Below are 111,651 nucleotides of genomic sequence, written 5' to 3' on the forward strand. Positions count from 1 at the left end.
GGTTTTTTTTTCAGGCCGCGTGCTGTTTTGAGCACCGTTTGGTATCAAATTTAGTGAGCCTGCATTGCCGGCGGGGGGGGTTTGGGGGGGCCTGGGCCCCGCGGGCTTATGCCGCCCTGCCATTCGCCCGTCTTTTGCGCTTCGGTTGAGGACAGATCGTAGCGGCCGATGCCGGCATGGGTGTCGATGACCCGAAACGCCTTGTCCTTCTGCTTCAGATATTCGATCAGCCGGCTGAGCACGGCATGCTTGACGACGTCGGCGAAGTTCCCGGCATGGTAGGCGTGGCGATAGTTCAATTGGAGCCCCTGCCCCAGCGCGGCGGTGGCGGCTGCGAGTTCGGATTTTCCGGCCGGCGGCCGCCGAAACGGAATGCCAGCGCCAGCCCGGCCAGGCCGGCCGCCATCAGGGAAAAACCGACCGGCCGCGCCCGGCGGTCGACCTCGCCGGCAGCCGAGCGCAGGACGAGGTCGACGGCCCGCATCGGAATGCCCTCGGCGTCGCCCGGACCGACGGTGAAGATGTAGGAACCGGGGGTAACGCTCGGGATCAGGCCGGCCTCGTCGCGAAAGATCCTGTCCGGCAGCTGTGGGCTGACCTGGCGCGGATTGTCGGAGTGATTGAACTGCAGCGTCGAGGCGAGCACCGTCCTGCCGCCGGTGGCGGCGGTCAGGGTCAGCACGGTGCGCTGCTGCGAGACGATGCGCTCGGCTCTTGCAGTAAGATCGACCAGCACGCGTAGCGGCCCGTCGCGTGCGCTCAGGGCCACCGTCACCGGCTTGAACCGGCCCTGGTCGTAAACCCGCCAGGTGCCGATCTCACGGCCGGAGAAATTGGTCATCGCCCAGGGATAGACGACGCCGATGCCGGTACCGATGAGCAGGATCAGAAGAAACAAAAAGCGCATGCGGACAATGCCCCGTTGATGCAACTACCTCGCATTGGCACCGTCGCGGATACGCTCCATCTCGTCCAGCAACATGTCGAGGCCTATATCGAAGGTCTTGTCAAAACCGGCTGTGCCGAAATATGCCCCGGCAGCCATGACGCCGGGGAAATCCCGCGCTAGCGCTTCATCGCTCACCGTGGTGACCGCCGAAGGCCCCTTGGCGTAGCCGGCCGTCTCGTCAAGGATCGCGCCCATCAGATAGTAGCTCGTGGCTCGGAACAACCGGGCGCTGAGTTCCAAACCGAAACCGCCGGCTTCGAACAGGCCGATCACGTGGTTCAGCTTGGCGAGACATGCCGGCGAATTCATGCGGTAGACCACAATGAACGGCGCAAAGGCGGGATGTTCGGTGGCGACCCGGCGGTATTCCTTCACGGCGACGTGGATCCGCTGGCGCCAAGGCATGCCGTCGTCAGGAATCTTGATCGAGCTGATCTGTCGATCGACCAGTGCCTCGTAAAGATGCGCCTGGGAGGGGAAATGATGGTAGATGCTCATCGCTTCGCAGCCGAGTTCTGCCGCCAGCTTGCGCATCGAAAAGCCGGAAAGCCCCTCCCTCTCGATTACCTCGAAAGCCGCATCCTCGATCATCTCGCGAGACAGCCGGCCGCGCGTTCGCTTTTTTTTGACTGATATGTCCATGGTGCCGCTTGACAACTTACGCTGTAAGGTTAATTTTCGACATTACCTTACATCGTAAGGCCAACAAAAACCAGAGGAGAACGCCATGAACAGCTTCCATATCGTTTTCATCCACGCCCTCTTCGCTTCATCATGCATCCTTGCTCGCCTCCACGGTCCACGCGCTGACCCTGACGCTGGCCTCCGCACCGGCCCGTGCCGACGACTATGACGCAACCATCAAGGACATCCAGTCGACCATGGGCGCTTGGAGCTCTATCTTCAACGGCATGCAGGTCGATTTCGATACGTTCAGGAGGGAGACGGGCGGGCAGTAATGCTTTCGTTTTTGGAGCGGGATGCGTTCAAACTGAATTCTCCATCCCGCTCTAACTGTTTGTGTGATCCGCCAGCACCTCATTGATAACCCGCCACGATTTTTCCGCCTCGCGCTGGTTGCCGTCATGTCCCGAAGCGACGATCAGCGCCTTCCAGAGCGCCCAGCCCCGAGCGCGCGCCCAGCTGTGCTCGTCAAGGGAAATGGCGTCGCGGAACGCCTGGCGGCTCTCGCCGTAAAATTCCGTCCATGCGATCACCAGGTCACAGGCAGGATCGCCGATAGCCGAACTGCCGAAATCGACGACCGCGCAGAGCTTGCCATCTTCGACGAGCAGATTGCCTGAGGCAACGTCGCCATGGACCCAGACCGGCGGCCCTTGCCATCGCGAGCCGAGCGCGGTCGCCCACACCGCCTCGGCGGTTGCCTTGTCGATGCGGCCGCCGAGCGCCGAAAGCGCGGCTCGGGTCTGGGCGTCGTAGACTGAAAGCTGGCCACCGCGGTGGAAATTATGCTGACCTGCCGGTGGTCCGCCAGCGGCGTCGATCCGGTAGAGCGCAACCAGAAAGCCGGCCAGCGAACGAGCGAATTCATTGAGATCGGCAATCAGCCCACCAGCCGCCGGCCGGCCGCGAAGCCAGCGATAGACGGACCAAGGCCATGGATAGCCTTCACCGGGCGCGCCTCTGGCCAGTGGCACCGGTATCGGCAGAGGCAAGTGAGGCGCGAGGCGAGGCAGCCAGCGATGCTCCTTCTCGACCTGGGCAACATAGGCGGCAGCGCTGGGCAGCCGCACCGACATTCGATCGCCCAGCCGGAAGGTGCGGTTGTCCCAGCCGCCAGGCTCGACCGGCTCTACCGGCAGGTCCGCCCATTCAGGGAACTGCGCGGCAATCAAGCGGCGAACAAGTGCGGCATCTATCGATATGCTTAGTGTTTGATCATCAGGCGGCATCGGGCTTGCTCAGGTCTTCTAAGCCTTGCGTTCCCAGCGCCGGTCCGGTGTTTGCTGCCAGTAGGTCACGGTGTGGCCGGCCTCCTTCATTGTCTTCCAGTGCGTGCGTGCCGCCTCTAGCTGGGCTGCATCGTGGCCGTCGAACAGGAACACGGCGCGCTGGTAGCCGCCAAGCTCCGGCGGCACCGCGCCATCGACCAGGAAGCGTATCTGCGCCTGGTTCGGATTGTCAGGTCCGACGGTCAGAAGCACCGGCTGCTCGGCGGGATGGGCTTCGCGGTCCGTTGCATGGGCCAGGAACGAATCGTCCCGGAAAGTCCACAGATGCTGGTCCAGCGCGTCGCGCCGTTCCTCGGTGCCGGTCTGCACCACGGCGCGCCAGCCGCGATCGATGCTGCGCTCCAGGAGGCCGGGCAGCGCGTCCTCCAGGGTCGATTCGGTCAGGTGATAGAACAGGATTTCGGCCATGACTTCAGTCTAAATCATTTGGCGCGCCGCTCATTGCTCGTAATGATCGCGCACCAATCGGTCGAGCAATCTGACGCCGAATCCGGAAGCCCATGACTGGTTGATCTCGTTGGAGGGCGAGCCCATCGCGGTGCCGGCAATGTCGAGATGCGCCCAGGGCGTGTCCTTGACGAAGCGCTGCAGGAACTGCGCGGCGATGATGGCGCCGCCATAACGGCCGCCAATATTCTTCATGTCGGCATTCTTGGACTCGATCAGCTTGTCGTATTCGGCGCCGAGCGGCATGCGCCACAACCGCTCCTGCGTCGCCTGACCGGCCGCCGTCAGCCGGTCCGCTAGCTCGTCATTATTAGAGAACAGGCCAGCATAATGCTGGCCGAGCGCGACCATGATGGCGCCGGTCAGCGTCGCCAGATTGATCATGAATTTCGGCTGGAAGCGGTCGTTGCAGTACCACAGCGCATCGGCCAGCACGAGGCGGCCCTCGGCGTCGGTGTTGAGCACTTCGATGGTCTGGCCAGACATCGAGGTGACGATGTCGCCCGGTCGTTGAGCGTGGCCGTCGACGGCGTTTTCGACCAGCCCGACAATGCCCACGACATTGACCTTCGCCTTGCGCGCGGCCAGCGCGTGCATCAGCCCGGTGACGGCAGCAGCGCCGCCCATGTCGCCCTTCATGTCCTCCATACCGGAGGCCGGCTTGATCGAATTGCCGCCGGTGTCGAAGGTGACTCCCTTGCCGACGAAGGCGACCGGGCTTTCCTTGGCCTTGCCGCCGTCCCACCGCATGACGGCGATGCGGGCGCCACGCGGCGAGCCCTGCGCTACGCCCAGCAGCGAACCCATGCCGAGCTTCTTCATCTCCTTCTCGGCCAGGATCTCGACCGTGACGCCGAGCGCCTCCAGTTGGGCGATGCGGGCGGCGAATTCCACCGGTCCCAACACATTGGCCGGTTCATTGACCAAATCGCGCGCCAGCAAGACGCCGTCGATCACCGCCGCTTCATCGGCAAAGGCCTTCTTTGCGGCCGCCGGATCGGCCGTGTGAATGGTCACCTTTACCGGCTTTTTTGGCTCACGCTTGCCGTCACCATTGTCCTTTTTGGTCTTGTACTTGTCGAAGGAATAGCTGCGCAGCAGGATGCCCGCGGCAAGCTGAACGGCTTGCCTGCCGCTGACGGCGGCGCCGGGAAGATCGAGCACGACGGCCACTTCGGTTGCCTTGCGAAAGGATGCGGCAATCGTGCCGCCGAGCTTCAGCCAGGCGTAGTCATCGAGATTGGAGCCCTTGCCGGCGCCGACCGCCACCAGCCGCTCGAGCGACGTCCCTTCCGGTGCCAGCACTTCGACCTGGCTGGCGAATTTGCCGGTGAAGTCGGCGACGGGAAAGGCCCGCTCGAGGGTCTTTGCCGGATCGCAGGCCCTGACCGCATCACCGAGGCCGCCCTCGTCGGCCGCCAGAACGAAAACGCTGCCCTTTTTGGGCGCGGCGAATTTGGCGAAGGCGATCGAGGGTCTCGAATTCATCATGTCCTGCTTTCGGGGAAATGCGTTGGATTATCGGGGAGAGGCGTTCGATTGGGCAGATCGGATCTAAGATGCCGTGTTATTGCGTCAGTGAGCGGCGGGTTGAAACAGCTCGATGACATTGCCGGATGGGTCTTCGAGCAGGGTCTGGGAACCGCGGACGCCCGTTATGATATCGTTGCGAAAGACAAGTCCAGCACTCTTGAGACGCGCAACCTCTTCTTTCAGGTCCGGCACCACCAGCAGGATGCGGTTCCAGCCTCCCGGCACCGGCTGCCGGCCGTCGGGCATCGCCCGAGCACCCGAACTGCCGGGTCCGCTTAGAAGGAGCCGTAACGCGCCGCGCGTGACGGAGGCAAAAGCCGGTCGCGCGTCCTGTTGGACGGCGAAGCCCAGATGTCCGCAATAGAAGTCGATCGAGGCGGCGACATCATCGACAATGTAGCGAATGCTGACTGGCGTCATGATCATTGACCTTTCGGTTCGAGCACGTTCCAACAAGGCGTGTCTATTGCGGGCGGAACAGTCGGCATAGTCCTGCTCATTATCGCCGCTTGACAATCCGCGCCGCTATCGCCCTAGCCTGAATGCGGGCATTGGCGAAACAACCGCGAATGCTCGGCCGCATGCCGGTAAACCACAGACCGGGCAATCGCGGGTCGGCTTCGCCGCCGTTGAAAAGCGGAACGCCCTTGCCGTCGAGAACGCCGAGCTTGCCGACCATCTGCTCCAGCCCGGTCCGGTAGCCGGTCGCTGAGATGACGATATCGGGCGTGATAAACCTGCCGTCGTTCAATATGATGCCGTCGCGAGTAAATTCTCGCAATGGCGGCACCACCACGATCATGCCTGCCTTGATGGCGCGAACCGCGCCGTCATCGGCTGCGATCGCGGTGTAGTCGGCGCTCAGACGGCTCGCACCTCCTATGGAGGCCGGCGGAAGCCCGAATTTCGTCAGGTCGCCGAAAACCAGGCGCTGGGTTGTCGCCATCACCGCATCGGCAATCCGTACCGGCAAGCGCGCCATGAAAGGCGAAAGCCTGTGGACGGCGATCTTGCAGATGCGTTTCGGCAGCAATGACGGACCATTGCGGGCCGACAGCCAGATGCTTTCGGCGTCTGCATCCGCAAGATGATTGAGGACGTCGAAACCCGAATTGCCTGCACCGACCACCAGCACCTTTTTGCCGGCATAGTCTTTCGCCTCGCCAAAATCTGCCGAATGGACGATCCGGCCGGCAAAATCCTTCATGCCTTTCCATGCGGGAATAAACGGCTGCCGGTCGCGCCCGGTGGCGACGACGACATGGCGCGCCGGACGGGATCCGGAATTGGTCTGTACGGTCCAGTGATCGCCATCGAACGTGATCTCTTCGACGGCAACGCCGAATGTGACAGGCAGCCGGTGCACTTGGCTGAAATCGTTCAGATGGCGAATGACGGCGGTTCTGTGCGGGAAGGCCGGGGTGCCTGCGGGATAGCCGATGCCGGGCAGCGTCGAGAGATCGCGATGCGTGTTGAGGTGCAGACGTTGGTGCCGCCGATGCCAGGGCTCGGCAAGCCGGCTCTCCTTTTCCAGGACGAGCGTCGGTACGCCGGCCTTCATCAGGGCGTGGGCGGCGGCAAGGCCGGCCGCGCCGGCGCCGATCACAATCGCGCCATCAAAGACCGCTTCCCAACCGGTTTGACTGCGCAATTTTTCCGCTTCCATGCTGGGGCTCAACAGATCCTGACCCGTCTTATCACGCCGCCGCGGCGGCGATCGGCGCGACATTTGGTCGTTTTGCCGCATTTGACAAGACTTTGGCCGAAATCGCTCCCATATGCGACATTGAACCATCCACGATTCGTCGCGGCACGGCCCCGCTTCCCGCCGCAACCTGTTGTTAACCAACAATGTTCGCCCTTTCTTATCCATTGCCGCCGACACTCCGGCCCAGCGGAATTTGCGATACGGGACAGAACCCAGATCGAACCGCCAAACTGAGCCAGTTGTGCAGCCGGCGCCGGACGACTACCTTATTCCAAGGCATGATGCCGTTCGAAACCGCCGAGAAAAGCCTTCATGAAGGTCGTTGAACGTTACATCATGCGCCGTGCTTTCGCGGTATTCGCGCTGGCGCTCGTTTGGACGCTGGCGATCGTCTGGACGACTCAGGTGCTCGCCCGCATCGACCTCGTCACTGATAGCGGTCAGTCGGCCCTCACCTTCTTCGAAGTCGCAGCGCTGATCGTCCCGTCGATCGTTCCGATCGTCGTGCCGTTCGCCCTAGTCGTCGCGGTCGCGCAGATCCTCAGCGTGATGAATTCGGATTCGGAGCTGGCCGTCATCAATGCCGCCGGCGCTTCACGCTGGACCATCGTCAGGCCGATCATGCTTCTGGCACTCGCAGCCAGCGTTTTTTCGTTTGCTGTCGACAATGGCGTCGACCCTTACGCACGCCAGAAGAACCGCGAGTTGATTGCTTCGTCGCGTGCCGATCTGTTGTCGTTGATCATCCAGGAAGGCACCTTCCGCAAGATCGATGATGGCCTGTTCCTGCAGATTGGCGAACGGCTTCCCGACAATCGCCTCGGCGGCATCTTCGTCGCCGACTCGCGCGAAGAAGGCGTCAATCTCATCTATTATGCCAAGACCGGCAGCATCATCGAACGCGGCGACGAGAAGGTGCTGATGATGAATGACGGCGTCATCCATCGCAAAACCATGACCGGCGACCTCTCGGTAATCCGGTTCACCTCCTACGCCTTCGACTTGTCCGCCTTCTTGTCGGCGTCATCTGACATTCTGCTTTTGCCGAAGGACCGGACGACCCAGTACCTGCTCAATCCCAGTCCGAACGACAAGATGTACCAGCAAAAGCCGAACAGGTACCTGGCCGAGCTCAACCAGCGTTTTTCCGAGTGGTCCTATTCGCTCGTCTTTGCGCTGATCGCGCTTGCGGTCGCCGGAGATGCGCGCTCGCATCGCGAGGCGCGCGTGCACCCGCTGATCACGGCAATCGCGATCGCGCTGTTCGTGCGCTGGCTCGGGTTCTTTGCCGCCGGCAAGGCCGACAAGGTGCCGCAATATGCCTATATGGTCTACGGCGTCCCGATCGTGGCATCGGCGATCGCTATCTGGTTCATCGTTTCCAACCGGACGATGGAACTGCCGGTTGCTTGGGCCGATTGGATAACCAATCTTGCCGGCCGCTTCAATGACGGCTGGAGCGCCGTCAAGCTCCGCTTTGCCCGGCGTGGCGCATCCGGACAGGGAGCCGGCTGATGGGCTGGACTCTGGGTCGGTACTTCTTCTTTCGCTATGTGACGATCACCATCTGGTTCTTCATCGGCCTTTTGGCGCTGGTGTTCCTGATCGATTTCACCGAGCTTTCCGGCCGCACGACCGGCGTGCCGGGCTTCACCTACGCAACTGCGTTCGCCATTTCGGGGCTCCGGATGCCGATGATCATGCTGCAGACGGTGCCGTTCGTCGGCCTGTTCTCGGCGATGGCGACCCTGGTGTCGCTCAACCGCAAATATGAATTGGTCATCGCCCGTTCCGCCGGGGTTTCCGCATGGCAGTTCCTGCTGCCGTGCTGCATCGGGGCGCTGCTGTTTGGGGCCTTGTCGGTTGGCGTCATCAATCCGATAGCCGCGCACGCCTATTCCTGGTCCGAGCAGATCGAGACCCAGCTCCGTTCGGGCAAGTCGAACACCGTCTCGGCCGACGCCGCGCCCTGGATCAGGCAGAAAACCAGCTCCGGCGATACCATCATCGGCGCGCGCGCCATTCTCAATCAAGGCCTGGAGATGGCCGACGCGGTCTTCTTCAGTTTCAGCCCGCAAGGCGACATCATCGAGCGCAAGGATGCCGCGCACGCCTTTTTGCGGGACGGCTACTGGGAATTGCGGGACGTCAAGGTGTTCCGGGACGGCACCATCCAGTCGTTACCCAGCGATCGGCTGCCGACCGATCTCAAGCCGGAATTCGTGCAAGAGCGGTTGGCGCGCCCTGAGACCATCCCCTTCTACGATCTGCCCGGCAAGATCGAGGTGGCCCGCTCCTTCGGCCTCAAGGCAAATGCCTTCGCCATGCAGTTCGATTCCCTGATTGCGCTGCCCTTCCTGCTCGTCGCGATGACGCTGATTGCGGCAACGGTATCAATGCGATTTGCGAGGATGGGGCAGTCGGCGACGATGATTCTGGGTGGCATCGTGGCCGGCTTTCTGCTTTATGTCGTTTCGGTGCTGGTCAAGGCATTCGGCGTAGCGGGATTCGTACCCACTGCCGTAGCGGCTTGGGTCCCGGTTGTCGTGGCTATGTTCTTCGGGGTGACATTCCTGCTATACAAGGAAGACGGCTAGTGAGGGAGGCGGTTTTGCGCAGCCATAGGCACGCCGGTTTGGCACGCCTCTCTGCGGCGAGCGCCTTGGCATGCCTGCTTGCCGGCGCTGCCCCGGTTGCTCCGGTTTTCGCCCAGGACGTCAGTGAGCTGGCAACGAAGGTTCCGAGCGGCACGCAGATGCTGCTGGCAGCCGATACGCTGGTCTACGACAACGACAAGCAGACTGTGACGGCCGTCGGCGGCGTCCAGATCGACTATGGCGGCAACCGTCTCGTCGCCCAGCGGGTCGAATACAACCGCAACACCAAACGCCTCGTCGCCAGCGGCAATGTCGAGCTCGTCAACAGCGACGGCACCAAAATCTATTCGCAGCATGCCGACATCACCGACGATTTCGCCGACGGCTTCGTCAACGCGCTGCGTGTCGAGACCGTCGACAAGGCGTATTTCGCCGCCGAAAGCGCGGAGCGCATGGGCGGCGTGCTGACGACGTTCCACAATGGCGTCTACACCGCCTGCGAGCCGTGCGAGGACAAGCCCGACAAAGCGCCGACCTGGCGTATCAAGGCCAGGAAGATCATCTGGAACGGCGAGAAGAAGACGGTTCGCTTCGAGAATTCGAATTTCGAGTTCTTCGGCTTTCCACTGGCCTATCTGCCGGCTTTCGAGATCGCCGACCCGACGGTCAAGCGCAAGAGCGGCTTCCTGATCCCCGGCGTCGCCTACAAGAGCGATCTCGGCGTCGGTGTTAGAGTTCCCTATTATTTCGCGCTCTCGCCGACCTACGATCTAACTGTCACCGGCAGCGGCTATACCAGACAGGGTTTCCTCGGTGAGGCCGAGTGGAGGCAGCGCTTCAACAACGGTCAGTACAGCCTGAAGATTGCGGGCATCCGTCAAGAGAATCCCGACGCCTTCATCGACGACAATGGCCACAACGTCAGTTCGGGTACCGAGGGCGATCCGAACAGGTTCCGCGGCATGATGGGCACCCAAGGCCAGTTCGCCATCAACCCGCGCTGGGACTTCGGCTGGGACATCCTGCTGCAGAGCGACAAGAGTTTCTCGCGCACCTACGATATCGACGGCTTCAACGATAGCGTACACCGCTCCGAGGTGTACCTGACGGGGCTCAACGATCGCAATTATTTCGATGTGCGCGCCATGCACTTCGACGTTCAAGAAGACACCCTCGCTAGCGATCCGACCGCCCGCGCCGCCAAGCAGCCCTGGGTGCTGCCCTCGCTCGACTACGCCTATATCCCCGACATGCCGGTGGCCGGCGGGCAGCTGTCGTTCGACGTCAACGCGCGGATCATAGACCGCGACAGGCTCGATACGGCTCTTGCAGATTCGGGCATCCCTTCGTCCGTCAACAACGTCCGCGGCATCGACGGTCAATCCGGCCGCGTTACCGCTGAGGCCGAATGGAAGCGCACCTTCACCACCGATGGCGGGCTGCTGCTGACGCCGCTGCTGGCGCTGCGCGGCGACGCCGGCTATGTCAACGCCTCCTCGGCCTCGCTCGACGCCGTCAACCAGATGGCGACCAATCTCGGCGTTGACGACGACATGCGTTCGTCGCTTGCCCGCTACATGGCGACCGCCGGCCTTGAGATGCGCTGGCCGGTACTGTTCTCGATGACCAGTTCCAGCCATGTCTTCGAACCGATGGCGCAAGTGTTCATGCGTCCGAACGAGCAATATGTCGGCGGGCTGGCGGTCCCCAACGAGGACGCCCAGAGCTTCGTCTTCGACGCCACGACGCTGTTCGAGCGCGACAAATTCTCCGGCTATGACCGCATGGAAGGCGGCACGCGCGCCAATGTCGGGCTGCGCTATTCCGGCGCGTACGACAATGGCTGGAGCACCAATGCGGTGTTCGGCCAATCCTACCAACTCGGCGGCCAGAACTCGTTCGGCACGCCGGATCTGGTCAATGTCGGCGCCTATTCGGGTCTTGAAACCGCAACCTCCGACTATGTCGGCCTTGTCGGCTTCAATAGCCCCAGCGGATTTTCCGGCTCGGTCAGCGGCCGTTTCGACGAGCAAAGCTTCGAGGTCCGCCGCGCTGAGGTAAAGGCCGCCTTTTCAGGCCTGCCCGTATCGCTGAGCGCCAAATACGCCTTCATCCAGGCGCAGCCGCTCTATGGCTTCTCCACGGATCGCCATGAGATCACGCTCGGCGCCTCGACGCATCTTGCTGAGAATTGGCGCGTCTTTGGCACCGGCACGTATGATCTGGAGCAGAGCATCCTGGTCAAGGACGGGGTCGGCTTTGCCTATAGCGATTCGTGCTTTACCTATTTGATGACGTTTTCGGAAAGACGTGACTTGAACACCAAGGAAGTATCGCAGAACGTCGGCTTCAACCTGTCGTTCCGCACGCTCGGCGATTTCGGCTCGTCGCAACGCTCCATCGACACCATCCAATAAGGGGAGCAGCAGTCGGCAACGGGGCGGCTGGCGGACGACATTGTTTCGCCGCATAGAGCAGGCACGAATTTCCGCGGCCTGAACTGGGACAGGTTGGGCCGAATCGAGATGGAATTGGGATGCTTTCGATGAGGAAATACCTCTTTTCGGCAGGCTTCGCGCTGCTGGTGGCGGTCTCGATCACCGCAGTGACGCGGCCGGTTTTCGCCAGCGAGATCAAATACGTCGTCAACAATATACCGATCACCACCGGCGACATCCAGCATCGCGCGGCTTTCCTGCGCCTGCAGCACAAAAAGGGCGATGCCGGCCAGGAAATGATCGACCAGACGCTGCGGATGGCCGAAGCCAGGCGGCTCGGCATCCGCATCAGCGACGCGCAGGTCGATGCCGCTTATCAGCGTTTCGCCACGAGCAACAAGATGCCGCTCAAGCAGCTTGACGGCGCCATGGCGCAATCCGGCGTCTCCAAGGAGCATTTCAAGGAGTTTATCCGGGCGCAGATGGCCTGGAACCAGGCGCTGACCGCGCGTCACCGTTCTAGCGACGGCGGCGGCGCCATAAGCGAGCAGGACCTCGTCAAGCGCATGCTCGAGAAAGGCGGTAGCAAACCGAGTGCCACCGAGTACATGCTGCAGCAGGTCATTTTCGTGGTGCCGGCCGCCGAGCGAAGCGCGACGCTGGCCAAGCGCAAACGCGAAGCCGACGCCATGCGCGCCCGCTTCAACGGCTGCAACACCACGCGCGAATTCGCCAAGGGCCTGATGGATGTCACCGTTCGCGATCTCGGCCGGGTGCTGGCGCCGCAATTGCCGCTGGACTGGGCCGAGCAGATAAAAGCTACAAAGGTTGGCGGCGCCACCACGACGCGCGAAACCGACCGCGGCGTCGAATTCATCGGCATCTGCTCGTCGCGCGAGGTGTCAGACGACAAAGTCGCGCAGATGGTGTTCCAGAATGAAGGTTCGAGCGACAAGAACGCCGACGAGCTCTCGAAGAAATATGTCGAGGAGTTGCGGAAGAAAGCCCGCATCATCGAGCGCTGAAGTCGCGATAGCCGTGCCTCACGCAGAGCTTCCGCTGGCGCTGAGCGTCGGCGATCCGTCCGGTGTGGGGCCGGACATCGCCATCGCCGCTTGGCAGGCCCGCGATACCGCCGGCGTTCCGTCTTTCTATCTTCTTGCCGATCCGGCACTGATTGCTGCGCGGGCGCACAGGCTCGGCGCCGATATTGCGATGGCCGAGACAACGCCGGCGCTAGCGCCGGAGATGTTTTCGCGCGCGCTGCCGGTGGTGGCGCTTGCCGCCCGTTTCATCGACAGTCCCGGCCGCTCTGATCCAGCCAACGCCGCCGGCATCGTCGAGGCGATCGACCGCGCCGTCGCCGACTGCCTGGCCGGCCGCGCTGCCGCGGTCGTCACCTGCCCCATTGCCAAGAAGCCGCTCTACGATGCCGGCTTTGGCTTTCCCGGCCACACCGAATATCTGGCGCATCTGGCATCGCTTCATACCGGTACCGAGGTGACGCCGGTGATGCTGCTTGCCGGACCGGACCTGCGCACCGTGCCGGTCACCATCCACATCGCGCTGGCCGAGGTGCCGAAGGCGCTGACGACCGACCTGATCGTCACCACCGGCCGCATCACCGCCGCCGACCTTGCAAACCGCTTCGGAATTGCCAAGCCGCGGCTCGCCATTACCGGCCTCAACCCGCACGCCGGCGAAGGCGGCGCGATGGGCACCGAAGATGAGCGCATCGTACGCCCGGCGGTCGACAGGCTGAGGCAGGAAGGGATCGACGCCTTCGGGCCATTGCCCGCCGACACGCTGTTTCATGCTCGCGCCCGCGCCGGCTACGACGTGGCGCTCTGCATGTATCACGACCAGGCGCTGATCCCGGCCAAGGCGCTGGCGTTTGACGAGGCTGTCAACGTCACGCTTGGCCTGCCCTTCATCCGCACCTCGCCCGACCATGGCACCGCCTTCGACATCGCCGGCAAGGGCATCGCCCGCGCCGACAGTCTGATTGGCGCACTGAAGCTCGCTCGCCTACTTGCCGATACTGGGACAAAAACTGCAGGCCAATGAGCCCAATCCGATGATCCTAACCCAATGAGCCCAGCCCGATGAGCCCAGCCCGATGAGCATAGACGGGCTGCCGCCGCTGCGTGAGGTGATCGAGCGCCATGGGCTGCAGGCGAAAAAGGCGCTCGGCCAGAATTTTCTGCTCGACCTTAACCTGACAAGCAAGATTGCGCGGACCGCCGGCGACCTGAGCGACGTTACGGTTATCGAGGTCGGTCCCGGTCCGGGCGGGCTGACTAGGGCCCTGCTCCTCAACGGCGCCCGGCGGGTCGTCGCGATCGAGCGCGACGAGCGCTGCCTGGCGGCCTTGGCTGAGATCGCGAACCACTATCCGGGTCGGCTCGAGATCGTGGCCGGCGATGCGCTGAAAACTGATTTTGCAGCGCTTGCCAAAGGAGTGCCGGGAAGCAGCGGGTCGGCGAAAATCGTCGCCAACCTGCCTTACAATGTCGGCACCGAATTGCTGATCCGTTGGCTGACCGTCACCGAGTGGCCGCCTTTCTACACATCGATGACGCTGATGTTCCAGCGCGAGGTCGCCGAACGCATTGCAGCCAGCCCCGGCAGCGAGGCCTATGGCCGGCTCGGCGTGCTGGCAGGGTGGCGGACGGAGGCGAGGATTGCCTTCGACGTGCCGCCGCAGGCGTTCACGCCGCCACCCAAGGTGACGTCCTCGGTTGTGCATCTGGTGCCACGCGCCAGCCCCTTGCCGGCAGAGGTGAAACGGCTCAGCCGCGTCACCGAAGCGGCGTTCGGCCAGCGCCGGAAAATGCTGCGGCAGAGCGTGAAAAGCCTTGGCGGCGAGGCGCTGCTCACCCGCGCCGGCATCGATCCGACCAGGCGTGCGGAGACGCTCAGCGTCGAGGAATTCGTGCGGCTGACGAATGCGGTGTGAGGCTGTGATGCAGGAACTTGGAGTGGTCGCTCGGCTTTTCCCACTTATCGAGGCAGGCGAGAAAATATCCACCATACGCTGGCGCGAAATATCGATTTTGCCGGGCTATATGCGCTATGTTTGTGACGGCGATGCCAGCAGGATCGCGATTGTGTGGGTCACGCGCTGCACCGATCTGCGCCTGTCCGAGGCGGCAACGTTCCTTGGAGAGAATCGGAATGGCCCCAAGAGGTCACGGGGATGCGAGAGCACTATCCGCAGATCGGACGGACCGACATTGTACAGATCATTGAACACTTGACACCCGCCCAGACAAAGCGTCGCCCCGACTACCCGCCTGAAGTCCGATAAAAGTGCGCTATCTGGCAAACTTCGATCGCACAGAGGAATGCCAGTCGTGACGCTGCAGGAGCCGACCAACACCCGCACGCTAGGTGGATCATGCCAGTGCGGTGCAGTCACCTATAAGGTGACGGACGAGTTCATATTTGCCGTGAATTGCCATTGCTCGATCTGCCGTCGCGCAACCGGCGCAGCGTTCAAGCCACTCGCAGGCATAGAGCGTGTCAAATTGCGCATCACGAGTGGGGAGGACAAAATCCAGATCGTCGACGGCAATAGCTGGCATGACGAGCGATGCAAGCTATGCGGGTCGTTCCTTTTTGCGGTTGTTCGTGACGGCGCGTTCGCCCACATCGCTATGGGGACCCTCGTCGACGACCCAAACATTCGCCCAAGCGCGCACATTTTCGTCGGCTCCAAGGCACCTTGGTTCACCATTACAGACGACCTGCCGCAATATGACGAAAATATTGTCGAAGACAGGAGCGAATTCACGGAAGCGTCGAGCTTCGTGTCGTTCCATCAGGAGAGCGATACCGCAAAGCCGCGTTGAACCCCCGGCCGTGCCATCATAGTCCCATACTAGCGCTCAACATTCGGAAATTCGGCAAGATCGACTTGATGCCGCTCGTGCCGCCATGCCCAGCCGAGAATAGCAAAATCGGCGATCGACAGCTCGCCCGAGAAATACTCGACCTCCGCCAGCCTCCGATCGGCGACTCCGTACAGGCGTCGGGTCTCTGCGCTATAGCGTGCCAGTCCGTAGCGGCGGTCCTGGTCGTCGGTCACGCCAAGAAAGTGGTGCACCTGGCCCGGCATCGGACCGAAACCACCCACCTGCCACATCAGCCATTCCAACACAGGGACTTGCGCGCTGAGTCTGGACGGCCAAAAGTGGCCGGTCTTCTGGCCTAGGTAAATTAGGATGGCACCCGACTCGAACACGCTGATCGGTCTACCCGTCCGGTCCGGCGGGATCGACGATGGCGGGGATGCGATTGTTGGGGCTAATACGCAGAAACCCAGAGGCATGCTGTTCGCCCTTCGTGATGTCGACCACCTTCACCGTGTAGGGCAGCCATCGCCTCGAGCGCGACGCTGATCTTTCGGCCATTCGGTGTGTCAAAAGCCCATAATTCAATCGGCATGCCAACTCTCTATCGCGTTTTATCCCGACGTTGATCGCTGGTACGAGGGCGTCTCTCTCGTCAACAAACATCGGCAAATGTCAATTATCCCGACAAGAGGACACTATCTTCGTGTGATCGCCACCGTCCCGAAAGACGCCGCAGGCCGGACGCTTACGATAAAGGTGCTCAATCCGTCTTCTCATCGAGCAGCCCCGAGACGAAATCGAACAGGCCCGGCCGGCGATCGCGTCTGAGCCGTTCGGCCGTGACGATGCCGCGCACCTCGGCGAAAGCGCGGTCAAGATCGTCGTTGACGATGACGAAATCATATTCCTTCCAGTGCTCGATCTCATTACGGGCGTTCTTGAGCCGCGTCTCGATTACCGCTTCCTGGTCCTCGGCGCGACGCTTCAGCCGCGCCTTCAATTCCTTCATCGACGGCGGCAGGATGAAGATCGAGACGATGTCGGCGCGCATCTTCTCCTTGAGCTGCTGAGCGCCTTGCCAATCGATGTCGAACAGCATGTCGCGGCCTTCTGCCAGCGCCTGTTCGGCCGGCTCGCGCGGCGTCGCGTAGCAATTGCCGTGCACCTCCGCCCATTCGAGCAGCGCATCGGAATCGCGCAGCCGCTCGAACTCGCGCATCGTGCGGAAGTGGTAATGGACACCCTCGATCTCGCTGCCGCGGCGTGGCCGCGTGGTGACCGAGACCGACAATTCCAGGCTGGAATCGCTCTCCAGCAGGTTGCGCGCGATCGTCGACTTGCCGGCGCCTGAGGGCGACGACAACACCAGCATCAGCCCGCGGCGCCGAATGCGGGAACCCACATCCCTAGTGGTCATGGGGCTTGGCAGTCATGTGGCTTGGCATCGGGATCATTCCAGATTCTGGACCTGTTCGCGAAACTGGTCGACGACCGCCTTCAGTTCCAGTCCGATGGCGGTGACCGCGGCAGCATTCGACTTGGAACACAGCGTATTCGATTCGCGGTTGAATTCCTGCGCCAGGAAATCGAGCTTGCGGCCGACGGCGCCACCGCCGGCGAGCAGCGCCCGGCCCGACGCCACGTGCGTCTTCAGCCGGTCGATCTCCTCGCGTATGTCGGCCTTGGTGGCCAGGAACGCCGCTTCCATATGCAGCCGGCTGGCATCCAGATTGGCTGATGCGTCCATCAGCAGCCGGATCTGCTCTGCAAGCCTTTCGCGGATCGTGGCCGGCTCGCGTGATGGATCGGCCTCGGCCCGCAGTGTCAGCGCCTCGATGGCATCGATATGGCCGGACAGCAGGGAACGAAGCGCCGCACCTTCGCCTTGGCGCGCCTGCTGCAGCCCGTCCAGTGCTGCTTCCAGCGCCGACAATAACGCGGTATCGAGCGCACTGCGCGCCTCTTCGGTTTCGATGGCTTCGGGAATGTCGAGCACGCCGCGCAGCGCAAGCAGTCCGTCGGCCGCCGCAGGCGCTACTCCGAACTGCTCCTGCAGCCGCTTGGCCAACCCCGCCAGATCCTTCAGGAAAGCCTCGTTGACCACGGGTTGCGCTTGCGCGCCGGCGGCGCGGCCAATGGTCAGCGTCATCTGGAAATTACCGCGCCCAAAACGCTTTTGCACCGTCTGCCTGACGGCCGGCTCCAGCCGGTCGAAACCTTGCGGCAGCCGCAGCCTGACCTCGACGCTCTTGCCGTTGACGGACTTGGCTTCCCAGGCAATCGAAGTGCCTTCGTGTTCGGCGACACTGCGCGCAAAACCGGTCATACTCTGCAAGTTCATGTTGCCGTGCGTCCCCTTGCCGAATGCCCCTCAAGCCGGAACGATTGCTCCGGACAGGATCATGTGAATTTCAATGCCATAGCAGCCCTTGCACATCCACCCGGACATGCACAGGGCCGACCTGATGGCGTCTGGCCCTACTGGGCGGCGGTAGCCCCCGCATCGTCAACGATGGCTCCCGCCGGCGTGTCGGCTCCGGTATTGGTTGCCCCGGCCTTGGCGGCGTCCTGCGCCTGCTTTTTCAGCAGTGCCCGGTAGCGAGCGACATTCTCGTTATGCTCATCGAGCGTCGCGGCAAAGACGTGGCCGCCGCTGCCGTCGGCGACGAAGTAAAGATCGCTGGTCTTCGACGGATTGGCGACTGCCTCCAGCGCCGCACGGCCGGGATTGGCGATCGGCGTCGGCGGCAAGCCGTTGATCAGATAGGTGTTGTAGGGCGTCGGCTTCTGGATGTCCGACTGATAGATCGGGCGGTCGATGGGTTTGCCCTTGCCGCCGAACAGGCCGTAGATGATGGTCGGGTCCGACTGCAGCCGCATACCCTTGGCCAGCCGGTTGAGGAAGACGGCCGCTACCCGCGAGCGTTCATCGCCCTTACCTGTCTCCTTCTCGACGATCGAGGCCAGGGTGACAAAATCCTCAATGTTGGCGATCGGCAGATCCGGCGCTCGGCGCTGCCAGACTTCGTCGACCAGCCTTTTCTGGTCGGCCAGAAGCTTGTCGACCATCTGCTGGCGTGTTGCGCCGCGGGTGAAGCGCAGCGTGTCGGTGGCGAGGCTGCCCTCGGGTGGAGTGGTCGACGGCATATCGCCGGTCAGTGCGTCCTGCTCAGCGATCCGTTGCAGTGCCTGCTCGACCGTCAGCCCCTCGGGGATGGTCAGCGAATACATCACCGACTTGCCGCTCTTCAGCAGTTCCATGATATCGTGCATCGAAGCCTGCGGCTTGATCTCGTATTCGCCAGCCTTCAGGGCGGAATCATTGCCGAAGGCGCGTACGCCAAGGCGGAAGATGCGGGCGTCGCTGATCAGCCCTCGCCGCTCAAGCTGGTCGGCGATCTCCTGGACGCCGCTATTCGGCTTGACCAGGAAAGTGTCGCCATTGGCCGACGGGCCCGGCTCGTTGAATTCCTGCTTGCCGAAATACAGCGCAACGCCTGCCGCCAGAACCATCAGCATCACCGAAGAGATGACGAAGTTCATGAACACGACGAACTGGCTGCGCGAGGCACGCGAGCGCTTCGGCGGCGGCGTGCCGGCCTCGGGCCGCAACGCCTCGCTAGCCGTCTTCGGCACGATCGGGCCGGGGGTTGCTGCCCGTTGCCCGAATTCCCCGTTATCGGCCGGATTTGTGTTCATAGCGCCCTACCAATTGATCTTGCGACGAATCCCCTCGGGCAGAGTAGGGGCGAATATGGCAAAATTGACGGCAGACGCAAACCGGCGGAGCGGTCAGCCATTGTAGCGCTGGAAGACGAGCGAGGCGTTGGTGCCACCGAAGCCGAAGGAGTTGGACAGCGCCACGTCGATCTGCCGGGCCCGCGGCTTGTGCGGCACCAGGTCGATCGCCGTTTCGCGCTCCGGATTGTCAAGATTGATGGTCGGCGGCGCGATGTTGTCGCGAATGGCGAGGATCGAAAAGATCGCCTCGGCCGCACCAGCCGCGCCCAGCAGGTGGCCAATCGACGATTTGGTCGACGACATCGATATCTTCGAGGCGGCGTTGCCGACCAGCCGCTCGACGGCGCCGAGTTCGATCGTATCGGCCATGGTCGAGGTGCCGTGCGCGTTGATGTAGTCGACATCGGCCGGCGTCAGCTTCGCCCGGTTCAGCGCCGCGGTCATGCAACGGAAAGCGCCGTCGCCGTCTTCGGCAGGCGCGGTGATGTGATAGGCGTCACCGGTCAGACCGTAGCCGGTGACCTCGGCATAGATCTTGGCGCCGCGGGCCTTGGCGTGTTCGAGCTCCTCGAGCACGACAACACCGGCGCCCTCGCCCATGACGAAGCCGTCGCGATCGCGATCATAGGGGCGTGAGGCCGTTTGTGGCGCGTCGTTGCGCTCTGTGGAGAGCGCGCGGCAAGCGGCGAACCCGGCGATCGACAGTCTCGTCACCGGCGCTTCGGCGCCGCCTGCGACCATAACGTCGGCATCGCCCCAGATGATCAGCCGGGCGGCATCGCCGATGGCGTGCGCACCGGTCGAGCAAGCGGTGACGACGGCATGGTTGGGGCCTTTCAGCCCATGCCGGATCGAGACCTGACCGGAGACGAGGTTGATGATCTGGCCAGGGATGAAGAATGGGCTGATGCGGCGCGGACCGCGTTCCTTGAGGATCATCGCATTCTCGGCGATGCCTTCGATGCCGCCGATGCCCGAACCGATCAGCACGCCGGTGGCGCACTGTTCCTCATGCGTCTTCGGCTGCCAGCCGGAATCCTTGAGTGCCTCGTCGGCGGCCGCGATCCCGTACAGGATGAAGTCGCCGATCTTGCGCAGTTCCTTCGGCTCGAGAACGGCTTCAGGATTGAAAGTGGCATTGGAGCCGTCACCGCGCGGAATGACGTGGGCGACCTTGCAGGCAAGGTCTTCCACCTCGAATTCGGTGATGCGCTTGGCTGCGCTGCGGCCGGTCAGAAGCTCCTTCCAGCTGTGCTCGAAGCCCATGCCGAACGGCGAAAGCAGCCCAAGGCCCGTGACGACGACACGCCTCATCGCAGGTCCTCCCCGGTGATGACTGCAAATAGCGTCAGGCGGAGGCCTTGTCGATGTATTTCACCGCATCGCCAACAGTCAGGATGGTCTCGGCGGCGTCGTCCGGGATTTCGACACCGAACTCTTCTTCGAACGCCATGACAAGTTCGACCGTGTCGAGGCTGTCCGCGCCCAGATCATCGATGAAGCTCGCCTGCTCCGTCACCTTGTCGGCATCGACGCCAAGGTGCTCGATGACAATCTTCTTGACGCGCTCTGCGGTGTCACTCATTTGGGCATCCTCGTCTTTTGGTTGTCTGTCTTCGTTAGCGGGCAGAATGCCGCTAATCAAGCTGAAAGATGGTCCTGCCGGAAACGCAGCGGAACAGGACCGGTTTTTGCCCGAACCGCCGGGTTGCGGGCGGCATTACACGAAAAATCCCGTGCATCCAAGACGGAATGAAGCGTTTTCCCAAGTGTTAGATCATTGCCATGCCGCCATTCACATGAATGGTCTGGCCGGTGACGTAGGCTGCCTCGTTGGAAGCTAGGTAGGCGACGGCAGAGGCGACTTCGGCGCCCGTGCCCATGCGCCGGGTCGGGATCGCCGCCATGATCGCCTCTTTCTGCTTGTCGTTGAGCTTGGCGGTCATCGCCGATTCGATGAAGCCCGGGGCGACGCAGTTGACGGTGATATTGCGGGTGGCGATCTCCTGCGCCAGCGATTTGGAAAAGCCGATCATACCGGCTTTGGAGGCGCAGTAGTTGGTCTGGCCGGGATTGCCGGTGACGCCAACCACTGAAGTGATGTTGATGATGCGGCCATGGCGGCGCCGCATCATCGGATGGGTAAGCTCGCGGGTCAGCCGGAACACGGCGGTCAGGTTGACCTCGAGCACGCTATCCCAGTCGGCGTCAGCCATGCGTACGAACATCCCGTCCTTGGTGATGCCGGCATTGTTGACGAGGATGTCGACGCCTTCGAGGTCGGCCTCCGCCTTCTGGCCGAGCGCCTTGACGTCGTCGCGGTTGGAAAGATTGGCCGGGAAAAGCTTGACCCGGTCGCCCAGTTCGGCGGCCAGCGCCTCCAGTTTCTCGATACGTGTGCCATGCAGGCCGACGATGGCGCCCTGGCCGTGCAGCACGCGGGCGATCGCCTCGCCGATACCTCCCGATGCGCCGGTGACGAGCGCCTTGCGGCCGGACAATTCGAACATGTTTTATCCTCTTCCCAAATCGTACTGGCCAATCATACGGGCCGGTGAGTTCGGCTATCTGTAAACGTCGCCGCGGTGGCCAATGGTTACCACCAGAATGACGAGCCGGTTATCCTGCACATCGCAAATGATGCGATAATCCCCGACGCGATATCTCCAAAAGGTTGCGAGCGGGCCCTTCAGCGGTTTGCCGAGTTCACGCGGGTTGTCGAGAACGGCAATGCGGTTTTCAATAAAATCACGGATACGGTGACGTGTCTGCGGATCCAGTTTTTCGACAAATTTTCGCGCCGAGCGGGCGTATTCAAGCGTCCAGGCCACGCCAGAAGTCCTCGGCTCTCATGACGTCTTCTTCACCACGCCTGATCCGCTCAATGACTTCGGCAGCCAAGTAGTAATCCTCCAAATCCTCCAGGCCACGTTCAATGAGCTCGCGCAGATAGTAGGCCTTGCTGCGACCAGTCTTGGCCGCGAGAAAATCCAGGCGCTGCTCGACTTCGGGAGAAAGGCGGATCGACGTGGGCATGCCGCACCTTGTTGCGATACATGTATTCATGTAGCGGCAAGCACAGATGAATTCAAGCTACGTGGTCACCCAAGGCGGCAAGTGCCGTCTCGACCTCCGCCGCCGATCCGATGCTGCTGGTGGCAATATCGCGGTTGATGCGGCGGGCCAGCCCCGACAGCACCTTGCCGGCACCCACTTCGTAAAGCGTCGCAACGCCGTTGCTGCCGAACCACTCCACCGTTTCGCGCCAGCGCACGCGCCCGATCACCTGTTCGACGAGTCGGCGGGCGATCTCGTCGGGATCGCTCGTCGGGGTCACCGTAACATTGGAGACCAGCGGCACGACCGGCGCACTCTTCGTCACGGCGGCCAGCGCCTCCCGCATGATCTCGGCCGCAGGCTTCATCAATGCCGAATGGAAGGGCGCCGAGACCTGCAGCATCAGCGCCCGCTTGGCGCCCTTCTCCGTGCATAGCCTCGCCGCCAGTTCGACCGCTGGCCTGGCGCCGGAGATCACCAGCTGGCCGCCGCCATTGTCATTGGCGATCTGGCAAACCAAGGCTTGTGCGGGATCTTTGGCGGCGCCCTGGGCGGCCTCTGCGCAAGCGGCTTCGACGTCGGCCTGTTCCAGCCCGATGATCGCCGCCATGGCGCCCTCGCCGGCCGGCACAGCCGCCTGCATGGCATTGCCGCGGATGCGCAACAGCCGGGCGGCGTCGGCGACCGAAACGAAACCTGCGGCCGCAAGTGCCGAATATTCGCCGAGCGAGTGGCCGGCGACATAGGTGACCTTGCCGTTCAGGGAGAAGCCGCGCGCCTCCAGCGCCCGGATTGCGGCAAGCGACACCGCCATCAGCGCCGGCTGGGCGTTGGCGGTCAGCGTCAGCGTCTCTTCCGGGCCTTCCCAGATCAGCTTCGATAGGTTTTCGCCGAGCGCGTCGTCAACTTCCTCGAAGATCCGCCGCGATTCCACAAAGGTATCGGCGAGGTCCTTGCCCATGCCGACAGCCTGGCTGCCCTGCCCCGGAAAGGTGAATGCGATGGCCATCGGCGGCTCCCAGCTGCTGGTTCACGTTGCCTGTGACGCAAGGCGTGCGGCCAAGTCAAGTCCAACCTTGATCGCGTAATATCGGCCGAGTGCCTGTTTCGGCAGGCTTTTTGGCGATCACTCATGATGAAAACCGCTCACGATTTGTTTGCTGGCTCTTCTTATTTCCGCCACAGGCGCTAGGCTTTGCGTGACAGTTCGATGACAATCGAGTGACGCTTTTGTTGCGGGCCGGGGAACTATTGAAGTGGCAAAGACCAAGCAGAGCGCAGCCGAGGCGGCGCCCCAGTTTCTTGAAGGCGATCCGTCGACCGGCTATCTGCCGGCGCGCAAATGGCCTGTCATCCGCTATGGCCTTATCAGCTTGCTGGCTGCGGCCATCCTTGTGTTTGCCATCGAACTGATCGTGCGCGGCAACTTTGCCGGCACCATTGATTTCTTTCTGCAGCCTTTCAAACCCGGCTGGACCACAATCATCATTTTTGCGCTGATCCTCATCGGCCTCGACGCCGTGCTCGGCCGCAGTCATCAGAGCCTGATGATCGTCGCGCCGCTGACATTGTCGCTGGCGTTCGTCGGCCACCAGAAGTCGCTGTATCTCGGCGATCCGCTCTATCCGACCGATTTCCTCTATTCCCGGCAGATCGTGGCACTGATGCCGCTTCTGGTACGCGATCGCCCGGGAACCGCCATTGCCCTGGCGATCGGCATCGTCGGCGGACTGTCGCTGCTCGTCTACGGTTGGCGGCTATGGCGCCGCCGCGTTCCGGCGCTCAGCCACAAGGGCCGCCTTGCCCGGCTGACGCTGACAGTACCGCTCATCGCCTTCTTCGTTTCCATCATGGACTATGCCACTTTCTCGTGGACGCGCGACCGGCTGCAGATCATCCCGATCATGTGGGACCAGAAGGAAAACTATGCCTCGAACGGTTTTGCGCTCGCCTTCGCGCTGAACGTCCCGATGGCGCATGTCTCGGCGCCGCCCGGCTATTCCGGCAAGGCGATCGAAGCGATCGGCAAACCGCAGGTGACGGCTTCGGTACCCGCCGAGAAGCCCGACATCATCGTCGTCATGAGCGAATCCTTCTGGGATCCGACCAAGCTACCCGGCGTCACCATCACGCCCGACCCTATCCCCAATGTGCGGGCACTGCGCACGGGTTACATGTTCTCGCCCGAATTCGGCGGCATGACGGCCAACATCGAGTTCGAGGCCCTGACCGGCTTTTCCAACGCCTTCCTGCCGGCGGGCAGTATTCCTTACCAGCAATATGTGCGGACACCGACCCCGTCACTGGCGACCTTCCTGAAAAGTCAGGGCTATCGGGCACGCGCCATCCACCCCGGCACCAACTGGTTCTGGAACCGGGGAGCCGTCTATGCCGATTTCGGCTTCAACGACTTCAAGTCCGAGGAGACGTTGCCGCCCATGCAAAAACGCGGACCGCTCGCGTCGGACGCGGCGATGACCGACGAGATCATCCACGAGGCCGATACCAGCGCCGAGCCGGTGTTCTTTTTCGCCGTCAGCCTGCAGAACCACGGGCCGTATGAGCCGTATCGCTATAACAATCCGACCCATAAGGTGCAGGCGCCGATCAGCCAATGGGCGCGTGAATCGCTGTTGAGCTACGCCGAAGGCTCTTCCGACGCGGACCGCGGCCTCGAGCGGCTGATCGAATGGGCGAAGAAACGCCAGCGGCCGACGGTCATCGCCTTCTTCGGCGACCATCTGCCGCCGCTTGGGCCGGTCTACGTCGAGACCGGTTTCATGAAGGACAATGTCGCGCCGCGCAAGGAGGCGGCCGACCAGATGCTGCTGCATCACCAGACGCCGCTGATCGTCTGGTCGAACCGCAGCGGCCCGGCCGAGGATCTCGGCGCCGTCAGCCCAGCCTTCCTGCCCTACCATATCCTGAAGACTGCCGGCATCAGTCATCCCTATTATACCGGCTTCCTCGGCCAGTTGCGGGAGCACTACCGCGTCATCGACCGCAATTTGCTGTTGGCACCGGCGGGCGACGCCACCCCCGATTGGTCGCGTCAGAAAGAGATCGACCCGGCAATCCGCGACTTCCGTCTGCTGCAGTACGACATGATGTTCGGCAAGCGCCATGCGGCGCCCGACTTCTTCCCCGAAACCACAGGCAAAGTGGCTGCGCACACGAGTTGAGCAGCGGCGGCGGAACGGCCGTTGGGCGACTGACGTCGTTCAGTTCGTCAAGTGCAGTTGCGAGATCGAGCTTCCGATTTTCAGGAAGACGCTTTCGAGCTGACTGACGTCGTTGGTCGGGTAATAATCCGACGGCGACGACGCGCAGGCCTCGTAGAGCTTGCGGTTGGCTGCGGTGTCGGCCTGCAGCAGTACTGTGAAGATCTGCACGTCCTGTTTCTTCAACGTGTTGCAGACATTGGTTGTCCAGTCGTCGACATTGCGCGCGGCCGCGGTCTGGTCGCTGGATCCGAACCGACCCGAAGCCAGGAACCCGTAAGAGCCATAGTCCGACTTCTGTGGCGTATCCTTCGCGCCATAGACAACATTTTCGCCGTCGGTGAGCAGCAGCACCGTTTTGGTCGTGCCTGACGCCCTGAACGGCGCGCCGTCACTGTAGGGCGGTTCCGGCGAGAGTACCCGCATCCCCCATGACAACCCTTCCGAAACATTGGTCCCCGAGCCGTTCCATTCGATCATCTCACTGACGGCCTTACGCAATTTGTCGAAATCGTCGGTCAGCGGCACTATCGGCGTCGGACAGGCCCGGTTTGGGCCGATGGTCAGGGGGCCTTTCTTGTCGTTGATCAGCTTCATCGTCGAAACACTGTACTTCGCGATGTCGCCGGTGAGGCCGGGAAGCAGGGTGATAACCGTATCGTCGAGATAGGAATTATTGTAGCCGGTCGCCGAATTGCCATAGGAGCTGTTCGGATTTTTGGCGTTACCTGGATCGTCCGGCGCGAAATAAGGTACGAACAGGGTGTCCGGTTTGTTTTGGTCGGGCGAAATGTCGGAAACATTGTTGGTTCCGGGCCGCGCCTCGACGCAGCCTCTCCATTCGACGCCCAATTGCTTGAACAGGTCCATATGGGTGATGCGCTTGCCGCCGACCAAGGGGAAATTGGCGCCATTGTTCGGCGATTTGCCGGCCATGTCGATCCAGGACGGATCGTAGTCCTCGCCCTTGACGTTGACCGCGGTGACGAACGGCACCACTGCGACACGTACGCTGCGTGTCGGCGACTTCGCGGCTTCGAGCATATCGATCAAGCCCGTCGCCGCCGTCCGCAATGCGCCGATGCGATCGTTGCTGGCCATCGACCCGGTATTGTCGAGCACCAGTACGACTTCGAGCTGATTGGTCGATTCGACGGCGCCAGCATCGACCGTGATGCGCTTGTCGTTGCCGAACAGGAAAGCGAAGTTCAAGTTGACGTCCGCCGCGGCGACAGCCTTTGTCTGGATGTAATTGAGGCCCCTTTCGACGGTAAGCGTCGCTTCGGCGTTCCTCAACTCGCTGTGGCCGGCGACATTGGTCTGGAAATAGCGGTCGAACACGTCCTTGCGCGTGGCCTCGATGTCGCCGAGATGCGAAGATGCAAGGTTCGCGGCATCGAGCGCGTTCTGCAAGCTGACCTTGGCCCTCATCAAGGTGGACACGTCCACGGCAAAGGCGACGGCCGTCAGAACCGCAGGCAACCCGAACGCCAGCATCAGGGCAAAGTTGCCGCTCTTCGAACGGCAGAACTTGTCGAACAGCATTTTACCCCCAAACCGCCTTGCTGGCGGCCGCGCGCGAACTGTTTCGTTTTGCATTCGCATGATGAACGGCGGGTTGCCACCACGCCCGCCGGCACGGGGAACTTCGCATGATGGTTAAGGTCAGGTTTCAGGAAATCCGTAAAACCTTGCCATCGAGGTCCGTTGTGCTCTGGAAGGTAGGGCGCTAGTCGAGCCGTTTGGCCTGTCGTTTGGCCTTGCTTTGCGGTCAAATTCCTGTATAGACGCCCGCAATCTGCCGGTCCTTGCTGGGGGCTGAACGGAGGGCCGGAGGTTTTCGAAACCTTCGCGTGGAGCCAGAAGCGCTTCCGCCTCCCGTGTCTCCGCTCTCGACCGTCTCGTCATGCTCCTTTCTTCCCCGTCTTCGCAAGGATTGCGGGTCAGAGAAGTTGCAGAGGCTTTTGCCGCCGGGAACCGGGAGAGAAACGAAGAAAGGCACGAACACTATGGCTCTATACGAACATGTGTTTCTTGCCCGGCAGGACCTCTCGCAGCAGCAGGTCGATGCACTTGTCGAACAGTACAAGGGCGTCCTCACCGCGAATGGCGGGTCCGTCGGCCGGGTCGAGAACTGGGGACTGAAGTCCCTCACCTACCGGGTCAACAAGAACCGGAAGGCATATTATACACTCATGGACATCACCTGCCCGCCGGCCGCGCTGAATGAGATGGAGCGCCAGATGGGCCTGTCCGAGGACGTGCTGCGTTTCCTGACCATCAAGGTCGATGCGCATGAGGAAGGCCCGTCGGCAATGATGCAGAAGCGCGAAGAGCGCTCGGAACGCGGCGGCTTCGGCGACCGCGACCGTGGCGATCGTGGCCCGCGCTCATTCGGCGACCGCGATCGCGGTGACCGTGGTGATCGTCCGCCGCGCAGCTTCGGCGATGGGGGTGCCGATCGTGGCCCGCGCCGTCCGCGCGAAGGCTTTGAAGGAGCCGCAGAATAATGGTCGACATCAACCAGATCCCAACCCGGCGCCCCTTCCACCGTCGCCGCAAGACTTGCCCGTTCTCCGGCGCCAACGCGCCGAAGATCGACTACAAGGACGTGCGGCTTCTGCAGCGCTACATTTCCGAGCGCGGCAAGATCGTGCCGTCGCGCATTACCGCCGTCAGCCAGAAGAAGCAGCGCGAACTCGCCAAGGCGATCAAGCGCGCCCGCTTCCTCGGCCTGCTGCCCTACGTGGTCCGCTAAGACTGATTAGTTGACCATGATCTTATCCGAAAACCGGTTTTCACTTTTCGGGATCATGGTCTAGCCAGCGGGCGGTTCGCCGCCCGCTTTTTTCACCGGCCACGACGGGCGTAGCTGGATCGAACACCAAATCCCGGGTTGGATTTCGACAAGAGATCCTAACTGCCGCGACAGGCAGGACAGCGACACAGGCGGCGACGCCCCAGCTTCCTGACCTGTTCCAGACAATTCGGCGCCGATCCTGAGGATAGGCGCCCAACCGAAGGAACAAAACCATGGAAGTCATTCTTCTCGAACGCGTTTCCCGGCTCGGCCAGATGGGCGACACCGTCAGGGTCAAGGACGGGTTCGCCCGAAATTTCCTGCTGCCGCAGGGCAAGGCGCTGCGCGCCAACGAAGGTAACAAGAAGAAGTTCGAGGGACAGCGCGCCCAGCTCGAAGCTCGGAACCTGGAGCGCAAGTCCGAGGCCGCGCAGATTGCTGAAAAGCTCGACGGCAAGAGCTTCATCGCCGTGCGCTCGGCCGGCGAGACCGGTCAGCTCTATGGTTCGGTGTCGACGCGCGACATCGCCGAGCTGTTGACGGCGGAGGGTTTTTCGGTGAACCGCAACCAGATCCTTCTCAATCAGCCGATCAAGACCATCGGCGTCACCAACGTGGCGATCGCGCTGCACCCGGAAGTCGAGGTCACCATCACGCTCAACATTGCCCGCACGGCCGACGAAGCCGAGCGCCAGGCCAAGGGCGAAACGCTGACCACCGCCGAAGCCATCTACGGCGAAGACATCAACGACAATGCGCGGCCGGAAAATTTCTTCGATCCGAACGCGGAGTTCGAGGGCGGCGAAGACAACGGCTGATCGTTGTTCGCCGGCATTCGTCGGCTAATACCTATCTGGACCAATGCCCGGGCCTCGCACCCGGGCATTTTTATGCCAAATGGAACTTTTCGAATCCCTATATCTTGATGCAGAATAGGACAGCATGTCTGGCCGAGAGGGGACAATTGGTCATGAATATTCTGCTTAAGCGCGTTCTCGACCGCCTGGTCCGCACAGGCAATCTCAAGGTGACAGGGCCGCAAGGCTCGATGGTGACTTTTGGTGACGGCAGCGGCGAGCCGGTGCACATGCACATCAAGACAAGGCATGCCGAGCGCGCCATCACTTTTGATCCGATGCTGGCGGTGCCGGAAGCCTACATGGACGGTGAACTCGACATTATCGAGGGCGGCGCGCTGGGGGTGATGCGCATTGCGTTCCAGAACATGGGCAGCGGCGGCATCGATGCCACCTGGTCGAAGGCGATCGAGGGTCTGCGCCACGCCTTCCGGCGCCTGCAGCAGATCAACACGGCGTCGCGGGCGCGCCGCAACGTGCAGCGCCACTACGATCTGTCGGGCGACCTCTATCGCCTCTTCCTCGATGAAGACATGCAGTATTCCTGCGCCTATTTAGAGCAGCCGGACATGACGCTCGATGAGGCCCAGGCAGCCAAGAAGCGCCACATCGCCGCCAAGCTCAGGTTGAAAGCGGGCCAGACGGTACTCGACATCGGCTCCGGCTGGGGCGGGCTTGGCCTCTATCTCGCCAAGGCGTTCGACGTCGACGTGCAAGGCGTGACGCTGTCGACCGAGCAGCACGGCGTCGCCACCGACCGCGCGCACGCGCAAGGCCTGCAAAACCGGGTGCATTTCGACCTCAAGGACTATCGCGAGCTCAATGAGCGTTTCGACCGCATCGTCTCGGTCGGCATGTTCGAGCATGTCGGCGTCAATCATTTCCGTACCTTCTTCGACAAGTCGGCGACGCTGCTGAAGCCGGACGGTGTCATGCTGCTGCACACGATCGGCCGTTCCGGTGTGCCGTGGGCGACCAGCGCCTTCATTCGGAAATACATCTTCCCGGGCGGCTATATCCCGTCGCTCTCCGAAGTGATGCCGGCTATCGAAAAGTCGGGGCTCGTCGTCACCGACATCGAGGTTCTGCGGCTGCATTATGCCGAGACGCTGAAGCATTGGGGCGAGCGCTTTGCCGCCAACCGCGACAAGGCCAAGGCGATCTATGACGAGCGCTTCTGCCGCATGTGGGAGTTCTATCTTGCCGCCTCGGAAGCTGCCTTCCGATGGCAGGATCTGGTGATCTTCCAGATCCAGATTGCCAAGAAGAACGACACGCTGCCGGTGACGCGCGACTACATGGCCAGTTGCGAGAAGGCGCTGGAGATGCGCGATCTTGGACGTCGTGAAAAGGCTCCTGCCGCCAAGCCCACTCGCCGCCGCAAGGTGGCGGATCCGGAGTAGACTGCCGGCGATCGCGCCATTGCCGCTTGCCATTGCCGGCTGGCACGCTGAAAAAGGTCTCGTCAACGCGGGACCTTTTTTCATGACCTACCTCCTCTACGTCGCCGCCGCACTTGCCGAGATCGCCGGCTGCTTCTCGTTCTGGGCGTGGTGGCGGCTGGATAAGTCGCCGCTGTGGTTGGCGCCCGGTCTCGTCTCACTGGTGCTATTCGCGTGGCTGCTGGCGCTTGTCGACACCAGTGCGGCGGGCCGGGCCTATGCCGCCTATGGCGGCATCTACATTGCCGCCTCGCTGGTCTGGCTATGGTTGGCGGAAGGCGTGCACCCCGACAGTTGGGATCTTGCCGGTGCCACGATGTGCATCATTGGCGCCTCGGTCATCGTGCTCGCACCTCGGGCTGCGTAGGCCATGGAACTGCCCGCCCCGCTTAGACAAGGCGTCGACCGCCTTCTCGAACAGGTGCCGTTGCCGATGATCAAGCAAGCGGCCAAGACGCTGTCGGACCGCTACCGCGCCGAGTTGCGCGATGGCCGCCTGCACATGGCCGAAGAAATGGCGGTTAAGGCCTATCTGGCAACGCGGCTTCCGGCGACCTATGCGGCCGTCCGTGCCAGCCTCGATGCGGTGGGCGAGTCTCGGCCCGACTATGCTCCGAAGACCTTGCTCGATGTCGGCGCCGGCCCTGGCACGGTGCTTTGGGCCACAATCGATCTCTGGCCCGATCTCGAACAGGCAGTGCTGCTCGAGGCCGGTGCCGCGGTGCGGCGGGTCGGCGAGGCGCTTGCCGCCGAGACAATCCATGCCAAGACCGCCTGGCTGACCGGCGACGTCACCATCGACCTGGTCGATCTGGAGCCGGCCGAGCTGGTGACTTCGGCCTATGTGCTGGATGAGATCGCGCCGGCATCGCTGGCAAAACTAATCGACCGGCTCTGGCAGCTGACCGCCGACACGCTGCTGGTCGTCGAGCCAGGCACGCCGGCCGGCTGGCAGCGCATCCTTGCCGTGCGGCGGCAGCTGATCGAGGCGGGGGCGCACGTGCTCGCGCCCTGCCCGCATGAGGCGCCCTGCCCACTTGTCGCTCCCGACTGGTGCCATTTCGCCCGCCGCGTCGCCCGCTCGCGCCTGCACCGTCTGGCCAAGGATGCCGAGGTGCCGTGGGAGGACGAAAAGTTCATCTTTGTCGCCGCTTCCCGTCATCCGGCCGCTCCGCCCCGCGCGCGGGTGATCGCACCACCGAAATCGGGCTCCGGCAAGGTCTTGCTGAAGCTTTGCCAACAGGATGGTCATGCCGCCGAGCGACTGTTCACGAAGCGCGACGGCGAGACGTTCAAGGCCGCGCGGCGACTGGACTGGGGTGACGCCTTGCCGGAATGATCGGCAGCTATTTTCCTGTTTTGTTCTCGCCCAAGAACGGTTAGGCTCGCCATCTTGATTCGAGTCAATCGAGATTCTTTCCACCGAAGTATCTTGGCTGTGAATCGCGGGCATCAAAGTTGGTTGGTTGGGGACTGATGCAGATAAGTCATCACCGACTTGTCTCGTTCTGATATCGAGAGACCGGGATCAGGACCGGGGACATCATGGCAGAGGCAGCACGAAAATTCGGCGTGGCGGAAACACCGCTCTATCGCGAGGCGCCGAACAACATCGAGGCCGAGCAGGCGCTGCTCGGTGCCATCCTGGTCAACAACGATGCCTTCTATCGCGTCTCCGACTTTCTGAAGCCTGGCCATTTCTACGAGCCGTTGCACAGGAATATCTTCGAGGTCGCGGCCGAGCTCATCCGCATGGGCAAGATCGCGACGCCGATCACGCTGAAGACCTTCCTGCCGGCCGACGAGAAGGTCGGCGACATGACGGTGGCGCAATATGTCGTGCGGCTGGCGGTCGAGGCCGTCACCGTCGTCAACGCCACCGACTATGGCCGCGCCATCTACGATCTGGCCACGCGCCGCGCGCTGATCACCGTCGGCGAGGACATGGTCAACATCGCCTATGACGCGCCGGTCGACATGTCGCCCTCCGACCAGATCGAGGACGCCGAGCGGCGGCTGTTCGAGCTGGCCGAGACCGGCCGCTACGACGGCGGCTTCGAGAGCTTCACCGACGCTGTCAAGACGGCGGTCGACATGGCCAATGCCGCCTATATGCGCGACGGGCATTTGTCGGGCGTCGCCACCGGCTTGCGCGACCTCGACCGTCGCATGGGCGGCCTGCAGTCGTCCGACTTGATCATCATTGCCGGCCGCCCCGGCATGGGTAAAACCTCGCTCGCCACCAACATCGCCTTCAATATCGCGGAGGCGTATGTCCCGGCGCAGCAGGCCGACGGCTCGTTCAAGGCGGCCAATGGCGGCGTCGTCGGCTTCTTTTCGCTCGAAATGTCATCCGAACAGCTCGCCACCCGCATTATTTCCGAACAGACCGAAATCCCGTCGTCGAAAATCCGCCGCGGCGAGATCAGCGAGATGGATTTCGAAAAGCTCGTCGCCTGTTCGCAGACCATGCAGAAAATCCCGCTGTTCATCGACCAGACCGGCGGTATTTCCATCGCTCAGCTGTCCGCCCGCGCGCGTCGCTTGAAGCGCCAGCGCGGCCTCGACGTCATCGTCATCGACTATATCCAGCTGATGCAGGGATCGAGCGCGAAATCATCGCAAAACCGCGTCCAGGAAATCACCGAGATCACCACCGGGCTCAAGGCACTGGCCAAGGAGTTGGCGGTGCCGATCATCGCGCTGTCGCAGCTGTCGCGCCAGGTCGAGAGCCGCGACGACAAGCGCCCGCAGCTTTCGGATCTGCGCGAATCGGGCTCCATCGAGCAGGACGCCGACGTGGTGCTGTTCGTCTACCGCGAGGAATATTATCTGAAAAACCGCGAGCCGAAGCCGGGCACCGACGAATACATCAAGTGGGAACACGAGATGAACGAGATGCGCGGCAAGGCCGAAGTAATCGTCGCCAAGCAGCGCCACGGCCCAACGGGATCGGTCAGCCTCGCCTTCCAGGGCGAATTCACCCGCTTCTCGGACCTTGCGGAAGAGCATCATTTGCCGGATCGGTTCGAGTAGGCATTGTCGCGGAGCAGCCGATTGGACTTTAGCGATATCTACCAAAGGATAAAATTCGAAGAGTATAACATCTCCGAGGATGAACGCGCGCAACTCACTGAATATTTGAGATCTGCCCGGTCAATTTCTCGCACGGAATCGCACGCCGGTTTGCTGGTGTTCTGCTACTCAAGCGAACCTACGCCCGAGAACGTTGAATTGGTGAGGAAATTCCTTGCCAAGCATGTCGAAGACTATACGCGAAGCGCGGCAGTGACCGGTCTTTATCGAGTTTGGAAATTGGGAGCGACAGCTGACATCGACGATCTGCTGAGTTTTTTGGCCCTTTCGTTGGACGAAACTCGGCACGACACCTCTCTGGCGGCGATCGGGTGCGCATTCCTTTTGATGCACCGGCTCAATGATCGTCGCCTCTCGACTGCCCTTATGAGATTGCTGGAGACGTTGCACGATGAAGTCGGGCGAGAGAACGACTTCGCGGTCGGTCTGTTCAGATATGCGTGTTGGTCGGCATACGACAATTGGGCTCTGAGAAACGGCCAGCGCCGCACTCATTTCGATACGATCGAAGATGCTTTGCCGGTTTACTGGGATCGTCCCAAATACCTCTTGGAACCAATAAACTGATGGCCAAATCCCGTATCCAGTTCATCTGCCAGAATTGCGGTTCGGTGCATCAGCGTTGGGCCGGCAAATGTGATGCCTGCGGCGAGTGGAACACGCTGGTCGAGGAAGGCACGTCGGGCGGCATCGGCTCCGGCCCGGCCAACACCCGCAACGCCCGCAAGGGCCGCGCGGTGGTGCTGACCAGCCTCTCCGGCGACATCGAGGACGCGCCGCGCATCGTCTCCGGCATCGGCGAACTCGACCGCGCCACCGGCGGCGGCTTCGTGCGCGGCTCGGCGCTTTTGGTCGGCGGCGATCCCGGCATCGGCAAGTCGACGCTGCTCACCCAGGCTGCAGCCGCACTGGCGGCAAAGGGCCACCGCATCGTCTACGTCTCCGGTGAAGAAGCGGTCGCCCAGATCAGGCTGCGCGCCCAGCGGCTCGGCGTCGCCGACACCCCGGTCGAACTCGCCGCCGAGACCAACGTCGAGGACATCCTCGCCACCATTGCCGATGGCAAGCGGCCGGACCTGGTCATTCTCGATTCGATCCAGACGCTATGGACCGACATGGCCGATTCAGCGCCCGGCACGGTGACCCAGGTGCGTGCCGCCGCCCAAGCGATGATCCGCTATGCAAAATCCACAGGGGCGGCGATCGTTCTGGTCGGCCATGTCACCAAGGAGGGCCAGATCGCCGGCCCACGCGTCGTCGAGCACATGGTCGACGCGGTGCTCTATTTCGAGGGCGAAGGCGGCCACCACTACCGCATCCTGCGAACGGTCAAGAACCGCTTCGGGCCAACCGACGAGATCGGCGTCTTCGAAATGTCGGACAAGGGCTTGCGGGAAGTCGCCAACCCGTCCGAGCTTTTCCTCGGTGAACGTCACGCGAAGTCGCCGGGTGCCGCGGTTTTCGCCGGCATGGAAGGCACACGGCCGGTGCTGGTCGAGATCCAGGCGCTGGTAGCACCTTCGACGCTCGGCACGCCACGCCGCGCCGTCGTCGGCTGGGACGGCGCCCGGCTGTCGATGATCCTGGCGGTTCTGGAAGCCCATTGCGGCGTTCGCTTCGGCACGCACGACGTCTATCTCAACGTTGCCGGCGGCTACCGCATTTCAGAGCCGGCGGCCGACCTGGCGGTGGCGGCGGCACTGGTTTCCTCGCTCACCGGTCTTGCCCTTCCCGCCGATTGCGTCTATTTCGGCGAAATCAGCCTTTCGGGGGCGGTGAGGCCGGTTGCGCATGCGCAGCAGCGCCTCAAGGAAGCCGAAAAGCTGGGTTTCGGAAGCGCGGTTCTGCCCTTGGGCAGCGAGGAACTTGTTGGTGGTAATGGGGCCGGGGGGATCGGAGCCGGCGCTTTCCAGCCCACCGAGCTTGCCGATCTCGTGGCGCGCATAGCCGGCTCTCGGCGCAGCCGCGCCGACGAGCAAGACTGATGCGGCTCGTCGAGTCGTGAAAAAGAGATCGGAGCGGGGCGAAAAACATGCCGATTACGCTGCTTGACGGAATTCTCGTCGGCTTCACCCTGGTCTCGGCGATGCTCGCCATGGTTCGCGGCTTTTCGCGCGAGATCCTGTCGATCATCTCCTGGGCAGTTGCCGCTGCGGCGGCCTTCTTCTTCTACAAGCCGGTGCTGCCTTACATTCAGCCCTATATCGACAACGAAAAGGCAGCCATGGCGGCGGCCGCCGGTATCGTCTTCATTGTCGCGCTGATCGTCGTTTCCGTCATCACCATGAAGCTCGCCGACTGGATCATCGATTCCAGGATCGGCGCGCTCGATCGCACACTTGGCTTCCTCTATGGCGCGGCGCGCGGCATCCTGGTGGTCGCGGTCGCACTGCTGTTTTTCAATTGGCTGGCCGGCGCCAAAGCTCCAGGCTGGATTGCCAACGCCAAGTCAAAGCCCCTGCTCGAATCGATCGGTGCCAAGCTGGAAAGCCTGCTGCCCGAGGATCCGGAAAACGCCATCCTCAACAAGCTCAATCCGAATCGGCCGGCCACCGAGACGCCTCTGGCCCCCGACGCGCCTGCAGCGGAAGCACCTGCCGCCGGCGACGACGCCACTGCTCCGGCACCCGATGACAGCGACGCTCCGCCGGCCGACAATGCGCCCGCGACGCCGGCACCTGCAAACCCGGCGCCGGCAAACTGATTTCGGCAGACTTGCTCGCCTCGAGACTGTCGATCATGTGAACGTCGCACGACGTGCGTTGCTTTCGATGCGCTATGACCTTATATGGCGACTTTAGCGGAGCTTGAGCCCCCAATGGCAGCCTCAGTGGCAGACGCAGACGACGTGCTTTCCGCCGAAGCCGACGACCATTTCCACGACGAATGCGGCGTGTTCGGCATTTTCGGCCGGCAGGACGCCGCAGCCATCGTAACACTCGGCCTGCATGCGTTGCAGCATCGCGGCCAGGAAGCGGCCGGCATCGTTTCCTATGACGGCACCCAATTCCATGTCGAACGCCATGTCGGCCTGATCGGCGACACCTTCACCAAGCAGCGTGTCATCGACAGCCTGCAAGGCAACCGTGCCATCGGCCACACACGCTATGCCACCACCGGTGGCGCTGGCTTGCGCAACATCCAGCCTTTCTTCGCCGAACTTGCCGATGGCGGCTTTGCCGTCGCCCATAACGGCAATCTCACCAACGCCATGACCGTTCAGCGCGCCCTGCAGAAGCAGGGCGCCATCTTCTCTTCCACCTCCGACACCGAGACGCTCTTGCATCTGGTCGCCACCAGCAAGGAGCGCGACCTGAATTCGCGTTTCATCGATGCGGTGCGCCAGGTCGAAGGTGCCTTCTCGCTGGTGGCAATGACGTCCAAGAAGATGATCGGCTGCCGCGACCCGCTCGGTATCCGGCCGCTGGTGCTTGGCGATCTCGACGGCGCCTGGATTCTCGCCTCCGAAACCTGTGCGCTCGACATTATCGGGGCGCGTTTCGTGCGCGACCTGAAGCCCGGCGAAATGGTCGTCGTCACCAGCAAGGGAATCGAGAGCCTGTTCCCGTTCGAGCCGCAGAAGACCCGCTTCTGCATTTTCGAATATGTCTACTTCGCCCGGCCGGATTCTTCGGTCGAAGGCCGCAATGTCTACGAGGTACGCAAGCGCATCGGCGCCGAGCTGGCACTGGAGAGCCCGGTCGAGGCCGACATCGTCGTGCCGGTGCCGGATTCGGGCACACCGGCGGCGATCGGCTTTTCGCAGGCCGCGGGCATCCCGTTCGAGCTCGGCATCATCCGCAATCACTATGTCGGCCGCACCTTCATCCAGCCCGGCGATTCGATCCGCCACATGGGCGTCAAGCTTAAGCACAACGCCAATCGCCGCATGATCGAAGGCAAGCGTGTGGTGCTGGTCGACGATTCGATCGTACGCGGCACCACCAGCCAGAAGATCGTGCAGATGGTGCGCGATGCCGGCGCCAAGGAAGTGCATATGCGCATCGCCTCGCCGCCGACGCGCGCCTCCTGCTTTTACGGCGTCGACACACCGGAAAAGTCGAAGTTGCTGGCCTCGCGCATGTCGGTGGAGGAGATGGCCGAGTTCATCCGCGTCGATTCGCTCGGCTTCCTCTCGATCGACGGGCTCTACCGGGCCGTCGGCGAAGCCGGCCGCGACAACGAACAGCCGCAATTCTGCGACGCGTGTTTCACCGGCCAGTATCCGACCCGGCTTGCCGATTTCGAAGGCTCCGACAATGTCCGCACGCTGTCGCTATTGGCGGCAGGCGGGTCGTAAGGTTGCCGGATCGCCATTTGTCTTCGCCAGGTTACCCCCCTCTGCCCTGCCGGGCATCTCCCCCTCAAGGGGGGAGATCGGCTGAACTGTCGACTTTCGCCAATCGCGACGGTCGCAGAACAGGCGCTGAGCCTGATGAGGGCCAATCTCCCCCCTTGAGGGGGAGATGCCCGGCAAGGCAGAGGGGGGTGCTTCACGCCGACCTCATGGAAGTTCAAGCATGACCCTCGATCTCTCCGGCCGCGTTGCGGTCGTCACCGGCGCCTCGCGCGGTATCGGCTATTTCATCGCCAGGGAGCTTGCCGCAGCCGGTGCGCATGTGATTGCGGTTGCCCGCACCGTCGGAGGGCTGGAAGAACTCGACGACCAGATCAAAGCAGGCGGCGGACAGGCGACGCTGGTACCGCTCGATCTTGCCGACATGGCGGGGATCGACCGGCTGGGCGGCGCCATCCACGAGCGCTGGGGCAAGCTCGACATACTGGTCGCCAACGCCGCCGTGCTCGGCGTCATCGCTCCGATCGGCCATGTCGAGGCAAAGACCTTCGAGAAGGTGATGACCATCAACGTCACCGCAACATGGCGGCTGATCCGCTCGGTCGACCCGCTGCTGAGACTCTCCGATGCCGGCCGCGCTATCGTACTGAGTTCCAGCCTGGCCCACTCCGCACGCGCCTTCTGGGCGCCTTATGCGGCGTCGAAGGCGGCGGTCGAGGCCATGACGCGTTCGTGGGCGCATGAGACCGAAAACCTGCCGCTCAGGGTCAACGCCGCCGATCCCGGGGCAACGCGCACCGCCATGCGGGCGCAGGCGGTACCCGGCGAGGATCCGGAGACTCTGCCGCACCCTTCGGAGATCGCCAAGCGTATCGTGCCGTTGGCCAGCCCTGCGCTCAAGGAGACGGGGCTGATCTTCCAGGCCAAGCACAACCGCTTTGTCGCCTACCGGCAGCCGGAGTAAGCGGCCTGACATCACGCGGCTGTGATGCCGTGGCTTAACGCCGCGCTTCGGCCCAACTTTCGCCGCTTGGCCGGAGTTGCTAGGATCGCACCGACTCCCAAAACAAGCAGAGCGAGGAAATACTCATGGCGGCACCGAGCGTAGCGTTGGTCTGGTATCTGGTGATCGCCGGCCCGCAAGGCGGCATGGTCGTGCTGCCCAGCACCTTCGACACCCGCGAACAGTGCACCTCCGCCGTCACCGAATACCAGAAGCAGCCGACGCCGGCCGGCTGGTCGGTGCAGTGCGTGCCGAGTGCCTCGCCGTTCGCGGACGAGGGCGACGCCGAGGAGCCGTCGGCGCAGTAGGAGCGTCATCTCCTCCCTTGAGGGGGAGAGATTGGCACATCAGCGTCGTGCGCTTACCGTCAGCTCCGGCTTCTGACTGATGGTCTGCAACACGACGCAGTAGCGCTCGGTCAACTTGATCAGCGCATCGATGCGCTCCTGCGGCTCGTCGGTGTCGAGGCCGAATGTCAGCCGGATGGCGCGGAAGCCAACCGGCGCATCCCTCGCCACGCCAAGCGTGCCGCGAAAGTCGAGATCGCCTTCGGCTTCCACCGTGGCGGCCCCAAGCTTGAATTCCAGCGCCGTGGCCACCGCCTTCAGCGTGACGCCGGCGCAAGCCACCAGCGCCTCCAGCAGCATGTCGCCGGAGCAGAGTTCGAACCCGGTGCCGCCGGTCGCCGGATGCAGCCCGGCAATGGCGATCGCCCTGCCTGTCTCGACCTTGCAGGCGATCGATTGGTCGTCGATCGAGCCTTTGGCGCGGAGAGTAATCAGCGCGCGCGAGGCGTCGTCGCGATAGGCCTCCTTCAGCGGCACCTGCATGGCCTTCAATGCGATCGCGTCCATTTCATTTCCCTCCCATAGTTGCCTGGCTTCGCTGCTTAACGGCGGTGTCGGCTGCCCCAAACGCAAGTCCCCGCTGGCGTAGCGCTTGGCAGGGCTTCGCCCCGTATAGCCTGACGATACGGGGAGCATCCAACGCCTTCACACCCTCTCTCGCAACACATTCGTAAGGCCGCCGGACATATGGCCGATATCGCCATCCTGGAAATCCGCGAAAGGGCTTCGCCGGCAGCCTGTTCACCGGGGCTGCCGGTCTGCTGTTTCGATGCATGACGCCTCGATCAAGCTGACACTATGGTGTCAGGACGGGGCAGCGTAAGCTGGTGAGATGACGGAATCGCTGGATATGCCAGGCACAGTGGAAAGCGCCCGCGAACGCACCCTCGGCATCATCCTGGTTTCGGCATCGGCGGTCGTCTTCGGCCTCACCGGCGTGCTGACCAAATCGATCCATTCCGACCCGCTGACCATCACCTGCTGGCGCGGCTTCGTCGGCTCGATCCTGATCAGCCTCTATGTGCTATGGCGCCGCCAGCGCTCCGGCGGTCGCGACAGCCTGCGGCTCGGCTGGCGCGGCTGGCTGCTGGCGATCGAGGGCGCGCTCGCCAGCATCGCCTTCATCTCGGCGTTCAAGTTCACCTTTGTCGCCAATGTCGCCATCATCTATGCCACCGCCCCCTTCGTCACCGCGCTGCTGGCCCTCCTGTTGGTCCGCGAACCGTTCCGGCTGCAGACGCTTGCTGCCGCTGCCGTGTCACTATGCGGGGTGGCGATCATGGTCTGGTCGGGCTTCGGCACCGGCCATCTGTTCGGCGACGGGCTGGCGCTGCTGATGACGATCGGCAGCGCCCTCTACATGATCATGGTGCGCACCTTCCGCGATACGCCGGTGGTGTGGGCGGGTGCGGTGTCGGCATTCCTTTTGTTCGTGCTCGGCTGGTTCGTCACCGATCCGCTGGCCGTCTCGGCCAGGGACGCATTGCTTCTAGCCACCTTCGGCTCCTCGTTCGCGCTTGCCTCGATCCTGTGGACGGAGGGCGCCCGGCTCATTCCGGCGGCCGAGTCTGGACTGCTGGGTTCGGCCGAAGTGCCATTCGCGATCCTGTTCGCCTTCCTGTTCCTGGCGGAGATCCCGCCGGCGGCCAGCATGGTCGGCGGCGCAATCGTGCTTTGCGCGGTGTTCGCTCACGCCGGCCGTGACTGGCTGATGGCCAGGCAGCGCGCAGCGGATGCATGACCAAAATCCTCGCCACGCCCGAGGGCGAGTTGGAGGTCCGATCACGCGAAATCCGTGCCTGAAAATAAATTTTGAAAAGTCATGGAACCATCATCGGGCTCAGGCATTATGGCTGCGACGGGCCACCCCCAAGTCCCCCCAAACCCCTCGGCCCGTCCTACTCAGAAGCCGACCGCAAGGTCGGCTTTTTCTTTGCTGACTCAACTGGCCAAGCCCAGGTTGCCGCTGAACAACGCGGCCAGATCCTGCGCCGGCCGGTCGGCATCCTCACGCAAGCGGATGGCGAATTCGGCGACCGGCACCGGCGGCAGATCAAGATCGCGCGGCGCCTCGACGATGCCGGAATGAGCGAAGCGCGCCGTCCTCAACGTCAAAGCGATGCCAGCGTGTACCGCCGTACGCAGGCCGGCAAGGCTGGCACTGCCGGCAGCAATGCGATAGCGGCGGCCGGCCGCATCCAGTGCACTGCTCGCTGCATCGCGAAACCCGCAATGGGGATCGAGCAGCGCCAAGGGCAATTCCTCTTGGCGGGTGGCCAAGCCGTTTTGTGAGCAAAGCCAGATCATTGGCTCTTTGAGCACGCCGACTTCGTCCCGCGTCGGCGCCTGTCGCATGGCAATGGCCAGATCAAGGGTGCCGGCTTGCAAAGCCTGCGCCAGTTCGGCGGAGCGGCCGACGCGCAATTCGATCCTGACGCGCGGATGGCTGACAGCGAAGGCCCTGAGAAGCTGCGGCAAGCCGCTGTCGGCGAAATCCTGCGTCGTGCCGATGGCGACGCGCCCATCGGCATGCGCCCCTTTGAGGGCCAGCCACGCCTCGCGGTGCGCAGCAAGAATGCGCCGCGCGTGGCCGACCAGATCCTCGCCCGCCGGCGTCAGGCCACGCCCTCGCCCCTGCGGCACCAGCAGCGGTTCGCCGACTACATCCTCCAGCCGCTGCATCTGCGCGGTCACCGCCGACGGCGAGCGGCCGACGATCGACGCAGCCTGCGCCAGCGAGCCGCTATCGACGAAAGCGAGGAAAGTTTTGAGGAGGTCGGGATCGAGCGCCTGCATAGTTCGACAATATCAAAGTATTTATCAAAAACAATTCGATTTTTCTGACGCAAGGACGATGGCATGATTTTCTCGACGGCGAAGAGACGCCGCTTGAAACCGAGGAGAAGAAACATGCCGATCATCAACGTCAGCGTTACCGGCAAGCCCGATGCCGCTTTGTCCGCCGCTATTGCCAAGGAGGTGACCGAACTGACGGCCACGCATCTGCGCAAGGACGCGACGATCACAGCTGTCGCGATTTCCTATCTCGACCCCGAGCACTGGTTCGCCGGCGGCAAGTCGCTGGCCCAGCACGGCGCCAACACGGCTTGGCTCGACATCAAGGTCGTCGACGGCACCAACACCAAGCTCGAACTGGAGGCCTATCTCCAGGCAATTTTTGCCGCATTCGGCCGGCTGCTAGGCAAGATCCATGAGGAAAGCTATGCCCTCGTGCACGAAGTGCCAGCGGCCGCGTATGGCTTTGGCGGCAAGACGCAGGAATTCCGCTTCATAAGCGGGAGGATGAAGGCGGCGTAGCTGCGATTTGTGGAGAAGGCAGCCGAGCCCACTGATAGCAGGAGAGACGGAAAAATGAAGCCGCATTGACGTTGATCCAACTTCGGCTAGGTTCTCACCCGAAGCGGCCACTGAAGAGCCGCGACGTGAGATTGTTGGGAGATGCGGCGATGATCCTGACACTGGCGCTGCTTGCGGGTCTTGTCACGGCCTGGCTGCTGATCGGCGTGGTGGAGAAGTTCCGCCTCGGCCTGCGCTTGAGCCAGGCGCTGCTCTACGTGCCGTTCAAGCTCGCCTACCGCATCAACGACGAGCGCATCAAGATTGCCCGCAAGTCGGCGGCCCCGATCATCTACGTCGTCTGGCATCAGTCGCGCCTCGAGCCGGCGCTGATGCTGTCGCTGCTGCCGGAGGACACGCTGCACATCCTCGACCCGGCTTCGGCCAGATCGCCTTGGCTGGAACCATGGCGCGAGCTTGGCCGCACCATCGCCTTCAACGCCGAGCATGTCTTCGTCAGCCGCAGACTGGTGCGGGTGCTGAAGGGCAAGGGCCGGCTCGCCGTTTACCTGCCGAATGCGGTCGAGCCCGACGTCAAGTCGTTTCGGTTGTTCCGCGCCATCACCCGTATCGCCATGCAGGCCGACGCTCGCATCGTGCCGATCTTCGTTGCCGGCGCGCGCAGCCTGCCGGCGTCGCTGACGCCGGCAGACAAGGCGCCGCGCCACTGGTTCCCGCAGCTGTCGATCAGCGCGCTGCAGCCGATGACCATCGCCGAGCTGGTGGCGCGGAACCCCAATCAGGCCTCCAATACCAATGCGCTGTTCGATCGCTTCGCCGAGGCCAGGCTTTTTGGCAGTGATCTCGACCGAGGGCTGTTCCTTGCCATGCGTGACGCCGCCGACCGTGTCGGCGCTTCGCACCCAATTATCGAAGACATCATCGGCGGTGCGCTGAGCTACCGGAAAATGTTTATCGGTGCCAGGGTTTTGGGCCGCCGCTTCGAGGCAATGACAGCGCCGAGCGAAGCGGTTGGGCTGCTCCTGCCCAACGCCAATGGCCTCGTGCTGGCGTTCGTCGGTGTTTTGTCGGCTGGGCGAGTGGCAGCAATGATCAACTATACCGCCGGCCCAGCGAGCGTCACCGCCGCCATCCGCACGGCGGTGATCCGCACCGTGGTCTCCTCACGCGCCTTTGTCGAAAAGGCCAACCTCGCCGACATAGTCGAGGCGGTGGAAAAGGGCGGAGCGAAACTGCTGTGGCTGGAGGATGTTCGCGCAAGCGTGACCGTGCTGGACAAGCTCGCTGCCGCCTTGCTGTGGCGATGGCCGTTGCAGCGCCAGGATGCAGCCAAGCCGGCGGTGATCCTGTTCACCTCCGGCTCGGAAGGCACACCCAAGGCAGTTGTGCTGTCGCACCGGAACCTTCTTGCCAATGCCATGCAGGCCGAAGCCCGCATCACCATCTCGCCGGTCGACATCCTGCTCAACGTGCTGCCGGTGTTCCACTCGTTCGGCCTGACCGGTGGCACCATCTTGCCGCTGGTCACCGGCGTAAAACTGTTCCTCTACCCCTCACCGCTCCACTACAAGCTTATTCCGGAGGTGGCGCGCAAGGTCCGGCCAACGGTGATGTTCGGCACCGACACGTTCCTCGCCAACTATGCCCGCACCGCCAAGGACGGCGATTTTTCCAGCCTGCGCTTTGTCGTCGCCGGTGCCGAGGCGGTGAAGCCGGAGACGCGCCGGGTTTATCGCGAACGCTTCCAGGCCGAGATCATCGAAGGTTTTGGCTTGACCGAGGCCGCACCGGTGGTTGCCGTCAACACCGCCATCCACGGTCGCGACGGCACGGTCGGGCGGCTGCTGCCGGCCATGCGCATGAAACTCGAACCGGTCGAAGGCATTAGCGACGCCGGCCGGCTGTGGCTCGACGGGCCGAACCTGATGATGGGCTACATGACCGCCGATCGGCCGGGCGAGCTACAGCCGCTCGAAGGCTGGCACGACACCGGCGATATCGTCTCGGTCGATCGCGAAGGCTTCATCACCATTCGCGGCCGCGCCAAGCGCTTCGCCAAGATCGCCGGCGAGATGGTATCGCTTGGTGCGGTCGAGATGCTGGTGCAGTCGCTGTGGCCGGAAGAGCATCACGCCGTGGTGGCGGTGCCAGACAGACGGCGCGGCGAGCGCCTCGTCCTGGTCACCACCGCCGACAGTGCCAATCCCGACGAATTGCGCGAATTCGGCAAGAAGGCCGGGGCGGCCGAACTGATGGTACCGAACGACATCGTCAAGGTCGAGGAAATCCCGGTGCTGGGCTCGGGCAAGACCGACTATGTCTCGACAAGAAAGCTGGCGCTCGAGAGGCTGGGACTGAGCGCTGCCGCCTGAGGTTTTCCAGACCTTTCCAAAACTCTAGAGGACCACTACCGATAACAGCAGAATGACGCCGACGGCCATCATCAGCAGGCCCGGCCAATTCTGTGACAAGCCGAGAAAGCGGAGCCCGCGCCGCCGCGGCTCCAGAGTCGGACCTGGTGTTGCGAGATTGGGCCTCGGGCTATCCGGCGCGGTGGAGACAGCGGCCGGCTCACTGAGCCGCCCGCGCATGATGGCTGCAACCGCCATATATACGAGGCCGGCGACAGTCAGTAATGCGCCAATGAGGATGACAGCCATTTCTCGTATTCCGATGATTCTGGGCCCGATGCGGCAGCTTGCGCGACGTTGACGATCACGAGCAGTCGCTCAAACGGACCTACCGACACAAACGGTCAGGCGCCCAGCAAGTTCCGAAAACGTGGTTTTGAAGGGCGTTCCACAGCGCCGCGTGCGAAATTGGCACCAAATCTGTCAGCCGATGTCCGAGGACGGCACCTTCTCGCCTTCGCGCTTGGCGCGTCTGGAATAGGCGCGCACGCTGAATGGCAAAAACAGCAAATAGCCGGCAACCGAAGCCGTCAGCGTATACCAGGGATAGGTCATCAAAAGCAGGACGTAGAGGACGACTGCGAGGATGATCGGCAGCACTCTGTCGCCCGGTATCCTGACGCTCTTGCCGGAATAGACGGGCAGTCGGCTGACCAGCAGGAACGCCACCAATATTGTAAAGCCGGTGGCAATGAAGGCCGCCAGGCGGCTGGGTTCAAGGCCAAGCCTGAGGAAGAACAGATAGAGCGGCAGCATCACCAGCACCGCACCCGCCGGCGCCGGCACGCCAACGAAATATTCGGTTTGCCACTGCGGACGGTCGAGCTCTTCGTCGAGCACGTTGAAGCGGGCAAGCCTCATCCCACAGGCGATGGTAAACAGCAGCGCCGCGATCCAGCCCGGCGAACCTGCCCTGTCGAGCAGAAAGGCATAAAGCACTAGCGCCGGTGCCACGCCGAAATTGACGATATCGGCCAGCGAATCCATCTGGGCGCCGAATTTGGAGGTCGCCTTCAGCATTCGCGCCAGGCGGCCGTCGATACCATCGAGGAAGGCGGCGAGCAGTACCATCACCACCGCCGGCTCGAAGCGGCCTTCGAAGCCGAAGCGGATGCCGGACAGGCCGGCGCAGATGGCAAGCACGGTGACCAGATTGGGCAGCACCATGCGCATCGGGATTTCACGGATGCGCGGGCCGCCGCCGCCATGCGCCTCGAATTTCTTGAACGGCGGGGCCACCGGTCAGGAGATCCGCACGAGCGGCGTTGCGGCAACGCCGCCGAATTCCGCCAGCACCGTCTCACCGCCTACCGCCGTCTGGCCGACGGCAACGCGCGGCGTCGCCGTCGAGGGCAGGAATACGTCCACGCGCGAGCCAAAGCGGATCAGCCCGAAGCGCTCGCCGGTGCCGATGGCGCCGCCGGTCTCGGCCCAGCAGACGATCCGCCGCGCCACCAGGCCGGCGATCTGCACCGCAGCCACCGTGCCATTGGGGCTCTCTATGACCAGCCCGTTGCGTTCGTTCTCGGTGCTTGCCTTGTCGAGTTCGGCGTTAAGGAATTTTCCTGGCCGATGCTCGATCCTGGAAATGCGGCCACGCACCGGGGCGCGGTTCACGTGGCAGGAAAAGACATTCATGAATACCGAGATGCGGGTCATTTCGCCGCCGCCGAGGCCAAGCTCGCGCGGCGGCACGGCCGGGCCGACGGCCGAGACGATGCCGTCCGCCGGGCTGACAACCAGCCGGTCGTCGATCGGCGTGACACGCTCGGGATCGCGGAAGAAATAAGCGCACCACGCGGTCAGAATGAGACCGATCCAGAACAGGGTCGAGGAGAAATAGCCAAGAAAAAGCGTCGCCGCGCCGAACGCAGCGATAAAGGGATAACCCTCGCGATGGATCGGAACGAACGCATTTTTGATCGTGTCAACGAGGCTCATGGGATGAGGGCAACCTTGGTTCCAAGTCCGGCCTCAATAGCGGAAACACCCCTTCGCCGCAACGCGACAATCAGGCGGTCGGGTGTTAGCGGTCGTGCCGCCTCAGGGGCGTCCTTGGCAGCATCCGGACTGCCGAAGTGGTCAACCGGAAATATGTTGATTGCGATTGTCGGCACGAAGCCCCCACGCCCGTCCTTGGCAAGACAGCGCCTCTCATCGGCCTTTCGGCCGTGACGATTTGCGCAAACCCGGAGGTTCTCGGCCCATGCAGAAATCAGCAGCCAGGCAAGCGCAAGTGGTGATGAACGGTCTGGCCTTTGGCGAGTCGCCTCGCTGGCACGATGGCCGGCTGTGGTTCTGCAACTGGGGCACAGGCCAGATCATCGCCATTGACGCCCTAGGCAACAGCGAGATCGCGCTCATCGTGCCGGCCACCCTGCCCTACTCCATCGACTGGCTGCCGGACGGGCGGCTGCTTGTCGTGTCCGGCCGCGAAGGGCTGATCCTCAGGCAGGAGGCTGACGGGACATTGGTCACCCATGCCGATCTGAGACATCTGTCGAAGAGTCCATGGAACGAGATCGTCGTCGACGGGCGCGGCAACATCTACGTCAATGGTGGTGGGCCGGCTCCGGCTTCCGGCCAGCATTTCGGCCCCGGCACCATCGTGCTGGTTGCACCTGACGGCTCGGCTCGGCAGGTGGCTGAGAATCTCGCCTTCGCCAATGGCATGGCAGTGACGCCCGACAACAAGACGCTTGTCGTTGCCGAATCCCACGCCAACCGGCTGACCGCCTTCGACATCGCTGCCGATGGCCACCTTTCCAATCGGAGAGTCTGGGCCAATCTTGGCAACGGTTTTCCCGACGGCATCTGCCTCGATGCCGAAGGTGCCGCCTGGTACGCCGACGTTCCGAACAGGCATTGCGTGCGGGTGCGCGAGGGCGGCACAATGCTCGAAAGCGTCGACGTCGATCGCGGCTGTTTTGCCTGCATGCTCGGCGGCAGCGAGGGAAAAACGCTATTCATCGTGGCCGCCGAATGGCGCGGCTTCGAACATATGATCAGCGATGCCCGTACCGGCCAGGTGCTCAGCATCGAGGCTACCGCGCCGGGAGCAGGCTGGCCATAGAGAGCTTACACCGCGGGAATCCGCTGGTAATTAGCGATATCGGCCCTGACGCCAAGTCGCGCAATGGTCTCCTGAGGATTGAAGCCGATGCGCTCATGCGCGGCCTTGATGATCGGCACGACCTTATCGACAGCGGCCTGCCCTTCCCATTCGACAATGGTCACGAGGTTGAACTCCCCCGGCCCCGAGAATTGCTCGAGCAGGAAATCCTGGACGAACCCTTGCTGCTGGCGCAGCAATTCATGCGTCATCCGGACCTTGGCAAGAATCTCCTCGCGAGCGTTGGCCGGAACGACAAACTTGTCCACCCGGAATACGCTGCCGCCACTAACTGCCTGATTTATCCCATTCATATCGATTGTCTCCGTTTTTGAACGACGCATCTTGCTACGATCCAAAACGGCCTACGATCTCAACTTAAGTTGAGGTCAAGCACGAATTTCAGCTCACCTCCGAGGTGCGGCGGCGGACGACGACGCCGAACTCGTCGCTTTCGCGGGCAATGCGCAGCCGCTCCTCGGCCTCGCTTGCCTCGCGCTGCCGGTCCCACATCGATGCATATAGGCCGCGCTTGGCCATCAAGGCGGCATGGGTGCCGCGCTCGGCGATCTGGCCGTCCTGCAGGACGATGATCTCGTCGGCCGAAATCACTGTAGACAGTCGATGGGCGATGACGAGGGTGGTGCGGCCCTGGCTGACCAGGTCCAGTGCCGCCTGGATCTCCTGCTCGGTGTGGCTGTCCAGCGCCGAGGTCGCCTCGTCGAGCATCAGGATCGGCGGTGCCTTCAAGATGGTGCGGGCAATCGCCACCCGCTGCTTCTCGCCGCCGGACAGTTTCAGCCCGCGCTCGCCCACCATTGAGCGATAGCCGTCGGGCAGCCGCTCGATGAACGGTCCGATCTGGGCCAGTTCTGCCGCCTTGCGCACATCCTCCTCGCTGGCGCCGATGCGGCCGTAGCGGATGTTGTAGGCGATGGTGTCGTTAAACAGCACCGTGTCCTGCGGCACCATGCCGATGGCGGCGCGCAAGCTCTCCTGCTTGACGTCGCGAATGTCCTGGCCGTCGATCAAAATCGTGCCACGCTGAATGTCGTAGAAACGAAACAAAAGCCGCGAAATGGTCGACTTTCCGGCTCCGGAGGGGCCGACGATGGCCACCGTCTTGCCGGCCGGCACCTCGAAGCTGATGCCCTTCAGTATCTTGCGGTTGGGGTCGTAGGAAAAATGCACGTCACGAAACTCGACCTTACCGGCATCGACGACCAGTGGCTTGGCGCCCGCCCGATCGACGATCTCGCGCTTGACGTCGAGCAGATCGAACATGTTTTCGATGTCGGTCAGGCCCTGGCGAATTTCGCGGTAGATCATGCCGATGAAATTCAGCGGCACCGAAAGCTGCATGAGCATGGCGTTGACGAAGACGAAATCGCCGACGCTCTGCGTGCCTGCCTTCACCTCGAGCGCCGACAGCACCATGACGACGGTCATGCCGATGCCGAAGATCACGCCTTGGCCGAAGTTCAGCCAGCCAAGCGAGGTCCAGGTCCTGGTCGCCGCCACCTCATAGCGCGCCGTGGAACGGTCGAAGCGCTCGGCCTCCATGGCTTCGTTGTTGAAATATTTGACTGTTTCGTAGTTAAGCAGCGAATCGATCGCCTTCGTGCTGGCTTCATTATCGCTGTCGTTCATCTCTCGGCGGATCGAAATACGCCAATCGCTCGCCCTGACGGTGAACCAGACATAGAGCCAGACCGTGACCGCGATCACCAGCACGTAAAGCCAGCCATAGGTGACGGCGAAGATGCCGGCGGTGAGCGCGAATTCGACAATCGTCGGCGCCGTCGCCAGCATGGTGAAGCGGACGATCGTCTCGATGCCCTTGGTGCCGCGCTCGATGACACGCGACAGGCCGCCGGTGCGCCGTTCGAGGTGGAAGCGCAGTGACAATTCATGCATGTGTACGAAGGTGCGGAAGGCGAGCCGGCGCACGGCATGCTGGCCGACCCGTGCAAACAGGGCGTCGCGCAACTGGTTGAAGCCGAGCTGCACCAGCCGCACGGCATTGTAGGCGACGACCAGCATGACCGGCGCTAGCAGGAAGGCCGGCAGCGGCGGCGGAGATTTGGCGTCGCCGGCCAGTGCGTCGGTCGCCCATTTGAAGAAATAGGGTCCGGCCACCAGGGTCAGCTTGGCGGCAACCAGCAGCACGGTTGCCCACACCACCCGCGCCCTCAGGTCGGCGCGGTCGGCCGGCCACATATAGGGCCAGAGATTGCGCAACGTTCTGAAGGTCGAGCCGGAATCGGCGGAAACGGTTTTCTCGGCCATTCTTGTTTACCTTTTTATATCTTAGCGGCCGGAGCAGCAGGAATCGACCAGCGCGGCCAGCGACGCGGAAACATCGGCGAGCGCAGCACGGTCGAGCTCATAGCGCGAGCGCTGGCGGTCAGGCTCGAAGCGGATAAGCCCGGCTTCGACCAGAATCTTCAAATGCTGGGAAACGGTGGACTGCGCCAGGTCGAGATGCTCGACGACCTCGCGACAGCAGCAGGAACGGCTTGCGGAAAGGTGTTTGAGAATTTCGATCCGCGCCGGATGCGAAAGGGCCGCGAGCCGGACAGCGACGGAGCGGCTATCCGGCGTACAGTTGGCCGGCGTGCAGTTGGCCGGCGCGTGTTCATCTGCCGCGCGGCGTCGGTCCGTTACGAGAGAGGATTTGGTCATCGTCCATCGGCGATAAACGATGACTGGCCCTGCCGCAAGCTATCCTGATGGGCAGAACGGCTACTCAGTCTTGACTGGCGCCGTCGTCATCTGGTCGCCCATTGCCTTGAGATCGGCGGGCTCGCCTTCTTTCGATTTCTCCGGCACCTTGAACACCTGCCCCGGCCAGATGCGGTTCGGATTGCTGATCTGGTCCTGGTTGGCGAGATAGATGGTCGAGTAGCGCATGCCCTGGCCATAGACCCGCCGCGAAATCCGCCACAGCGTGTCGTGGCGGCGGATGATGACTGCGCCATTGGCATGTTCGAGCTTGGGGCCCACGGTCTCGGGAGCTTCGCCCGGAGGCGTCGCGACGGCCATTTCGGCCGGGGCCTCGGTGGCAGGAATGGGGGCAGTTGCGGGCGTTTCGGCGGCTGTCGCCGGTGCGGCTTCGGTGGCCGGAGCGTTCGGCTCGGCTGGTTTTACCTCGGCAGGCTTTGGCTCGGCGGGTGCGACGGCGGCAACCGCCTCGCCCGGCTCGCGTTCGAACGGCACGGCGGCACGAGCCACCACCGTCACCCCGTCGGCGTCGAGCGCGTCGACATGGATGGTGTAGGTGCCGACCGGGACGTCGCGTGTCGCTTCGACCAGGAAGTGGCGGTCGGGCGAGGTCTTCGCGTCGCCGAGCAGGATATCATTGGCATAGGCGCGCACCTTGCGGCCGGGATCGGCGACCCCGGCAACGAAAATCTTGTTGCCGTCGATTTCGACGGCTTCGACGACGACCTTGGGCTCCGCCGTGGAAGTAGCAGGCGCTGCCGGTGTGGCGGGCGCTGCCGGAGCCGGTGCGGCTTCAACAGCGGCCGGCGCGGCAGAAGCAGGCGCTGCTGGAACATCAGCCGCCGGGGCGGCCGGCGCTGCGGCAGCCGGCAATTCGGTGCCGGTGGCGGGTGGCTGAACGGCCGCCTGTTCGCCGGTTGGCGGCGAGGCGTCAGATTTTGCCTCAGGGGCAGGAACAGTGAGCAGTTCGGACGGCTTTCCCGGCTCCTCGACCATTGCCAGCACTTGACCGGTGGAATTCTGGGGAATCGAAACGACGGCGGTCTGCGCCGAGGCGGTCACGACATTGTCGGCCGTAGAGCGAAGCGTGATCGTATAGTCGCCGGGCTTCAGCGGATCGTCGAGAATAATGGCAAAGGCGCCGTCGGGACCGGCGACCGTCGAGCCGAGCACAGTCGAACCGTTGAGAATCTCGACCTTGGCGTTGGGCGCTGCATTGCCGGCGACGACGATCGAGCCGTTGCTTTCGACGCGCACGATGTCGAAGGTCGGCACGATCGCACCTGCAGCGGCCGGCGCGGCGGGCGTCGCCGCATCGGTGGACGCGGCGGGCGCAGACGGCAGCCGCCCCTCGGTTGCCGGAGCGACCGGTTTCGAAACCGGCGGCGTCAGCGCCGCGACTTCCGCAGGCGGGGTAGAATTGAGATACGGGTCGAGTGCGCCCGATACATAGGCGGTTCCCGCCGCAGCGACGGAGCCGCCAGCCGCGAACAAAAACGCCTTCAACGGATTAATTGCCATGTTTCCCTGCCCCTTAGCCACCTAATTTCGGTCTAGCCTGTTTTGCCAAAGCCGACAAGAAAAAGCCCGCTCCGGGGCTTGACCATGCCAATAGTCCCTATCACCAATCATAACATGAACACGATTCGATCTGTCTGCGTCTATTGCGGCTCGTCCCCGGGCCGAGATGAAACCTATATCAAGGCCGGACACCTGCTTGGCCGCTCGATCGCCAAGTCCGGCCTGCGTCTGATTTATGGCGGCGGCACTAAAGGTATCATGGGTGCCGTCGCTGAAGGGGCATTAAAGGCCGGCGGCAAGGTAACGGGCATAATTCCACGTTTTCTGATCAACCGGGAGGCGACCGAAACCGCGCTTGACCGGCTCGACGAGCTCGTCATCACCGACAACATGCACGAGCGCAAACACAGGATGTTCGAGAAATCCGACGCCTTTGTGGCGTTGCCCGGCGGCATCGGCACCGTCGAGGAGATCGTCGAGATCATGACTTGGGCGCAGCTCGGACATCATCGTAAGCCGATCGTCTTCGGCAACGTCGGAGGGTTCTGGGATCCGATGCTGGCGCTGCTCGACCACATGGCAACGGAAGGCTTCATCCACACCGCGCAGCGGGTCAAGCCGCTGGTGGTCGAGGACCCGGAAGCGATCGTAGCCGCCATCATGGTGGCGGGATCCTCCGTCGATGCACCGACGGAGGGCGTGCAGTCGGTGATTGATAAAATGTAGAGTGAGTAGGGAGTAGGGAGTAGGGAGTAGGGATAGACACGCGCGCCGGTTCGGAAGGTGTTGTACTTTACTATTCACTATTCACTATTAACTCCTTCATTAACTCCTTCCCTACTGCCTTCCTTAAGTCCGCGATGACCGCCCGCTTGTCCTGACGTCGCCAGGCGAGATGGATCGAGACGGTGCGTTCGAACCACGGCAGATCGCGAAACACGATCTGAGGCGGCGCGGCACTCCGCAGGCTGGCCTGCACCGTCGCCAGCCCAAGCCCGGCGCTGACCAAGCCCAACGACGTCAACGGATCGGTCGTCTCATAGGCTATGTCGGGCAGGAAACCGGCCTTCGCACAGGCGGCGAGAAATTGGCTGCGGTTGGTGTCGTCAGGCTGGCGCACCACCGTGATCCAGGTGCGTCCGTCCAGTTGCTGCGGCAGTATCTCCGCGATTTCGGCCAATGGATCGCTTTCCGGCATCGCCAGAACCAGAGGCTCGCGCATGATGAGCAAGGCGGCGATGTCGGGATCGTCGGCAGAAGGAGGCGTGTAGACGAGGCCCAGATCGAGCGATCGTTCGCGCAGCGCTTCGATCTGCGCGGCGGAACGCTGGCCCTTCAGTTGAAGATGAAATTCGGGCCGGTCGCGGCGAAACTGGCGCAGCATCCGAGCGACAAGCCCGGCATGGACCGCACCTTCGACATAGCCGATGGCGAGACGGCCGACCGTACCGCTGGCGAGATTGCGGCCGAGCTCCTCCAGCCGTCTTGCATGGGCCAGCAGCGCACGCGCCTCGGTAAGAAAGGCGCGGCCTTCGGGATTGAGATGAACACGCTGCCTCGCCCTCTCGAATAATGTGATGCCCAGTTGCTGCTCCAGCTGCATGATCTGGCGGCTGAGCGGCGACTGCGAGATGTGGAGCAATTCGGCGGCACGCCCGACATTGCCGGTTTCGGCCACCGTGATGAAATAGCGGAGCTGGCGCAGGTCGAACATTGTTGCTCCGATGCTCAAGTCCCGTGAGGTCTCAACTTTAGCCTAATCAGTCTTGGACTGTCTGGCCAGCCGAAGCGAATATTTTCGCCATTCCAACGGCCAACATCAGGAGATTCCGATGCAGTTCTTTGCCCTTCTTGTGCGCAACACCGAAAAGTTCACCGACGCCGATTTCGCGCCTCTGCTGCCCGGCGAGGCCGAGCAGCGCCGCACGCTCTATGCCGAAGGCGCCGTGCGTCAGGTGTGGAATCGAGGCGACATTCCCGGCAGCGGCATGATGTTCGAGGCCGGCAGCGATGCCGACGTGCGCAGCCATCTCGCAACCTTGCCGCTGGTCAAGGCCGGCATGATGGACATTGCCGCCGTCGTGCCGCTGCAGCCCTATCCAGGCTTCGGGCCGAAGCGCTGAGCGACCGTGAAAGAGGCGGCTGCCGGCATTAGGCCCGCCAGCCGCCTTTCTTCGTTACGCGGATCGAGCGGATGCGGCGACGGTCTTGCGCGCCGAAGAAAACATCGACCAGGAGTACATCGCCAGCGCCGCCCAGATCAGGCCGAAGGCGATGGCCTGAACGCTGCCGAAGGGTTCGCCGAAAATCAGCACCGCGATCAAAAAGACGATTGTCGGCGCGATATATTGCATGATGCCGATGGTGGAGAGGCGCAGCAGCCTGGCGCCGAACGCAAACAACAGCAGCGGCACGGCGGTGACCGGTCCGCAGCCGACCAGCAAGGCGGTGTCGTTCAAGGAGCTGGAGACGAAATGATCCTGTCCTGTGGCGATCAGGAAGACGATGTAGCCGAGCGCCGGCACCGACAGTAGCAGCACTTCGAGCAGGAAGCCCTGGCTTGGACCAATTGGCAGCGTCTTGCGGAAGAAGCCATAGGCGGCAAAGGAAAAGGCCAGCACCAGCGACACCCAGGGCAGCTTGCCAGCGTCGATGGTTAGCACCGCGACGGCGATTGCCGCGAGCACCACCGCCGCGATCTGCAGGCGGTCGAGCCGTTCGCCGAGCAGCAGCGCGCCGACAACGACGCTGACCAGCGGGTTGATGTAATAGCCAAGCGCGGTCTCGATCGTGCGGTCGACCGCGATCGCCCAGACATAGATGCCCCAGTTGACCGAGATCAGCGCCGCCGTCAGCAGCGCCATCGAAATGATGCGCGGCGAACGAACGGCCGCTTTGAAATCGGCAGTGCGGCCCGCCCAGACCAGGACGGCGGCCGCGATCGGCACCGACCAGACGATGCGGTGGGCGATGACTTCGGCCAGCGGCAGATGCGCGACAGCCTTCATGTAGAAGGGCAGCAGCCCCCAAAGCAGGTAGGCGCCGAGCGCCAGCAAGAAGCCGCGACGAGCTTTGGTATCGGCCTCGATTTGAAGTACTTGGGTAGCCATGGCCCAAGGCTATGCGCCAGCGGCCCCGGCAAGACCATCGCAAAGTTCTGATGGATCAATGGAGTCTCGCTGATGGTTCAAGAACCCGGAGTTTTCACCAGTTCATTGAAATGCGCGAAGCCCGCAGTCATTTGGTCTCGCCGGGCGCAGGCACCAATTCCATGAATTCCGCTCCAACGGTGTCGTGACGAAAGCCCGTCACGCATTCTGCCACCTCGATCGGAATATCGGCGATAAAGTCTATGGCGGCAGCACCTGCGTCCTCGCGATCCTGATCTGCGAAGCGCTCGCGGCGGATCTCCTCGAAACAGGATGGAAGGTTTCCTGTCGCTTCCAGGTTGCGCGCACCGTCTGCGCTGGTGTGTCGTATGCTCCAGACTTCGTGCCCGTCGCGCCACTGTTCGGCCCATTGCAGCATGACCGTATCGATATTGTGAACGACGACAATGTCCCTGCCCGTCGAAAGGTTAGCCAGGCGCTTCTCGTCCACCAGGTCCATGTTCACGTCGTTAAAAATGACGACAGACCAATTTTGACCAACCGTCACGCCATTGTAGTCAAAATCAAAAACCTCGTCCGATTGTCCGCTCTGAGCCAGACCGAAAGCCAGCGCTGCCTTCGCGAGTGGCAGACCATTGAATGCGACCCAGCTTATCGTGAAGCCCATTTCCTCACTCCGCCGCGATCAGCCCGGCCATGTCGCGGTTCTTCATCAGCTTGTAGACGATCGAATCCATCAGCGCCTGGAACGAAGCATCGATGATGTTTTCGGAGACGCCGACCGTCCACCAGCGCGCACCGGTGCCGTCATGCGATTCGATCAGCACGCGGGTAATCGCCTCGGTGCCACCATTGAGGATACGCACCTTGAAGTCGGCCAGCTCGAGATCGGCGATCTCGCTCTGGAATTTGCCGAGATCCTTGCGCAGCGCAATGTCGAGCGCGTTGACCGGGCCATGGCCTTCGGCGACCGACATCTTCTCCTCGCCCTCGACCAGCACTTTCACAATCGCCTCCGAGACCGTCTTCAGCTGGCCGTTGGCGTCGAAGCGGCGCTCGACCATGCAGCGGAATGAAGTGACGCGGAAGAATTCCGGCACGCCATGCAGCATCTTGCGCGCCAGAAGCTCGAAGCTGGCGTCGGCGCCTTCGTAAGCGTAGCCCTCCGCCTCACGCTCCTTGACCACGGCGATCAGCGCGTCGAGGCGATGGTCGTCCCGGGGCATGTCGATGCCGCGCCGTTTCAGCTCGGCCATGAAATTCGCCTTGCCGCCTTGGTCCGAAACCATGACGCGGCGGCGGTTGCCGACAGTCTCTGGCGGTACATGCTCGTAGGTCGCCGGCTCCTTGGCCAGCGCCGAGGCATGGATGCCGGCCTTGGTAGCGAATGCGGAGGCGCCGACATAGGGGGCCTGCGCTTCCGGCGCACGGTTCAGCAACTCGTCGAAGGCGCGGGACAAGCGCGATATACCGGTCAACGCCTCCGCTGAAATGCCCGTTGCAAAGCGGCCGGCAAAGGCAGGCTTCAACGACAATGTCGGCACGATCGAGATCAGATTGGCGTTGCCGCAGCGCTCGCCTATGCCATTCAGCGTGCCCTGGATATGGCGCACGCCGGCCTCCACGGCGGCAAGCGAATTCGCCACCGCCTGGCCGGTGTCGTCATGGGCGTGGATGCCGAGATGGTCGCCCGGTATGCCGGCCGCGATCACCTTTTCGACGATGGCGCGCACCTCGGAGGGCTGCGTGCCGCCATTGGTGTCGCATAGAACCACCCAGCGCGCGCCGGCATCGTAGGCCGTCCTGGCGCAGGCCAGCGCATAATCGGGGTTGGCCTTGAAGCCATCGAAGAAATGCTCGCAGTCGACCATCGCCTCCTTGCCGGCACTGAGCGCCGCCTCGACCGAGGCCTTGATCGCCTCGAGGTTCTCCTCATTGGTGCAGCCGAGCGCGACGCGGACATGGTAGTCCCAGCTCTTGGCGACGAAGCAGATGGCATCCGACTTCGACTGGACCAGCGCGGTGAGGCCGGGGTCGTTCGAGGCCGACACTCCTGCCCGCTTGGTCATGCCGAAGGCGACGAACTTGGCATCGGCCGTGCGACGCTCGGCGAAAAAGGCGGTGTCGGTTGGATTGGCGCCAGGGTAACCGCCCTCGACGTAGTCGATGCCGAACTCGTCGAGCAGCTTGGCGATGGCGATCTTGTCCTCGACGGAAAAGTCGATACCCGGCGTCTGCTGACCATCGCGCAGCGTCGTGTCGAACAGATAAAGGCGCTCACGAGCCATCGTCATTTCCCGGCAAACACGTCCGTTGCGCGGATCAGCCTGTCGAGGATGCCCGGCTCCGAATAGGCGTGGCCGGCACCTTCGATCAGATGGAAATCCGCTTTCGGCCACGCCTTGTGCAGCGCCCAGGCATAGCGCGCCGGGCACGGCATGTCGTAGCGGCCGTGAACGATGCTACCCGGTATATCCTTAAGCTTCCATGCATCACGCAGCAGCTGTCCCTCTTCCAGCCAGCCGGCATGGACGAAATAGTGGTTCTCGATGCGGGCGAAGGCCAGGGCATAATCATCCTGGCCGAAGGGACCGCTGGTTTCCGGTTCCGGCAGCAAAGTGATCGTCTCGCCCTCCCACAGGCTCCAGGCGCGAGCGGCCTCGACCTGCGCCACAGGATCGCTACCGACCAGCCGTTTGCGGTAGGCGGCCATCATGTCGCCGCGCTCAGCCTCCGGAATGGGCGCCAAAAACCGCTCCCATTTGTCGGGGAACATCTCCGAGACGCCGAACTGGTAGTACCATTCGAGTTCGGCGCGGGTCAGCGTGTAGATGCCGCGCACGACCAGTTCGCTGACCCGCTCGGGGTGTGTCTCGGCATAGGCCAGCGCCAGCGTCGAACCCCACGAGCCGCCGAACACCAGCCATTTGTCGAAGCCGCACATGTCGCGCAGCCGCTCTATGTCGGCGACCAGATGCCAGGTGGTGTTGGCTTCGAGCGAGGCATTGGGCGTCGATTTTCCACAGCCACGCTGGTCGAACAGGATGACATCGTACAGCGTCGGATCGAACAGCCGCCGGTGCTTTGGCGAAATGGTGCCGCCCGGTCCGCCATGCAGGAATACCGCCGGCTTGGCACCGCGGGTGCCGGAGCGCTCCCAATAGACCTGATGGCCATCGCCAACGTCTAGCATGCCGGACTCGAAAGCCTCGATCTCGGGATAGAGGGTGCGGAATTCGCTGCTCATAGTTTCAGGCCCTGGTGCGGCCAGTTGGCCGTCTCGTGATCGGGATGCTGGAAGGAGATGATTGACTCCTGTCGCGCGTAGAAATCCGGATCGTCGTGGATTGGCGCGTCGAAGATCGTCTCCACCCAAGGCAGCCTGGCGGCGTAGTTGACCTGGATCTGCGGCGCCAGATCGGAACGGTCGTCGAAGGCGCCGATGGCGATCTCGAGCGCGCCGGGCTGGCGGTAGGTCAGCGGCGTGCCGCAGCGGGCGCAGAAGCCGCGATCGATGTTGACCGACGACTGAAAGTAACTCGGCTCCTCGCGCAGCCATTCGACGCCGTCGCTCGGCACTGTCACAAGCGCGCCGAAAAACGAGCCGAACTGTTTCTGGCACATGCGGCAATGACAGATCGAGGGGCGGCCGAGCGCGCCGTGGATGCGGAAGCGCACGGCGCCGCACTGGCAGCCGCCGGTACGAACGGTTTCGGTCATGATCTTTCCTCCGGCGGCCATTGTTCGGTGTCATGGTCGGGATGTTGGTAGGAGACGAGGTCGGCGAGATAGGAGGCAGACGAGACGTCGGCCATCGTTTCCTCACCGGGCAATTCGTGGACATGATCCACATAGGGGAGCTTGGCTTCGACACCCCATTGGATCGTCGGCGCGATCTCCTCGGGGTGGTCGAATGCGGCGATGGCGAGCGCCACGCCGTCGGTCGCTTCGAAGGTCAGCGGCGTGCCGCATTCGGCGCAGAAACCGCGCAACGCCGCATTGGACGAGCGGAAGCGTTTGGGCTCGCCGCGCGTCCAGTCGAGTCCTGCGCCGCGCACCGAGACCAGCGGCAGGTAAAAATTGCCGCTCGCCTTCTGGCACATGCGGCAATGGCAGACGGAGGCATCGCCGAGCGCGCCTTCGACGCGGAAGCGCACTGCGCCGCACTGGCAGCCGCCCGTATACACCGGTCTGTTGTCAAGGCTCATCGCATTTTACTCCGGAGCATGGCAGACCGCCTCGACATTGTTGCCGTCGGGATCGAAGACGAAGGCGCCATAATAGTTCGGATGATAGTGCGGGCGCAGGCCCGGCCCGCCATTGTCCTTGCCGCCGCGTGAAAGGCATCGACCTCGGCACGGCTGCGCGCCGTGAAAGCGACGTGTTGATGATCCTTCGGCTTGTCCTTGCCGGCATGCAGCCAAAACACTGGCCGGTCGCGGCCGTAGCCGCCGACCTTGGCGCCGCCGGTATATTCCTGCGGCACCATGTAGAGCAGCGAGGCACCAAGCGGCGCCATCGCCCTGTCGTAAAAAGCTTTCGACACGTCGAAATCCAAAACGGTGATGCCGAGATGATCGATCATCTTTTTACCTCCCAGGTGGTGATGCGTTCGCCGGTGACAGGGTCCTTGCCGTCCTTCAACTGGATGCCTTGCGCCAGCAACTCGTCGCGGATGCGGTCGGCCTCGGCCCAGTTCTTGGCGGCGATCAGCGCGAGGCGTTTGGCGATCGCTTTGGCAATGGCGTCTTCATCCACCTTGGCTGTTGCGACGTCGAAGCCGAGGAACAGCAGCGATGCCTTCAGCAAAGTGGCAGCATCGTTGTCTTCGGCGGCTGCGTTGCTGCTACCAGCGTCGAAATCAACAGCATCGCCAGCCAACTGGGTCAGCAACTGGAATGCGGGATAGGTGGCGAGGTCATCCGACAGCACTTCGATCACATCCGCCGGCACCGATTTTGCCGTTGGCGGCGCCAGATCGGCCGCTCGCTTCCATTTGCGCAGCGTATTCTCCGCCTCTTCCAGCTTGCGTACGGAAAAGTCGATCGGCTCGCGATAATGCGTCATCAGCATCGCCAGCCTGAGCACCTCGCCCGGCCATTTGCGGCCGCCAAAAGTCTCCGTCTCCAGCAGTTCGGTGATCGAATAGAAATTGCCCAGGCTCTTGGACATCTTCTGGCCCTCGACCTGCAGGAAACCGTTGTGCATCCACACCTTGGCCATCGTTTCGGTGCCGTGGGCGCAACGTGACTGGGCGATCTCGTTCTCGTGGTGTGGAAAGATCAGGTCGAGACCACCGCCATGGATGTCGAACACCTCGCCGAGATAGGCGGCCGACATCGCCGAGCACTCGATGTGCCAGCCCGGCCGACCCCTGCCCCACGGACTCTCCCAGCCCGGTTCCTCGGGCGAAGACAATTTCCACAGCACGAAATCCTGCGGGTTCTTCTTGTGCGCATCGACGGCGACGCGGGCGCCTGCCTGCTGCTCGTCGAGATTGCGCTTCGACAACTGTCCGTAGTCCGGCATGGAAGCGGTGTCGAACAGGACTTCTCCAGCCGCGACATAGGCATGGCCGCGTTCGATCAAGCGTTGAATCAAGAGGATCATGTCGACCTTGCCGTCGGGCCTAGGCTCGACGAACTCGGTGGCGCGCGGCTCGACCGTCGGTTCCAGGCAACCGAGCGCCGCCACGTCCTTGTGGAACTGATCGGCGGTCTTTTCGGTGACCCGCCTGATCGCTTCGTTCAGCGACAGCTTGCCCAAGGCAATCTCGCCGCCGAAATCGCGCAGCGCGCGAGCGTTGATCTTGTCGTCGACGTCGGTGATGTTGCGGACGTAAGTGACATGCGCTTGCCCGTAGAGATGGCGCAGCAAACGGAACAGCACGTCGAAGACGATCACCGGCCGCGCATTGCCGATATGGGCGAAGTCGTAGACCGTCGGGCCGCAGACATACATGCGCACGTTGCGCGGATCGATCGGGAAGAAATCCTCCTTGCTCCGCGTTAGCGTGTTGTAGAGGCGCAGGCTCTTCGATGCGTCAGACATGCGTGCGTTCCGGTGCGTTACTTTGTTTGAGCATGATCTTTTGGGATCGTGCTCTGGATGGAGTCGGTCACGCCGAGGCGCAAAATCGAGCTCCAGCCTGCTGGCCGGGGCGTTTGTCCAATCTGGGAGGAGATGAGGCGAAAACGTCCAGGACCAGCGCGAGGCTAGTCGATAATGCAAATGCCGCAAATGGCGAAAGACGTTTTCATGGCCGGCTTTATCGCCTTGCCCGGTGTTGCCGTCAAGTCGCTACCTTCGCCAAAAATATCGTTGGCTCACAGGAAATGAGCCACTGAAACATTTTATTAAACAGATCGGCACTGTCATGAAACATTCGCCGGCTAGATCAGCAAGCGTCACGATTTGGTCGGATTCGGCCAGCAAACGCAGACACGAAGACGTTACCAGGGAAGAGAATAATGCCTAAGCAAGAATCCAACCGCGCCAAGCAACCGGCGCTCGCCAGCCATTACCGGGCGATCGGCCCGGCAGCAATCGTCGCAGCTCTTCTGCACACCGCGAAGAAGAAGAAGCCGGCACAGAAGATCGTGTCGCCACGCGCTGCCTGAGAATGCCGTCGGGTGAAGATTGAGGCGCTCACGGTGTCCTGGAAATAGTAGCTTTCGCTAAAATAATGTCATTTGACTGTCGTTCGCGCCGGACTTCTGGCGCTTGACCTTCTCGGGCTCAGGCTCGACGACGCCCTTCTCCTGAATCTCCGGCCCGGTATTGGCGACCTTGTTGACGAGGTCGGAAACCGGGATCGCTTCGAAGAAATCGGGCCGGGTGGGTCTCAGCAGATCGGCCACATCACGCGGCTCGAGCGTGCGGCAATCCAGCCAGCGCGCGAAATCCTCGGGATGGATCACCACCGGCATGCGGTCGTGGATATGGGCAATATCGGCATTGGCGTGGGCGGTCAGAATGGCGCTGGTGTCCATTTCCGAGCCACCCGGCTCGGCATACGTCTCAATCAGCCCGGCGAAGGCGACAAGCCCTCCATGCTTTGGCCGCACCCAATAGGGCTGCCCTCTTCTGCCAGCGGTTTGGTGCCATTCGTAGAATCCCGAAGCCGGTACCAGGGCGCGGCGATGGCGCATGGCAGCGCGAAACGACGGCTTTTCCGAAGCCCCCTCAGAACGCGCGTTGAACAGCAGCGGGAAGTTACGCGTATCCTTGACCCAGGCCGGGATCAGGCCCCAGCGCACCAGCATCGAGCGGCGGTCGGGCAGGTTCGAGCCCGGCGCCTGCGGCAATCCGGCGAGCGCCATCAGCACCGGCTGCGTCGGCGCGATATTGTAGCGGGGCGGAAACTCCTCCAACTCCGCCAGACCGAGAAGGGCGGCGGTCTGGTCCGGAGTGGCGGTCAAGGCAAAGCGTCCGCACATGAATTCAGCTCTCGAATGGGTGACATGTGAAAGTGACCATGGAACCTGCCTTTCGCAACCGCTAAAGCTGTTCGCCGACGGCCGGTCCACAACGGGCTATGCCAATCGAGCGATCGGGAACCCATGGAAGCACGTAAGATCATTCCGGCAGTCTCGGTCTGCGTCGTGCGCGAGAACACGGTGCTGCTGGTCAAGCGGGCCAGACCGCCCTCGCAGGGCCTTTATGCCTTTCCCGGTGGCAAGGTCGAAGCCGGCGAGACGCTGGAACAGGCAGCAAGGCGCGAATTGCTGGAAGAGACCGGATTGCAGGCGCGCAACTACCGGCCGCTGCGGGAAATCCACATCGACGGCAGCGGCGACGGGCATCCGGTCGACTACCGGCTGACGGTGTTTGGGGCCAACTATGCCGGCGGCGAGGCGGTGGCCAGTGACGACGCCGAAACCGCCGCCTTCTATACACTGGCCGAAATGACAGCGATGCAGCTTGCCGATGCAGTGTTTGATATCGCCGACGACCTGCTGGCCACCAGCAAGGGCGGCGCGAACTGAGCTTGAGAATCGCCTTGCAGGCAACAAATTGTTTCAGCACAAGGGCTCATGAACCGCACATCACCGTTTCTCGCCGCCTGCCTCGCCGTCAGTGTGGTTGTCGGCTTGCGTCCTGCCATTGCCGCCGAGGCGCCGTTCGAGCCCGGGCTGTTGCGGCTGGCGGAAGTGCTCGGCTCGTTGCATTTCCTGCGCAATCTATGCGGCGAGAAGGGCGACCGGTGGCGGGCCGAGATGGAAAAACTGATCGCATCAGAAAATCCGAACCCTGAGCGGCGCGCCCGCTTCATCGCCAGCTTCAACCGCGGCTACCGATCCTTCGGCGGCAGTTATACGCAATGCACCGCCTCGGCGACGGAAGCCATCAGCCGCTACATGAAGGAAGGCGAGACGCTGTCTCGCGACATCGCCTCGCGCTACGGGAACTGACGGCGGCAGCTGCCGTTCCGGCAAAGCGGAATCAAGCGTCGGCGCTGTTGGCGGCGGACGCGTTCGACACTTCTCCGCTTGCCTCGGGTGAGGTCTTGGTGCAAACCTGATGTTGCACTTTTGCAACTATGTTAACGAAACGTTAGCGCGCAGATGTGAAATTAACTCAAACTGAAGGTTTCCGTCCCCTTGGCCGGCCTAATCGGGTAAGTTTGAAACGGATCGGACGCAGGTTTGCTTAATGCGACGGGTTTTGTAGAAAACGACCAAAAAAATGTCGCATTTACAAGTACTTACTTCGCCTGCGTGTAAAAGGGACAACTCAAGCTTGATCCCTATCCAACGGATCACCGCTTGAAAGGGTGGACATCGCAATGGAACATGGCGTCAACGACATCGACGCGCTGGTCAGGGAAGAAAAGCGCCTGACCGCCGTGGAAAGCCACAGCGAAGCCTGGGCGGAAGGATTGTCGGCGGGGATCGAGCCGGAAATCATCGCCGAGGCAGCCCTCGAAACGGCATTCGGCGAGATGCTGCGAACCAATGGCGAGACCTCGGCGCTTGCCCTGCTCGATCGCATGCGCGAAAAGGTGGTTGCCGGGGCCTTCGAGCCCGAAAGGCTGCGGCACTGACCCCGGTTCTTTGACGACGGCGCGTCGCCGGACATCATGTCCGGGCACATCATGTCCGGGCACATGAGTGGGCCTGGAACCAGGGAGTAGCAGGCGGTGAATTTTTCGATATCAGGCAAGCCGCGCGGCCTGGTCCTCAGCATTTGGCTTATCGCCTCCTGCGCCACGATTCCCCTTGCACTGTTTCTTGCGAGCAGTCCCGCTCACGCCCTCAGCGAGATCAAGCGCGAAGACCTGCCTTCGCCGGTCACGCCGCCGCCCGACGGCGACATGTCGCCGCCCGGAAGTACCGTGCCGATGCCCGGCCCGCTCGGCACGACGCCACCTGCAGCCAGCCAGCCGACTCCGTCCGACGAGCCAAGGCAAACCGAACCGAAAGGGCCAGCGGACGACGGCGGCATGGCCAATCCGCATGTCGATCCGGACGCGCCTGTGCCCGAAGTCGTTTACGACCTTGCCAAGTTGCCGGAACCGGTCAGGCGCATGCACGATCTGATCGTCGAGGCGTGCAAAAGCGGCGACATCGAAAGACTGCGGCCGCTGATCGGCACGGGCGACATGATGACCCAATTGTCGCTGGGCGACATGGAGGGCGACCCGATCGCCTTCCTGAAAGGGCTTTCGGGCGACACGGAAGGCCAGGAAATCCTCGCCATCCTGGAAGAGGTGCTCAATGCCGGCTATGTCCATGTCGATGCAGGCACGCCGCAGGATCTCTACGTCTGGCCGTATTTTTTCGCCCTGCCGTTGGACAAGCTCGATGCCAGGCAGCGGGTCGAGTTATTCAAGATCGTCACTGCCAGCGACTATGACAACATGAAGCAGTTCGGCGCCTACATCTTCTACCGCGTCGGCATCACGCCGACCGGGCAATGGACGTTCTTCGTCGCTGGGGATTGAGTGGTCAGGCCTGGCCCTTATTGAGGCAGGGAGCTTAGCCCGCCAACGCCTCGGAAAACTCCACCGCCCTGCCTTGGCCTGGCGTGGCAATCTCGCCTTCCCACATCACGCGCCGGCCCCGAACGATAGTGCCGACCGGCCAGCCGGTCACCTGCCTGCCGTCATAAGGCGTCCAACCGGCCTTGGAGCCTTGCTGGGCGTTGGCGATGATCTCGCGGCGCTTCAGGTCGACGATGGTCAGATCGGCATCGTAGCCGGCGGCAATACGGCCTTTCCTGGCGATGCCGAAAATGCGCTGTGGGCCATGGCTGGTCAGGTCGACAAAGCGCTGCAACGTCAGCCGGCCGGCGTTGACATGATCCAGCATGATCGGCACCAAAGTCTGCACGCCGGTCATGCCTGACGGCGACGCCGGATAAGGTTTTGCCTTCTCGGCCAGCGTGTGCGGCGCATGGTCGGAGCCGAGGACATCGACAACGCCTTGCGCAATGCCCTGCCAGACCCCCTCGCGATGGCGCGCGGCGCGCACCGGCGGGTTCATCTGGATCAGCGTGCCTAACTGCGCATAGTCATCTGCGCTCAGCGTCAGATGATGCGGCGTCGCCTCGCAAGTCGCGACATCCTTGTGCTGTTCGAGGAAGCCTATCTCTTCGGCGGTCGAGATGTGCAGCACATGGATCCGGGCACGGACCTGGCGCGCGATGCGCACCAGGCGCTCGGTGCAGCGCAATGCGGCGATCTCGTCGCGCCACACCGGATGTGAGGACGGATCGCCCTCGATGCGCTCGCCGAGCCGCTCGCGCAGCCGGAACTCGTCCTCGGAGTGAAAGGCGGCGCGGCGGCGTGTGTTCCTCAGGATCGAGGCAACGCCTTCGTCGTCCTCGACCAGCAGGTCGCCGGTGGACGAGCCCATGAACACTTTTATGCCGGCCGCACCCGGCAGCCGCTCGAGATCGCCAGCGTCTTTTGCATTGTCGCGGGTCCCGCCGACCCAGAAGGCAAAGTCGCAATGCATGCGGCCGGTGGCACGCCGCACCTTGTCGGCAAGGGTCGTCTCGCTGGTGGTCAGCGGATTGGTGTTCGGCATCTCGAAGACGGCGGTGACGCCGCCAAGCACCGCTGCCCGCGAGCCCGTCTCCAAATCTTCCTTGTGCTCCAGTCCCGGCTCGCGGAAATGCACCTGGCTATCGACGACGCCCGGCAGGATATGCAGTCCGCGGCAGTCGATTGTCTCGCCGGCCGACGCCTGGCGGAGATCGCCGATGGCAGCGACGCGCCCACCATTGATGCCGACGTCGCGAAAACCCTCGCCGTCGTGGTTGACCACGGTGCCACCTGTCAGGATGAGATCGTAGATGGGGGCCATGCGGATCAGGTCTCTTGCGGGGGAAGTGCCAGCGGCTTACGTAATGGCCGACAGTTTTGCAAGATCAGGCTCGTTTTCCCACCATGCCCTTTGCCTCGCTCAGAGATCGCGCACTCGTTTCCGTGTCCGGGCCGGATGCCGCGCACTTTTTGCAGAACATCCTGACTACCGACCTCGACGTGCTCGGGAGCAGCGAAGCAAAGCCCGGCGCCCTGCTGACGCCGCAAGGCAAGATCCTTTTCGACTTCTTGATCTCGCGCGCCGGCGAAAATGCTTTCCGCCTCGAATGCCGTGCCGAGACCGCTGACGATTTCATGCGCCGGCTGACGCTCTACAAGTTGCGCGCCAAAGTCCAAATCGCCAAGCTAGATCACCCGGTTGTGACCGTCCTATGGGAAAGCGCTTCAACTGCCTCGCAATTTGAATCGGCACCGTTTGCTGATGCGCGGTTCGTCGATGCTATCGTCAAGCGCTTCTATGATGGCACCGCAGAAGGAGGCGACCTTGCCGCATGGCAAGCCTTTCGCATCGCCCATGGCATTGCCGAAAGCGGCAGCGACTATCAGCTCGGCGATGCGTTTCCGCATGACGTGCTGCTCGACGAGATCGGCGGCGTCGGCTTCAAGAAGGGCTGCTATGTCGGCCAGGAGGTCGTCTCGCGCATGCAGCATCGCGGCACTGCCAGACGCCGGGTGTTGATCGTCTCGGCCGAACGCTCCCTGCCCGCCTCGGGCGCAGAGTTGACCGTGGAGGGGCGGCCGGTCGGCACGCTTGGCTCGACCGCCGGCACGACAGGCCTCGCCATTGCCCGCATCGACCGGGTCAAGGCAGCGTTCGACGCCGGCCTGCCGATCCTGGCTGACGATGTCGCCGTGTCGCTCACCATCCCGCCCTGGGCGAAATTCAGCTTTCCGCAGGAAGCCGTCGGCGCGGAGGAGGCCTGATGGCGGCCGATCGCGCCGGGGCGCCGCCGCGCGCCTGGCAGCGCATGCTGTCCGGGCGACGGCTCGATCTCCTCGACCCCTCGCCGCTCGACATCGAGATCTCGGATATCGCTCACGGCCTTGCCCGCGTCGCGCGCTGGAACGGCCAGACCAGAGGCGAGCACGCCTTTTCGGTCGCCCAGCATTCGCTGCTCGTCGAAACGCTTGTCGGCGAGCTGATGCCGGATGCCGACGCCGATGCGCGGTTGGCGGCGCTGCTGCACGACGCGCCGGAATATGTCATCGGCGACATGATCTCGCCGTTCAAGTCCGTGATGGGCGGCAGCTACAGGGACTGCGAGATCAGGCTGCAGCGCGCCATCCATCTGCGCTTTTCGCTGCCAGCGGAACTCGACGCGGGACTGCGCAAGGAGATCAAGCGAGCGGATCAGATCGCCGCTTATTTCGAAGCGACGCTGCTTGCGGGTTTTTCAACGGCAGAGGCGACGGAGTTCTTCGGCCGGCCGCGCGGCTTCAATGCCGAGCGCTTCGATGTCACGCCGCGCTCGGTGACCTGGGCGCAGAATGCCTTTGTCAAACGGTTTGCGGCGATCGAGAAGTCGCGACGCCAGACTGCCGTTCCAGCCGGCTGAAAACGGTAAATTAACCGGCAAGGACAAGAGTGCCGTGGTTAACCACGGTCCATAGGCGCGCTACATGCCCGTTGCCGGTATCAAGGCAGGTTCGTCCGTCCGCCGACGACGGGTCAAAGGCGTTGGTCTGCCGCAACGGATTGAAGACGAACTGCGCGAACAGAACGAGCGTTTTTCGGCAGCGGTCGAGAACATGTCGCATGGCCTGTGCATGTTCGATGCCGATGAACGGATGATCATCTGCAATAGGAACTACATCAGCATCTTTCGCCTCGACGCCGAAGTGGTACGGCCCGGCATCCGGTTTTTCGACATCCTCCAGCACAGCGTGGACATCGGCATCGCCTCGCAAAGCGCTGAGCAACTCTATGCCATTCGCAAGCCCTATATCGACCAGGCAAAACCTTCCACCTATGAGGAAACGCTTGCAGACGGGCGTATCGTCAACATTTCGCACCGGCCGCTGGCGTCGGGCGGTTGGGTATCGATCTACGAGGATATCACCGAGCAACGGCGCGCCGAGCAGGAGTTGAAGGAGCAGCACCGCCGTTTCGACGCGGCACTTGCCAACATGTCGCAAGGACTTTTGATGTACGACGCGGACGGCAAGCTGATCGTGCGCAACGAACGTTTTCTGGAACTTTACCATGTCAGGCCGGCCGACCTCCCGCTTGGCATGAGCCACCGTGATGCCTTTAAGCGGCTGCTGGAACTGGGCATTTACACAAAGCTCGACCCCGACAGCGAAATTTCGCAAATCGAAGCCTGCCTGCGGGCGGGCAAAACACACGTAACGCATCGCCATCTTGCCGATGGCAGAACGCTGCTGGTTGCACGCCGGCCGATGAGCGGCGGCGGCTGGGTCGCGACATTCGACGACGTGACCGAGCGCAGGCGCGTGGAAGAGCGCATGACCCACCTTGCGCATCACGACACACTGACCAACCTGCCCAATCGCTCGATGCTTCGCGAACGGCTCGACCAAGCCCTTAGCGAGACGAAAGACGGATCGCTGGCGATATTCTCGCTCGACCTCGATCACTTCAAGGCGGTCAACGATACTTGGGGCCACCCTTCCGGCGACTGGCTGCTGAAATGCGTGGCCGAACGGCTGCAACGGTGCCTGCGCAATGAAACGGACGTTGTCGCTCGCTTCGGCGGCGACGAATTCGTCATAATCCAGTTCAATCTCAAAAGCCCGGGCGATGCGGAAAAACTGGCCAAACGCATCGTCGAGATCATCGGAAAGCCGTTTCGCGACAAGCGACACGACATGCGCGTCGGCATCAGTGTTGGCATCGCGCTGTTTCCGAATGACGGCAAGGACACCGACACTTTGCTGAAAAACGCCGATATGGCGCTCTATCGGGCAAAGAGCGAAGGGCGCAACCTCTACCGTTTCTTCGAACCAGCCATGGATGCGATGGTGCGCGCGCGCCGGGCGCTCGAAATCGATCTCAGGGCGGCGCTGTCGCGCCGGGAATTCGAGCTGGATTTCCAGCCGATCATGAACATCGCCTCCGGCGAAATCGTCGGTGCCGAAGCCTTGATGCGCTGGCGTTCGCCAGTGCGCGGCCTGGTGCGTCCGGACGACTTCATTCCGGCCGCCGAGGAGACCGGGCTGATCGTGCCGCTTGGAGAATGGGCGCTGCGGAAAGCCTGCACGACCGCGGCAGGCTGGGCGCCTTTGCGCATCGCAGTCAATGTCTCCGCCGTGCAGATCAAAAGCGGCACCTTTGCCCGCAGCGTCATCTCGGCGCTGGCGTTCTCGGGCGTGCCGGCCAACCGGCTTGAACTGGAAATCACCGAAACGGTGCTGATGGACGAGAGCGATCTGGTGCTCAAGACACTGAGGCAGCTGCGCGATCTGGGTGTCCGCATAGCGCTGGACGATTTCGGCACCGGCTATTCCTCGCTCGGCTACCTCAGGCGCTTTCCCGTCGACAAGATCAAGATCGATCGCTCTTTCACCCGTGACATCGACAGTCGCGATACCGCGGCGATCGTGCGCACCATCATCGGGCTTGGCGCACAGCTGGGCATCACCGTCACCGCCGAGGGTGTCGAGACCGAAGCGCAGCTTGAATTCCTGCAAAAGGAGGGCTGCGTCGAGGCCCAGGGCTATTTGATCGGCGTGCCATCGAAAGCGTCGGACATCAACCGGCTGCTGAAGTCGAACGCGACGATCAGGCAATCCGGCTAAGTGCGACAGCCGGGCGAGCCAGTCATCGGCTCAGCCTGGACATCTGCCATCAATACAATGTCTGGATATACCTCGTCGAAGCGCGCGCAGGTCAGAGATGTCCGCTCAACGCCTCCACCATATCCTTGTTCGTCGCCACGGGAACGATCTCGAATTCGACCAGATCCGCCCATTCGATGACCCACCGCTGCAGGAGTGTGACGTCATCGGCCTCCACCAGCAGGAAGCAGCGGCTCATATCCGCTGCGATCCAGCTGTGGTGCACGAGCAGCGCGTCCGGCTTCAGGCGGCCCTGGTCGCGGAAACGGCGGTAGATCTCCTTACGGTCGCAGCCGCGAAAATCCTCGGTTACGAAGAACAGCATCTTTTTCCCCTCAATTCGGATGTCATCGGCCCGGCCGGTCCAATCGCTCCAGGAACCACTGCGTCAGCCGCACCCAGACCTCGTCTTTTTCGCCGGAGTCTTCCCAGCCGTGGTCGAGGTTGGGGTTATCGTTGACCTCGATGACGAAGACGCCGTCGCTGGTCTCCTTGAGGTCGACCCCGTAGAGGCCGTCGCCGATGCAGCGCGCCGCGCTCACCGCCGTCTCGACGACATGGGCCGGCGCTTCCTTCAGGGTGAAGGTCTTGATGCCGCCCTGGTCGGGCTTGCCGTTGGCCTTATGATTGACGATCTGCCAATGCTTCTTGGCCATCAGATAATGGACGGCAAACAAGGGTTGGCCGCCGAGGACACCGACGCGCCAATCATATTCCGTCGGAATGAATTTTTGCGCGATCAGGAGGTCGGAATCCTCCAGCCATTCGGTTGCGAGCGTCTTTAACTCTTCGAAGGTGCCGCATTTCTTGACGCCGCGCGAAAACGAGGAGTCCGGGATCTTCAGCACCAGGGGGAAGCCCAGCGTCTGCGCCGCAACTTCCAGATCCGAGATGCCGGCTATCATCACCGTCGGCGGCACCGGTACCTTGTTGTAGGTCATCAGCTCGTTGAGATAGACCTTATTGGTGCAGCGGATCATCGACAGCGGATCGTCGATGACCGGCATACCTTCCTGCTGGGCGCGGCGGGCAAAGCGGTAGGTGTGGTTGGAGATCGAGGTGGTCTCGCGGATGAACAGCGCGTCGTAGTTGGCGAGCTTGGCCAGATCCCGCTTGGTGATCGGCTCGATTTCGACGCCCATCTTTTCAGCGATCTTGGCCCAGTGGCGCAGCGACGAAATCTCCGACGGCGGCAGTTCCTCATGCGGATCGACCAGCGTGGCGAAAGTGTAGCGCGCCGGCGTGCGGCCCTTGGTGTCACGCCACTCGCGGTTGGTGTAGGTCTCCAGGCACTGGAGAAAGTGCGTTTCCTCGTCCTCGGTCATCCTGGCCAGGGGATGGAAGCCAATCTTGCGGATCGAGGCCCATTCGGCGCTGTCCCTGATGTGGACCTCAAGCGCCGGGGCACGGAACCAGTCGAACAGCAGTTTGGCGAAGCGGTCCCAGATCCTGGACGGTCCGATGCCGAAGAAGATGCAGACCTTCTGCGGGAAAGCGCCGCCCAGGTCCTTGCGGCACTTGTTGAGTGCGAGTTCGAGTTCCGGCAACGCGTGCTCATAGAGCTTGCGCTCCGACAGGTCGATCATCGTTTCGACCGTCGGGATGACCTTATGGCCGCGCGAACCGGCGAGCAGCGAGGCGTAATAGCCGCGGCTCTGGTAGCCGTAATTGTTCGACAGGTTGATGACCTTCGGCCGCTGCCCGCGAAACAGTGCCGGATGGGCAAGGTAGTCGCGATTGGTGATGATCTTGTGCGGCGTCGCCACTTGGTCGAGATCGTTCTGCCGGCCGGTAAGGATGACCCAGGTCATTGGCTGTCGCGCTTTCCGAGAGTGATGGCGGCGCGCAATCCGTCGCGGCCGAATTGCGCCATGTTCATGAAGATGCCGTAAGGCACGGGAATGTTGGCAGCATCGAGGATCGTCTCCTGCCGCTCGTCCTCGACCCAAGGGTCGTGGATCAGGATGTGATCGCCGTCGTCACCGATGGCCAATACCCAGTGCGGAACCTTTTTGCCGAACATCAGGAAGCCGCTGATCAGGACCAGTACCAGTTTTCCCTCTGCGATCGCGGTGCGAATGTCGTCAAGCCCGAATGAACGGTAATTCACCGGGATGCCGTAAAGTTCCGCGCGGCGGCGAAAGTCGACCTGCGCCAGCTCCATCACCCGGCGCTTGTCTTCGCTGCGCACCGATTGCAGGAAAAGCGCGCCATAGAAGGACACATAGATCTCAGCAGCAAGCCCGCTCTCATAGCCGGCGACGGCCAGCCCGAACGGCTCGCAGCCGCCGGGGCCGGACATCATGAAAACAGTCGTCGCCTCACGCCACAGCCGGATTTCCATCACCGGGTCCGGCACGAAGCCGGGGCCGAAGTAAGCCATCGCCATCATCAGGCAGCATGGTCCGCAAGTGAATTCGCAAGTCTGCTGATAAAACGGCACTTCGGTGGCGACCGGAATGTCGCCACGCAAGGTCTTTTCATAGCGCAGCGCCGTGGCGCCATCCTCGTAATAGTCCGGTTCGCGGCCGATCTTGCGGTAGCCGCTCCGCTCGTAGATCTGGATCGCGCGCGGGTTGTCCTCGCGGACTTCCAAACGAAGCATCATGCGGCCGTGCTCGAAAGCAGCGGTCTCGGCCTCTTCCAGCAGAAGGCGGCCAACGCCACGGCCGCCGAAAAATGGACCGACGGCGATCGAATAGAGCCGCGCGACGCCGCTGCCCTTGCGAAACAGCACGACTGCATAGCCGGCGACGCGGCCATCGCTTTCGCCAACCAGCAGTTCGGCGGTGTCGCGTTCGATCAGTTGGCGAAAGGAACGGCGAGAAATGCGGTCGCTCGAGAAAACAGCTTTTTCGATGGCGGCGAGGTCATCGACGTCGGACGCGCGGGCCTTGCGAATCTCGGCAGGCATGCGGGCTCAGAAAACCTCGATTGGGTTGTGGAAACGACCCTAGTCTAAACATCGGTCACACCAGCCGAAGTGCCAGCATTAAGCAAGCGCTATCGCACCTCGATTAGGGCCGAATTGTGACAGTTTTGACAGCAGGCAGGTCGCGCAAAGGCTTTGAGCGACCTCCGTGTTTCGGCATCGGCGCGGCTCCGGAAAAATGAGATCCTGCTCAGCTTTGCAAGGCCGCCAGAAGCTGGCCATAGGCGCTCTTGGCCACCGCGGCCAGCCGCTCGCGCGGCAGCGAGCCGACGACGGCGCAGCCATAACCCTTGTCCAGCCAGTAGACAGCCGCAGGACCATCTTCTTCCGACCCATAGGTGCCCTTGGCCTTGGCAGCCGATTCGGCGGTGACGAAGAGCGAAATGCGCGCGCCCTTGTCGTCCTCGTAAAGCAGCATCGCGGCCTTGCCCTGGCCGGCAGGCAGCAGCCGGCCACCGACCAGTTGGAATCCCTGCGCTGCCAGATCCGGCGCGACGAGCTTCAAACCCACCTGGTTCGACAACCAGCTCTGCAAATGATCCTTGTCGCTTGCCGGCACTTCCACCGCATGCCGCTTTTCGGCGGCATAGATGACGTGGGCGGCGATCGCTTCTTCGGCAAGCTGGTCCTCGGCCGTATTTTCCAGGCCGAGGCCGCCGATGCCGGCAAGATAGCCGCCAGCACCGCCAATCACCAGCATGGCGGCAGCGGCGACCGCAAGCCACCAACGCGAGCGCGACGGCGCCGCTCTGACCACCGACGCCTCGCCAAGCACCACCTTGTTCAGCCGCACCGGTACGGGTTCGTCCAGCACGCCGTTAAAGGCTGCGCGCAATGCTGCCCGGTCGGCGGCGTAGCGTGCACTCTTGGCCTTCATCTCGGCATTGGCCTCGAGCCATGCCTCATAGGCCGTCCGCTCGTCGCCCGGCAACTCGCCATCGAGAGCCATGTGGATGTCGCGTTCGGAGAAATCGCGCCGGCTCATTTCTCGACGATCCTTATCGAGCGGCGGCGCGCGGTATCATCCAGCAGCGCGCGCAGTTCCTCACGCCCGCGCGCGATGCGGGACATCAAGGTGCCGGCGGGAACCCCAAGGATGTTGGCGGCTTCGGCATAGGAAAACCCTTCGATGGCGACCATCACAAGTGCCGCGCGCCGGTCAGGGCTGATCGCCTGCAGCGCGTCGACGATCTCGCGCGAGGCGATGCTCTCGACCTGCTCGGCGGGTGCTGCCTGCGCCTCGCTTGCCTCGAGCGGCAGCATCGCCGCCTCGCCGCGCCGGTTCACCTTGCGCATCTGGTCGATGAACAAATGATGCATGATCGTAAACAGCCACCTCCTGGGGCTTTCTCCTGTCTGCCAATTGTCGAGCCGCACAAGCGCCCGCTCGAGACAATCCTGGACGAGATCGTCGGCGGAATCGCGGTCGCGCAACAGCGAGCGTGCATAGCGGCGCAAACGCGGTATTTCACCAAGGATTGCTGCCTTCTTTTCGTCCATGACCGCTGGTTCTGGAGCCCCTGTCCGTGGTGATTGAACGCGCCTTTGCGGCGCGGCGCAAGCGGCCAGCGCGAAGCGGTCCGCCGCCCCGGTCACCCAAGCAACTGAATAACGCTGCCGATGCCAGCTTTATTCCCGGCCAAATTGAAATCGTCAGCTATTGCTCGTCTCGAGCTTTTCTTTCGCCGCCCTTGTCAGCAGCCGCTGATAAAACAAGCCGATGCCGATGAGCACCGCGCCGAGGCCGATGAAGGATAGCGCCCGCAACACGCCTTCCAACTCCGACATATCGAAGACGAAGACCTTGAGCACGGCGACCGCGATCAGCGCCGCAGACGCTATGCGCAGCACCTGCGACTTCAGCCAGACACCGGCGGTGAGCAGCACCACGCCGATGGCCAACCAGAGCGCCGAATAGGTATAGGTCTCGAGCTGGCCGAGGCCGCTCCACAGGCCGATGAACTCGCCCTTGAACAGCCTCCTGACCGACAGCGTGGCATAGACGAAGGCGAGCACCGCCGCCACAACCGCAAGCATGGCCGCATACCATTTCGGCCGCTTGTCGCGAGTATAGAGCGCCAGTGCGCCTGTCGCGACTGCCGGCAACAGATAGGCCAGGAACAGAAGGTTGAACACCGGAATGCCGCCGGTCGATTCATCCGTCAGCAGCGGGTTCAGCACCACAAAATGCCGGATGACGATGAAGGCGACCGAGAGCACCCCGGCAGCCATCGAGCCGTAACGCAGCACAGAGCTTGGCGAGCGCATGTCGATGGCGACCAGGATTGCACCGGCGCCGATGGCGATCAGCGTATAAATCGCCTGTTCGGCAAGTGTCATCGAGCCGCTGTCGATGACGCCACCATGCATGGCATGACGCACCAGCATGGCAACGGCGAGCAGAGCAAACAGCGCGGCGCCGGCCTCCATGGCGAGGCGCGGCCGGCCATTGGTTGTGCGGGCGAGTTGCCAGGCGGCAAAGCCGAAGGCGAGCGCCGGCACGCCATATCCGAGCAGCAGCCAGTTGAACACGGGTGTTTTCGACAGGAACTCGGCACCGACGATGGTCGGGTCGAAGGCGGCACGGCCGAGCACTGCGATCACCGCACCGACCGAAATCCAGCCAAGCACCGGATAGCTACGCCAGCGCGTCGCCAGTGCCGGCACAACGGCGGCTGCTCCGAGCAGGACGGTTGTCCAGCCGGAGCCAAAGGCCATGTGCAGCATCAGCAGGCCGGCGATCGCCGCGCCGGCGAGCGCGAAGGAGACGGCAGCGCCGCCGGTCAGCGGCGGCGCTTCGCCGCGCGCTATCCATTCGCCGCCGGCGACGAAGATCCCGACCAAAACGGCCGCTGCGGCCGCATAAGCAAGGTCACGATCGAGATTGCCGAAGGTGAACCAGAGCGCCAGCAGGATGACCAGTGGCGCGACAGCGCTCCAGGCCGCCCATGTGGCGGCGCGCAGCCAGCCAGGAGCCGCAAAACGGCGCGCTGCCCAAAAGCCGGCGCCGATGAAGACCAGGCCCAGCGCGATGCCGATCCTGAGCATCAAGGCATCAGACGCCACAACCGGCACGCCATCGACACCGAGAGCGCCGCCCGAAAAATCGGCGGCGACCGTGGTCGGCGGAATGATGCCGAGATAGACCAGCACCGTCGCCAGCCCGGCGGCGTGCAGCAGTGCAAGCGCTCGCGGCCGGTAGAGCGCTATCGCCACCAGGGCTACGATAAGGGCTGCTCCCTGCAAGGCATCGCCGGCGGCGGCAAAGACCGGATCGACGAACAGGGCCAGCGCTGAAAGAGCGACGAAGAACCCCGGCGCGATCGACGGCCAGTCGAAGCCGGTGTCGGCGACCGCTTCGCTGCGACGGCCAAGCCAGACGAAGGCGAGCACGGCCAGTGTCACCGCGTCGATAAAGAGGATGACGGAAAGGTTCGTCCCCGGCGCTTCGGTCATGTAGAAGATGGTCCAGATGCCCGTGGCGACGAAGGCTGCGGCCATCAAGAGCCTCCAGTCGCGGATGCGGGCAATGACGCCGGTGGCGGCGAGCACGATCGCCAGATAGCCAAACAGCGCCCACGGATTGGGCGCCTGCGAGGCGACGAGTAGCGGCGTCACCATGGCGCCGAGCAGGCCGACGCCGGCCAGCGCCTGACCGTGGACCAGGCTTGCCGCGATCGTCGCCACCCCGATGGCGCCGAGCAGCGTGAAAGCGAGCGCCGGGCCGATGAAACCGTAAATGCTGTACGCGGCGTAGACGGTGCCGAACAGGATGAAAGCGCCGGCCGCCGTCAGGATCGCCGGGATATAGGCACCGGCGGCACCTTGCACCGGGACCTTGAAGCCGGTGCGCCGGATGAACTCGCCGCCGCCGACCAGCGCCAGCCCAAGTGCCGCCGCCATGAAAAGCCGCACGCCTGGCCCGAAAATGCCGGCCTCGATCGTGTAGCGGATCAGGAACAGGCCGCCCAGCGCCAGCGCGATGCCGCCGACCCAGACCGCCCAGCGGGTACCGAGCGCCGTTTCGACGTCGGATTGGCGGGCGGCTTTCGCCGCTGCCGCCGGTTGCGCCGGCTCCGGTGCGGACGGCGCCGCGGTATCGGCTTCTGCCTCTGCAGCTGATGCGACCGCTGCGGTCTCGGCCCCTGGCGATGCGGCCATGTCGGCTGCCGCCGCCGGCGGGATTGCGCCATCCGCCGGTTTGCTGTCGTTTGCAGCCGGTTCCTTGGCTTGCGGCGGCAGGACAGGCGCGCCCGAAAGCACGAGGCTGCGCAACGCGCCAAGCTCGCGCTCGATCAGGCCGATACGGCTCTGCTGGCGTGAAATGATGACGAACAGCGCGATGATGGCGACGAGGCCAATCAGGCTTTCAAACATGGCGGTTCCCCCAAACCAGGCCAGTCGTCACTGACATTCAATGTTCAGTGACATTCAAATGCGGCGGCCAGACTGCCGGTCCATTCAACGTGCCGCCAGATTGGCCGCCGGAAAGATCGAGCACGTTTCGGTGCCGAAAGCCAGCAGCTTGCCGTTGGCATCCTTCAGCGCCGCTTCCGAAACCGCCAGCGTGCGGCCCTTGTGCACCACTTTGCCCTCGCACACCACCTCGCCGGTCCCTGGTGTGATCGGCCGCGTCAAATAATGTCGAGGCCAAGCGGCGAAACCCGGCCGGGGTAGAGTTCCACTTCGCTCACCTGATGGCTTCGCCGACGGCGGTTTCCCCGGCGATTGCCTTGCCGCCCGCATAATGCTTGCGCAAGGCGGCGAGGAAGCCGGCGCGGGCGCCGGGTGGTTCGATACCGCGCGGCTCGTAGACATGGCGGGTCAAAAAGAAGCCGGTCAGCCGGAAGGCGTCGTCGATCGCCGCCGGATCGGCGCGCAGGCCCGAACCGCGCTGCAGGAAGGCAGGCAGCGCCAGCATCTTGTCGCGCCACGGCGCGCCCGCCGCCCGCGACACGGCGCGGCCGGATTTCGGCGAGACGTAGGCAAGATCCTGCCTGGTGCCGGTCGCCGCACACTGGCTGAGATCGAGGCCGAAACCGAGTTCGTCGAGAACCAGCAGCTCGAAGCGGGCCACCAGCTCGCCGGCGGCATCGGCATCGTCGAGATGGGCGATCATGACCGCGAGCGTCTCATAGAGACCGCGATGGGCATCGCGCTCGGGCAGAAGACGCAAATGCGCGGCCATCGTCTGCAAGCCGTAAACGGCAACGGCGCTGTCCATCAGCCGGGCGGCGTTCATTTCGATGGCCTCGGCCTGGAAGGTGCCGAGATGTTCGTCGAGCCGCGCCCGCCACAACAGGTCGACGCGGTTGCCGGGCTGCAAGACCGGCTGCTGCTTGCGCGAACGGCCGCCGCGCACGAGACCGAGATGGCGGCCATGCGCACGTGTCATCACCTCGAGAATGGCGCTGGTTTCGCCATGCTTGCGGGTGCCGAGAATGATTCCCTCGTCGCGCCATTCCATGACCAGAGCTTGTCACCGGTTCGATGGCGAAATCAAGATGAGCGACTTATCCGCCGCCAAACCAAACGGCCCGTAGCGTATCGCTACGGGCCGTTTTTGCGAGATCGTCGTTTGATCAGAACGAGCGCTGGAAGCGGAAGATGCCGCCGATTGCGTCGGCATCGTCGGCATCGAAATTGTCGTAATAATCGACTTCGGCGGTGATCGTGTAACCAGGAACGATGGTGTAGGCGACGTTGGCCGCAACGGCGAAGTCTTTGTCGTCGGTATAGGAGACCTGGGCGTTCAAAGAGGTCTTCTTGTTGACGGCATAGCTGCCGCCGCCCCAGACGGCAAAGTTGCCAGTCCACGGCTTGTAGAAGTTCTTTGCGACGTTGTCGTCGCTGCCGTAGCCCGCCATCACGAACAGGGTCAGGTCAGTAATCGGCTTGACGTCGAGGCGAGCTTTGCCGGCCCATTCTTCCGACGTGCTGTTATAGGCGCCGACGGCGGTGATCGCACCCCAGTCACCCTTGTATTTCACGCCGCCGACGACAAACGGAACGTAGCTGTCGATCGACTGGTCAGCGCCGGAGCCTGTTTCGACCGAGGCGACTGCCGTAAAGCCGTTACCGCCGTCGAAATAGTAACTGATCAGGTTGGTGTCCTTGGTGCCGTACGGGATGATGGTGTCCTGGACGACGTTGCCGGCGTAGCCGATGAACGAATCATAGACAGTTTCATCCTTGCCGACGCGGAAACCTCCAAGCTGGATCCAGGCGAAGTTCAGGGTAACCGCCTTGTTGTCCTGCACGCTGAAATCAACACCGCTCACGGTGTGTTTGGTATTGCCGAAGTTGAAACGGGTCTCGGTGTAGGTCTTCAACGTGCCGAGCTCGGTTTCCTGGCCGGTCCACGTCTTCAAATTGAAGCGGGCATTCTTGTTCCAGGTCTGCTGTTCGTCACCGTCCATAAGGTCGTGGGTCGTCGCGCCGTCGAAAACGCGGCCACCGTCGCCGAAGCTGGCGTCATAGCGGACATAGCCGCCGATGCGCAGGCAGGTTTCGGTGCCGGGGATATAGAAGTAGCCGGCGCCGTAGACGTCGCAGATCTTGACGTATTCAGCGGGTTCCGGCTCGGCGACCACAACAGCGTCGGCGGCGCGCGCGCCGGAGACCGCGACGAATGCCGCGGCTGAGCCGAGAAGAAGGCTCTTGATATTCATTTTCTGACCTCTCCAGTCAAAGTTAAAAATGGCTTTGGATTCATGGGTTGAACGGCTGAACGCCTCACCCACGTCGAAAAAGGCGCGCACCGCACCCCCTCTTCAGGCGGCGAACATACTCATCCGCATTCCAGTCTCAATGACGATTCCAAAAATAATCAATGTTTGCATAACAGAAGAAATCCATGTTGCACAAATATCACTTCATATTTTCTTCACGTTTGCTTCCGGCACAAACGAGACATTGTCACAATTGTACGAAACTATACTTATTCCATTAGCCGGCAAACCGGTCATAGTCCGGTTGACATTCCTTTTACGTGTTATTTTTTGGAATAGACTTCTAACGTTGGCGGCGAAAATCAAGCCAACTTCGCCATCGCTGCGTTGTGCGGCAAGAACGACTTCCGCCACCAGATCCTGTTTGAGCATTTCAATGGGAATACGTCCGGCATGGCCGGGCGCGGGGCCGACCAGCCACGACCAGGCACGCCGCGGATCGGGCATCGCGGATAACACTTCGTTGATACCCGGAGCCGGCCTGCCGTCGACGAACTGCGCCAGAGGAAATACATGTTTGCGGCCACCGGTGCGCAACGCAACGACCGTGCCGCTCCGCTGCCAGCGATGCAGGGTCGAGCGCGATATGCCGAGATTTTCCTGCAGGAAGGTCGACCCGGCGACCCGACCGGCCCAGTCCTCGACCCGCATCGCGTCGAGGTCGCCCGTTCCGGCCAGGGGTTGGATGTCTGCCCCTTGGCCTTCGTGCGCCGTCGACAGAGGCGTCCGGGTACGGCGTTCAGTCGCTTCGGCCGCCAATATCCGCACGAACCGCGACGCCATGCCGGGCAATCTTTCCTGCATGGTGTCGATCGCCCTGATGTCGGTCGGCGCAAGCAGGGCGACGGCGGCGGCAACGGCCCCGGCGACCCTGCCCGCTGCGACGACCGCATCGCTGTTCGTCACCTTGCCTTGCCGCGCCAGCACGCGCTCGATCTCAACAGCGACGGCGTTTGCAAACTCGATCTGACGGATGGGGTCGATGCGATTCCAAGTCCCGGTCATGTCCTAATCTGGCTGTTTGCCCGCCTGTTCCGGTTTGCTCGGAAGCGGGTCTTTCGCACAGCCTATAGGCAGGGTGTATGACGGAGAGACGACAAACGGGAACCACGCACGGTCGCAGTGTCGGCAGGTGCTCCAGCCGATCTAACTGACCGATTTTGCATGAAATATCGGAAATTTCTCAGAACCCGCTCAGGATTTCGGGTCGCGCCGGTGCCAATAAGAAACGGGTCGACCGACGTGGTCCACGCATAGCCTTCCCGGAATGATTCGGCCGGCTGTTCAAGATGCAAGTCGACCGATTGGGCAGCCCGGCGACCTCTCATTGTCATCTGCCCGTGAGAGGACCGACATGACTTCTTTCCTGCACCTGGTGCGACAGCATCAGTTGGCTGCCTTCTTTTCGTTGGCGCTTGCCCTGAGCTGGTTTGCCTTCATCCCGTTCTACCTGTCGAATGGCGATACCATTCCCTGGTTTACCTTCGGCCCGATGGTCTCCGGATTCGTTGTCGCAGCCCTTTCCGGAGGCTGGGCTTCGGTCAAGGCCATTCTCGCTTCCGTGGTGAAGTGGCGGGTATCTCCGCTGTGGTATCTGGTGGCATTCGGCCTGCCATTCGGCACGCAGCTTGCCTCGATCCTGGTCAATCCGCTGTTCGGCTCGGCGACGCCGGTCTGGAGCAACATTCCTGCTGTCACTGAGATACTGCCGATCATCGCGCTGTATGCGGTCTTCAGCGGCCCGCTTGGCGAAGAGCCGGGATGGCGCGGCTTTGCGACACCGCGTCTGCTAGCCAGCCATTCGGCGCTGGCCGGAAGCCTGATCCTCGGCGCGATCTGGGCAATCTGGCATTTTCCGCTCGGCCTGGTCGGCGATCTCAGCGTCTACGGCACGATCAACGTCGTGCTGGCGGCAGTGGTGTTCACCTGGCTCTATCAGAACACCGGCAGTGTGCTTCTCGCCATTCTCATGCATGTCACTCATCAGAACAGCGTACGCTTCCTGGGCAAGGTGTTCATCGACGCCGACTATGTCCAGCAGCAATGGATCGGTGTTGCGATCTGGGCGGTGGCTGCGATCGCCATCGTTGCCCTCTACGGCACCGAGAGCTTCGTCCGCAGGTCGGCAACGCAGCCCGCCCTCGCTGGCACCGTCTAATTTGCGGCGCGCAAATCCAAAGCGCCGCTTTCGGCGGCGACAGACCTTGACCCAGCCCTCCAGCCGTAGGCCAATACAGGCACGGCTTCAGGGAGCGGGCCGTTTCGATGCCGGGTTCGGCCACTGACCAGGTTTTTCAGTTTGGCGGTTTCACCCTCGATCTGGGCAAAGGTACGCTCGGCCGGGCCGAACAGCCGGCCTTCCTGCGGCCGAAAGCCTACGCATTGCTGACGCATCTCGCCCGCCATATCGGCCGTGTGGTGCCGAAGTCGGAATTGATGGACGCGGTCTGGCCGGGTGTTTTCGTCACCGAGGATTCGCTGACGCAGTCGATTCGCGAGATCCGCAAGGTGCTCGGCGAGGAAACGATACGGACCATATCGAAGCGCGGCTACATGCTGATCCCTGAAATCGAACCGGTGCCCGAACCCGGCGCACAGCCGATCGTGGCGGTGCTCAGGTTCCGCAATGACAGCGCCGATCCGGCCGACGAAGCGATCGTCGACGGTATTGCCGAAGACATTATCAACGGCCTCGCCCGCTTCGACACGCTGACGGTCCTGGCGCGCAATTCGAGCTTCTCGTTTGCCTCATATTCGCCCAGTGAATGGCCTGTCGTGCGTTCGCGCATCGGCGCCGATTATCTCATCGAGGGTTCGGTGCGCCGGCACGCAGACAGCATCGTCTGTGCGGTCAATCTCGTTGACGCAGCCAGCGCTTCCCAGCTCTGGGGGGATCGCTACCAGGCCGATTACGCCGGGCTGTCCGCCATCCAGCAGGAGATCGTCGAAAAGATCGTCGGCCGGCTGGTGGTTCGGGTGAACAATGCCGGCCTGCAACGTGCCTCGCGGCAGCCGGTAGCCAGCCTCGCCGCCCATGAACTGGTGCTGCGCGGCGTCGCTTTGCTGCGCGATCCGGCGCAAAGCGAACTGAAAGAAGCGGCAGCGTTTTTCGAAGCGGCGATCGTCAGAGACCCGGCCTATGGCCTCGCTTACACCTATCTGGCGCTGTCGCATGTGCTTAACAGCGAATTCGGACCCACCAGCGACGCCGTTCTGACGAAGGCCCGCGACCTGGCCGACCGGGGCATCGCATTGTCGCCGGACCAGGCAACGGCACACCGCATCCAGTCGCTGGTACGGCTCAATATGCGTGAGCACGAGGCGGCCGAGCTACATTTGCGCATCGCGCTCGAGCTCAATCCGGGCGACGCGGACTGTATCGAGCAGAGGGGGCATCTGTTGACGATGCGCTGCCGGCCGCTCGACGCGCTCGCCTGGCTGGCACGCGCCATCCGCATCAACCCGCTGGACCCTCATTGGTATCAGTACGATCGCGCGCTCGCGCTATACATGCTGGGCGAATACCGCACGGCTGCCGAGGCGCTGGAGCTGGCGACGCGACCGAGGCCATGGATCCGCACCCGGCTTGCCGCCTGTTACGCTCAGCTGGGCGAGATGCAGGCGGCAAGGCGCCAGGCTGCGCTGATCAGCGCCGACGGCTCCAATCTCTCGCCGCTCGACTATGCAAGAACGGGCATCCCCTTCGAAAACGCCTCCGATGCCGAACATCTTGCCGACGGCGTGTCGCTGGCACTTGGGTAATCCTGAGGCGGCGGCCAACAGGCCGCTCGGCGGATCGCCCAAACAGGCTCAGTGCGGAAATTCGAGCCCCATTTCACGGTAGCGCTCGGGATCGTCGCCCCAGTTCTCGCGCACTTTGACGAACAGGAAGAGGTGCACCTTCTGCTCGAGTATGCCTGATATTTCCATGCGCGCGGCCTGGCCGATGGCGCGGATCGTCTCGCCCTTATGACCGAGCACGATCTTCTTCTGGCTGTCGCGCTCGACATAGATGGTCTGGTCGATGCGCACCGAGCCGTCCTTCTTCTCTTCCCATTTCTCGGTCTCGATGTGGGAGGAATAGGGCAGTTCCTGATGCAGCCTGAGATAGAGCTTTTCGCGGGTGATCTCGGCCGCGAGTTGGCGCATCGGCAGGTCAGAGATCTGGTCTTCCGGGTAGTACCAAGGTCCGGCCGGCAAGGTCTCGGCGAGATAGTCGAGCAGGTCCTTGCAGCCGGACCCGGTCAGCGCCGAAACCATGAAGGTGCGCTTGAACGGCACCCTTTCGTTGGCTGCCGCCGACAATGCCAGCAACGTCTCGTGCTTGACCCGATCGACCTTGTTGAGGATCAACACCATCGGCTGCCGGACATCCTTCAGCCGCTCGAGGATGGCGTCGGCATCGCCCCGGATGCCGCGCTCGGCATCGATCAAGAGCAGCACGATATCGGCGTCCTTGGCACCGCCCCAGGCTGTGGTCACCATCGCGGTGTCCAGCCGGCGCTTCGGCTTGAATATGCCCGGCGTGTCGACGAAGACGATCTGCGCGTTGTTGTGGGTGGCAATGCCGCGCACGATGGCGCGCGTGGTCTGCACCTTGTGCGTCACGATCGATACCTTGGCGCCGACCAATTGGTTGACCAGCGTCGATTTCCCGGCATTGGGCGCGCCGATCAGCGCGACGAAGCCGGAGCGGGTAGCGGGAGCTTCTGTTGCCGGAGCTTCGGTGGCGGTCATGCGGCACTCCCTTGATTGAGCCAGACGCCTTCCCGCTGCAGAAGTGCCGCGGCTGCCGCCTGCTCTGCCTCGCGCTTGGAGCGCCCGCTGCCGGTCGCTGGCGGATAGGCGCCGACCTTGACGCTGACGGTGAACAGCGGATCGTGGTCCGGTCCCTCGCGGCTGTCGATTATGTAAACCGGCACCGCGCCTGCCGCCTGATGCGCCCATTCCTGAAGTTCGGTCTTCGCATCGCGGCGGGCGGCGTCGATGGCTTGTGAGCGCGGTTGCCAGTACCTGTGGATGAAGGCACGGGCCGCTTCCAACCCGCCGTCGAGATAGAGCACGGCGATGAGCGATTCCAGTGCGTCGGCGCGCAGATTGACGCGCTTGCGCCCATCGAGGCCGCGTACGTCCGAACCGGCGCGAATGAGTTCCGGCAGGCCGATCTCCTCGGCGATTTCCGCCAGGGCCTCGGCGTTGACCAGGGCGTTCAATCTGAGCGACAGCTCACCCTCGGCAGCGTCGGGAAATGCCGCCAGCAGCATATCGGCAACGACAAGGCCGAGAACGCGGTCGCCCAGGAATTCGAAGCGTTCGTAGTCGATGCCGGCATGACTGCCGCGAGCGCTGGCATGGGTCAGCGCCCGCTGCAGGCGTTGGTGGTCGCCAAAACTGTGGCCGGTGCGCTCCTTGAGCGCCTCGGCGAGCGCATCAGCGGTCAGCCGTTTTGTCGCCGCCATGGTCCTAATTGACGAAATGGAACAGGCGCGAGGCGCGCATCTGCGACGGCCATTTCCAGATTTCGAGCGGGCTGGCGCTGCCGCCGATCGAGAAGAAGATGAGGTTGGCGCGGCCGACCAAATTCTCTTCCGGCACGAAGCCGACGGTGAAGCGGCTGTCGGACGAGTTGTCGCGATTGTCGCCCATCATGAAATAGTGACCGGGCGGCACCTTGAACTCTTTGGTGTTGTCGCCGATCGAAGCCTGTGTCAGGTCGAGCGTGTCGTAGGTGACGCCGTTCGGCAGCGTCTCGCGATAGACATCGACCGGCCCGTTCTCCTCGGTGATGTCGTGGTTGTCGATCTGCCCGACCTTGACGCGTGGCACAGCGACGTCGTTGATGAAGAGCTGGCCATCCTTGACCTGGATCTTGTCGCCCGGCAGGCCGACGACGCGCTTGATGTAGTCGACGGAAGGGTCCGGCGGAAACTTGAACACCACCACGTCGCCGCGCTTCGGCTCGGAGCCCCAGATGCGGCCCGAAAAGATGTTCGGCCCGAACGGCAGCGAGTAGCGGGAGAAGCCGTAAGACCATTTGGTGACGAAGAGATAGTCGCCTTCGAGCAAAGTCGGCCGCATCGAACCGGACGGGATCGAGAACGGCTGGAACAGGAGCGTGCGGATGACCAGCGCAAGCAGCAGGGCCTGGACGATGACGCTGACGGTTTCGCCAAGTCCGCCGGATTTCTTCTGGGTTTTTTCAGCCACGCTCATGTCGTCCTCGATTGTGCGTTGGATGGTATAGAGTCTCGGCGCGCGCTGGGCAACGTCATGCCGGTCGTCAGATGCAATCAATGTGGCGCTTCTTCGACCGGCAACGCTTCAATGATCACAAAGGCTTGAGCGAGCGGAAAATCATCGGTGATGGTGAGGTGGATCACGGCGCGGTGCCCTTCAGGCAGGATTTCGTCCAGCCGCGCTGCCGCCCCGTTGGTCAGCGCCATGGTCGGCTTGCCGCTGGCCAGGTTGACGACGCCCATGTCGCGCCAGAACACACCCTGCGCCAGACCGGTGCCCAATGCCTTGGCGCAGGCCTCCTTGGCAGCGAAACGCTTGGCATAGGAGGCCGCACGCGCCGCGCGGTTTTCGGAGCGCGCCTGTTCGATCTCGGTGTAGATGCGTTGGATGAAGCGCTGGCCATGACGTTCCAGCGACTTCTCAATTCGTCTGATGTCGATGAGGTCGCTGCCGATACCGATAATCATTCGGCAGGAACTTCCGGCCCGGTTTTTCCAGCCTTTGCGGCTCTTTCGGCCAGACGCTTGCGGCGCTGCTCGTGGAAAGTGACCATACCCCAGCGGGTAATGCCGTAAAACAGCAGGCCGAAAACCAAGCCAAGCGGTATTGCGCCAATGGTCATCGGCTTAAGCACCGGTCCCCACAACTGCGCAAAGGAAAGATTATGCAGCATGTCGCCGAGATGCGCGGGTGGGCCATGCGCCGGCAGGTGTTCATGCAGGATCAGCTTGCCGACCTCCCAGGAGGCGGCCCATAGCAGCGGAAAGGTCAGGGGATTGCCGAAGACCGTGCCGAGTGCTGCCGCGACCAGATTGCCGGCGATCAGCCAGCACAGCATGGCGGCAATGATGAAGTGGAAGCCAAGCGGGAAAAAAGACGCGAATACGCCCGCCGCAACACCGGCGGCCACGGCATGCGGCGTGGCCCTAAGCCGCAGGATGCGCTTGGAAAAATACCGCAGCGAGCGCGAGAAAGAGCGGCGCGGCCACAAATAAGTACGCACCCGCTCGAAAAAACCATCAGGCTTGCGCCGTCGAAAAAGCACTCTGTTCCTGTTCCTAGTTCCATCAATGGCTTCGCGCCGGCTTTTCCCAGCCGGGGCCCGACAGCCCTATGCTGCGCTTTGCGGTCACGGAAAGGCAACTACGACTTTGATATAGCGATGTGCTAGCCGAAGAACAACGAGGCCGACGGCATCCGCTCGGTCGCCACTTGCGGCAGCCTTGGGTATCGCCATTCTGAACAGGGCATGATCGCGGCGAATTTGAGGAGCCTCAGGAACGATACTCGCTGACCTCGACGAGGTTGCCGTCCGGGTCACGGAAATAGACCGACATCATCGGGCCACGGGCGCCGATACGCTCGACCGGGCCGACCTCTATGGCTACGCCGTTGGCCGCGAGGCTGGCGCATATCTCGGTGAGCGGCCGGGCGGCAACAAGACAGAAATCCCCAGAGCCGGGAGTCGGCGCCTTGGCCTTCGGCTCGAAGGTGCGCCCGACCTCATGCACATTGATCTTTTGCGTTCCAAACAGCAGCGCCGTTGGTCGGTCCGGCTCGTCGAGGCGCTTGAAGCCAAGCACGCGCTGATAGAAGGCGCAGCTATCGTCTACCGAACGAACTGTCAGCACGAAATGATCGATGCCGGTGATCACGGCGGCGGCTCCGTTATAAATTGCGGCTGCCCGGCTTGATCGCCGGTATGGCGGCAAGCTCGGGCGGCAGCCTGTCGGCCGGATAGGCCGGAACCTCGTATTCGGCGAGCGCGATCAGCGGCACGCCGACATCGGTCTTGCCGGCCGAGCGGTCGATAATGCATGCAGCGGCAACGACTTCGGCGCCAAGGCCGCGCAGGCAGTCGATGGTCTCGCGGATCGACAGGCCGGTGGTGACGATATCCTCGACAATGACAACGCGCGACCCCTTGGCGATTTCGAAACGGCGGAGCCTGAATTCGCCCCCTTCCCGCTCGACCCAGATCGCCGGCGCACCAAGATGGCGCGAGGTCTCATAAGCCGGGATCAGCCCGCCGATCGCCGGGCCGACGACATAGTCGATCCTGCCGGGAACGCCAGCGCGGATCTTTTCGGCCAGCGCCTTGCACAAGCGCTCGGTCTTGTCGGCATGCATGAAAACGCGCGCCTTTTGCAAAAAGACCGGGCTGCGCAGGCCGGACGTCAGGATGAAATGCCCTTCGAGAACGGCGCCGGCCTCGCGGAAAATGCCCAGCACTTCGTCGGTATTCATCGTTCGCTCCATGTCATGGTGAATAGTGAATGGTGAATAGTAGTGAGAGCACCCTCTTTCACTATTCACTATTCACTATTCACCCATTCACGCGTCGCGCGTCGCTGACGCTCGAATTGTCCTTTAGCTGCGACAGCAGCCGGTTCAAGTGCTTAAGATCCCACACTTCGAGATCGATCAGCATTTCGGTGAAATCGGGCGCGGTGCGCACCATCGACAAAGTGTGGATGTTGGCATCGTTGGATGCGACGACCTGCGCAATGTCGGCCAGCGAACCCGGTGCGTTGATGGCGGTGACCGAGACACGCGCCGGGAACCGCTCCTTGGTGCGCTCGTCAATATCCCAGCGCACGTCGATCCAGCGCTCGGGCTGGTCGTCAAAGGCCTGCAACGCCGGCGACTGGATCGGATAGATGGTGATGCCGGTTCCCGGCTGCACGATGCCGACGATGCGGTCGCCGGGCACCGCTCCCTCCGGCGCGAAGCGCACCGGCAGATCGCCGCGCACACCGCGGATCGGCACCGCATCGTCACGCGGCTGGTTCTTGTCCTTGCGTGCGGCGCGGCCCGGAATCTGGAACAGCATGCCGGCGGCGTTGCGGATCTTCGACCAGCCCTCCTCGCGCTGCTTGGGCGCGACCAGCGTGACGCGCTCGTCCTTGTAGTCGGGAAACACCGCCTTCATGACATCGGTAGAGGCAAGTTCGCCACGCCCGACCGAGGCCAGTACATCCTCGATGTCCTTGCGTGCCAGCCGGTGCAGCACCGGCTTCAGGTTTTCCTTGGTGAAGGTCTTGCCGGACCGTTCGAAGGCGCGCTCCAGAATGCGGATACCGAGACCCGAATATTGCTTGCGGATAGCGTTCTTGGTGGCACGGCGGATGGCCGAGCGCGCCTTGCCGGTAACGACCACCGATTCCCACGCCGCCGGCGGCACCTGCGCCTTCGAGCGGATGATCTCGACCTCGTCGCCGTTCTTCAGCTCCGTCATCAGCGGCATGATGCGGCCATTGACCTTGGCGCCGACGCAAGTGTCGCCAACGTCGGTGTGGACGGCATAGGCAAAGTCGATCGGCGTGGCGCCGCGCGGCAGCGCGATCAGCATGCCTTTCGGCGTAAAGCAGAACACCTGGTCCTGGAACAGTTCCAGCTTGGTGTTTTCGAGAAAGTCCTCGGGATTGTCGCCTTCGGCAAGCTGCTCGATGGTGCGCCGCAGCCAGGCATAGGCATTGGTCTCCTTCGAGATCGCATGGGCGGCACCATTCATCTTGCCGCCGGTATCTTTATAGATCGAATGAGCGGCGACGCCGTATTCGGCGATCTTGTTCATCTGGTAGGTGCGGATCTGCAATTCGACGCGCTGGCGCGACGGGCCGACGATGGTGGTGTGGATCGAGCGGTAGTCGTTCTGCTTCGGTGTCGAGATATAGTCCTTGAAGCGTCCGGGCACCATCGACCAGGTGGTGTGGATGGCGCCGAGCGCGCGGTAGCAGTCCTCGACCGTCTCGACAACGACACGGAAACCGAAAATGTCGGACAGCTGTTCGAACGACAGCGCCTTGGCTTCCATCTTGCGGAACACCGACCACGGCTTCTTCTGCCGGCTCTTGACCTCGGCCTTGATCGAATATTTGTCGAACAGCGTGGACAGTGCCTTCTCGATCTCGGACAGCACGCCCTTGTTGCGCTCGAAAATTTCGGCGAGCCGCGCGGTGACGGCGCGGTAGGCTTCGGGATTGATGAAGCGGAAGGCGATCTCCTCCAACTCCTCGCGCATGCCTTGCATGCCCATGCGGCCGGCCAGCGGCGCGTAGATGTCCATCGTCTCTTCGGCAATGCGCAGGCGCTTGGCTTCCGGCACATGGTCGAGGGTGCGCATATTGTGCAGGCGGTCGGCGAGCTTGACCAGAAGCACGCGCACGTCTTCCGAGATCGCCAGCAACAGCTTGCGCAGGTTCTCCGCCTGCTCGGCCTTCTTCGAGACGAGGTCGAGCTTCTTCAGCTTGGTCAGTCCTTCGACCAGCTTGCCCATTTCCGGACCGAACAATTCGTCGATCTCGGCCCTGGTCGCCGTGGTGTCCTCGATCGTGTCGTGCAGCAAGGCAACGGCAATCGTCGCCTCGTCCATGTGCATTTCGGTGAGGATGGCGGCGACTTCGAGCGGATGCGAGAAATAGGGATCGCCGGAGGCGCGCTTCTGGTGGCCATGCTTCTGCATGGCGTAGACATAGGCCTTGTTGAGCAGCGCCTCGTTGACGTCAGGCTTGTAGCGCTGGACGCGCTCGACAAGCTCATACTGACGCATCATGGCGGGATCTCGCAATGCTGAAATGAATCATGCGCCGCACTGGCGTACGGCGCATGTCATAGATAGCCACGAAACTGCCGACGCGAAAGTGTCGGCAGTTGTTGCTAAGATCAATAATCGTCGCTTTTTTCCGGCGGTACCAGCCCTTCGATGCCGGCCAACAGGTCTTCTTCGGTCATGCGATCGAAGGTGACGTTGTCCTCGGCGTCGTCGGCATCGGTGGCCGCAACAGTGCTGCCGGTCTGGTCGGCAATCGCCTCGCCATCGGCTTCCGGCTCGTCGACCTCGACATGCTTCTGCAGCGAATGGATGAGATCTTCCTTGAGGTCGTCCGGCGATAGCGTCTCGTCGGCGATTTCGCGGAGCGCAACGACCGGATTCTTGTCGTTGTCGCGAGGTACGGTAATCTGCGCGCCCTGGCTGATTTGACGGGCGCGGTGGCCCGCCAGGAGCACCAGCTCGAAGCGGTTGTCGACCTTGTCGATGCAATCTTCAACGGTTACGCGGGCCATGAGTTGCCCCTTTCATGCCTGGATTTGATGGAAAACAGGCGCGGTCCATAACCCGAACGCCGCCAAAATACAAGCTTTTATGGCGGTGCGCAGCTCTGACGCGGGCCGCCTGCGACGACGCAGCGCCGATCACAATTGCTTGCGGTGCCGGATGGTGCCTTGGATTGCCGTAAAACTGGCGTTATCTCGAACGATGAAGGCCAACAGGTCTATTATCAGACCGGCCGATAGTCGCCACGCATTTAGACGACCGCTTATTTCGAAAAAGGACATTTTTCCATGTTCGATCCTCGTGAAAAAATCGCTCTCTTTATCGACGGTGCCAATCTCTACGCCACCTCGCGCGCGCTGGGCTTTGACATCGACTACCGCAAACTTCTGTCGAGCTTCCAGAAACGCGGCTATCTGCTGCGCGCTTATTACTACACCGCGCTGGTCGAGGATCAGGAATACTCCTCGATTCGGCCGCTGATCGACTGGCTAGATTATAACGGCTTCAAGGTGGTGACCAAGCCAGCCAAGGAATTCACCGACTCGACCGGCCGCCGCAAGATCAAGGGCAATATGGATATCGAGCTGACCGTCGATGCGCTCGAGCTCGCCGATGTCGTCGACCATTATGTCATCTTCTCAGGTGACGGCGATTTCCGCACGCTGGTCGAGGCGCTGCAGCGGCGTGGGCGCAAGGTCTCGATCGTCTCGACCATGGCATCGCAGCCGCCGATGATCTCCGATGACCTGCGCCGCCAGGCCGACCATTTCATCGACTTGATGGCGCTCAAGAATGAAGTCGGCCGCGATCCGTCGGAGCGGCCGGTACGCCGGTCCGAGCCGGCCGAAGTCGACGAGGAAGACTATTGACGGTCGTTGCCTTGACCGCGCCCCTGGCCGCCTCTCCCGAACCCGATCGCGACTGCCCGCTTTGTCCGCGGCTGCACGACTTCATCGCCGAGTGGCGGCAGCGCGAGCCGTCCTGGTTCAACGCGCCAGTGCCGACCTTTTTGCCGCCGGAAGGCGAGGATGCGGTGCGCTTGCTGATCGTCGGGCTGGCGCCTGGCCTGCGCGGCGCGAACCGGACGGGGCGCCCCTTCACCGGCGATTTTGCCGGTGATCTGCTCTACAATACGCTAATCGCGCACGGCTTTGCGCGCGGCGAATTCAAAGCGCGACCAGATGACGGGCTGGAGCTTGTCGGTACGGCGATTACCAATGCGGTGCGCTGCGTGCCGCCGGAGAACAAGCCGGTTGGTGCCGAGATAGCCACCTGCCGGACGTTCCTGGTACCGACGATCGCCCGATTTCCAAACCTGCGCGCCGTGCTGGCGCTGGGCTCGATCGCGCACCAGTCGACCGTGCGGGCGCTCGGCCAGCGCGTCGCCGCCTATCCGTTCCAGCATGGTGGGCAGCAGCAGGCCAATGGCATCGCGCTGTTTTCCAGCTATCATTGCTCGCGCTACAACACCAATACGGGCGTACTGACGCAAGCCATGTTCGTCAACGTTTTCAGTCAGATAGAAGCTTTTCTGAAGACTGAGAGCCGGACGACGCCCGCCGGCGCACAAGCCCTAGATTCGGGTGATCGCGAACAACCAGGCCAAGAGATCCAGCAACCATAGTAACAGTGCAAGCTGCAGCGCGACGCGCAGGCGTTGGATGATCCGCCAATTGCTGGCCATGTCGGATTTGATGCGCAGCGCAAGCGCTCGGTGCATCCCATCCATGGTTGCGGGAGGATGCTGATCGACGAAATCCTGGAGCAGCTTCTCGGGATCGAAACGGAACGTATAGTTATAATATGGCCACACCATAATCGCGACCAGCAGTCCGATAAGAAAAAGCAATGTCAGCGCCAGCCAGTCCCAAGGCCCCACGCCATCCAGGAGCGCCCTGCCCCCAAGGAGAGAACTCGCGAACGCAGTTGCAAAAATCAGATTTCCAGCGCGCGTATTGAGACTTTCAACCACGCCCTGCTGGTGTTGGAGGCCACGCACCGCCTCCGCATAGACAAACGCCAGGCGGGGATCCCCACCGTCCGTCGCAGCAGGCGGGGCGTTGCTGTCATTGGCTGATGAAGGGCGCTCCGGCATCAAATGTACTTAGCACGGCGCCGCCTGCGATATGAATAGCCACCTTGGCGAAGGCTTCGTCGTTCCCGTCATCGCCCACTGAGGGTGCTCTCGCTGGACAGGAATAGCGTCAATCCGACGCCGTCGCTTCAGGCGCTGCGGCAAACAACGCGGCCAGCGTCGCCGGCCCGCCTTGGAGAACATTCAGGTCGACGTCGCCGCTGATGCCGTCGACGCGGCCCCGGTTGTGGTACTGCCAGTAAATCCAGTCGTTATGGCCTGGCCGCAGCGCCAGCGAACGCAGCCAACGCGGGCGGCCGGCTATCTGCCCGGCATAGGCTTGCGCGGCCTCGTCGGTCACATAGAGGATCGCCGTCTTGCCGAACGCTGCTTCGACCGGGCCGAGGAAGGCTGAGAGTTCGGCGCTCAACTGTTCGGGAGTTGGCCGCTGCGGGCAATTGCCGCCGAACTCGATGTCTACCACCGGCGGCAGCAAAGGCTGATCGCGCGGCACCACCGAGATGAAGTTGCGTGCCTGATCGGCACCCGGCCTGCAGAAGGTGAAGAAGTGATAGGCGCCGACGGCAAGGCCGGCGGCGCGGGCCGCACGCAAATTGGCGGCGAAGGCATCGTCGACATGGTCGCCGCCTTCAGTTGCCTTGAGAACGGCGAAGGCGACATCGTCGGCGGCAACACGCCGCCAGTCGATCTGCCGCTGATGATGGGAAACGTCGATGCCCCTGACCGGATATTTGCCGCGGTCCGGAGAAAACGTCTGGAAGTAGGCATAGCCGCCGGCCAGGACGAGGCCCGCCAGGAGCAGACCGGCCGCGCCCCACAAGACGATCCGGTTTTTCAAACGAGACCTATCCCTATTGGTCCGCCCTGCCCTCCGCCATGGCTCCGGGCGTTCGTCGCTCGAAAAGCCAAATCACTGGCTTTTCGTCCGCTTCGCGGACCTCTCCTCACCCTCGCTCTTTCAGCAGCCGGCCCTTCTCGCGCGACCAGTCGCGCTGCTTTTCGGTCTCACGCTTGTCGTGCAGCTTCTTGCCGCGGCCGACGGCGAGCAGCACCTTCGCCCGCCCTTGGTCGTTGAAATAGATCTTCAGCGGCACCAGCGTCATGCCTTCGCGGTCGACGCTCTGCGACAGCTTGGCCATCTCGCGCTTGTTGAGCAGGAGTTTGCGGCGTCGGCGCGGCTCGTGGTTGAAGCGGTTGGCCTGCAGATATTCCGGCAAATAGGAGTTGATCAGCCAAATCTCGCCGCCCTCGACCGAGGCATAGCTGTCCTGGATATTGGCCTGGCCCTGGCGCAGCGACTTCACTTCGGTACCGGTCAGCACCAGGCCGGCCTCGATCGTGTCGAGCACCTCATAGGAAAACCGCGCCTTGCGGTTTTCCGCAACGGTCTTGTTGTTGGGATCGGCTTTTCTGACTTGATTCATGATGCGGAGAGGTGGCGCCTCATCCCTAATTTATCAAGCCGGCGTGCTTCATCGCCGCGTCGATCTTCTCGGCGGTCGACGGCTCGACCGTCATTAGCGGCGAGCGCAGCACGTTCTCGACCTTGCCCAGCTTCGACAGCGCATATTTCGCGCCGGAAACGCCGGGTTCCAGGAAAATCGCCTTGTGCAGTGGCAACAGACGGTCCTGCAGGTCGAGCGCCTTGGCGCTGTCGCCGGAAAGCGTCGCCTCCTGGAATTCGGCGCAGAGTCTGGGCGCGACATTTGCCGTCACCGAGATGCAGCCGACGCCGCCATGCGCGTTGAAGCCGAGGGCCGAGGCGTCCTCGCCGGAGAGCTGGATGAAATCCTTGCCGCAGGTGGCGCGCTGCTCCGAAACCCGCTCGACCTTGCCGGTGGCATCCTTGACGCCGACGATGTTCTTGAAGTCGTGCACCAATTGCCCCATCGTCTCCGGGCTCATGTCGACCACCGAGCGGGGCGGAATGTTGTAGATGATGATCGGCAGGCTGGTAGCCTTGGCGACGGCGGCGAAATGCGCGTAGAGGCCGCGCTGCGTCGGCCTGTTGTAATAGGGCGTGACGACAAGGGCCGCGTCGGCGCCCGCCTTCTCGGCATACTGGACCAGGCCAACCGCCTCTTCGGTGTTGTTGGAGCCGGCGCCGGCAACGATAGGAACCCGGCCCTTGGCGACCTCGATGCAGACCTTGACGACTTGGCGGTGCTCGTCATGCGACAGCGTCGGCGACTCGCCTGTGGTGCCGACCGGGACCACGCCCGTCGTGCCTTCGGCGATCTGCCAGGCGATGAAGGCGCGAAAGGCTTTCTCGTCGAAACGGCCGCTCTTTTCGAACGGTGTGACGAGCGCGGTCAGCGAGCCTCTCAGCATGTCGTCCAACTCCTTGGGGACTTTCGGGTTTGTCGTGCGCGCCTTCTAGCCGAAAGCGAAGCGGCGCACCATAGTCTCGACATTGTTGCGCGGCAAGCATTGCGCCAGCAATTGCAATTCGAATGACCTCGAGAAGGTTTTCTTTACGGGCCCTTCATCACAGACGAGTAAGCTTCAATTCATCTGTGTCTGTTGTAGCGTCGAAGAACGGGGATGACCAAATCCATGCCGATCAGGCGGCCTCATCTTTTCGCGCTTATCGGCGCGATCGTCGCCCTGATTCCCGGCGCGGCGATCGGCAGCAGCGTCGATGTGCAGGTTACGTCGGCGATTCCGATGACCGAGCCGCAGAACGATGCGGTGCAGCAGTCCCCGTCCGCGAGCGTCGCGGTGCTGAAGAGCGGTCTCGATGCGCTGGCGGCAAACGACATTGCGCGCGCGCGCCAGGTGCGCGAAGCGCTGCCGGCCAAATCGCTCGACCGGCACATCCTTGCCTGGGCGATCGCGCTCTATGGCGGCGACCAGGTGCCGAGCGGCGACATCGCCGATGCGGCAAAGATGCTGCCGAACTGGCCGGGTACGATCGCCTTGCGCAGGAACAGCGAGCGCGCGCTCTATCGCGAGAACCCCACGCCGCAGATCGTGGTGCGGGCGTTCGACGGCAGCCAGCCGCTGACCTTCGAGGGCGTGCTGATCCTGGCCCGCTCCTATGTAGCGCTGGGCGATACCAAGGCGGCGCGCTCGGTGCTGTCGCCATTCTGGCGCACCGAAAAGCTCGAAGCCAGGGACGAGGCGGCGGTCATTCGCGAGTTCGGTGCGCTGATCCCGGCCGCCGACCATCGCTTCCGCATGGAGCGCATGTTTTATGCCGACCGGGTCGCTTCGGCGCTGCGCGTCGCCGGTCTCGCCGGCGCCCAGCAATTGGCCGATGCCTGGGCGGCGGTCACCAAAGGCGACAAGAACGCGGCCAAGCTGCTGAAGGCGGTGCCGGCAGCGCAGCGGGCGGCCGGCTATCTCTTTGCCGAAGCCGAATATCTGCGCAAGCAGCAGAAATTTTCCGACGCCGCCGCGCTGGTGATGAAGGCGCCGGGCGACCGCGACGCTCTGGTCGATCCGGACGCCTGGTGGGTCGAGCGCCGGGTGCTGTCGCGCGAGCTGGTCGACCAGAGCGACATGAAGACCGCCTACAGAATAGTCGCCGCGCATGCCGCCGAAAGTCCCGCCAATGCTGCCGAGGCGGAATTCCATGCCGGCTGGTACGCGCTGCGCGGCCTCAAGGACCCGAGCATCGCCGCCAAGCATTTTGCGCGAATCGCGGAGCTCGCCCAAGGGCCAATGTCGCTGTCGCGCGCCTATTATTGGCTCGGCCGCGCCGCCGAAGTCGGCGGCCCCGGCAATGCCAAGGATTATTTCAGCCGCGCCGCAAGCTACGGCACGACCTTTTACGGCCAGCTCGCCGGCGAGCGCGTCGGCCGGCAGACCCTCAACATCGTCTACCCCCAGCCAAGTGCCGCCGACCGCCAGAATTTCGCCACCCGCGAGGCGGTCAGCGCCATCAAGCGGCTGCAGGAGGCCGGCTATGACCGCTATGCCGAGACGCTCTACCGCGACCTCGCCGGGCAGCTGAACAACCCCGGCGAACTGGCGCTGCTTGCGGTGTTGGCGGAAAGACAAGGCAACCATTTCATGGCGCTGAAGATCGGCAAGATCGCCGGCGCCCGCGGCATCGATGTCGGCGCGCTGTCGCATCCGCTCGGCGTCATTCCCGACACCGCCAACATCTCCGGCTCGGGCAAGGCGCTGGCCTATGCGATTGCCCGCCAGGAAAGCGAGTTCAACATCGGCGCAATCTCCAGCGCCGGCGCGCGCGGACTGCTGCAACTAATGCCAGGCACCGCCAAGCAATTGGCGAAGAAGGCCGGCATGACATTTTCTCAGGCCCGGCTGACCACCGATGCCGGCTACAATGCAACGCTGGGCGCTGCCTTTCTCGGCGAGCAGCTCGGCCGTTTCGACGGCTCCTACGTGCTGACCTTCGCCGGCTACAATGCCGGCCCCGCCCGCGCCGCCCAGTGGGTGGCGAAATACGGCGATCCGCGCGGCAAGGACGTCGATGCCGTCGTCGACTGGATCGAGCGGATTCCCTATACGGAAACAAGAAGTTACGTCCAGCGCGTGATGGAGAATTACGAGGTCTACAAGATGCGTATCTCCGGCAAGTACGACATGGTCGGGGATCTGGTGAACGGCCGGGGGTGACGACCGGGCTTCAAGCCAAGTTTGCCGGTCACAGCGTATTTTGTTCTTGCTTTGTGCCGGCAGCTATGCTACTAATTTAACCATAGTGCTGATTCGCACCGACGACCCGCCCAACGAGGCGGGTTTTTGTTTCAGGCTTTGAAAGTTCCGGACGTCGAGTTGGCGGACAGCGGCCCGCCCTGTCCTGCCGGACATCTCCCCAAGGGTCCCAGCTTCGTGGACAGTGCCTTTCTGCATCCGACGAAACTTGGCGAAAGCGACGATGACAGCCAATCTCCCCCTTGAGGGACCCTGCAACTTCGGCGCCTCCCCTATTTGACCCTACCGGCCCCTCGCCTGTAGCAGTTGAAACAAGCCAGCAGCGAGAGGAACGGAGTCCACATGGCAACCGAGCAGGGTTTCTCCGATTTCTTCTACGCCGCGCCGGACGGGCTGTCCCTGCACGCCCGCATCTACGGCGAAGCGAATTCCGGCCGCTGGCCAGTCGTTTGCCTGCCCGGCCTGACCCGCAATTGCCGTGATTTTCACGAGCTGGCGCTTTATCTGTCGACGCAGGCGAAGCGCAAGGTCGTCGCTTTCGACTATCGCGGGCGCGGGCAGTCCGGCTACGATGCCGATATCGGCCATTACAATATCGGCATCGAAGCTGGCGATATTCTCGCCGGGCTGGCGGCGCTGAGCATCGAGGAGGCTGCCTTCATCGGCACGTCGCGCGGCGGACTGATCATGCATGTGCTCGGGGCGATGCGGCCGGCCGTGCTGAAGGCCGTCGTCCTCAACGACATCGGCCCGGTGATCGAGACGCAAGGGCTCGCCCATATCCGCTCCTATCTCGACCCCGCGCCCAGGCCGAAGGCGTACGCAGAGGTGGTCCGCGGCCTGCGCAGCACCCATGGCGCCGATTTTGCGGCGCTGACCGATGCGGATTGGGAGCGGATGGCGTCAGCCCTCTACCGCGAGACCGAGGAGGGATTTCTGCCCGATTTCGATCCGAAACTGGTCGATACGCTGGCGGGCCTCGATCCCAGCCGGCCGATGCCCGATCTTTGGCCACAGTTCGACGCGCTGGCGGCCATCCCAATGCTCGTCATACGCGGCGCCAACTCGAAGCTGCTGTCCGCCGAAACGCTCGAGCAGATGCGGACGCGCCATACCGATATCGAGACGATCACCGCTGACGGCCAGGGGCATGCACCGTTTTTGGAGTCCGGGATCCTGCCGGGCAGGATCGCTGGTTTTTTCGATCGGGTGGAGCGGCGGAGCGGTTGGAAGTAAAACCACGGTAAGTTTAAGTAACTCTCTGCCTTATCTTGTACCTGTGAAGCATTCTGGCAGCGATTAACAGCTATGCTGGCGTCCCGGAGAATAATTGTTGGATGTCGGCGCCGCCCCTCATCCGCCTGCTGGCACCTTCTCCCCGTGTAGTGACGGGAGAAGGACAGACGGCCGCAACGCTGACGAACTCCCCTCTCCCCGTTTTTTCACGGGGAGAGGGTAAGGGTGAGGGGCAGCGCCGACTTGATGTATTGGCCTGCAATCCGTTGTCAGATCGACCGACTTACGCCAGATCCACCCAAACCGTCAGGATTTGGCGCTTCTCTTCGCGGGCTTTGGTGCCTTGCTTGCGGCCGGCTCACCTTTTGGTTCCCGCCTTGCCGAAGGTGGAGAGGACAACGGACTTGCCCCGCCGTCGTCCGAACCACTGTACCGCGGCGTCTCAAGCACGGTGACGCAACCGTCGAGATCGTTGGTGGCCAGATGGGCGTAGCGCATGGTCATGGACAGCGTCTGGTGGCCGAGCCACATCTGCACACGCCTGATATCGATGCCGCCCTGGACGAGACGCGAGGCGCATGTATGGCGCAATATGTGCGGCACGACCTGATCGTCGGCGCCAAGCCCGACTTCGGCCTTGGCATCGTTCCAGATGGCACGAAACTGCGCCTGGCTAAGCTTGGTGAACGGGCCTTTAGGCCGGCGGCCCTCGGTGGCCGGCAGCTTGATCACCTCTTTTACCCGCTCGGTCATCGGGATGGTGCGGCTGCGGCCGGACTTGGTGATCCAGAAACTGACGCGGTGCTCCTGGATATCGTTCCAGATCAAGCCCAGCGCTTCGCCGAGGCGGCAACCGGTGTCGACGAGAAAGACGGAAAGCCGATAGGCGTCCTCGCTGCGGCTTTTGATGGCGGCAAACAGCCGAGCCTCCTCGTCCCTTTCGAGGAAACGAATCCGTCCCGCCCGCTCTTTCTGGCGGCGGAACTCGGGCAGGCTGTGGATATCCCCCATCTTGTGAGCCTTGCGCAGCAGTTTGCTGAGGGCAGCCATCTTCCGGTTGATGGTTGCGTTGCTGTTGCCGCGCTGGCGCAAGGTGCCGATAAGGTTGTCGAGGGTGCTTTGGTCAAAGGCGCTGAAACGCTCCCCAAGGAGAATCTCGTCTATTTCGCCGATGAACGAGCTGACATTGTACTTATGCCGCCCATCATCCCAAAGTATATCCCGGTATGCTGAAAAAAGTTCTCCGATCCTGTGCGACTTTACTTCTCGTATCTTGTTGTAACTGTATTTTATCTTTGCAGTTTGAGAAGAAAACATCGAAAAATGATCAGAGGTCCCTCCCTCTTGAATCGCATCGTTCGTCATTATTCGCCACACCCCCGAGTGGATAGGCCTAGACCTACCTGCTTGGCGGTGCCCTTTCAAGAGTTTTAAGCGTTGCGGCCGATTTCATCCACCAGTGGTGGATCCCAACGACATCGTTCCACAACCCTGTTCAGCTACCGAACCCCCTTTTCCTTCTGTTTGCTACCAGTCGCGAAAATAAAACAGCCCGGGCGTTGAAGCGCCCGGGCTGGATTTCAGTTGCTTAAGTCCAGCCCTTAGAACGAGCGCTGGAAGCGGAGGACACCGCCGATGCTGTTTTCGTCGGTAGCACCGGTCCAATTGTCGAAATTGTTGTCACCGAAGTGCAGGTAGTCGACTTCGGCCGTGATCGTGAAGCCGGGAACGATGTCGTAGGCAATGTTCGCCGCGATGCCGACGTTCTCGCCTTCGTCATACGCCGCCTGAAGGTTGAACGAGGTCTTCTCGTTGATGGTGTAAGTGCCACCACCCCAAACTGCCCAGTTGCCGCTCCACTGCTTGTAGAAGTTGCGTGGGATATTGTCGTCCGAACCGTAGCCGGCCATCAGGAACAGCGTCAGGTTCTGCATCGGCGTCACGTCCAGGCGAGCCTTGCCTGTCCATTCTTCCACTGCGCTGTCATAGGCAATGACGCCCGAGATCGAACCCCAGCCCTGCGTGTATTTCACGCCGCCGACGACATATGGAACATAGCTGTCGATCGAATCGTGACCCAGGTGGAGCGCGGTGTTGTCGTCGTTGAGGATAAAGCCTTCACCGGTTTCCAACGACGCCACGGCCGAGAAGCCGTTGCCGGCATCGAAGTAGTACTGGATGACGTTGGTGTCGAAGCCGCCGTAGGGAACCAGCGTATCGTTGATGACGTTGCCGGCGTAACCGGTGAACGTATTGAAGGCCGTTTCGTCCTTACCGACGCGGAGACCACCGAGCTGGATCCAGGCGAAGTTCAGCGAAACGCCTCTGCTGCCAAAGCTGGAGAATTGTGCATCAGGGGTGGCCGGGTTGCCGTCGAGATCGACCCCGTGATAACCGGTTCCCCAGTTGAAGCGGGTCTCGGTGTAGGTCTTCAAGGTGCCCATCTCGGTTTCCTGGCCGGTATAGGTCCTCAGCGTGAAGCGAGCCTGCTTGAAATAGCCGTCGTTGACATCGTCCCTGCCTTCCAAGGCTTCCGAAAGGTCTTGGTAACGGGCACCAGTGAACGCGCCCGCATCGCCGGCGGAGATGTCATAGCGGACGTAGCCGCCGATGCGCATGCAGATTTCGGTGCCGGGGATGTAGAAGTAGCCAGCGCCGTAGACGTCGCAAATCTTGACGTATTCAGCGGGTTCCGGCTCGGCGACGACGACGGCGTCGGCGGCGCGCGCACCGGAAACTGCGATCAGTGCCGCAGCGGAGCCGAGAAGAAGGCTCTTGATGTTCATTTTCTGACCTCCAGTCAGAATCGAGGGCGGAGGTCGGCAAAAAGCAGCTCGTTCGGCTGTTTTTATTTATATTTTCAAATAGATAAGTCCTAAGGCCGTCAGTGAGGCCCTGTCCGCCAAAAACGCTTACTGGCGAAGGCCTTGCCTGAACCGGTCTTGAAATATCGCTCGAGTTGCCGTGCGTTGGCCTCGGTTTCAACCCCGATGTAGGACTTCAAAGTTACAGGCAGATAGGCCTTGGTCGAAGTCACATAGCCTGATCGATGCGATTCGAAGCGGCGCCGAAGGTCGTTGGTCGACCCGACGTAGACATCGCCGTTACGAAGTTGCAGGAAATAGACGTACCACATAGTCCCCCTACGCTACTTCGTAGCTTCGGGCGACACCCTACGCCCAAAATGCGGTTCCGGGTGGCCTGCCACCCGAAGCCCGCAGGGCGTAGGGTGGCGGAGAGGATGGGATTCGAACCCACGAGAAGCTTTTGACCTCTACTCCCTTAGCAGGGGAGCGCCTTCGACCACTCGGCCACCTCTCCGTTGCGCCGGTGGATAAAGAAAAGCGCCGGCACAATCAACAAGCTGGCGCTATTATCCTTGAAAAATCGACCCTTCGCCAAAGCGCCGCCCAGCGATGTGGCGATTCTGCGGCGATTCCCTGGTTCGCGACTCGCGCCATGGTCACATTTCGGGCCGACCATCGCCGGAATCCGCCGTTTGCAACGGCTTGCGAAGGGCTGTTGGTTAACGGGAGCTTTCGGAGTGAGGCCAAATCGTGTCATTTGTGCAACAACGCCGGGGTATAGCGCCAACACAAACCTTTTGCCGGTACGATCGTGGTTGAACGCCGCCGCCTCATGGGTAATGTCGGGTTTGAAGGAGCGGCGCGGTGCGCATCTTTTTCGGTAGTGGGGATGGGGCAGGGAACGCTGTCCTTCAGCAAAGAATACCCAGACCCGTTTTTTAACTTTTGACTGGAGGTCAGAAAATGAACATCAAGAGCCTTCTTCTCGGCTCCGCTGCGGCACTGATCGCAGTTTCCGGTGCGCGCGCCGCCGACGCCGTCGTCGTCGCCGAGCCGGAACCCGCTGAATACGTCAAGATTTGCGACGTCTACGGCGCTGGCTACTTCTACATCCCCGGCACCGAAACCTGCCTGCGCATCGGTGGCTATGTCCGCTATGACATCGGCATCGGCGACGTCGGCTCCTTCGACGGTGCGAAGACCACGGATCAGATGGACGGCGGCTCGCAGGATACCTACTACAAGCACGCCCGATTCACGTTGAAGACCTGGACCGGCCAGGAAACCGAGCTCGGCACCTTGAAGACCTACACCGAGACCCGTTTCAACTGGGGTAACCACAACGATTATCTTGATGACAACTTTAACGGCGGTACGAGTGTTTCGCTGAACTTTGCCTGGGTCCAACTCGGTGGTTTGCGCGTCGGCAAAGACGAATCGGCCTTCGACACGTTCATCGGCTACGCCGGCAACGTCATCCAGGATACGCTAGTCCCCTATGGCGGCTTCGACACCAATGTCGTCCAGTACTACTTCGACGCCGGCAACGGCTTCTCGGCCGTGGCTTCGTTGGAAACCGGTTCGGGCAGTGCCGATGCGGATCCTGGCATTTTCCAAGACAGCAACAGCGGCAATGATTCGATCGACAGCTATGTTCCGTATGTGGTCGGCGGTATTAAATACACGCAGGGTTGGGGCTCGATCACCGGTGTTGCCGCCTATGACAGCACTTGGGAAGAGTGGGCCGGCAAGGTTCGCGTCGACGTTACGCCGATACAGAACCTGACACTGTTCGTCATGGCCGGTTACGGTTCGGACGACAACATCGACCGCAACTTCTATAAGCAGTGGGGCGGCAACTGGGCAGTTTGGGGTGGTGGCACCTACACCATCAACGAGAAGACCTCGTTCAACCTCCAAGCATCGGTTGACGACGACAAGAACTACGGCGTCGCCGCGAACATCGCCTACGATATCGTTCCCGGCTTCACGATCACTGCCGAAGTCGATTGGGCTCGCGACGGTCAGTTTGATAAAGCCTACGATCGCAACTGGACCAATGCCGACGACAAGGACAGCGTCGGCGGGATGCTGCGCTTCCAGCGCTCATTCTAACAATCCGAACCTGATTGAGATCGAACCCGGCGGCCAACCGCCGGGTTTTTCGTATCGGGCGACGCAGCTAACAACTCTCGGTGCATGAATACAGGCTGCCACTGAATACCTATCGCAGGGCTGAGCTGGTCAATTGTAATGCTCGCCGCGCCCGCTTGTCCGAACGTGCAAAAAATGAAGATCTTGGCACGATCTGAAGGGCTGGCCTACAGGATCAACGGATCTCGACAGCAAGTCACCGTCGACCTCGGCCTGCCGAACGCCACCCACTCGTTCAAAGTTCGGCTAGATCTCCCAAGGCGTGAATCAGCGGCTGAATTGTGCTCTCATATTTTTTCCAGCGCTTGACCGATGATGTATAGATCGGCTGCCGCACCTGCCAGCGGCTGGGGGTATTGACCGACCTGTCCTTCTCGAAAAAGCGCAGGCAGGAATCGTCCCAAGGCAAGCCGAGATGATCGATGAGACGGCGCGACTGCGCCTCCTGATCCGCAATCAGCGTCTCGTAGCGGCTTTCGAAAATACGTCCGGGAAAGACCTTATTCCAATGCCGCATCAAGCGATCATATTCACGGTAGTATAGGCCGAGTGTCTCAAGGTCGGCGTTGTAGCCGTGGTCCTTGGTGAAATGCAAGACGAAGCAGGACACGCAATTGTCGATGGCATCGCGCCGGCAATGAATGATGCGCGCGTGGGGAAAAAGAATTCCAATCACTCCGATAAACTCGAAGTTGTGCGGCATCTTGTCGAGTATGCGGAGCGCGGCAGGCGCGTGCTGGCGCAGATAAGACAGGTATTCTTCGGCCAGCGCCCTCGACTGATCCCTCGTCATCGACATGATCGAACTGCGCAGGTCCTCATCCGATTGTGTTCTAAAGCCCATCGAGTTCGCGATTCGGCGCAGCTTCGTAAGCTCCCCGGCGCCATGGACATCCGGATGGCTCGCGCAGATCTGCTCGGTCAGCGTCGTCCCCGACCGGGGCATGCCCAGCACAAACACAGGCACTTCGGATGGACTGCCGTGGCCAGCCTTGGCTTCCAATAGTGACGGGCTGAATATCTCGATCATGGAATCGACACTTCGGCGGTAGTACTCCAGGTCGAAATCGTGACCAGCGGCCTTTTTTGCCTTCTGGAAGTGATCCATCGCCTCATCGTAGCGCTCGAGATCGTTCAGCACTTTGCCTGCGGCGTGATGGAGCTGGGATGCAGCAACCGGTTCGAGCCTGGGATTGGAGAGTTCGCGCAGGATAGCGTCGAGCTCGGCAGGTTTTTCGGTGAACTTTTGCGTGTCGACCAGGTAGTTGTAGGCTGCCCCAACATCGACGCGACGTTCTATTGCCTGATTGAGATAGGCTCTGGCTTCGTCCATGCGACCGAGGCTGGCGAGCGCACCAGCCAGACCAATTCGGACCATGGGATGGTCGCCGTTGATCTTCAGTGCCTTCTCGTAAAGGGGCAAAGCCATCTCGGCCTTGTCGAAGTTGACGTAGGCACGCGCCAGTCCGCAAAGCGCTTCCACCAGATCGGGCTTCAATTCGCAGGCGCGCTGCAGGTGCCTGATAGCAAGCAAGCTGTCGCCAAGCTTCAGACCGGCCTCTCCCAGGCTAAGGTGGAAATACGGATTTTGAGGCGTCTGGCTTACTGCTCGTGCAAAATATTTGAGAGCCAACTCATCGTCGATACCGAGCCCCAGCGTGCCGAGGATGTACAGCGAAAGCGGGTGGTTTGGCGTGCGGGCGAGAACGCGATGGCATAACTCCTCGGCCTCTGGAAGCCGCTTGGCTTGCTGGAGTTCGAGCGCCTGTCGCAACAGCATGTCGTCAGCTTGCGCGCGCGACGGCGGTTTCGCTTTCGGCGGCTGCACTTTCGGCGCCGGGCGGGACTTTATGTGTTTGGACCAAGCGGGCGGCAGTCGGTTGCTCATCATGTCTCGCTAGCAAAATGATCTGGGAGAATCCAGCCTGACGTGCCCGCCCGCCGCAGAACTTGGCAGCCAGGCCGGGAGCTTAGTCTAGCAACCGGTGCCCCGCCGCAATTGCAGCCCCAGCCCACAAACCTGGCGATTCAGATCTCGTGGCCCACACAAATGCAAATTGCCGACTGCAATTCCCGAGTCAAATCTCGGCGAGATCACCGAGCGACTGGATCAGCGGCTGGATTGCGCTCTCATAGTTTTTCCAGCGCTTGACAGATGAACTGTAGATCGGTTGCCGAACCTGCCAGCGACTGGCCGTGTTGACCGATCCCTCCTTGTCGAAGAAGCGCAGGCAGGTATCGTCCCAGGGCAATCCAAGATGATCGATCAGACGGCGCGATTGTGCCTCCTGATCCGCAACCAGCGTCTCGTAGCGACTTTCGAAGATGCGTCCGGGAAAAACCTTGTCCCAATGTCGCATCAGGCGATCATATTCACGGTAGTACAGCCCGAGTGTCTGCAGGTCGGCGATGTAGCTGTGTCCCTTGGAGAAATTCTGGAAAAAACACGAGAGGCAATTGTCGATGGCATCGCGACGACAGTGAATAATCCGTACATTGGGGAAGAGAAGCCCTATGAGACCGATCAGTTCGAAATTCCGGGGCATCTTGTCGACGATGCGAAGCGCGGTCGGCGCACGCTCACGAAGATAGGACAGGTGCTCCTCGGCCAGCATTTTGGATAGGTCGGGGGTGATCGGAACGATCGATTGGTCCAAGGTCCGTGCTGAAACCTTCGTGAGGCCGATAGCATTTGCGGCTCGCCTTATCTTTTTCAGCTCTCCGGCGCCATGAACATTCGGGTGGCTCGCGCAAATCTGCTCGGTCAGGGTGGTGCCCGATCGGGGCATGCCCAATACAAACACGGGCACTTCCGACGGGCTTCCATAACCCGCCTTGGCGGCCAACATGTCCGGGTTGAAGAACTCAATCGTGGAGTCGATCCAGCGGCGATAGGTCTCCAGATCGAACTTATAGCCGGCGGCCCGCTTGCCTTTCTTGAAATGATCTATCGCGTCTTCGTAGCGCCCAAGGTCGTTCAGCACTTTGCCGGCAGCGTGATGAAGTGTCGTCGCACTGTCCGGGTCAAGCTTTGGCTCACCAAGCTCGCGCAGGATGGACCTAAGTTCGGCCGGCTCTTCGGTGAATTTGCGCGTACGCACAAGCTCATTATAGGCGGCGGGCATAGCGATGCGACGTTCGATCGCCTCCTTCAGATAGATTTTGGCTTCATCCATGCGACCAAGACCGGTGAGTGCGCTGGCCAGCCCCGTCCGAACGCGGGGATGATCGCGGTTGATCTTGAGCGCTCTCTCGTAAACCGGCACAGCCATGTCAGCCTTGTCGAATTCGACGTAGGCGCGCCCCAATGCGCAAAGCGCCTCCACCAAATCGGGCTTCAACTCCAGAGCGTGCTGGATGTGCGTGATTGCGGGCGAATATTCGCTTACCCTCAGATAAGCTTCACCCAGACTAAGGTGATAATAGGGGTTTCGGGGCTCCACGCCGACGGCTCGCGCCAAATAGCGCAAGGCCATTTCATCGTCGAGCCCGATGAACAGCGTGCCCATGATATACAATGCCAAGGGATGGTTGGGCGTGCGCTCCAGCACGCGGCGGCACAGTTCCTGAGCCTCGGCCAACCGCTTGGCCTGCTGCAAGTCATACGCCTGTTTCAGCAGCGCGTCGTCGGCCTGCACGCGCATCAATGGTTTCGCCTTCGGCGGTTCCACTTTCGGCGCCGGGTGGGACTTTATATGCTTGGACCAGGCGGGCGGCAGTCGGTTGCTCATCATGTCTCGCTAGCAAAATGATCCGCGAGAATCCAGCCTGACCGTCGCCGCCGTTCGTGGAACTTGCGCAGGCCCAGCCGGCAGGCTAGCAAGAAGGCCCTTTTTGAACGAGCCTTTGCCATGCGCCCTCCCCTGACGCCAATCATCAGCGCGCTTCCCTCGACGGTGCCATTTGTCGGTCCGGAGGCGCAGGAGCGTGATCGCGGCCGCGCCTTTCGCGCCCGTATCGGCGCCAATGAGAGCAGCTTTGGCCCCTCGCTGCGGGTCGTTGCCCGCATGGCCGAGATTGCCGGCGACATGTGGATGTATTGCGACCCCGACAATCACGATTTGAAGGTAGCCGTGGCCCGACATCTCGGTGTCGGCGCCGAAAACGTCGTCGTCGGCGAAGGCATAGACGGGCTGCTCAGCCTGGTGGCGCGCATGTATGTGGCGCCCGGCGACGCGGTGGTGACCTCGCGCGGCGCCTATCCGACCTTCAACTTTCATGTTGCCGGCGTCGGCGGCCGGCTGGTCGCGGTGCCTTACGAGAACGACCGGGAAAACCTGGACGGCCTGCTGGCGGCAGTGGCCAGGGACAAGGCGCCGCTGGTCTATCTGTCCAACCCGGACAATCCGATGGGCAGTTGGTGGGAAGCGGCCGAGCTCAGCCGCTTCATCGAGGCCTTGCCGGAGACCACAATGCTGGTGCTCGACGAGGCGTATGGCGAATTAGGGCCAGCCTCAGCGATGCCGCCGATCGATGTGGCGCGGCCGAACGTCATCCGCATGCGCACCTTCTCCAAGGCCTATGGGCTAGCCGGCATACGCTGCGGCTACGCGGTGGCCGAAGCCCAGGTGATTCGCGATTTTGAGAAGATCCGCAACCATTACGGCGTCAGCCGCATGGCGCAGATCGCCGGCGTCGAGGCGCTTGCCGATCAGGCCTGGCTGGAGAGCGTGGTGGCGCGGGTCGCCGCCGGCCGCCGGCGCATCGCCGGAATAGCCGTGGCGAACGGGCTGAAGCCGCTGGCTTCGGCGACCAATTTCGTCACCATCGACTGCGGCCGCGACGGCGCCTTCGCGCTGAAGGTGCTGCGGGCGCTGTTGTCGCGCGACGTGTTCATCCGCAAGCCAATGGTGCCAGTGCTCGACCGCTGCATCCGGGTCAGCGTCGGCCTCGATCACGAGCTCGACATTTTTGCCGAGGAACTGCCCGGCGCACTGGCGGCAGCGCGGGGGAATTGAGGCGCCAAAAGGGGCGACGGAACACCACGACCTCCAGTACTGCCGCTATTTCTCCCCACCACCAAGCAGGCGCATGACGCGTTTCAAGGCGTCCGATAATTCGGCAGCCGCGTCATCGGCGAGGCCGGCCGTCAGCCGGGCGAGATCGCGATCCGTCGCAGCCTGAAGCCTGGCGAGTTCCGCACTTCCGCGAGCGGTTAGCGACAGGATGCGTCTGCGCCGATCGGCTGGGTCAGTGCGTATCTCGGTCAGGCCAGCGGCGGCGAATCTCCTCAGGATGCGTGTGACATAGGCCGGATCGAGCCGGAGTTCGGCGGCGATTTCGGAGGCCGCCGGCCCGAGATCGAGGTGGAACGCCCGTGCCAGAAACCCAGCCTCACCGCCGCTATTGGCGGCAGCGCGGGATCAGTCGCCCAATTCGAACAGCAGCCGCGCCTCGCCCAGCGTATAGGCGCTGTGCGTCAAGGTCAGGTCGAGCAGCCCGATCAGGCGCGTGTAGAAGCGATTGAAGCAACGTATCTCCGCGACAAGGGCATTCCGATCGGCCGGCATGACGACCTCCTTCGGGCTGATCGCTCCTAAGGACCATGATGGTCTATTATTTGACTTAGTCAATCATTCGATGGAGACGCCGCCTATCTCGCACGTGAAGCTGGCGGATAGCGATCGGCAGAGAGACCTTCGATGCACGTTGCCTGGTTGAATTTGCACAGCGATGCGCCAGACTCGACTCAGAAGATGGAGAGCGCGATGGCCGACCGGACGGTGCAGGTACGCATATACGGCAAGGTGCAGGGCGTCAGCTATCGGGTCTGGGCGCGGCGCGAGGCGTCTGGACTTGGCCTTGCCGGTTGGGTGCGCAACGAAATTGACGGCTCGGTGACAGCCTTGATTGCAGGGGCCGATGCGGCGGTCTCGACAATGATCGAACGGCTTCGGCAAGGGCCGCCAGGGGCAGCGGTTTCGAAAGTTGACGTCGAGGAGATCGAGGCACGCGACATGTCCGCGGGTTTCAGGATTGTTGCCTAGAAAGGCATGATCCTGCTCATTCGCTTCCATCGCACAAAATCTCCAGGGTGCAGATAGAGCAAACCTGAAGCCAATGCCTTACCCGAACACACTCCTTGAATTAATTGAACGTTTGTTTTATTGTGCTGAAAAGGCGGCTTGTCATGGCGCGTACGACCGGTTCCGACGGAGAGAAGACCGAAGCTGCGGTCCGCGAGGCGGCGGTCAGCCTGATTGCGCGTCTCGGCTACGAGGCGATGTCGATGCGCCAGCTGGCGGCCGAGGTCGGCGTCCAGGCAGCGGCGCTTTACCGCTATTTCCCGACCAAGCAGGACCTTCTGTTCACGCTGATGCGCGAGCATATGGAAGGCTTGATCGAGGCGTGGCGCGCAACACGCCCTGTCGGCGCCGATCCGGCAGCGCGGCTCGCCGCCTATGTCGAAAACCACATCGCTTTCCACGTCGAACGCCGCCATTCCACCCATGTCTCGAACATGGAGCTGCGCAGCCTGTCGCACGAAAGACTCACGCAGATCCTGCGCATGCGCACCGCTTACGAGAAGGAGCTGCGCGCCATTCTGCGCGACGGCGTCGAAGCGGGCTTGTTCAGCGTCGAGGACACCGGGCTCACCGCCATGGCGCTGATCCAGATGATGACCGGCGTCATCGTGTGGTTCCGGCCGGGCGAACGGCTGTCGATCGCCGAAGTCACCGCTACATATCTAGCAATGACAATGCGCCTTGTTGGAGCAAAGAGCGATGGCGCGAGGACGAGCCACGGCACCGTGCGTCCATTCGAGCGCGCAAAGGACGCTGTAGCACTTTGATTTCGCGCATGATCCCGATTTTCGCGGTCGTGCGCCGGGAGGAACGGCATGTACACGCAGACGCTCAACTTCGGGCTTGACGAAGACATCGAGGCGCTGCGCGATCTGGTGCGGCGCTTCGCCCAGGAGAAAATCGCGCCGATAGCCGCCGAGATCGACCGCTCGAACGAATTCCCGGCACATCTGTGGGTGGAGCTCGGCGGGCTCGGCCTGCTCGGCATCACCGCCGATCCCGATTTCGGCGGCAGCGGCATGGGCTACCTCGCCCATGTCGTGGCGATGGAGGAGA

At 62.4% G+C, this 111,651-nt stretch carries 113 protein-coding genes, 1 tRNA gene and 4 pseudogenes (1 of these 118 only partly in view); 47 read left to right on the forward strand and 71 right to left on the reverse strand.

Going from position 1 to position 111,651, the window contains the following annotated elements; genetic code table 11:
- Window positions 1-107 precede the first annotated feature (107 nt).
- The 3 genes and pseudogenes from rlmJ to NKH63_RS23060 all read right to left on the reverse strand — a co-directional run.
- A pseudogene (gene rlmJ, locus NKH63_RS23050) lies at window positions 108-299 on the reverse strand (23S rRNA (adenine(2030)-N(6))-methyltransferase RlmJ); the annotation flags it as partial.
- Window positions 296-907 carry a hypothetical protein gene (locus tag NKH63_RS23055; RefSeq protein ID WP_023719807.1) on the reverse strand — a complete coding sequence of 204 codons (612 nt, stop codon included), beginning with the start codon at window positions 905-907 and terminating at the stop codon, window positions 296-298. The pseudogene rlmJ and the gene NKH63_RS23055, both read right to left, overlap by 4 nt.
- Window positions 908-931: 24 nt before the next feature.
- On the reverse strand, window positions 932-1,591 hold the full coding sequence (locus NKH63_RS23060; RefSeq protein WP_352481795.1) for a TetR/AcrR family transcriptional regulator: 660 nt from the start codon (window positions 1,589-1,591) through the stop codon (window positions 932-934).
- A 140-nt stretch (window positions 1,592-1,731) separates the two neighbouring features.
- Here NKH63_RS23060 and NKH63_RS23065 point away from each other — a divergent pair, with 140 nt between their 5' ends.
- On the forward strand, window positions 1,732-1,908 hold the full coding sequence (locus NKH63_RS23065) for a hypothetical protein (protein ID WP_352481796.1): 177 nt from the start codon (window positions 1,732-1,734) through the stop codon (window positions 1,906-1,908).
- Between the two features lie 51 nt (window positions 1,909-1,959).
- Here NKH63_RS23065 and NKH63_RS23070 read toward each other — a convergent pair whose 3' ends face one another.
- The 5 genes from NKH63_RS23070 to NKH63_RS23090 all read right to left on the reverse strand — a co-directional run bounded on the left by NKH63_RS23070 (window position 1,960) and on the right by NKH63_RS23090 (window position 6,568).
- The gene (locus NKH63_RS23070; RefSeq protein WP_352481797.1) at window positions 1,960-2,862 is read right to left on the reverse strand and encodes an aminoglycoside phosphotransferase family protein; all 903 of its coding nucleotides are present in this window, start codon (window positions 2,860-2,862) and stop codon (window positions 1,960-1,962) included.
- Window positions 2,863-2,880: 18 nt separating this feature from the next.
- Window positions 2,881-3,330, reverse strand: coding sequence for a DNA polymerase III subunit chi (locus NKH63_RS23075; protein ID WP_023719810.1), 450 nt, complete (start codon window positions 3,328-3,330; stop codon window positions 2,881-2,883).
- A 30-nt stretch (window positions 3,331-3,360) separates the two neighbouring features.
- A complete protein-coding gene (locus NKH63_RS23080; protein ID WP_023719811.1) occupies window positions 3,361-4,857 on the reverse strand; it encodes a leucyl aminopeptidase in 1,497 nt (498 codons plus the stop codon).
- 87 nt (window positions 4,858-4,944) lie between these two features.
- On the reverse strand, window positions 4,945-5,328 hold the full coding sequence (locus tag NKH63_RS23085; protein ID WP_352481798.1) for a VOC family protein: 384 nt from the start codon (window positions 5,326-5,328) through the stop codon (window positions 4,945-4,947).
- 73 nt (window positions 5,329-5,401) lie between these two features.
- Complete coding sequence (locus tag NKH63_RS23090) at window positions 5,402-6,568, reverse strand: flavin-containing monooxygenase (protein ID WP_352481799.1); 1,167 nt, start codon at window positions 6,566-6,568, stop codon at window positions 5,402-5,404.
- A 354-nt stretch (window positions 6,569-6,922) separates the two neighbouring features.
- Between NKH63_RS23090 and lptF the strand changes: the two genes are divergently transcribed.
- The 7 genes from lptF (at window position 6,923) to NKH63_RS23125 (ending at window position 15,499) form a co-directional block, all read left to right on the forward strand.
- Entirely contained in the window at window positions 6,923-8,125 is a 1,203-nt protein-coding gene (lptF, locus tag NKH63_RS23095; protein ID WP_352481800.1) for an LPS export ABC transporter permease LptF, read from the forward strand.
- The gene (gene lptG / locus NKH63_RS23100; protein WP_023719815.1) at window positions 8,122-9,207 is read left to right on the forward strand and encodes an LPS export ABC transporter permease LptG; all 1,086 of its coding nucleotides are present in this window, start codon (window positions 8,122-8,124) and stop codon (window positions 9,205-9,207) included. Before lptF ends, lptG begins: the two co-directional genes overlap by 4 nt.
- Window positions 9,207-11,624: an LPS-assembly protein LptD gene (locus tag NKH63_RS23105; RefSeq protein ID WP_352494876.1), complete on the forward strand. Its 2,418-nt coding sequence runs from the start codon at window positions 9,207-9,209 to the stop codon at window positions 11,622-11,624. Before lptG ends, NKH63_RS23105 begins: the two co-directional genes overlap by 1 nt.
- Window positions 11,625-11,743: 119 nt before the next feature.
- Window positions 11,744-12,670, forward strand: a complete 927-nt coding sequence (locus NKH63_RS23110; RefSeq protein ID WP_023719817.1) for a peptidylprolyl isomerase — start codon at window positions 11,744-11,746, stop codon at window positions 12,668-12,670.
- A gap of 13 nt (window positions 12,671-12,683) precedes the next feature.
- Entirely contained in the window at window positions 12,684-13,712 is a 1,029-nt protein-coding gene (gene pdxA / locus NKH63_RS23115; protein ID WP_023719818.1) for a 4-hydroxythreonine-4-phosphate dehydrogenase PdxA, read from the forward strand.
- A 52-nt stretch (window positions 13,713-13,764) separates the two neighbouring features.
- Window positions 13,765-14,604: a 16S rRNA (adenine(1518)-N(6)/adenine(1519)-N(6))-dimethyltransferase RsmA gene (gene rsmA, locus NKH63_RS23120; RefSeq protein ID WP_352918878.1), complete on the forward strand. Its 840-nt coding sequence runs from the start codon at window positions 13,765-13,767 to the stop codon at window positions 14,602-14,604.
- A gap of 397 nt (window positions 14,605-15,001) precedes the next feature.
- Window positions 15,002-15,499 carry a GFA family protein gene (locus tag NKH63_RS23125; protein ID WP_348633227.1) on the forward strand — a complete coding sequence of 166 codons (498 nt, stop codon included), beginning with the start codon at window positions 15,002-15,004 and terminating at the stop codon, window positions 15,497-15,499.
- Window positions 15,500-15,528: 29 nt separating this feature from the next.
- Here NKH63_RS23125 and NKH63_RS23130 read toward each other — a convergent pair.
- The 10 genes and pseudogenes from NKH63_RS23130 to fabD form a co-directional block, all read right to left on the reverse strand.
- Window positions 15,529-16,094, reverse strand: a pseudogene (locus NKH63_RS23130) (glutathione S-transferase N-terminal domain-containing protein).
- Between the two features lie 168 nt (window positions 16,095-16,262).
- On the reverse strand, window positions 16,263-16,919 hold the full coding sequence (gene gmk, locus NKH63_RS23135) for a guanylate kinase (protein ID WP_023719822.1): 657 nt from the start codon (window positions 16,917-16,919) through the stop codon (window positions 16,263-16,265).
- A 33-nt stretch (window positions 16,920-16,952) separates the two neighbouring features.
- A complete protein-coding gene (locus NKH63_RS23140; protein WP_352481803.1) occupies window positions 16,953-17,843 on the reverse strand; it encodes a YicC/YloC family endoribonuclease in 891 nt (296 codons plus the stop codon).
- A 137-nt stretch (window positions 17,844-17,980) separates the two neighbouring features.
- A complete protein-coding gene (gene mltG, locus NKH63_RS23145; protein WP_352481805.1) occupies window positions 17,981-19,201 on the reverse strand; it encodes an endolytic transglycosylase MltG in 1,221 nt (406 codons plus the stop codon).
- A gap of 93 nt (window positions 19,202-19,294) precedes the next feature.
- Complete coding sequence (gene fabF / locus NKH63_RS23150) at window positions 19,295-20,557, reverse strand: beta-ketoacyl-ACP synthase II (protein WP_352467164.1); 1,263 nt, start codon at window positions 20,555-20,557, stop codon at window positions 19,295-19,297.
- Between the two features lie 34 nt (window positions 20,558-20,591).
- Window positions 20,592-20,828, reverse strand: coding sequence for an acyl carrier protein (locus NKH63_RS23155; RefSeq protein WP_006203723.1), 237 nt, complete (start codon window positions 20,826-20,828; stop codon window positions 20,592-20,594).
- 187 nt (window positions 20,829-21,015) lie between these two features.
- The gene (gene fabG / locus NKH63_RS23160; RefSeq protein ID WP_352481807.1) at window positions 21,016-21,753 is read right to left on the reverse strand and encodes a 3-oxoacyl-[acyl-carrier-protein] reductase; all 738 of its coding nucleotides are present in this window, start codon (window positions 21,751-21,753) and stop codon (window positions 21,016-21,018) included.
- Window positions 21,754-21,807: 54 nt separating this feature from the next.
- The gene (locus NKH63_RS23165; protein WP_352467165.1) at window positions 21,808-22,074 is read right to left on the reverse strand and encodes a type II toxin-antitoxin system RelE family toxin; all 267 of its coding nucleotides are present in this window, start codon (window positions 22,072-22,074) and stop codon (window positions 21,808-21,810) included.
- Window positions 22,058-22,279 carry a type II toxin-antitoxin system RelB family antitoxin gene (gene relB, locus NKH63_RS23170; protein ID WP_352481808.1) on the reverse strand — a complete coding sequence of 74 codons (222 nt, stop codon included), beginning with the start codon at window positions 22,277-22,279 and terminating at the stop codon, window positions 22,058-22,060. Before relB ends, NKH63_RS23165 begins: the two co-directional genes overlap by 17 nt.
- A gap of 52 nt (window positions 22,280-22,331) precedes the next feature.
- A complete protein-coding gene (gene fabD, locus NKH63_RS23175) occupies window positions 22,332-23,309 on the reverse strand; it encodes an ACP S-malonyltransferase (protein WP_352481809.1) in 978 nt (325 codons plus the stop codon).
- 247 nt (window positions 23,310-23,556) lie between these two features.
- Between fabD and NKH63_RS23180 the strand changes: the two genes are divergently transcribed.
- Window positions 23,557-25,482: an LTA synthase family protein gene (locus NKH63_RS23180; RefSeq protein ID WP_352481811.1), complete on the forward strand. Its 1,926-nt coding sequence runs from the start codon at window positions 23,557-23,559 to the stop codon at window positions 25,480-25,482.
- A 39-nt stretch (window positions 25,483-25,521) separates the two neighbouring features.
- On the opposite strand, the gene NKH63_RS23185 is transcribed toward NKH63_RS23180, so the two are convergent.
- Window positions 25,522-27,066 carry a pilus assembly protein TadG-related protein gene (locus NKH63_RS23185; RefSeq protein ID WP_352481812.1) on the reverse strand — a complete coding sequence of 515 codons (1,545 nt, stop codon included), beginning with the start codon at window positions 27,064-27,066 and terminating at the stop codon, window positions 25,522-25,524.
- Window positions 27,067-27,530: 464 nt separating this feature from the next.
- Here NKH63_RS23185 and rpsF point away from each other — a divergent pair, with 464 nt between their 5' ends.
- The 13 genes from rpsF to NKH63_RS23250 all read left to right on the forward strand — a co-directional run bounded on the left by rpsF (window position 27,531) and on the right by NKH63_RS23250 (window position 39,324).
- A complete protein-coding gene (rpsF, locus tag NKH63_RS23190; RefSeq protein WP_352481813.1) occupies window positions 27,531-28,031 on the forward strand; it encodes a 30S ribosomal protein S6 in 501 nt (166 codons plus the stop codon).
- Window positions 28,031-28,279 (forward strand): 30S ribosomal protein S18, encoded by a 249-nt coding sequence (rpsR, locus tag NKH63_RS23195; RefSeq protein WP_006203718.1) that lies wholly within the window; start codon window positions 28,031-28,033, stop codon window positions 28,277-28,279. Before rpsF ends, rpsR begins: the two co-directional genes overlap by 1 nt.
- Window positions 28,280-28,554: 275 nt before the next feature.
- Window positions 28,555-29,139: a 50S ribosomal protein L9 gene (gene rplI, locus NKH63_RS23200; RefSeq protein ID WP_352481815.1), complete on the forward strand. Its 585-nt coding sequence runs from the start codon at window positions 28,555-28,557 to the stop codon at window positions 29,137-29,139.
- A gap of 152 nt (window positions 29,140-29,291) precedes the next feature.
- Window positions 29,292-30,581, forward strand: a complete 1,290-nt coding sequence (locus tag NKH63_RS23205) for a cyclopropane fatty acid synthase (protein WP_352918882.1) — start codon at window positions 29,292-29,294, stop codon at window positions 30,579-30,581.
- Between the two features lie 82 nt (window positions 30,582-30,663).
- On the forward strand, window positions 30,664-30,987 hold the full coding sequence (locus NKH63_RS23210; protein ID WP_023719833.1) for a YnfA family protein: 324 nt from the start codon (window positions 30,664-30,666) through the stop codon (window positions 30,985-30,987).
- Window positions 30,988-30,990: 3 nt separating this feature from the next.
- A complete protein-coding gene (locus NKH63_RS23215) occupies window positions 30,991-31,959 on the forward strand; it encodes a small ribosomal subunit Rsm22 family protein (protein ID WP_023719834.1) in 969 nt (322 codons plus the stop codon).
- 206 nt (window positions 31,960-32,165) lie between these two features.
- Window positions 32,166-33,656 carry a replicative DNA helicase gene (locus tag NKH63_RS23220; protein ID WP_352481818.1) on the forward strand — a complete coding sequence of 497 codons (1,491 nt, stop codon included), beginning with the start codon at window positions 32,166-32,168 and terminating at the stop codon, window positions 33,654-33,656.
- 21 nt (window positions 33,657-33,677) lie between these two features.
- On the forward strand, window positions 33,678-34,283 hold the full coding sequence (locus tag NKH63_RS23225; protein WP_352481820.1) for a hypothetical protein: 606 nt from the start codon (window positions 33,678-33,680) through the stop codon (window positions 34,281-34,283).
- Entirely contained in the window at window positions 34,283-35,701 is a 1,419-nt protein-coding gene (gene radA / locus NKH63_RS23230) for a DNA repair protein RadA (RefSeq protein ID WP_023719836.1), read from the forward strand. Before NKH63_RS23225 ends, radA begins: the two co-directional genes overlap by 1 nt.
- A 47-nt stretch (window positions 35,702-35,748) precedes the next feature.
- Window positions 35,749-36,420 (forward strand): CvpA family protein, encoded by a 672-nt coding sequence (locus NKH63_RS23235; RefSeq protein ID WP_352481821.1) that lies wholly within the window; start codon window positions 35,749-35,751, stop codon window positions 36,418-36,420.
- Window positions 36,421-36,534: 114 nt separating this feature from the next.
- Window positions 36,535-38,016, forward strand: a complete 1,482-nt coding sequence (purF, locus tag NKH63_RS23240; RefSeq protein ID WP_036244955.1) for an amidophosphoribosyltransferase — start codon at window positions 36,535-36,537, stop codon at window positions 38,014-38,016.
- 220 nt (window positions 38,017-38,236) lie between these two features.
- Window positions 38,237-38,977, forward strand: a complete 741-nt coding sequence (locus NKH63_RS23245) for an SDR family NAD(P)-dependent oxidoreductase (protein WP_352481823.1) — start codon at window positions 38,237-38,239, stop codon at window positions 38,975-38,977.
- Window positions 38,978-39,102: 125 nt separating this feature from the next.
- Window positions 39,103-39,324 carry a hypothetical protein gene (locus NKH63_RS23250; RefSeq protein WP_023719840.1) on the forward strand — a complete coding sequence of 74 codons (222 nt, stop codon included), beginning with the start codon at window positions 39,103-39,105 and terminating at the stop codon, window positions 39,322-39,324.
- Between the two features lie 39 nt (window positions 39,325-39,363).
- Here NKH63_RS23250 and NKH63_RS23255 read toward each other — a convergent pair whose 3' ends face one another.
- Window positions 39,364-39,870 carry an OsmC family protein gene (locus NKH63_RS23255; protein ID WP_352481824.1) on the reverse strand — a complete coding sequence of 169 codons (507 nt, stop codon included), beginning with the start codon at window positions 39,868-39,870 and terminating at the stop codon, window positions 39,364-39,366.
- A 343-nt stretch (window positions 39,871-40,213) separates the two neighbouring features.
- Here NKH63_RS23255 and NKH63_RS23260 point away from each other — a divergent pair, with 343 nt between their 5' ends.
- Window positions 40,214-41,104, forward strand: a complete 891-nt coding sequence (locus NKH63_RS23260) for a DMT family transporter (protein WP_352481826.1) — start codon at window positions 40,214-40,216, stop codon at window positions 41,102-41,104.
- A 200-nt stretch (window positions 41,105-41,304) separates the two neighbouring features.
- On the opposite strand, the gene NKH63_RS23265 is transcribed toward NKH63_RS23260, so the two are convergent.
- Window positions 41,305-42,159 carry a LysR substrate-binding domain-containing protein gene (locus NKH63_RS23265; protein ID WP_352481827.1) on the reverse strand — a complete coding sequence of 285 codons (855 nt, stop codon included), beginning with the start codon at window positions 42,157-42,159 and terminating at the stop codon, window positions 41,305-41,307.
- A 114-nt stretch (window positions 42,160-42,273) separates the two neighbouring features.
- On the opposite strand from NKH63_RS23265, the gene NKH63_RS23270 reads away from it, so the two are divergent.
- Both NKH63_RS23270 and NKH63_RS23275 read left to right on the forward strand, forming a co-directional pair.
- A complete protein-coding gene (locus tag NKH63_RS23270) occupies window positions 42,274-42,681 on the forward strand; it encodes a tautomerase family protein (RefSeq protein WP_352481829.1) in 408 nt (135 codons plus the stop codon).
- Between the two features lie 149 nt (window positions 42,682-42,830).
- Window positions 42,831-45,053: an AMP-binding protein gene (locus NKH63_RS23275; RefSeq protein WP_352848718.1), complete on the forward strand. Its 2,223-nt coding sequence runs from the start codon at window positions 42,831-42,833 to the stop codon at window positions 45,051-45,053.
- A 24-nt stretch (window positions 45,054-45,077) separates the two neighbouring features.
- Here the strand turns inward: NKH63_RS23275 and NKH63_RS23280 are convergent, their stop codons facing one another.
- The 3 genes from NKH63_RS23280 to NKH63_RS23290 all read right to left on the reverse strand — a co-directional run bounded on the left by NKH63_RS23280 (window position 45,078) and on the right by NKH63_RS23290 (window position 47,033).
- Window positions 45,078-45,341, reverse strand: a complete 264-nt coding sequence (locus tag NKH63_RS23280; RefSeq protein ID WP_023719845.1) for a hypothetical protein — start codon at window positions 45,339-45,341, stop codon at window positions 45,078-45,080.
- A 174-nt stretch (window positions 45,342-45,515) separates the two neighbouring features.
- Entirely contained in the window at window positions 45,516-46,331 is an 816-nt protein-coding gene (locus NKH63_RS23285) for a CDP-alcohol phosphatidyltransferase family protein (RefSeq protein WP_023719846.1), read from the reverse strand.
- Between the two features lie 3 nt (window positions 46,332-46,334).
- Entirely contained in the window at window positions 46,335-47,033 is a 699-nt protein-coding gene (locus tag NKH63_RS23290; RefSeq protein WP_023719847.1) for a phosphatidylserine decarboxylase, read from the reverse strand.
- A gap of 265 nt (window positions 47,034-47,298) precedes the next feature.
- Here NKH63_RS23290 and NKH63_RS23295 point away from each other — a divergent pair, with 265 nt between their 5' ends.
- Window positions 47,299-48,165, forward strand: a complete 867-nt coding sequence (locus NKH63_RS23295) for an SMP-30/gluconolactonase/LRE family protein (RefSeq protein ID WP_352481832.1) — start codon at window positions 47,299-47,301, stop codon at window positions 48,163-48,165.
- Between the two features lie 5 nt (window positions 48,166-48,170).
- Here the strand turns inward: NKH63_RS23295 and NKH63_RS23300 are convergent, their stop codons facing one another.
- From NKH63_RS23300 to NKH63_RS23315, 4 genes are all read right to left on the reverse strand, one after another.
- Window positions 48,171-48,518: a hypothetical protein gene (locus tag NKH63_RS23300; RefSeq protein WP_023719849.1), complete on the reverse strand. Its 348-nt coding sequence runs from the start codon at window positions 48,516-48,518 to the stop codon at window positions 48,171-48,173.
- An 88-nt stretch (window positions 48,519-48,606) separates the two neighbouring features.
- Window positions 48,607-50,493 (reverse strand): ABCB family ABC transporter ATP-binding protein/permease, encoded by a 1,887-nt coding sequence (locus tag NKH63_RS23305; RefSeq protein WP_023719850.1) that lies wholly within the window; start codon window positions 50,491-50,493, stop codon window positions 48,607-48,609.
- Between the two features lie 21 nt (window positions 50,494-50,514).
- Window positions 50,515-50,889: an ArsR/SmtB family transcription factor gene (locus NKH63_RS23310; protein ID WP_352481836.1), complete on the reverse strand. Its 375-nt coding sequence runs from the start codon at window positions 50,887-50,889 to the stop codon at window positions 50,515-50,517.
- 60 nt (window positions 50,890-50,949) lie between these two features.
- A complete protein-coding gene (locus tag NKH63_RS23315) occupies window positions 50,950-52,449 on the reverse strand; it encodes a LysM peptidoglycan-binding domain-containing protein (RefSeq protein WP_023719852.1) in 1,500 nt (499 codons plus the stop codon).
- Window positions 52,450-52,563: 114 nt separating this feature from the next.
- On the opposite strand from NKH63_RS23315, the gene NKH63_RS23320 reads away from it, so the two are divergent.
- Window positions 52,564-53,175, forward strand: coding sequence for an LOG family protein (locus tag NKH63_RS23320; protein WP_023719853.1), 612 nt, complete (start codon window positions 52,564-52,566; stop codon window positions 53,173-53,175).
- Window positions 53,176-53,245: 70 nt separating this feature from the next.
- On the opposite strand, the gene NKH63_RS23325 is transcribed toward NKH63_RS23320, so the two are convergent.
- Complete coding sequence (locus tag NKH63_RS23325; protein ID WP_352481839.1) at window positions 53,246-54,163, reverse strand: LysR family transcriptional regulator; 918 nt, start codon at window positions 54,161-54,163, stop codon at window positions 53,246-53,248.
- 118 nt (window positions 54,164-54,281) lie between these two features.
- On the opposite strand from NKH63_RS23325, the gene NKH63_RS23330 reads away from it, so the two are divergent.
- Window positions 54,282-54,572: a muconolactone Delta-isomerase family protein gene (locus NKH63_RS23330; protein WP_023719855.1), complete on the forward strand. Its 291-nt coding sequence runs from the start codon at window positions 54,282-54,284 to the stop codon at window positions 54,570-54,572.
- Between the two features lie 54 nt (window positions 54,573-54,626).
- Here the strand turns inward: NKH63_RS23330 and rarD are convergent, their stop codons facing one another.
- From rarD to cysS, 8 genes and pseudogenes are all read right to left on the reverse strand, one after another.
- Window positions 54,627-55,559: an EamA family transporter RarD gene (gene rarD / locus NKH63_RS23335; RefSeq protein WP_352481840.1), complete on the reverse strand. Its 933-nt coding sequence runs from the start codon at window positions 55,557-55,559 to the stop codon at window positions 54,627-54,629.
- Window positions 55,560-55,686: 127 nt separating this feature from the next.
- Window positions 55,687-56,226, reverse strand: a complete 540-nt coding sequence (locus NKH63_RS23340; protein ID WP_051409686.1) for a hypothetical protein — start codon at window positions 56,224-56,226, stop codon at window positions 55,687-55,689.
- A gap of 4 nt (window positions 56,227-56,230) precedes the next feature.
- Window positions 56,231-57,853 (reverse strand): citramalate synthase, encoded by a 1,623-nt coding sequence (gene cimA, locus NKH63_RS23345; protein WP_198030508.1) that lies wholly within the window; start codon window positions 57,851-57,853, stop codon window positions 56,231-56,233.
- Window positions 57,850-58,806 (reverse strand): prolyl aminopeptidase, encoded by a 957-nt coding sequence (gene pip / locus NKH63_RS23350; RefSeq protein WP_023719859.1) that lies wholly within the window; start codon window positions 58,804-58,806, stop codon window positions 57,850-57,852. Before pip ends, cimA begins: the two co-directional genes overlap by 4 nt.
- On the reverse strand, window positions 58,803-59,279 hold the full coding sequence (locus NKH63_RS23355; RefSeq protein WP_023719860.1) for a GFA family protein: 477 nt from the start codon (window positions 59,277-59,279) through the stop codon (window positions 58,803-58,805). Before NKH63_RS23355 ends, pip begins: the two co-directional genes overlap by 4 nt.
- Complete coding sequence (locus tag NKH63_RS23360; protein ID WP_023719861.1) at window positions 59,276-59,767, reverse strand: GFA family protein; 492 nt, start codon at window positions 59,765-59,767, stop codon at window positions 59,276-59,278. Before NKH63_RS23360 ends, NKH63_RS23355 begins: the two co-directional genes overlap by 4 nt.
- Before the next feature lie 6 nt (window positions 59,768-59,773).
- Window positions 59,774-60,144: pseudogene (locus tag NKH63_RS23365) on the reverse strand (VOC family protein).
- Entirely contained in the window at window positions 60,141-61,610 is a 1,470-nt protein-coding gene (gene cysS / locus NKH63_RS23370; protein WP_023719862.1) for a cysteine--tRNA ligase, read from the reverse strand. Before cysS ends, NKH63_RS23365 begins: the two are co-directional and overlap by 4 nt.
- A gap of 419 nt (window positions 61,611-62,029) precedes the next feature.
- On the opposite strand from cysS, the gene NKH63_RS23375 reads away from it, so the two are divergent.
- Window positions 62,030-62,179: a hypothetical protein gene (locus NKH63_RS23375; protein ID WP_023677745.1), complete on the forward strand. Its 150-nt coding sequence runs from the start codon at window positions 62,030-62,032 to the stop codon at window positions 62,177-62,179.
- 57 nt (window positions 62,180-62,236) lie between these two features.
- Here NKH63_RS23375 and NKH63_RS23380 read toward each other — a convergent pair whose 3' ends face one another.
- Window positions 62,237-62,998, reverse strand: a complete 762-nt coding sequence (locus NKH63_RS23380) for an SOS response-associated peptidase (RefSeq protein ID WP_023719863.1) — start codon at window positions 62,996-62,998, stop codon at window positions 62,237-62,239.
- Between the two features lie 123 nt (window positions 62,999-63,121).
- Here NKH63_RS23380 and NKH63_RS23385 point away from each other — a divergent pair, with 123 nt between their 5' ends.
- The 4 genes from NKH63_RS23385 (at window position 63,122) to NKH63_RS23400 (ending at window position 65,505) form a co-directional block, all read left to right on the forward strand.
- Window positions 63,122-63,547, forward strand: coding sequence for an NUDIX hydrolase (locus NKH63_RS23385; RefSeq protein ID WP_352481843.1), 426 nt, complete (start codon window positions 63,122-63,124; stop codon window positions 63,545-63,547).
- A 48-nt stretch (window positions 63,548-63,595) separates the two neighbouring features.
- Window positions 63,596-63,973 (forward strand): TIGR02301 family protein, encoded by a 378-nt coding sequence (locus NKH63_RS23390; RefSeq protein WP_023719865.1) that lies wholly within the window; start codon window positions 63,596-63,598, stop codon window positions 63,971-63,973.
- A 374-nt stretch (window positions 63,974-64,347) separates the two neighbouring features.
- Window positions 64,348-64,605, forward strand: coding sequence for a hypothetical protein (locus NKH63_RS23395; protein WP_023719866.1), 258 nt, complete (start codon window positions 64,348-64,350; stop codon window positions 64,603-64,605).
- A 96-nt stretch (window positions 64,606-64,701) separates the two neighbouring features.
- A complete protein-coding gene (locus NKH63_RS23400; protein WP_023719867.1) occupies window positions 64,702-65,505 on the forward strand; it encodes a hypothetical protein in 804 nt (267 codons plus the stop codon).
- Window positions 65,506-65,539: 34 nt separating this feature from the next.
- Here NKH63_RS23400 and NKH63_RS23405 read toward each other — a convergent pair whose 3' ends face one another.
- Complete coding sequence (locus tag NKH63_RS23405; protein ID WP_023719868.1) at window positions 65,540-66,871, reverse strand: dihydroorotase; 1,332 nt, start codon at window positions 66,869-66,871, stop codon at window positions 65,540-65,542.
- 83 nt (window positions 66,872-66,954) lie between these two features.
- Here NKH63_RS23405 and ygfZ point away from each other — a divergent pair, with 83 nt between their 5' ends.
- The 3 genes from ygfZ (at window position 66,955) to NKH63_RS23420 (ending at window position 70,650) form a co-directional block, all read left to right on the forward strand.
- Window positions 66,955-67,815, forward strand: a complete 861-nt coding sequence (gene ygfZ / locus NKH63_RS23410) for a CAF17-like 4Fe-4S cluster assembly/insertion protein YgfZ (protein WP_352481845.1) — start codon at window positions 66,955-66,957, stop codon at window positions 67,813-67,815.
- Window positions 67,815-68,447 carry a YfbR-like 5'-deoxynucleotidase gene (locus NKH63_RS23415; protein WP_352481846.1) on the forward strand — a complete coding sequence of 211 codons (633 nt, stop codon included), beginning with the start codon at window positions 67,815-67,817 and terminating at the stop codon, window positions 68,445-68,447. The genes ygfZ and NKH63_RS23415 overlap by 1 nt, the downstream gene beginning before the upstream one ends.
- A 64-nt stretch (window positions 68,448-68,511) precedes the next feature.
- Window positions 68,512-70,650 carry a putative bifunctional diguanylate cyclase/phosphodiesterase gene (locus tag NKH63_RS23420; RefSeq protein WP_352481847.1) on the forward strand — a complete coding sequence of 713 codons (2,139 nt, stop codon included), beginning with the start codon at window positions 68,512-68,514 and terminating at the stop codon, window positions 70,648-70,650.
- Between the two features lie 91 nt (window positions 70,651-70,741).
- Here the strand turns inward: NKH63_RS23420 and NKH63_RS23425 are convergent, their stop codons facing one another.
- The 11 genes and pseudogenes from NKH63_RS23425 to NKH63_RS31385 all read right to left on the reverse strand — a co-directional run.
- Window positions 70,742-71,014 carry a DUF3303 domain-containing protein gene (locus NKH63_RS23425; protein ID WP_023719871.1) on the reverse strand — a complete coding sequence of 91 codons (273 nt, stop codon included), beginning with the start codon at window positions 71,012-71,014 and terminating at the stop codon, window positions 70,742-70,744.
- A gap of 22 nt (window positions 71,015-71,036) precedes the next feature.
- Entirely contained in the window at window positions 71,037-72,500 is a 1,464-nt protein-coding gene (locus tag NKH63_RS23430) for a RimK family ATP-grasp domain-containing protein (RefSeq protein ID WP_352481849.1), read from the reverse strand.
- Window positions 72,497-73,603 (reverse strand): peptidase C39 family protein, encoded by a 1,107-nt coding sequence (locus NKH63_RS23435; protein WP_023719873.1) that lies wholly within the window; start codon window positions 73,601-73,603, stop codon window positions 72,497-72,499. Before NKH63_RS23435 ends, NKH63_RS23430 begins: the two co-directional genes overlap by 4 nt.
- A 208-nt stretch (window positions 73,604-73,811) precedes the next feature.
- The gene (locus NKH63_RS23440; protein WP_352481851.1) at window positions 73,812-74,606 is read right to left on the reverse strand and encodes an anti-sigma factor family protein; all 795 of its coding nucleotides are present in this window, start codon (window positions 74,604-74,606) and stop codon (window positions 73,812-73,814) included.
- Window positions 74,603-75,121, reverse strand: coding sequence for a sigma-70 family RNA polymerase sigma factor (locus NKH63_RS23445; RefSeq protein ID WP_023719875.1), 519 nt, complete (start codon window positions 75,119-75,121; stop codon window positions 74,603-74,605). Before NKH63_RS23445 ends, NKH63_RS23440 begins: the two co-directional genes overlap by 4 nt.
- Before the next feature lie 153 nt (window positions 75,122-75,274).
- Window positions 75,275-77,998: a DUF2339 domain-containing protein gene (locus tag NKH63_RS23450; RefSeq protein WP_352481852.1), complete on the reverse strand. Its 2,724-nt coding sequence runs from the start codon at window positions 77,996-77,998 to the stop codon at window positions 75,275-75,277.
- An 84-nt stretch (window positions 77,999-78,082) separates the two neighbouring features.
- Window positions 78,083-78,259: a PaaI family thioesterase gene (locus tag NKH63_RS23455; protein ID WP_023719877.1), complete on the reverse strand. Its 177-nt coding sequence runs from the start codon at window positions 78,257-78,259 to the stop codon at window positions 78,083-78,085.
- A 52-nt stretch (window positions 78,260-78,311) separates the two neighbouring features.
- The gene (recO, locus tag NKH63_RS23460) at window positions 78,312-79,088 is read right to left on the reverse strand and encodes a DNA repair protein RecO (protein WP_023719878.1); all 777 of its coding nucleotides are present in this window, start codon (window positions 79,086-79,088) and stop codon (window positions 78,312-78,314) included.
- 115 nt (window positions 79,089-79,203) lie between these two features.
- Window positions 79,204-80,292, reverse strand: a complete 1,089-nt coding sequence (locus NKH63_RS23465) for a porin (protein WP_352481853.1) — start codon at window positions 80,290-80,292, stop codon at window positions 79,204-79,206.
- Between the two features lie 204 nt (window positions 80,293-80,496).
- Entirely contained in the window at window positions 80,497-81,135 is a 639-nt protein-coding gene (locus NKH63_RS23470; RefSeq protein WP_352481854.1) for an antitoxin Xre/MbcA/ParS-like domain-containing protein, read from the reverse strand.
- A pseudogene (locus NKH63_RS31385) lies at window positions 81,136-81,357 on the reverse strand (antitoxin Xre/MbcA/ParS-like domain-containing protein); the annotation flags it as partial.
- A gap of 349 nt (window positions 81,358-81,706) precedes the next feature.
- On the opposite strand from NKH63_RS31385, the gene NKH63_RS23480 reads away from it, so the two are divergent.
- Window positions 81,707-82,510, forward strand: coding sequence for a CPBP family intramembrane glutamic endopeptidase (locus NKH63_RS23480; RefSeq protein WP_352481856.1), 804 nt, complete (start codon window positions 81,707-81,709; stop codon window positions 82,508-82,510).
- 107 nt (window positions 82,511-82,617) lie between these two features.
- Complete coding sequence (locus tag NKH63_RS23485) at window positions 82,618-84,114, forward strand: winged helix-turn-helix domain-containing tetratricopeptide repeat protein (RefSeq protein WP_352481857.1); 1,497 nt, start codon at window positions 82,618-82,620, stop codon at window positions 84,112-84,114.
- A gap of 48 nt (window positions 84,115-84,162) precedes the next feature.
- On the opposite strand, the gene era is transcribed toward NKH63_RS23485, so the two are convergent.
- The 9 genes from era to rpoZ form a co-directional block, all read right to left on the reverse strand.
- A complete protein-coding gene (era, locus tag NKH63_RS23490) occupies window positions 84,163-85,089 on the reverse strand; it encodes a GTPase Era (protein WP_023719882.1) in 927 nt (308 codons plus the stop codon).
- Complete coding sequence (rnc, locus tag NKH63_RS23495) at window positions 85,086-85,811, reverse strand: ribonuclease III (protein ID WP_031194250.1); 726 nt, start codon at window positions 85,809-85,811, stop codon at window positions 85,086-85,088. Before rnc ends, era begins: the two co-directional genes overlap by 4 nt.
- A gap of 4 nt (window positions 85,812-85,815) precedes the next feature.
- A complete protein-coding gene (gene lepB / locus NKH63_RS23500) occupies window positions 85,816-86,565 on the reverse strand; it encodes a signal peptidase I (RefSeq protein ID WP_023719884.1) in 750 nt (249 codons plus the stop codon).
- Between the two features lie 77 nt (window positions 86,566-86,642).
- Window positions 86,643-87,056, reverse strand: coding sequence for a holo-ACP synthase (acpS, locus tag NKH63_RS23505; protein WP_023719885.1), 414 nt, complete (start codon window positions 87,054-87,056; stop codon window positions 86,643-86,645).
- Window positions 87,053-87,634 carry a DUF2062 domain-containing protein gene (locus tag NKH63_RS23510; RefSeq protein WP_023719886.1) on the reverse strand — a complete coding sequence of 194 codons (582 nt, stop codon included), beginning with the start codon at window positions 87,632-87,634 and terminating at the stop codon, window positions 87,053-87,055. Before NKH63_RS23510 ends, acpS begins: the two co-directional genes overlap by 4 nt.
- Before the next feature lie 229 nt (window positions 87,635-87,863).
- On the reverse strand, window positions 87,864-88,244 hold the full coding sequence (locus NKH63_RS23515; RefSeq protein ID WP_352481860.1) for a VOC family protein: 381 nt from the start codon (window positions 88,242-88,244) through the stop codon (window positions 87,864-87,866).
- A gap of 13 nt (window positions 88,245-88,257) precedes the next feature.
- On the reverse strand, window positions 88,258-88,836 hold the full coding sequence (pyrE, locus tag NKH63_RS23520) for an orotate phosphoribosyltransferase (RefSeq protein WP_023719888.1): 579 nt from the start codon (window positions 88,834-88,836) through the stop codon (window positions 88,258-88,260).
- A gap of 79 nt (window positions 88,837-88,915) precedes the next feature.
- Window positions 88,916-91,144, reverse strand: a complete 2,229-nt coding sequence (locus NKH63_RS23525; RefSeq protein WP_023719889.1) for a RelA/SpoT family protein — start codon at window positions 91,142-91,144, stop codon at window positions 88,916-88,918.
- Window positions 91,145-91,254: 110 nt separating this feature from the next.
- Entirely contained in the window at window positions 91,255-91,656 is a 402-nt protein-coding gene (rpoZ, locus tag NKH63_RS23530) for a DNA-directed RNA polymerase subunit omega (RefSeq protein ID WP_352481861.1), read from the reverse strand.
- 279 nt (window positions 91,657-91,935) lie between these two features.
- Here rpoZ and NKH63_RS23535 point away from each other — a divergent pair, with 279 nt between their 5' ends.
- Entirely contained in the window at window positions 91,936-92,517 is a 582-nt protein-coding gene (locus NKH63_RS23535; protein ID WP_023719891.1) for a LabA-like NYN domain-containing protein, read from the forward strand.
- Entirely contained in the window at window positions 92,514-93,272 is a 759-nt protein-coding gene (locus NKH63_RS23540) for a uracil-DNA glycosylase (RefSeq protein ID WP_245278617.1), read from the forward strand. Before NKH63_RS23535 ends, NKH63_RS23540 begins: the two co-directional genes overlap by 4 nt.
- Here the strand turns inward: NKH63_RS23540 and NKH63_RS23545 are convergent.
- The 4 genes from NKH63_RS23545 to dapA form a co-directional block, all read right to left on the reverse strand.
- Entirely contained in the window at window positions 93,222-93,743 is a 522-nt protein-coding gene (locus NKH63_RS23545) for a hypothetical protein (protein ID WP_245278618.1), read from the reverse strand. The two genes, NKH63_RS23540 and NKH63_RS23545, sit on opposite strands and share 51 nt — an antisense overlap.
- 109 nt (window positions 93,744-93,852) lie before the next feature.
- Complete coding sequence (locus NKH63_RS23550) at window positions 93,853-94,581, reverse strand: GH25 family lysozyme (protein WP_352918890.1); 729 nt, start codon at window positions 94,579-94,581, stop codon at window positions 93,853-93,855.
- Between the two features lie 106 nt (window positions 94,582-94,687).
- On the reverse strand, window positions 94,688-95,167 hold the full coding sequence (gene smpB / locus NKH63_RS23555; protein WP_023719895.1) for an SsrA-binding protein SmpB: 480 nt from the start codon (window positions 95,165-95,167) through the stop codon (window positions 94,688-94,690).
- Window positions 95,168-95,192: 25 nt separating this feature from the next.
- Complete coding sequence (dapA, locus tag NKH63_RS23560) at window positions 95,193-96,074, reverse strand: 4-hydroxy-tetrahydrodipicolinate synthase (protein WP_023719896.1); 882 nt, start codon at window positions 96,072-96,074, stop codon at window positions 95,193-95,195.
- Between the two features lie 225 nt (window positions 96,075-96,299).
- On the opposite strand from dapA, the gene NKH63_RS23565 reads away from it, so the two are divergent.
- Both NKH63_RS23565 and NKH63_RS23570 read left to right on the forward strand, forming a co-directional pair.
- Entirely contained in the window at window positions 96,300-98,333 is a 2,034-nt protein-coding gene (locus tag NKH63_RS23565) for a lytic transglycosylase domain-containing protein (protein WP_352481910.1), read from the forward strand.
- 381 nt (window positions 98,334-98,714) lie between these two features.
- The gene (locus NKH63_RS23570; protein WP_352481862.1) at window positions 98,715-99,608 is read left to right on the forward strand and encodes an alpha/beta fold hydrolase; all 894 of its coding nucleotides are present in this window, start codon (window positions 98,715-98,717) and stop codon (window positions 99,606-99,608) included.
- A gap of 306 nt (window positions 99,609-99,914) precedes the next feature.
- On the opposite strand, the gene NKH63_RS23575 is transcribed toward NKH63_RS23570, so the two are convergent.
- From NKH63_RS23575 to NKH63_RS23590, 4 genes are all read right to left on the reverse strand, one after another.
- On the reverse strand, window positions 99,915-100,973 hold the full coding sequence (locus NKH63_RS23575) for a site-specific integrase (protein WP_198030509.1): 1,059 nt from the start codon (window positions 100,971-100,973) through the stop codon (window positions 99,915-99,917).
- A gap of 236 nt (window positions 100,974-101,209) precedes the next feature.
- The gene (locus NKH63_RS23580) at window positions 101,210-102,394 is read right to left on the reverse strand and encodes a porin (RefSeq protein WP_023719899.1); all 1,185 of its coding nucleotides are present in this window, start codon (window positions 102,392-102,394) and stop codon (window positions 101,210-101,212) included.
- 98 nt (window positions 102,395-102,492) lie between these two features.
- Entirely contained in the window at window positions 102,493-102,744 is a 252-nt protein-coding gene (locus NKH63_RS23585) for a GIY-YIG nuclease family protein (protein WP_023721031.1), read from the reverse strand.
- 94 nt (window positions 102,745-102,838) lie between these two features.
- Window positions 102,839-102,929, reverse strand: a tRNA-Ser gene (locus NKH63_RS23590).
- 449 nt (window positions 102,930-103,378) lie between these two features.
- Here NKH63_RS23590 and NKH63_RS23595 point away from each other — a divergent pair.
- Complete coding sequence (locus NKH63_RS23595) at window positions 103,379-104,530, forward strand: porin (protein ID WP_352481864.1); 1,152 nt, start codon at window positions 103,379-103,381, stop codon at window positions 104,528-104,530.
- Window positions 104,531-104,804: 274 nt separating this feature from the next.
- Here the strand turns inward: NKH63_RS23595 and NKH63_RS23600 are convergent, their stop codons facing one another.
- Together NKH63_RS23600 and NKH63_RS23605 are read right to left on the reverse strand one after the other, a co-directional pair.
- The gene (locus tag NKH63_RS23600; protein ID WP_352481865.1) at window positions 104,805-106,457 is read right to left on the reverse strand and encodes a tetratricopeptide repeat-containing sulfotransferase family protein; all 1,653 of its coding nucleotides are present in this window, start codon (window positions 106,455-106,457) and stop codon (window positions 104,805-104,807) included.
- 190 nt (window positions 106,458-106,647) lie between these two features.
- Window positions 106,648-108,300: a tetratricopeptide repeat-containing sulfotransferase family protein gene (locus tag NKH63_RS23605; protein WP_352481867.1), complete on the reverse strand. Its 1,653-nt coding sequence runs from the start codon at window positions 108,298-108,300 to the stop codon at window positions 106,648-106,650.
- A 120-nt stretch (window positions 108,301-108,420) separates the two neighbouring features.
- On the opposite strand from NKH63_RS23605, the gene NKH63_RS23610 reads away from it, so the two are divergent.
- Complete coding sequence (locus NKH63_RS23610; RefSeq protein WP_352481868.1) at window positions 108,421-109,527, forward strand: pyridoxal phosphate-dependent aminotransferase; 1,107 nt, start codon at window positions 108,421-108,423, stop codon at window positions 109,525-109,527.
- A gap of 45 nt (window positions 109,528-109,572) precedes the next feature.
- Here the strand turns inward: NKH63_RS23610 and NKH63_RS23615 are convergent, their stop codons facing one another.
- Together NKH63_RS23615 and NKH63_RS23620 are read right to left on the reverse strand one after the other, a co-directional pair.
- Window positions 109,573-109,893 (reverse strand): MarR family winged helix-turn-helix transcriptional regulator, encoded by a 321-nt coding sequence (locus tag NKH63_RS23615; RefSeq protein WP_352481912.1) that lies wholly within the window; start codon window positions 109,891-109,893, stop codon window positions 109,573-109,575.
- 39 nt (window positions 109,894-109,932) lie between these two features.
- Window positions 109,933-110,079: a hypothetical protein gene (locus NKH63_RS23620; RefSeq protein WP_352481869.1), complete on the reverse strand. Its 147-nt coding sequence runs from the start codon at window positions 110,077-110,079 to the stop codon at window positions 109,933-109,935.
- Window positions 110,080-110,277: 198 nt separating this feature from the next.
- Between NKH63_RS23620 and NKH63_RS23625 the strand changes: the two genes are divergently transcribed.
- The 3 genes from NKH63_RS23625 to NKH63_RS23635 form a co-directional block, all read left to right on the forward strand.
- On the forward strand, window positions 110,278-110,556 hold the full coding sequence (locus NKH63_RS23625; RefSeq protein WP_352481870.1) for an acylphosphatase: 279 nt from the start codon (window positions 110,278-110,280) through the stop codon (window positions 110,554-110,556).
- Window positions 110,557-110,699: 143 nt separating this feature from the next.
- Window positions 110,700-111,362, forward strand: a complete 663-nt coding sequence (locus tag NKH63_RS23630) for a TetR/AcrR family transcriptional regulator (protein ID WP_352481871.1) — start codon at window positions 110,700-110,702, stop codon at window positions 111,360-111,362.
- A 48-nt stretch (window positions 111,363-111,410) separates the two neighbouring features.
- Window positions 111,411-111,651, forward strand: the start of a protein-coding gene (locus NKH63_RS23635) for an isovaleryl-CoA dehydrogenase (RefSeq protein WP_352481872.1). The gene runs 923 nt beyond the window's last position; only the first 241 of its 1,164 coding nucleotides appear in the window; it begins with the start codon at window positions 111,411-111,413; its stop codon lies off the right edge, out of view.

The organism is Mesorhizobium sp. M0960 (genome assembly GCF_040319055.1).
In the GTDB taxonomy this organism is placed as follows: domain Bacteria; phylum Pseudomonadota; class Alphaproteobacteria; order Rhizobiales; family Rhizobiaceae; genus Mesorhizobium.

Bases quoted from the DNA above. Each gene is read 5' to 3' on its own strand.
- NKH63_RS23325 (WP_352481839.1), bottom strand. From the start codon at position 54,163: ATGTTCGACCTGCGCCAGCTCCGCTATTTCATCACGGTGGCCGAAACC.
- NKH63_RS23585 (WP_023721031.1), bottom strand. From the start codon at position 102,744: ATGTGGTACGTCTATTTCCTGCAACTTCGTAACGGCGATGTCTACGTC.
- rnc (WP_031194250.1), bottom strand. From the start codon at position 85,811: ATGGCGGCGACAAAACGGCTGACCGCTGATGCGCTCGCCGAGGCGCTC.
- NKH63_RS23385 (WP_352481843.1), top strand. From the start codon at position 63,122: ATGGAAGCACGTAAGATCATTCCGGCAGTCTCGGTCTGCGTCGTGCGC.
- NKH63_RS23600 (WP_352481865.1), bottom strand. From the start codon at position 106,457: ATGAGCAACCGACTGCCGCCCGCTTGGTCCAAACACATAAAGTCCCGC.
- NKH63_RS23415 (WP_352481846.1), top strand. From the start codon at position 67,815: ATGGCGGCCGATCGCGCCGGGGCGCCGCCGCGCGCCTGGCAGCGCATG.
- NKH63_RS23535 (WP_023719891.1), top strand. From the start codon at position 91,936: ATGTTCGATCCTCGTGAAAAAATCGCTCTCTTTATCGACGGTGCCAAT.
- NKH63_RS23605 (WP_352481867.1), bottom strand. From the start codon at position 108,300: ATGAGCAACCGACTGCCGCCCGCCTGGTCCAAGCATATAAAGTCCCAC.
- NKH63_RS23620 (WP_352481869.1), bottom strand. From the start codon at position 110,079: ATGCCGGCCGATCGGAATGCCCTTGTCGCGGAGATACGTTGCTTCAAT.
- NKH63_RS23300 (WP_023719849.1), bottom strand. From the start codon at position 48,518: ATGAATGGGATAAATCAGGCAGTTAGTGGCGGCAGCGTATTCCGGGTG.
- pip (WP_023719859.1), bottom strand. From the start codon at position 58,806: ATGAGCAGCGAATTCCGCACCCTCTATCCCGAGATCGAGGCTTTCGAG.
- NKH63_RS23435 (WP_023719873.1), bottom strand. From the start codon at position 73,603: ATGCCTGCCGAGATTCGCAAGGCCCGCGCGTCCGACGTCGATGACCTC.
- NKH63_RS23215 (WP_023719834.1), top strand. From the start codon at position 30,991: ATGGAACTGCCCGCCCCGCTTAGACAAGGCGTCGACCGCCTTCTCGAA.
- NKH63_RS23320 (WP_023719853.1), top strand. From the start codon at position 52,564: ATGAACACGATTCGATCTGTCTGCGTCTATTGCGGCTCGTCCCCGGGC.
- NKH63_RS23445 (WP_023719875.1), bottom strand. From the start codon at position 75,121: ATGGACGAAAAGAAGGCAGCAATCCTTGGTGAAATACCGCGTTTGCGC.
- NKH63_RS23430 (WP_352481849.1), bottom strand. From the start codon at position 72,500: ATGACCTGGGTCATCCTTACCGGCCGGCAGAACGATCTCGACCAAGTG.
- NKH63_RS23480 (WP_352481856.1), top strand. From the start codon at position 81,707: ATGACTTCTTTCCTGCACCTGGTGCGACAGCATCAGTTGGCTGCCTTC.
- NKH63_RS23140 (WP_352481803.1), bottom strand. From the start codon at position 17,843: ATGAACTTGCAGAGTATGACCGGTTTTGCGCGCAGTGTCGCCGAACAC.
- rpsF (WP_352481813.1), top strand. From the start codon at position 27,531: ATGGCTCTATACGAACATGTGTTTCTTGCCCGGCAGGACCTCTCGCAG.
- NKH63_RS23565 (WP_352481910.1), top strand. From the start codon at position 96,300: ATGCCGATCAGGCGGCCTCATCTTTTCGCGCTTATCGGCGCGATCGTC.
- NKH63_RS23570 (WP_352481862.1), top strand. From the start codon at position 98,715: ATGGCAACCGAGCAGGGTTTCTCCGATTTCTTCTACGCCGCGCCGGAC.
- NKH63_RS23355 (WP_023719860.1), bottom strand. From the start codon at position 59,279: ATGACCGAAACCGTTCGTACCGGCGGCTGCCAGTGCGGCGCCGTGCGC.
- rsmA (WP_352918878.1), top strand. From the start codon at position 13,765: ATGAGCATAGACGGGCTGCCGCCGCTGCGTGAGGTGATCGAGCGCCAT.
- NKH63_RS23405 (WP_023719868.1), bottom strand. From the start codon at position 66,871: ATGGCCCCCATCTACGATCTCATCCTGACAGGTGGCACCGTGGTCAAC.
- NKH63_RS23360 (WP_023719861.1), bottom strand. From the start codon at position 59,767: ATGAGCCTTGACAACAGACCGGTGTATACGGGCGGCTGCCAGTGCGGC.
- acpS (WP_023719885.1), bottom strand. From the start codon at position 87,056: ATGATTATCGGTATCGGCAGCGACCTCATCGACATCAGACGAATTGAG.
- NKH63_RS23110 (WP_023719817.1), top strand. From the start codon at position 11,744: ATGCTTTCGATGAGGAAATACCTCTTTTCGGCAGGCTTCGCGCTGCTG.
- relB (WP_352481808.1), bottom strand. From the start codon at position 22,279: ATGCCCACGTCGATCCGCCTTTCTCCCGAAGTCGAGCAGCGCCTGGAT.
- mltG (WP_352481805.1), bottom strand. From the start codon at position 19,201: ATGAACACAAATCCGGCCGATAACGGGGAATTCGGGCAACGGGCAGCA.
- lptF (WP_352481800.1), top strand. From the start codon at position 6,923: ATGAAGGTCGTTGAACGTTACATCATGCGCCGTGCTTTCGCGGTATTC.
- NKH63_RS23470 (WP_352481854.1), bottom strand. From the start codon at position 81,135: ATGGCGTCGCGGTTCGTGCGGATATTGGCGGCCGAAGCGACTGAACGC.
- NKH63_RS23260 (WP_352481826.1), top strand. From the start codon at position 40,214: ATGCCAGGCACAGTGGAAAGCGCCCGCGAACGCACCCTCGGCATCATC.
- NKH63_RS23310 (WP_352481836.1), bottom strand. From the start codon at position 50,889: ATGACCAAATCCTCTCTCGTAACGGACCGACGCCGCGCGGCAGATGAA.
- ygfZ (WP_352481845.1), top strand. From the start codon at position 66,955: ATGCCCTTTGCCTCGCTCAGAGATCGCGCACTCGTTTCCGTGTCCGGG.
- NKH63_RS23380 (WP_023719863.1), bottom strand. From the start codon at position 62,998: ATGTGCGGACGCTTTGCCTTGACCGCCACTCCGGACCAGACCGCCGCC.
- NKH63_RS23090 (WP_352481799.1), bottom strand. From the start codon at position 6,568: ATGGAAGCGGAAAAATTGCGCAGTCAAACCGGTTGGGAAGCGGTCTTT.
- NKH63_RS23295 (WP_352481832.1), top strand. From the start codon at position 47,299: ATGCAGAAATCAGCAGCCAGGCAAGCGCAAGTGGTGATGAACGGTCTG.
- NKH63_RS23255 (WP_352481824.1), bottom strand. From the start codon at position 39,870: ATGGACGCGATCGCATTGAAGGCCATGCAGGTGCCGCTGAAGGAGGCC.
- NKH63_RS23250 (WP_023719840.1), top strand. From the start codon at position 39,103: ATGGCGGCACCGAGCGTAGCGTTGGTCTGGTATCTGGTGATCGCCGGC.
- smpB (WP_023719895.1), bottom strand. From the start codon at position 95,167: ATGAATCAAGTCAGAAAAGCCGATCCCAACAACAAGACCGTTGCGGAA.
- NKH63_RS23330 (WP_023719855.1), top strand. From the start codon at position 54,282: ATGCAGTTCTTTGCCCTTCTTGTGCGCAACACCGAAAAGTTCACCGAC.
- NKH63_RS23070 (WP_352481797.1), bottom strand. From the start codon at position 2,862: ATGCCGCCTGATGATCAAACACTAAGCATATCGATAGATGCCGCACTT.
- NKH63_RS23545 (WP_245278618.1), bottom strand. From the start codon at position 93,743: ATGCCGGAGCGCCCTTCATCAGCCAATGACAGCAACGCCCCGCCTGCT.
- rpoZ (WP_352481861.1), bottom strand. From the start codon at position 91,656: ATGGCCCGCGTAACCGTTGAAGATTGCATCGACAAGGTCGACAACCGC.
- NKH63_RS23465 (WP_352481853.1), bottom strand. From the start codon at position 80,292: ATGAATATCAAGAGCCTTCTTCTCGGCTCAGCCGCGGCATTCGTCGCG.
- dapA (WP_023719896.1), bottom strand. From the start codon at position 96,074: ATGCTGAGAGGCTCGCTGACCGCGCTCGTCACACCGTTCGAAAAGAGC.
- purF (WP_036244955.1), top strand. From the start codon at position 36,535: ATGGCAGCCTCAGTGGCAGACGCAGACGACGTGCTTTCCGCCGAAGCC.
- era (WP_023719882.1), bottom strand. From the start codon at position 85,089: ATGACCGCCACCGAAGCTCCGGCAACAGAAGCTCCCGCTACCCGCTCC.
- NKH63_RS23080 (WP_023719811.1), bottom strand. From the start codon at position 4,857: ATGAATTCGAGACCCTCGATCGCCTTCGCCAAATTCGCCGCGCCCAAA.
- NKH63_RS23610 (WP_352481868.1), top strand. From the start codon at position 108,421: ATGCGCCCTCCCCTGACGCCAATCATCAGCGCGCTTCCCTCGACGGTG.
- recO (WP_023719878.1), bottom strand. From the start codon at position 79,088: ATGGAATGGCGCGACGAGGGAATCATTCTCGGCACCCGCAAGCATGGC.
- NKH63_RS23580 (WP_023719899.1), bottom strand. From the start codon at position 102,394: ATGAACATCAAGAGCCTTCTTCTCGGCTCCGCTGCGGCACTGATCGCA.
- NKH63_RS23275 (WP_352848718.1), top strand. From the start codon at position 42,831: ATGATCCTGACACTGGCGCTGCTTGCGGGTCTTGTCACGGCCTGGCTG.
- NKH63_RS23205 (WP_352918882.1), top strand. From the start codon at position 29,292: ATGAATATTCTGCTTAAGCGCGTTCTCGACCGCCTGGTCCGCACAGGC.
- NKH63_RS23270 (WP_352481829.1), top strand. From the start codon at position 42,274: ATGCCGATCATCAACGTCAGCGTTACCGGCAAGCCCGATGCCGCTTTG.
- NKH63_RS23185 (WP_352481812.1), bottom strand. From the start codon at position 27,066: ATGCTGTTCGACAAGTTCTGCCGTTCGAAGAGCGGCAACTTTGCCCTG.
- NKH63_RS23235 (WP_352481821.1), top strand. From the start codon at position 35,749: ATGCCGATTACGCTGCTTGACGGAATTCTCGTCGGCTTCACCCTGGTC.
- NKH63_RS23220 (WP_352481818.1), top strand. From the start codon at position 32,166: ATGGCAGAGGCAGCACGAAAATTCGGCGTGGCGGAAACACCGCTCTAT.
- NKH63_RS23265 (WP_352481827.1), bottom strand. From the start codon at position 42,159: ATGCAGGCGCTCGATCCCGACCTCCTCAAAACTTTCCTCGCTTTCGTC.
- NKH63_RS23425 (WP_023719871.1), bottom strand. From the start codon at position 71,014: ATGCTGTTCTTCGTAACCGAGGATTTTCGCGGCTGCGACCGTAAGGAG.
- NKH63_RS23060 (WP_352481795.1), bottom strand. From the start codon at position 1,591: ATGGACATATCAGTCAAAAAAAAGCGAACGCGCGGCCGGCTGTCTCGC.
- NKH63_RS23625 (WP_352481870.1), top strand. From the start codon at position 110,278: ATGGCCGACCGGACGGTGCAGGTACGCATATACGGCAAGGTGCAGGGC.
- radA (WP_023719836.1), top strand. From the start codon at position 34,283: ATGGCCAAATCCCGTATCCAGTTCATCTGCCAGAATTGCGGTTCGGTG.
- NKH63_RS23390 (WP_023719865.1), top strand. From the start codon at position 63,596: ATGAACCGCACATCACCGTTTCTCGCCGCCTGCCTCGCCGTCAGTGTG.
- NKH63_RS23525 (WP_023719889.1), bottom strand. From the start codon at position 91,144: ATGATGCGTCAGTATGAGCTTGTCGAGCGCGTCCAGCGCTACAAGCCT.
- NKH63_RS23315 (WP_023719852.1), bottom strand. From the start codon at position 52,449: ATGGCAATTAATCCGTTGAAGGCGTTTTTGTTCGCGGCTGGCGGCTCC.
- fabD (WP_352481809.1), bottom strand. From the start codon at position 23,309: ATGGCCATCGCATTCACCTTTCCGGGGCAGGGCAGCCAGGCTGTCGGC.
- NKH63_RS23450 (WP_352481852.1), bottom strand. From the start codon at position 77,998: ATGTTTGAAAGCCTGATTGGCCTCGTCGCCATCATCGCGCTGTTCGTC.
- fabG (WP_352481807.1), bottom strand. From the start codon at position 21,753: ATGTTCGAATTGTCCGGCCGCAAGGCGCTCGTCACCGGCGCATCGGGA.
- cysS (WP_023719862.1), bottom strand. From the start codon at position 61,610: ATGTCTGACGCATCGAAGAGCCTGCGCCTCTACAACACGCTAACGCGG.
- NKH63_RS23420 (WP_352481847.1), top strand. From the start codon at position 68,512: ATGCCCGTTGCCGGTATCAAGGCAGGTTCGTCCGTCCGCCGACGACGG.
- NKH63_RS23395 (WP_023719866.1), top strand. From the start codon at position 64,348: ATGGAACATGGCGTCAACGACATCGACGCGCTGGTCAGGGAAGAAAAG.
- NKH63_RS23595 (WP_352481864.1), top strand. From the start codon at position 103,379: ATGAACATCAAGAGCCTTCTTCTCGGCTCCGCTGCGGCACTGATCGCA.
- NKH63_RS23575 (WP_198030509.1), bottom strand. From the start codon at position 100,973: ATGACGAACGATGCGATTCAAGAGGGAGGGACCTCTGATCATTTTTCG.
- NKH63_RS23055 (WP_023719807.1), bottom strand. From the start codon at position 907: ATGCGCTTTTTGTTTCTTCTGATCCTGCTCATCGGTACCGGCATCGGC.
- pyrE (WP_023719888.1), bottom strand. From the start codon at position 88,836: ATGAATACCGACGAAGTGCTGGGCATTTTCCGCGAGGCCGGCGCCGTT.
- NKH63_RS23245 (WP_352481823.1), top strand. From the start codon at position 38,237: ATGACCCTCGATCTCTCCGGCCGCGTTGCGGTCGTCACCGGCGCCTCG.
- NKH63_RS23210 (WP_023719833.1), top strand. From the start codon at position 30,664: ATGACCTACCTCCTCTACGTCGCCGCCGCACTTGCCGAGATCGCCGGC.
- NKH63_RS23440 (WP_352481851.1), bottom strand. From the start codon at position 74,606: ATGAGCCGGCGCGATTTCTCCGAACGCGACATCCACATGGCTCTCGAT.
- rplI (WP_352481815.1), top strand. From the start codon at position 28,555: ATGGAAGTCATTCTTCTCGAACGCGTTTCCCGGCTCGGCCAGATGGGC.
- NKH63_RS23290 (WP_023719847.1), bottom strand. From the start codon at position 47,033: ATGAGCCTCGTTGACACGATCAAAAATGCGTTCGTTCCGATCCATCGC.
- NKH63_RS23630 (WP_352481871.1), top strand. From the start codon at position 110,700: ATGGCGCGTACGACCGGTTCCGACGGAGAGAAGACCGAAGCTGCGGTC.
- rarD (WP_352481840.1), bottom strand. From the start codon at position 55,559: ATGGCTACCCAAGTACTTCAAATCGAGGCCGATACCAAAGCTCGTCGC.
- gmk (WP_023719822.1), bottom strand. From the start codon at position 16,919: ATGACCACTAGGGATGTGGGTTCCCGCATTCGGCGCCGCGGGCTGATG.
- cimA (WP_198030508.1), bottom strand. From the start codon at position 57,853: ATGACGATGGCTCGTGAGCGCCTTTATCTGTTCGACACGACGCTGCGC.
- NKH63_RS23305 (WP_023719850.1), bottom strand. From the start codon at position 50,493: ATGGCCGAGAAAACCGTTTCCGCCGATTCCGGCTCGACCTTCAGAACG.
- fabF (WP_352467164.1), bottom strand. From the start codon at position 20,557: ATGAGGCGTGTCGTCGTCACGGGCCTTGGGCTGCTTTCGCCGTTCGGC.
- NKH63_RS23375 (WP_023677745.1), top strand. From the start codon at position 62,030: ATGCCTAAGCAAGAATCCAACCGCGCCAAGCAACCGGCGCTCGCCAGC.
- rpsR (WP_006203718.1), top strand. From the start codon at position 28,031: ATGGTCGACATCAACCAGATCCCAACCCGGCGCCCCTTCCACCGTCGC.
- NKH63_RS23075 (WP_023719810.1), bottom strand. From the start codon at position 3,330: ATGGCCGAAATCCTGTTCTATCACCTGACCGAATCGACCCTGGAGGAC.
- NKH63_RS23280 (WP_023719845.1), bottom strand. From the start codon at position 45,341: ATGGCTGTCATCCTCATTGGCGCATTACTGACTGTCGCCGGCCTCGTA.
- NKH63_RS23485 (WP_352481857.1), top strand. From the start codon at position 82,618: ATGCCGGGTTCGGCCACTGACCAGGTTTTTCAGTTTGGCGGTTTCACC.
- lepB (WP_023719884.1), bottom strand. From the start codon at position 86,565: ATGAGCGTGGCTGAAAAAACCCAGAAGAAATCCGGCGGACTTGGCGAA.
- NKH63_RS23155 (WP_006203723.1), bottom strand. From the start codon at position 20,828: ATGAGTGACACCGCAGAGCGCGTCAAGAAGATTGTCATCGAGCACCTT.
- NKH63_RS23340 (WP_051409686.1), bottom strand. From the start codon at position 56,226: ATGGGCTTCACGATAAGCTGGGTCGCATTCAATGGTCTGCCACTCGCG.
- NKH63_RS23085 (WP_352481798.1), bottom strand. From the start codon at position 5,328: ATGATCATGACGCCAGTCAGCATTCGCTACATTGTCGATGATGTCGCC.